The organism is Bifidobacterium olomucense (assembly GCF_012932375.1).
GTDB lineage: Bacteria > Actinomycetota > Actinomycetes > Actinomycetales > Bifidobacteriaceae > Bifidobacterium > Bifidobacterium olomucense.
Genome location: NZ_JAAIIG010000003.1, coordinates 1 through 115,343 on the forward strand (window position 1 = coordinate 1; position 115,343 = coordinate 115,343).

The window sequence follows — 115,343 nt, forward strand, 5'->3', positions numbered from 1 at the left end:
CGCGATCGACGACCACGTCGCCGAAGCGGGGGAAGATCAGCGTGCGATCCCATTGCGGGTCGCTGTTGAGCCGGCGGATCGTGTCGATGAGCGAGTCCAAGAGCTGGCCGGCTCCCATGTGCAGCGCCTCGTCGCTCAGGGGCCACTCGAACAGGCTGCATCCCTCTTCCCTGTGGTCGTATTCGTCCGGTGGCGGCTGATGCACCATGTGCGCGTTCCTTTCTGTCGGAGTATGTGGGTTGCGGTCGCGCTGGACTCGGTGGTGCGGCCTCAGGAGTCGGGGCCTGCCGTGTCCATCGCTCCCCGCTCGCACGGGCATTCCGCGTGTCCTGTCAGTGGCGTGCGAGGGGGCGACGTTGACGCGATCGCAGTGGACGGCCGTGGAATCGAACCACGTCCCGGCTGGTTGCCGACGCCACCACTGCGCCGATCTTGGCCGGGGGCGAACCTGCCCGCCCGTACCGCACGCCGCCGGAAAAATGTGGGGAGCCGGCGACGCGCGGGGTTTGAGAGAGGTGGTGTTAACGACTTTTCCTTGTCGCCGCCCGCCATATTGGAAGGGAATGCAATGATGGCGGGCAAGCCTTTTAGATGGTCAGCACGGGGACGTTCACGCCTCATCCCCCGCTTCCTCGGCGATGGCGATGAACAAGGTGGGCACGACGATAAACGCCCACCACGCGGCCAAGCCGTTGCCGAGCGGGTGCATGCACGCCTCATGCGTGAGCAGCCACGCTATGCAGCAGATGAACGAGACGACGGCCGTGAGGCCGATCGTGTACGGATAACGCTTGAACATGACCGCCGCCCTTACTTGGTCTGGACGAGCGTGTCAGCGCCGTCGGGGACGACGACGAGCTGATCCGCGTTGGACAGCGCGTCGATGTAATGCTGTTTGAGCACGTTGTCGGTCAGGCTTTCGTTGAGCACGGCGTTCGCGTCGGCCTCGCCCTGCGCCTTGATCTTCTTGGTCTCGGCCTCGGTCTTGGCGACTTCCTGCTCGTTCAACGCCTTCTGCCTGTCGATCTCGGCCGCCTGCGCCTCGTTGTACTTCTTGACGATCTCGTCGCCGTAACGCACGTCCTGCACGCTGACCTGTTCGACGGTCAGGCCGATCTTCTTCCATTTCGCGGCCAACGCCTCCTGTACGGCCTTCGTGTATTCGCCTCGGTTGGTGAGCATCGTCAGGGTGTCGAACCGGCCGGATTGCTCGCGGGCCACGGAGCGCAGGTCGTTGCTGATGTAGTTCTGCGTGAACGTCTGCTGTTTGCCGTACTCCGAGTACAGGTATTCGGCGGCGCTCGGGTCGAGGCTGTAGTTGACTTGGATGTCGATGTCTGCGGAAGCGCCGCTCTTGTCGTTGACGGTGACCTGCTTGCCGACCGCGCTGCCGCCGTCGTACTTGTAATCGGTGTCCTTGTAGAAGTTGATGAGGTTGTTGCGGGTGTCGTATTTGATGACGCTCTGCCACGGCGTCTTCAAATGGAAGCCCGCGTCTTCGGAATGGCCGGCCAGACTGCCGCCCATGTTGCGGATGACCGCGACCTCGCCCACGTCCACGGAGTACAGGCATGCGGGAATCAGCAGCAGCAAGCCGACAAGGCCCGGAATAAGGCCGATGCCGGCCCCCTTGACGTCATGGGAGCGCGCGACGCCGGTGACGACGGTGCTGAAGAGCAGCAGGACGATGGAGATAATAAACCAGATCATGAGGGTTCCTTTCAGAAGTAAGGCCCTTTCCCCGTCGCCGGTAGGCTTGAGGGTGCCAACCGAAACAATCCGCGCGACAGCGGGGAAAGGAAGAATTTCAGTGCAGACACAACGAGAGGCGCTTAACGAAGCTCTCGATAATCTCCGTTTCGGAACCAGTAGCGCCGCGTGGCTCCGGGATCATGCAGAAAGCGAAGAGGTGAGGAAACTCGCCCGCGCCGTCCATTACATCGGTTTCGGCGCTCAGCAGATCACCCTCGCCCTCACCGACCGAAACAAGACCAAGGACTTGTAGAAGAAACAGGGACACCGCGTCGAGCTGCGCCAGCAACGCACGCTTGTCCAACTTCTCCGAGATTCGCCTGTATTCGGAGTCTCCCAGCGCCTCACGCACGGCGGTCTCCGAACACAGCAGCGTCTTCATGCGCAGCATGCCGGCGTCCTGAAGATTGTGCTGCAACGTCTCCAGAGAGGACAGCAATACGGGTTCACGATCGGACTCGCTCATTTCGTCGCCTCTTCTGGTTGGGGGTTGTCCACCGGCCACGGGTCACGGGTGCGGCCCATGAGGTAGTCGAGCCGTTCTGCGGTGACGGCGATATTGCTGTCCATGGTTATTCCTCCATGCTTCTGATCCAGCGGTCCATCGCGTCTCGCGTGACCATGCGTTTGGTTGATGACAGGCCGTAGCGGGTGACGGCGGGGAACGTGTCGAGGTCTTTGTTGCGGATGGCCAGTAGGACGCCCTTGTAGTCGAGCGAGTACACCTGTGCGGCCTGCGCCGGCGTCCATGCCAAACGTTCGCCCAACGGCACGCGGCTCATGTCCTTCAGGGCGTCCGCACTCATGGTTTCGACGCTCATTGCAACACCGCCTTCTGCGAGCGCGGCACCATTGGCACACCGTCGGTCAGACGAAAGCCGGAGACGATCTTGATGATTTCCAGCGCTGATGGAGTCCTGCCATTGACTAACTCTCGATAACGTTCATCGGTTAGGCCACACGCTGCAATAAATGCCGTATGGCTGAGATTGCGGTCTTCTTCTAATGAGGCAAGAAACTTTGGGGAAATCATCAGCCCATCCATGTCTCACTCCTTAATCGCTGTGTTCAACTTTCTAGACAGACTGTACCACAGATGAAACAGTTGTCAAACCGTGTTTGATACGGTATGTTTAATAAATGAGACAAGTAGTTAGGAGGTAAACATGAGCGCATTCACAAAATGGATTGAAGAGATCACCGGCGGCAATATGAGCAACCGCGAAATTGCCAAGAAAGTCGGCATGACCTCCGCGACGTTCCATCGCAAATGGACAGAAGATGCTTTCATCTCCGACGACGCCATCGCCATCGCGAGGGCCTTCGATCGCTCGCCAATCGAAGCTCTCGTCGTTCTCGGATCGCTGACAGAGGAAGAAGCCCAAAAAGCGGAACGCGGATACTCCCTATCCGAATACACAACTTTGGAACTGAGTCAGGAATTACTTCGGAGAATTCAAGAGAGCGCCAAAGTTCCCGATTATTTAGACAAACCGGCCGATGAGGCCGCCAAAGACATTCTCTAGCCGAGCAGCACCCCGCGCTTTCTAATGTTGGCAAGCGCGGGGTGTTGTTATTGTTTGTGTTGTTGAGGTCGCGCGGTGTGGCTCGGCTTGTTGTTTGAGGAGGTTGGCTATGGCGAAGGCTGCGTATAAGCGTGGGCGGGATAAGCTGCATGGGACGGTCGTGTTCAATGTCGGCGTCAATGCGGTGGTGGTGCCCGATGATCCTTCCGGCAGTCGGCGTTTTGGCGTGTGTAGCGTGGAGAGCGTTCCTCAGCCCAAGGGGCGTAAGCCGCATTTTGTTTTGCGTGACAGCAAGGGTGGGGTCGTGTTCGAGGTCGGGGCGCAGGCCCGTGCCGCGTATGCGGCCTTGCAACCGTTGGAGGGTTGTAAGGTGCGGTCGTTCTCGTGGGAGTGGAAGGCGTCGGATATCGGCGCGGGTGCTTATCTCAGTTGCAGGCTCGTCGAGGGCAAACGGAAGATTGCGGCGGAGGAGCCGATCGAACGAATCATTTTGGATACCGAGACCACGGGTTTGCAGCCGCAGTATGACGAGATTCTGCAACTGTCCATCATCGACGGGTACGGCAATGCGCTGCTCAACAACCTGTACCGGCCGAAGTATCACGATTCATGGCCGGAGGCGCAGCGTATCCACGGAATCAGCCCCACGCAGGTGGCCGGCAAACCATCCATAGAGGATGATCTGCAAACGGTTCAGGACATTTTCGACCGGGCGCAGCAGGTATGTGTGTACAACGCCGACTTCGATCTTGCGTTTCTCGGAGAGTTGGGCTTGCGGCTGGACAGAAGCAAGGTCGTGGACACCATGCGCGAGTACGGACGCCGGTACCATTCCACGCCCTACTACAAGCTGGAGAAGGCTGCGGCGGAATGCGGATACCGGTATCACGCGCACGACGCTCTGGAGGACTGCCGTGCGACGCTGGCGGTGCAGTCGAAACTTGACGGCAGGCCCTCGCCGTGGCGCACCGCCCAGACATTCCTTCATTCCTCCCATACCGTCATGACCAAGGAAGATCGCGATCGTATGGAATCCGTCGTCAAGGCGGCGCGCGCATACGACGCCGCGCGGTCAGATGAAACGCCGGCGAGCGCCGACGCAAAAAAGTCGCCGGAAGCCGGCCAGTCGGTTAAGCCGATGCCGAAGACGTTCGAGACATCTGCCGGCAAGCCGGTTTCACGGCTCTATTATTGGTCGTTCGTGGTGCTGGTGTGCATATTGGGCGTATTGTCCGCAGTGATGGCGCTTGTCTGCATCGTTGCCCCGTACATGCTCATCATGGCGGTTCCGGCCGTCCTGTTCACCATTTGGGGAGTCAAAGAGTGCGGGCGCATGAAGAAGCGCATACGCACGAAGCATCGCAGACATTAGCGTCGTTCTCGTCTTGTCATCGAAAGGCCCCGGCCGCTCGTCCTGAGCGCCGGGGCTTTTTGCGTTTACGCGGCTTCGTCGATGACTTGGACATCGATGACATCCGTGTCGTCGTGCAGGTCGGGTATGGCTTGGCCGAGGAGTTTGGCGAGGCTTGCCGTATCCCTGTGGGTGTAGTGGTTGGTCATGCTGATGCTGGTGTGGCCCATGATGGCGGTGCGTGCGTCGTCGGGCATGTTGGCGCGGGCTGTCATGCTAGCCGTCCAGTGGCGGGCGCTGTGGATGGTGACTGATGGCAGTTCTGCGGCCTTCAACGCCTTGTTCCAGTTGTAGCGTTCCGTCGAGCTGCGCACGGGGTTGCCGCGCGAGTTAGTGAAGATGAGGTCGCGCGGTTTGATACCGAGGCGGTCGATGCGGGTGTGCAGTCGTTCCCACAGACTTTCGCTGATAGGCACGAACCTGTGGGCGGTTCTGGTTTTGGGTGTGGTGAGCCACAGGATGCCGTACAGGTGCTCGGCTTTGAGCCATCCGGGTATCTCCACTTCGCCGGGCTTGCCGTATTCCTGTATCTGCTGGCATACGTTGATGCCGGGCACGCCGTCGCGCCGCTCCAGCTCGTAGGGCATGAGCGCGTACCGTTCGCCCTCGCGCATGCCGGCCGCGAACGCAAGCTCGAACAAGAGCATCCACGATTCGTCCACGTCCCCGGCGGGCTGTGAGCCTCGACGTTTCGCACCGCGCTTGGGTACGGCCTCGATCAGCTTCTTCGGCTGATCGGGCGACAGTATCCGCGTTTCGGCGGGTTCCACGCGCGGCGGCTTGACCCTGCGGCACGGGTCGATGGGGATGAGCTCTTCAAGCTCGGCTTGGTCGAGCATCATCTTCAGACTCACGAAATGGCCCTTGAGCGTGGAGGGAGCGAGCCTCTTGGACAGCACACGCATGCACTTGCGGATATGATCGGCGGTCAGATCGGTCAGACGCACGCAACCGACAACCTCCATGCACGCCTTGATGCGCCCTGCGGTTGACCGGTAGGTGGTCGGCTTCACGTTCTGCCGGTATTCCTCCAGCCATCGCTCGGCGTAGTCCTTCAGATACGGTGACTTCGCGCCGGGCAATAGTCCGGTGCGTTCCATCTCCGCGATCTTTGCGTCGAAGCGTTCACGGGCGTCGGCCTTGGTGCGCCCCTTGGCCGAAATGTAGCGGCGTTTGCCCGTGGCGGGGTCGCGGCCGATCTCGCGACGGAATTCCCACCTTCCGTCCGCGCGCTGGATGATGCTGCCCGCGCCCTTTGTGCGCCGCCTTCCGGTCGTTGCCATATGTTCCTCCCTTTGTCGGGAGCGCCTTCGAGCATCCGCCGCCAGCACCCCTCAAAAAGGGCACTCTATGGGCACACTACCCCGGCCACAAACGGCCAGATACGGGGCATGATCGGCCATTTTCCAAGAATCGAAAAACGGCGGTTTCCGCACGCTCCGAGACATCGGAAACGTTGGAAAACCGCCGTTTTAAGCCGTTTTCTATGGTCGGCTACTTGCCTTTCGACACATTGAACTTGAACTCGGCCAAGTCACCCTCCTTGCGGAGGGCGAGGATTGAAATGTCATAGTATTTGAAAACCTCATGCAAAGCGTCGCGTTCAAGCTTTCATCAATAGGCTAAGAAGTGATTGCCGGGTAGTGTCATGGCCTTGGATGGGGAGCATGTCCTAGAACCTCCGCGCTACGTGTGCGACCAATGGCAACATGGCAACGGCCAGCACGAAAGTCATCGCTAGGACCGCTCCCGCCGGGTAGACGCTGTACGCCCAGCCGTATGTGATCTGTCCGAGAGGCTGGGCGCACATGCTTGCGGAGAGCGCGAGCGACATCACCTTGCCGGTCATGTCCTCGGGACAGCCCATCTGGATCGCCGGTACGGCGATAAGGTTCGCGAGGGTGATGGCGGCCATGGTTCCGCAGGTGCTCGCCGTGAGCACCGCAAGGCGCACTCCATCGCCGGCGGGAAGCGCCATGACGAGCGCCTGCGGCAGGATGGTGAGCGAGAAGGTGGCGATCGCGATCGGGAATCGCCTCATGGCAAGCGACTTTGCGGCCTGTCCTCCGACGAGCGCGCCGAGCAGACCCGACGCTCCCACGAGACCGTATGCAAAACCGTATGCCGTGGAGTCGAACCCCAGCACGGTCCGCACCATGTAAGGAAAGCCGACTTCCGCATAGCCCGTCACCAGAAAGTTGAGTGCGGCGCAGATCAACACCAGATGCAGTACATGGGGACGCTCGCGAGTGAGGAGGCGTCCAGCCGCGCGCAGATCGTCAAGGGCCGAGGTGCGCCCATCGTCATCGTGTTCGGGGGTGCCGAGCCGGATGAAGCACTCCACGACGGCGGCCGTGCCGAATCCCGCGATGGTGATGCCCATCATTGGCATGGCACCCACCGCTGCGTAGAGCACGCCGCCGAGCACGGCCGGCACGAGCGTGCTCGTCTGGTTCACCACGTTCACCACGGCCATCGCGCGACGCATCACATCCTCACCGTGGGATCGGAACATCTGAGGCAACGCCGCCTGTACCGTGGGCGTCTCCATGGCGTCGAGTACGGCGAGCACCACTTGCATCACGGCGATTGCCGCCAGATTGAATCCGACCGCTGAGAAGATTGCGACGCAGATAAGCACCGTTATGGCGGAGAGAGCGTCGAGCGCAACCATAACGGTCCGGCGATTCATACGGTCCGCCACCACGCCACCAAGAGGCGAGAGCAGAATCGTGGGCATGATGCTCGCAGTGAGGATGGATGCGAACGCCGCCGCCGAGCCGGTCTCGTCAAGCACCCACATGGACATGGCGAACCGCAACATGAGATTGGCGAAAAGCGATATGCCGAGACCTGCGACGAGCAGATAGAAGTCGCGTACGTGCAAGGGGTTAGTGGATCGGCTTTGCTGTTGTGCTTGGGGTTTGCTTTCGGATGTGTTTGTCATTGTGGATTCCTTCCCGGTAATTTTCAGTAGCATTAAAAACCGACCGTCGGTCTGTATTGATGAAAAAAATTTCTGCAACGGAAGATGCAGCAACGTCCCATCAACTAGGCACAGTGATTTGGTAGGTATTGCACTTGAGTGCAATACCTTTTATACCGACTTCGCGACTTCCTCTGGCATCAAAGCGGTAAGGCCCTTGACGGCCTGTGAGATAAGGGCTTCGTCGAATGCCGGTACTCCAATGGCGTTCAGCATCGTGGTGAGGCAACGGATACGGTGTTCCAGCTCATCGCGGTCTGCGGGGTAGAAGCAGGGCATGAGCCAGTAGTTGCCGAGGAGCGCGAGTAATTGCGCTGCCTCCTTAGGGTACGTTGTCGGAATGGAACCGTCCTGCACTCCCATTTCAATGATTGAAAGGAAGTATTCCGGAAGTTTCGTTGACCAGAATCGCATGTTCGCGGTGAAGAACGCAGGATCCTTGAGAAGCTCCAGCTGAGAACGGACGAGATCCAGATGGTCGGGGGCGTCCACGGCGGAGACAAGGAGCGTGCGCAACTTCTCAAGTGCGTTCATGTCTTTGCGGCCGATGAGCTCGTCAAGAAGATGTGAAGCAACGGCCCACTCGTCGTCATTTAGCTGGTCGAGAATCGCCTCCTTTGATTTGAAGTGATGGTAGAGGCCGCCCTTGGAAAGATTCAGGTCGTTCAGAATGTCTTGGATGGATGTCTTTTCGTAGCCTTTTTCGGCGAAGAGGCGGCGGGCGGAATCGAGGATTCTTCGCTCGGTTTCTTCGGGGTGCATATTGCGTGCCATGAAGTTTTCCTTTCGATTTCTTCCTCTAACCATACAGACCGTCGGTCGGTCCGTCAAGTGGTCAAATGGACTACCATGCGCTGTGTTTGAATATCCGCAACAAGGCAGGGTGAAAAAGACCGATAGGCGTCGAGCTTATATTCGATGTGTCTGAGGCCAAATAAATGCGGATTCGGAATTATTGTTCGGATGCATTGGCGTAGTCGAGCGTTTGCATGAATTCGTTGACTACTTTTTCCAATCGTGGCTTGACATCAATGCTCTTATTGTGCTTGAGCCGGTAATACAGTAATTCGTAAAATCCACCCATGCTGACCACGACCTCCTCGAACGCCCCGTCCCGGGGCTCCTGCCCGATGTAGGTGAACGCCCACCGCGCGTTGAAGGCGAGCACCTGTTCGGTGAGCTCGCGGCTTTTGAGTATGTCCAGCAGGAATTGACGCCATCCTTTGTCCTCTATCAGGATGGAGAAGAAATGAGTGCCGATGGACACGAGCTTTGCGGCGTCCGCTGATGGATTGTCGGTGCCGTGATTCGGCAGACCGAGTTGCTTGATGGTCTCGCCAAGGAGACGGGTCATGGAATCGACGGCGAGCAGCTCCTTCTTGGGCCAATGGTATTGCACCAATGCGCGGGTGATGCCGCAACGTTCGGCAAGAAGTGTGTAACTGGCATGCGTATAGCCGACCTCATGGAACAGTGAGAATGCGGTATCCGCGATGCCTGATCGCATCTCCTCGTTTCTTGGCCTTACCATGCCCGCTCTCCCTTCGCTAACTGAATGTGGTGGCCGATCCTGTTTCTGCTCTCGTTCCTCCGGGATATGCCCGACCATACGCTCTGACGATCCAGCTTATCGTTCGACTCGCTTCGCGTCAAAACTTGACGCGTATAGTCAACAGTGATGCGGCCTGCGAAATGCATGTCGGCGACACAATCGAGGAAGGGACGGGAGTCTGATGTACACCATCGATCAGGTCATGCAGGTCATCTACGCGAATCCGATGTTCGCGGTGACCGCGGCATTCATCACCTATGGATTCGGATTCGTGCAATACGGGGCAAGCATGTCCATGCAGGTCAGGAACCAGCGTTGTCCGTTCTATTTCTGGATGCATTGCTGGTATTTCGGCCACGACATCACGTTCTCGCTGCTGTTCCACCAGTGGTTCGTGGAGATCGGTTATTGGCTGTTCGAGGTGCTATGCGTTGGCTGTATGTGCTTCGTGCTCATCGAGATCTTCTCGCTTTACCAGTCCGTGAGGAACGAGCGGCAGGAGATCTGGGGCGGGTATTACGCCGGTCGTGTCATTTCGGAACGCTCGGCATGGATGCGAGGCGTCGCCGGGTATGCAATTGGTGCGTTGCTGTTCTGCTGCATCCGTCTGATCATCGGTGATGTGATGTGTCTAATCCTCATGGCCTCCACCAATGCGATTCTTGCGCTCATGGTGCACTTCCGCTCCGAAGAATTCGGCGTGCGTGAGCCCGGAACCATATTGCTGGCATGGGCGACACTGTTCGGTACGGTCTTCACTTTCGCGCCTAAGGGCATCGGCTTCTTCACCACGCTGATTACGCCGTTGGATACGCCGGCTTACTACGCCATCGGTGTCCTATGTGTCGCATGTTCCGTTCGCGCGGTGTGGCTCGCGCATACGTTGCCGACCGTACGCCCGCGCCCGTAGAGAGGCGGACTCGGCAGAATAACAATTCCAGAAACAACCAACAAGGAGGCTGTCATGCTTGATTTTCTCAACCACTGGTTCGCCAGTTATCCGGATACATATACCATTGACCAGTTCGTCTATTCCTTCAGCACATCCAATCCCAGATTTGCGTTGACTGTCGCGGTCGCGGCAGTCACCTTCGCTATCGGATTCTTGGAATACATCTGGAGCTTCCGACTGGTCCGGGCCGAACGAAGCGCGCCCTACCCGCTGTACATGCATGCCTATTATTTCGCCATCGATTTTATGGGGGTTATCGTCTTCGCTTTGGCGGCGGTCAGAACCGACGGATTCTGGCTGTTCGTCGCTGCCTCGATCGCTGAAGTGGTGTGGGTGTGCTTTGAGGTGTACAACCTCGTCAAATGCGTCACCGTAGAACGTGAAGATATCTTCGGGCACCTCTATCCGGATGGTGTGCCGGTCAAAGCCGCGGTGGGACGTATCGTCGGAGCCGTTCTCATCACTTGGACATGTGTGAACCTGTTCCGCGTCTTCCTGGATGATCCATGCATGTTCAAGTGGTACATCTTCACCAACATTGTCATGGCCATCGGTCCTGGACTCTACTGGGAAAAGCGAGGCACCCGCATTGGCGCCAGCTGGACCCTCGCCTGGATCATCCTCCTCGGTACCGTGAATTCGTTCCTTCCTACCAACATGTGGGCTCTGGCCTCTCCGTACTTTACGTTTGCCAACAATCCGTGGTTCTATCTGGCCGGAATCGTCGCCATCGGTTTCGCCGTCCGCAATCTGCTGGTACTCAGGCGGCTTCCCGCCAAACCGGCCATCTGCGAGGCGACGGGACGTAAGACGATTCTCTGATCATTCGGTCGCTGGTGACCATTGCGGATCGCATTGCCGTCGTGCACTGACCATCATGCGTCGAAACTGATGGTCAGTGTCCGACCCATGCCGTGGGCCAGTGCCTCCAACGTTTTGAACGACGGATTGATATGCGCCTGCTCAATGCGCTGAATGGTGATGCGTGAGACGCCGGTGGCATCGGCCAACTGCTGCTGTGTCATGCCGCATTCCTTACGCGCTTTGAGCAGCGCCGCGCCTACTTCGGGGTAAATCCGCTCCTTGCCGGTTTTGTTCGTCTGCGAATCCTTGTCTGGTGTCGTTGTATTCGTCATGGCAACAATCCTCGCTTGTCGAATGTCAATAGCGTCGTTACAGCAATTGCCGCATTGGCGATTCACGGCAATGAGCAATGGGACCGAGTGAATCCTCTCGCTATAGCGCATGTCTTTGCTTCTACCAAGATAGCGCATATTCGTAGGATGCCTATCCGCGTGAGAAGGGGAGTAACGACAGACAAACGTATGAGGACAGATGAGCGCGCGGAACGATTGCATGACCGATTGTGCGGGGAATGCGATGATGGTTCACGAACAGCCTGGTTTCTCAGCGGGATAGGGAAGAATGAAGCGACGATCGACACCGCAAGGGGAGGAAATATGACGGATATCGACCTGACCAACATCGATGTGACGAATCTGGATTTATCGGCATTGGATCGAGTGGCTGTATGGTATGGGAACCTGCCGGATGCCGCGCAAAAGGCGTTGAGCATCGTCATTGGTGCTGTTGTGGCATATGTCGTCTTTAAAATTGTAGCCAAAATCATCAAGGGGATCGTCATATCCGCCATTGCCGCGATACTGGCGTTCCTGTTGGCCACTGTGCCGGGCAATATGATTCTGTCCAACGCTTACGACCGCGTGGAACAGCAAGTCACCGCCAGCCTCTCGCAAGCGCAGTGAATAACCTCTGCTCTCGATTTTTCCTTATTCAATACGGCAATTGAGATGGTTCTTTGCCGCTGAGCATGGAAGATGTGTCCGCATGCTTCTGTGAAGGGCGAGGCGAAACATTCGGCTTGAAGGGTTCCTTTGTGCCGTGGACGCCAGAGGTTCCATTGCTGCTGGGATTATTGGCTTTCCGGATCAACAGAGCTATAGGCAGTACAGCTGTGAAGCCGGTGCACATAACCAACAGAATGGCGCATAATGCGAGAGCGGTATTATCGCCTTTGACCACGTAACGGCTTGGATTTTCCGGATCATACAATATCGCAACAGCCTGCCCGACCTTATATCGTGGCGGAGACGTCGCTATCGAAAACTTTTGCTCGTACGTCTGTCCGTTGGCGCTGTAGCGGAACACGGGCGTCCACGTATCCGAGGAATCCTCATCGGACTCGTCGGCGGGGTTGAACACCAGCTGCGTTACAATCCCATCAGTCAATTCCGTGCAATCCGCACGAAGCCGCACCTCATCGACCAGAGATATGATATTGACCACCAGCATGATCGCGCCAATTACGCTGAAGAATCCGCAGATTACAGCCCATGACCATTCGTTGTTGGAGCCGCGAGCACTGTTGCGGGCATAAGTATCATGATGACCGGGGGTATTGGTTGATGCGATGGTGCCATGTTTATCCGATGCCATGATTCCTGCTCTCTATGAGCGCCTGTGATGAACCGCAAACAAGGCGACGATGACGTTGTGAAAACCATTCAATGCAAGCGTATCAGTCACGTCCGCCGCGCTCGCCGGAAGCCGGATATGTTCTGATTCACGAAGGTGGCATAATCGGGCTATGCGTATTGTGATTCAGCGGGTAAGCCACGCCAGCGTGGACGTCGTCAACGAGCTGGGAACCCTTGACCCTACATTCGAGCCGCAGCAGATCGGGCCTGGCTACATGATTCTGGTCGGTGTCTCAGATGAAGACGGAGACGCCGAAGTGGCATGGTTGGCCCACAAGGTATTGAATCTGCGTGTCTTCGAGGATGAGCAGGGCAAGATGAATCGTTCGATTCAAGATATCGGCGGTGAGATTCTCTCGATTTCACAGTTTACGTTGTACGCCGATGTGCATAAAGGCAATCGCCCTAGCTTTATCAAAGCCGGAAAACCCGAGCACGCGGATATCACGTGGATCAAGTTCAATGAAGCCCTCAGATCTGGGGGAGTGCCGGTTCGAGAAGGTCGCTTCGGCGCTCATATGCGAGTGGGCTTGGTCAACGATGGCCCAGTGACCATCATCGTTGATACTGAAACCGATATGCCGCATAAAAGCTAAGTTGGCTGATAGGTTTCAGACTCTGATGTGCTCTTTGTGACAACGTTCGTTGTGTACGGAAGTCGGGGTTGGAATATGTGATGCTGGACTGTAAGCTTGGCCAAACGGCCTTGAGTGTGTCCAGCATCACATATTCCAGCCCCAACGGTTAATGTCAGCGCAGGTTTTCTAGTCGTATATCGGCGTGCGGCGCTCATGACGCACGAAATGACGCTTCTTGGTGATGCGCTTGCCTCCCACGCCAGCCTTGCCATCAGGTCCCCAAGGGCCTCGTGCCTCAGCTTTGAGTTGCGTCAGATGATGCTTCATCGCCAGCAGCATGATGTGCGTATCTTCAAGGCCCAAGTGGCGTTCGGCATCGTCCTCGCGCAGCGCGCCCTGTCGTTTGGCGTAGGCGTCGAGAGTATTGTCGCCATCCGGATGGCCTTCGCATGGAATCGAGCCTTCATCCCACAGGCGGCTCATCGGCAGGGTGTCAATAATGGTCACGTGACCATTGCGATATGCTTCCGCATACCCGGCAACGTTGAGCATGAAGAAGCTGTGCTCGAACGTAGCCATATGCGCCACGAATGGTTGTGAGGTCAAACGATTCAGCAGATCGGCCTGAGCCTGAGCATCCTCGTCGAACAGCGGATATTCGTCGCCGACTCGCTGGCTCACATCAATGCCGGTCAGCTGGATGATGAATGGATTGCCGTGACGCGCCGCTTCCGGAGTTACGCCGAACGAGAAACGATGCTGATCGTAAGCGTCGCCATCCTGATAGTAATCCTTGTCGTAGTGGTATCCGGCAGACGCATCGGTGGGACGCGGCGACTTCATATTCATGTATTCGAAACCGACATCGATGATATAGGTACGGTAGGGTTCGGTACCGTTGGTCTCCAAGTCGATGCCCATGACCTTGTCTACGTCGCGGCCGGGCAGAAACACCGCGCGCCAGTATTCTTTGGCTTCCGCACTCTGTCGTGATGCCACATGTTGAGCGGCGGCGTGGCGGAATCGTGCGAAACTCGGCTCCGAAACTGCGGTTTCGTCCACGGCAACCTGCTCGGTGCCGGGCACTGCGGGATTGTCGTCATTGATTACCGGTTGGCCTTCAACCAGATAATCCGGGCTGCCGGCGTCCGAACTGGAGTCGGCCGGCGCGGATTCGTCGGGGCCCGCCTCCACGGATCCGTATTTCACTTCGTCGGCGTCAAACAAAGCCATCTGACGATGGTGGCGCGCGGCATCACGAGCCGCACGGTCGGTTTTACGTTGTTCGGCGCGGGCGTTGACGATTTCCGCGGTGTGATCCTGAATGTCATCAACGACGACACCATCCTTGACGGCGGTCAGCACCGGTACGGTCACGCGTTGGCGATCCTCGTCGGTGATGGTCCATAGTCCTTCTGCCACGCCGCGATCGCGAAGCAGCACGATCTGATCATTTAAACGTCGATTGGCGTACGCCAGTGCGCGCGGCAACTCATAGGTCTTGATATGCCGGTCAAAGTCACGCATGAACACCATGCTCATCTTCGCAATGATCGCTTCCAAGCGGTCGCGAATCGCAAGATCCGCCTTCAGCAGATCATGTACGCTTGAGTCGGCTCCCGGCTCCAGATCTTCCGGCTTCGCTACGCCGATGCCATGTTCCAGATCGAGCGAACGCACCCAATCCCAATCAATATCGTTGTTATCTGCATCCTTCAACATGATGTACGACCACTGGCTGATGCTTTCCTTGGCGGAAGTGAGCCACGAACGGTCGATATTTGAATTATTCCCCATACTTCCCCATCGTAGTGCGTTTCGGTTTCATTCCAGACCGAGAGCCCGGAACGATTGCCGAGCCGAGGCTGAACTGCCGGTGAATTCTTTGCTTCGGCTGAGGGCTGAACCATGTGAAGCCCGCGCGTTTCGGATATGGTGGAGGGCATCGAGTCCGGGCGTTTCCATGCTTGGCCTGGCCCGCAGATGGTAGTCGGCCATGTATGGAGCGAGGTTCGCATGTGGAAGAGTGAAAGCCATGTGAAACCGGCTTCGCGGCGTCGAACCTCGGAATTGCCGCAACGGTAACAAAGAGGTAGCAAAGAAATGAGGAATTGACATGAGCATGCCGCTTGATTTGTATGTGATTCGGCATGGGGAGTCTGAGGCGAACGTCATCGTTCAGGCGGGTGAGCAGGGTGATGAGTCTCTGTATACGCAGGACAATGTGACTGTCCCTGATCGATCCTGGAGACTTACCGCCACCGGTCGCAAGCAAGCCGATTGCATCGGCCGTTGGATTGTGAATCAGCAGCAACTCTTTGATCGATACATGGTTTCGCCATACGTGCGTGCGCGAGAGACGGCCGCCACTATGGCCCTTCCCAAGGCCAAGTGGGAAGAAAATCGTGTGATTCGAGAACGTTCATGGGGGGAGATCAACACCATAACCAAAGCTGAGTTCAAGAACAACTACGCCCGCAATTGGATGTTCAAAAACACGGATCCGCTTTACTGGCGTCCACCGGCGGGTGAGTCGCTTGCGGACGTGGCCGAGGACCGTGTGCATAATGTCCTGACATCGTTGAGCCGCAAGTCGGACGCCGAATCAGTCGTGATGGTCACGCATGGCGACTTCATGCTCGCGCTGATGCTGACCATCGAGGATCTTTCGGATGAGGAGTTCCTGCATCGCGCCGATTCGGATGATTGGAAGATCACCAACTGCACCTGTCTGCACTACACGCGTCGTGATCCCGAAACCGGCCGCACTTCCAAACGTGTGCGCTGGGAGCAGACCGCCCGTCCCGTGCTGGATGAGGAGACCGGGCGATGGGAGGTCAAGGTGGAGCCGTGGCGCGAGTTCAAGCGACCGTATCTGTCCAATGGCGATTTGGTGGATGTGGTGCGCACTGTGGATCCGCATTTGTTGGAGTATTACGGCAAGTAGCTCGTCAATTGGCCGGCATCCGATGAGCATTGGGTGGCATGGGCGGCAGAGGCGCGAAACGTGCGGAGTCGGTGAACAGGATACAATGACACACGATGCGCGGGCGACGGTTGTATAGAGGTCTTCCGCGAGAGAGAACCAAAAGGAGTTCAGTTATGAAGAACCTGTTCACATGGTCCTTGCATGGCGACGGCAAGAAGCTGCAGCCGGGTGAGGTGGTTGAGCCTGACGAGCGTCTGACTTGGGTGCGCACCGCCGGCATTGGTGCCCAGCACGTGATCGCCATGTTCGGTGCCACTTTCCTGGTGCCGATTCTCACGGGCTTCGATCCGTCCACCACGCTGTTCTTTACGGCCATGTCCACTGCGCTGTTCCTGCTGATCAACAGGAACGTGTTGCCGAGCTACCTCGGCTCATCCTTCGGATTCATTGCCCCGATTACCGCCGTGACCACGGCGAACAAGGGCATTGCGGTTGCCAGCTTCGGCATTATGATCACCGGTATCCTGCTGGCTTTGGTCGGTGTGCTGGTACATTACGCTGGTGCCAAGTGGATTGACATCATCATGCCGCCGGTTGTCAACGGTGCCATCGTGGCCATAATCGGCTTCAATCTGGCACCTTCCGTATGGACCAACTTCCAGGCCGCGCCCGATACCGCCGTCGTGACTTTGCTGGCTGTGTTGCTGGTAGCTGTGCTGTTCAAGGGATTGATCGGCCGATTGAACATCCTGATTGGCGTACTTATCGGCTACGTCTATGCCTGCATCCGCGGTCAGGTCGACTTCTCCGCCATCGCCGACGCCGGATGGATCGGCTTCCCGAAGTTCCATCTGCCGCAGGCTGATTTCTCCATTCTGCCCATGTTCATTCCTGTGGTGCTTGTGCTTGTGGCCGAGAACGTGGGCCACGTCAAGTCCGTGGCACAGATGACCGGCCGCGACTACGACAACCAGATCGGCACCGCATTGATGGCTGACGGCTTGGGTACTACGCTCGCCGGTTTCGGCGGAGGCTCCGGCACCACCACCTATGGTGAGAACATCGGCGTGATGGCCGCCACCAAGGTGTACTCGACCGCCGCCTACTGGTGCGCCGCCGCGTTCGCGCTCATCCTGAGCCTGTGCCCGAAGTTCGGTGCTGTGATCAACACGATTCCCGCCGGCGTGCTCGGTGGCGTGACCACGCTGCTGTATGGCATGATCGGCATGATCGGCATTCGTATCTGGGTTGAGAACAAGGTCAACTTCGATAAGCCGCTCAACATCATGGTCGCTGCCATTACGATGATCATCGCCATCGGACAGTTCGCGTTCACCGTCAACGGCATTTCGTTCAATGGCATCGCCATCGGCACGATCGTGATTCTGATCGCCTACCATGGTCTCAAGGCCATCGGCAAGGCCACCGGCACCATCGAAAAGAACGATCCGGATATTCTGTAGCGGATATAGCGAATATAGCGAATATCACGTCACGATAGGCCATCGTTCACGCGATGCCGACAAAACCTAATCCCACGGTGTGGTTCCAGCGACCTGCGCCGTGGGATTATCTGTTTGGCAAGGGGGAGCCGTAATCGCATCATGCGACGGGAAATCATAGACGAGTGGCACAAAGTAGGGGGCTTGGGCTAGGCTCATGTGGTTTACATTTCTTACGCGATACCGTGCGTACTTATACCATGAGAAAGGCCGCTGTGCCCTATAACGATTTAGATGACGCTGTTGATGCTGTGACGACCGCCATGACGAACAAAGAGGAAGCGGGCGACGCGCAGGACCGCCCGGTAACTTTTGGCGAACTTGGGGTGCCCGGCCCGTTGGTCCGCTCGCTTGCCCAAGATGGGAAAAAGACCGCATTCCCGATTCAGGCCGATACCTTGCCGGATTCCCTTGCCGGCCGTGACGTGCTCGGCCGTGGCCGTACCGGTTCCGGCAAAACGTTGGCTTTCTCCATCCCGCTCGTAGCCCGTTTGGGCTCGTATGATTCCCTTGGCGAGGTAGCGATGGCTGAGTTCCGTCGCGAAATGAAACGCCGCCGTCAGGAGCGTCTTGAGGAACGTCGCGCCGACGATTTCCTACCTCATCCGCGTGGACTGGTACTTGCTCCGACACGAGAGTTGGCCAACCAGATCAATGACGTGGTGCAGCCGCTTGCCCGCACGTACGGGATGACCACCACCACCGTTTACGGCGGTGTGAAATACGCTCGTCAGATCCGCGATCTGAAGGCCGGAGCGGACATCGTGGTGGCCTGTCCCGGTCGTTTGGAGGATCTGCTGCATCAGCAGGCGCTGACACTTGCGTCCGTCGAAGTGGTGGTGATCGATGAAGCCGATGAGATGGCGGATATGGGATTCCTGCCGCCCGTGAAGCGACTGCTGGAGCAGATTCGCCCCGACGCCCAGCATATGCTGTTCTCCGCCACGCTTGATCATGGGGTTGATGAGGTGGTCAACACCTTCTTGCATGATCCCAAGGTGCATAGTGTGGATCCGGCCAACAGCGAGCCGGATCTGATGACGCACCATGTATTCGAGACCACCCGTGCCGACAAGCACGAGCTGGTGCGTACGCTCGCGTCCGGTAAAGGGCGGCGTATTCTGTTCACCCGTACTAAGTTCCAGGCGAAAAAGCTGGCCAAAAACCTTACTCAGAGCGGCATCCCCGCAGCTGAGTTGCACGGAAATCTGAACCAGAACCAGCGAGACCGTAATATGGCGGCTTTCGACAGTGGCGATGTGAACGTTATGGTGGCTACTGATGTGGCTGCCCGTGGCATTGATGTCGGTGGCGTCGAACTGGTGGTCCAAGTCGAGCCGCCGGACGATCCGAAGTCCTTTGTCCATCGTTCCGGCCGTACCGCGCGTGCGGGCAAGGCCGGCGACGTGGTCACGCTGGTATTGCCCGAGCAGCGTCGTGAGACTCGACGTCTGCTCAATCAGGCAGGCATTAAAACCAAGCCTGTTGCGGTGACCCATGATTCGCCTGAAGTGCTGGAACTGGTGGGTGAGCGTGCCGAAAAAGTTGAGGGCTGGAGTCTGGAGCAGTCTCAGCCTGTGGGCGGTCGCCGCAATGGAGGACAAGCGAAGCGTGGCTCCTTCGGAACGCTCAGCCAAGAGGAGCGCGAAGAGCGCGAAAGAAGACTGGAACAGGAGAAGAACGCGCGCAAGAAAGAACGCCGTCGCCGTCGCGCGGCGGAGCGCGCCGCGCGGTCCGCGCAGGCAGATGCGAATGCCGAATCCAATAGCATGCACGACAATGCATCAGAGCGTGCGCGAAGCACAGGTGAGCGCCGTGCCCAGACACGTCAGGAACGCAAGGGGAAGAACGCCGTCGCCGAGTCGCGAGGCCGAAACCGTGCTGAACGCCGTGCCGGTCTGAGCAATCCACAAGCAGAACGTCGTGATTACCTGTTCGAACATCCCGAAGAACGTCGTGGCGGCAATCCCAGCAAGCGCGATGAACGTCGACGCAAGAACAATCGACAGGACTCTCGCACTGCAGGTACTGCAAGCGGAGACAAACGTATTCATCGCAAGAATGAGAACCGCATTATCAGCGATGAGCGGGGCGAAGCCGCCAAGCGCCACGACAGGCGCATGATGGCCAAATACGGCAATACGGAAGGTCCTCATCGCCGCCATTCCAAAATTAAGCGTGTACCGTTCAGGTCCGCAGGCAAACGCAGCGGACGCTAAACAAGCTGTTCGCCGTTGACATGGCAGTCCATGAACGGCAAACATGGCTTAGATGGCGGTGTGGCCTTCTCTTTAAATGAGAGAAAGCCACACCGCCATCTGATCTCTAGAAGGATCCGAAAGGATTCCCGTGAGAGAACACCTACTTCACGCTCAGTGTTTGAGCGAGTGTGTGGGATTCGCCCGGAGCGAGATTGATCAGCCGCTCGCGGTTCGCTACTGCCTCCACGCATACGAAATCCCGCCACTCGCCTTCATCAAGGTCGCCGATCGCGTTACCGGCGATCTCGCCGGGATTCCATACCACGGTGCCGGTGGCGCCCGCTGACGAGATTGCGATGGTGCGGCCCAGTGCCGGATCGATCAGTTCCAGCGGGTTGTCGGTCAGATAAATGCGATCCACCAGATCTCCTGCGAACGTGGCATCGCCTTCCTGTCGTGCCACAGGGAAGTCCGGCAGCGTGGCATCCAGGAAATGAGAGCCGTCCAGCCCATGCACTCGTGCCTGCAGTGCGTTTCCCACATGTAAATAGGTATGCAACGCCGCTTCATAAGCGAATCCGGCATCTCCGGTATTGGTCACTGTCAAAGCAACGGTCAATGTCTCGCCGGCAGCGATATTCACTTCGGCGTGGAATTGTGGATGCGCATTGCCGTAGAACTGTTCCAGTGTTTGTTCGTCAATGGCTTGCGAATCCAAGACGTACCGTAGCGAGGTGTCGGTGGAATCGGCCGCTTGCCATAGTGAAATACGAGCGAACCCATGCTTCGGGGTGCGCTTGAACCCTGAGATATCGTATCCGGAATTGAACCAGGGAAAGATAATCGGTATGCCGCCGCGAATCGCTTTGTCGGATTTGAGGAAGATCGATTTCGGTTGCCATACCACGTCGGGCGAGCCGGCGGGAGCCCAGCGCAGTACATGCGCGCCGTGGTCGCTGACGGTGGCTTCGCCGGTGGAGTCTCCTATACGGCGAATGACGAATGGTCCGTTCATGTGATACCTCCCGAATGGATTGAAATGACATTTGTTGCGTATTATGCGTCCGCCGTGTAGCGCGGGGACGAGCTGCTTGCGTATCTGGCTACTTGCGGTACAGTACGGTTCCGAACTCATCGCGTATGACAAACGACGGTGTGCCGGTAATATCCAGTTCCACAGTGATGGACTCGACTCCTGTAACGCTGTGAGAACGGTAGACGAACCGCTTGTTCTTCAGCTCCAGCATTTCGGTGCGTGCATCCAACAGCCACGGATGACGACGACGCAATGCGATCAGAGCCTGATGCAGCCGATACACCGGTTCGCCCAGACGAGACAGCTCATTGGGGAAAAGCGGGAATTTCGGCCGGATATCGTCGTCGCCGCCAAAACGCTCCTCTTTGACACCCACGTACCCTTGTTCATCACCATAATAAATCGACGGAACGCCGCCAACCGTCATCAAAACCGCTAAAGCCAGCGCAGTCTTGTCCGCGCCGATTTGAGAGACGATTCGGGTCACATCGTGATTGCCGATGAACGTTTGCGGTATGAACGAATCGAGAAACACATTATGTCTCTTGAGATTCCAATCCAATTCAAAGAAATTATCGGTTTCCAACGAATGCTGAATCGATTTCCACAATTCGTACTGCGTCACCGAATCCATAGTGGACTCCTTGACGATGTGCGGATAATCGCCGTGAATCACTTCGCCGAAAATCCATGAATACGGGTGTGCCTCTTTGACTTGAGGCAGCACCTTCGCCCAAAATGATGCCGGCACGTCGTAGGCCGCATCGAGACGCCATCCTGTGGCACCTCGATCAAGCCAGTGATTCATCACGTGTGTTACATAGTTGACGGTTTGAGGAGCCTCATGGTCAAGATCCACCAAGTCATCATGGCCTTCGAAAACCTCCAGCGTAGGTTTGCCGTCCGCGCCGATAGCTGCGCGCACCAATCCTTGCCAGGGGACATCTTGGGGTATGAGCCTGTTCGTGACCGCATCGAACGCAGCAGTGACTGCAGGATGTGAACGACTGACATGATTGAACACGCCGTCGAGAATCAGTGAGAATCCCATGTCCCGGCATGCTTCGGCGAGCCGGTCAAATGCGTGATCGCCGCCGAGCCGGATGTCTACATGCATATGATCAAGCGTGTCGTATCCGTGCGTGGCCGATTCGAATATAGGTCCCAGCAACAGTCCGGAAGCACCAAGATCGCGTGCATATCCCAGCCAGTTGATTATGGAATCCAGTCCGCGTCCATGGAACTCGCGGGGCCCTGAAGGGCGGATATCGGCTCCGCAGAAACTCAGAGGATAGATATGCCAGAACACACCGTAGCGAACCCAGTCGGGCAAAGCGTGTTCCGTTGCCTCATTGACGACCATCGCAACACCTCCTGTTGACAGTGTGTTTATTTTCTCACAGAATGCGTGGAATTGCGCGGACCTCAATGTCGAAGGTGTTCCCATAGCGTTTGACTAGTGTGGCTTTGATCACATGCTGGGACGGAATATAACCTTGATTTATACCGACATTACGCTTCCAGACAATGCCATAAGCAGATAAGGGAGCCGTCACCGATGGACGGCAGAAGAGAACGCCCCTTTCTCGTATAGCGACGGGGCAAATTACAAAGAAGTATGAGGGGTCAGTATGACCGACGCAACAGTCCAGGTTCCGGCACCTGGCAAGTTGGAATTCAATAATGATTACACGCCGGCGGAAGCCGTACGTGTGATTCGAAATTCGAAGGGCCTACCTGTAGGCGTACGCCCGAAGATGGTATGGACTTGGAAGAAAGCCTTGCTGTGGGCCGTTATCGCCATCGTATGCGCCTGTGGATGGACCTTGCTGGCCGTTTCCCGCGGCGAACGGATTTCCGCCATCTGGTTCTTGGTGGTGGCGTTGAGCTCGTACGCCATCGCCTACCGCTTCTATGCGTACTACATTCAGATCAAGATCATGCGCACCGATGACGCGAACGCCACTCCGGCCGAACGCGTACATGACGGCGCGAACTTCGAGCGCACGGACCGTCGTGTGCTGTTCGGGCAGCATTTCGCCGGCATCTCCGGTGCCGGTCCGTTGGTCGGCCCTATTCTGGCCGCCCAGATGGGGTATCTTCCCTCTACATTGTGGATCATTCTGGGAGTGATCTTCGCCGGCGCCGTACAGGACATGCTTGTCCTGTGGATTTCTGCCAAGCGCCGTGGCCGTTCACTCGGCCAGATGGCCACGGACGAAATGGGCAAGTTCGGCGGCATGATTCTTTCCATATTCCTTGTGGTCATGACGGCCATTGCCATGGCTTTCCTGGCGCTTGTGGCCATCAAGGCCATGGCCGCTTCGCCTTGGGCGGTGTTCTCCATCGGCATGACCATTCCGATCGCGCTCGCCATGGGATGCTACCAGCGTTTCCTGCGTCCCGGACGTGTGATCGAAACCACGTTGCTTGGCTTCGTGCTGCTTGTGCTTGACATTGTCGCCGGTGGTTGGATCGCATCCGTTCCTGCTGTGGCCGCCGTCTTCACCCTTGACGCCAAAGAGCTGGTCATAGCTCTGGTGATCTATTCATTCGCTGCCGCTGCATTGCCACATTGGCTGCTGGTCACCCCACGCGACTATCTGTCCACGCTGATGAAGATCGGCACACTCGTGTTGCTTGTGGTCGGCATCATCATCGCCAATCCGTCTGTCAAGGTGCCTGGCCTGACCGAACTGGCTTCCCAGTCCACCGGTCCCACCTTCTCTGGCAGCCTGTTCCCGTTCCTATTCATCACCATCGCATGTGGCGCCCTTTCCGGTTTCCACGGTGCAGTGAGTTCCGGACTGACTCCGAAAGCCGTGGAAAAGGAGAACCAAATTCGCATGATCGGCTACGGTTCGATGCTTGTTGAATCGTTCACCGCCGTCATCGCCCTGATTGCAGCAATTACCATCTCCCAAGGCGTCTACTTCTCCACCAATATGTCCGCCGCCCAGATCACCGCCGTCTCCGGTGTAAGCGTAACCGCCACCTCGACTCCGGCCGAGCAGGCCGAAGCAGCGGTCAAAGCGGTCTCTTCGATGAAGGTCAGCGACATCGAGGGCAACCAGATGCAGGTCACTTGGGACTCCGTGGACGAGAATGGTGCCGCCAAGACCTATGAGGGTGCCGAAGCTTTGGAGAAGGCCGCTTCCGACATCGGCGAGAAAACCATCGTCTCCCGTACCGGCGGTGCCACCACGTTCGCCATGGGCATGGCCAACTTCCTGAAATCCTACTTGGGAGGTCATGATTCGATGGCATTCTGGTATCACTTTGCCATCATGTTCGAAGCCCTGTTCATCCTTACTACCGTTGATAACGGCACCCGCGTGGCCCGTTATCAGATCGGTGAGATGCTGGGCAATGTGCGCAAACTCAAGAAGTTCGCCGATCCGACATGGAAGCCGGGCAACATCATCACCACGCTGATCGCCACCGCACTATGGGGCGGACTGCTATGGATGGGCGTTTCCGACGCCAACGGCGGTATCAACGCCATGGTCCCGATCTTCGGCATTTCGAATCAGCTGCTTGCCGCCGCATGTTTCGTTATCGTCACCGTATGCGTGGCTAAGCTCGGATACAAAAAGTATCTGTGGATTCCGGTTGTGCCTCTGGCGTGGGACATAGCAGTGACCTTCACCGCCGATTTCCAGAAGATTTTCGGACCACTGAGCTACTTTGCCACTGCATCCAAATATCAGGCTCAGATCGCTTCCGGTGAACTGAGCGGCGAAGCATTGGCCAATGCCCAGGCGGCTTTGTCGAACGCCTACCTTGATGGTGTGCTCTCCGTGTTCTTCCTGGTCATGATGAGCATCTTCGTGGTGGTCGGCATTGTAACGGTCGTTCGGACCTTTGCCTCCGGCAAGTTTGGTCCTGAAACCACGTCTGAAGAGCCGTTCGTTGAATCGCAATGGTTCGCGCCCTCCAGTTTGATGGCAACCTCGCTGGAGAAGAAGGTGCAGCGCGAATACAGCGTCAAGTTGCATGAGCTCACTCAAAACGAGCGAGCCGCGGCATGAGAACGAGCGGGATGGAGACGATCATCGGCCGGTTGCAGGCCGCCTGGCGTGGCATCGTCTGGTATGCGCGCGAAATCAGCGGTGAAGCCCGATACGATCACTATCTGGAGCATTTCGCCGTCGAGCACCCCGGTGAAACTCCGATGAGCGAGTCCGAATACATACGGGCTCGCGAGGAATACGATCGCCTCCATCCCAACACCAGCTGCTGCTGTTGATGTGATACAAAGCCCCTCTTCATGAGGGGCTTTCTTATAGGTAAAGTTGGTAAAGCGCACACACAACGCCACGAATACCGCTACGTAGTCACCAATCGGTTACAATCGGTGTGACGACTTTCCGCCACCCCCGAAGAAGAAGGTGATGACTAGCCGTGGACGTATCCTTGGCCTACTTCATCCAACAGGTGTTCTCAAATCCGGCACTGGCTATAACAACGTTGCTGACGCTGGGCGTCATATTCGTCAATGGTTGGACAGATGCGCCTAACGCCATTGCCACTTGCGTGACCACCCGCTGCATGCGCGTGCGCTCTGCAGTCATCATGGCGGCGATCTTCAACTTCCTGGGCGTCTTCCTGATGACGCAATTCAATGCGTCGGTCGCCTCCACCATCTCTAATATGGTCGATTTCGGCGGCGACACCCACGCTGCGCTTATTGCGCTATGCGCAGCGCTGTTCTCCATCGTGGTCTACAGTGTGGGCGCTTCGTTGCTCGGCATTCCGACCTCCGAAAGCCACAGCCTGATTGCGGGCCTGTCCGGTGCGGCCATCGCCATTCAGGGCGGTATCGCCGGCATCAACATGGGGGAGTGGGTCAAAGTCCTCTATGGCTTGGTGGCAAGCTTGGTCATCGGATTCGGCATGGGCTGGCTCGTGTGCAAGATCGTCACCCTGGTATGCGCCGGATTCGACCGCCGACGCACCAACGGATTCTTCACATACGCGCAGATCGTTGGCGCCGCGGCCAACAGTTTCATGCACGGGGCGCAGGATGGTCAGAAGTTCATCGGTGTATTGTTCCTCGGCATGGCGTTCTGCAACGGGCAGTCCAGTGTGGCCGGTGTGGTCATCCCCGTATGGCTGATGATCCTGTGCAGCACCATCATGGGCGTAGGCACTTCCGTGGGCGGCGAGAAGATCATCAAGTCAGTGGGCATGGACATGGTCAAGTTGGAACGTTATCAGGGCTTCTCCGCCGATCTGTCCAGCGCATTGTGCTTGTTGTTCATGACCATGTTCGGCATCCCGGTCTCCACCACGCATACCAAGACCAGCGCCATCATGGGAGTAGGCGCTGTACGACGCCTATCCGCCATTAACTTCGGCGTAGTACGCGACATGATGCTTACCTGGGTATTCACGTTCCCCGGTTGTGGCCTCATCAGCTTTGTCATGGCCAAGCTGTTCATGTTTGTGTTCTGAGCCGCAAGTTCTTCGTTTTTCAGCACATCTTCAACCGTATCCCGCGCCCAGAGAGCAAGAGCAGAAAGGAGCTTCCTCATGGCACGCAAGAACGATTCATTCTATTTCGACTGCTTCCGTCAGAGCGCCGAATGCGCCTGCCGCGCCGCACACCTGTTGTATGAGGTCATGAACGACTATGACCCCCAACGGCTCAAGGATCATATGGATGCGATGCACAAGATCGAGCAGGAAGCCGACAGTGTCCGGCACCGGTTGCTCGACGAGCTGGTCACCGCATTCATCACGCCGTTTGACCGTGAAGACATTGCTGAACTGAGCCACGTGCTCGATGATGTGACCGACAGCATCGAAGGAGTGCTCGATCGCATGTATTACGACAACGTGACCACCATGCGTCACGAGGCGTTGCAGATGACCGATATGGTGGTCCACGCCTGTGAACAGATCGCTGCCCTCGCCGATGAACTGCCGCAGTTCCGCCGCTCGAAGACGTTGCGTGAGCGCGTATTCGCCGTCAACACCATCGAAACCGATGCCGATCATGTGTTCATCGAGGCGATGCGTTCCCTGCACACTTCCGAAACCGATCCGCTGCAGGTGTTCGCTTGGCATGATGTGTATCGCAACCTTGAACAATGCGCCGACGACTGCGAACACGTCGCCGATGTGGTGGACAGCATCGTTATGAAGAACAGCTGACCAACTGACCGTTCCCAGTGTGAACACGCCGCGTCACACACCGATGATAGGATGAAATTCCATGGTTAGAAGAACACATGGCAATTCGCAAGAGCACGTTACCAAGCATATCTTCGTCACTGGTGGCGTGGTCTCATCTCTCGGTAAAGGCCTGACCGCATCGTCTCTTGGCCGACTGTTGCGTTCACGCGGCCTGCACGTTCTGCAGCAGAAGCTCGATCCGTACATCAATGTGGATCCGGGTACAATGAACCCCTTCCAGCATGGTGAAGTGTACGTGACTGAAGACGGTGCCGAGACCGATCTGGACATCGGCCACTACGAGCGTTTCCTTGATGTGTTCCTGAGCCAGAAGGCGAATGTGACCACTGGTCAGATTTATCAGGAGGTGTTGCGCAAGGAGCGTGCCGGCGAATACCTCGGTCAGTGTGTGCAGGTCATCCCTCACATCACCAACGAAATCAAGTCCCGTATGCGCGCCCAGGCCTCCGACGATGTGGACGTGATCATCACCGAGATCGGTGGCACGGTCGGCGATATCGAATCCCAGCCGTTCTTGGAGGCGGCTCGTGAGGTTCGTCGTGATCTTGGCTCCGACAATTGCATGTTCGTTCACGTTTCGCTCGTACCGTACATCTCTGCCGCTCACGAGCTGAAGACCAAGCCCACCCAGCACTCCGTGATGATGTTGCGCCAGCTGGGCATTTCCCCGGATGCCTTGGTGCTGCGTTCCGACCGTCCGCTCAACCAGTCCATCAAGGACAAGATCTCCCTGATGTGCGATGTGGATGCGGAAGGCGTCGTCAACTGCGTGGATGCCAACAGCATCTATGATGTGCCGAAGATTCTGTTCGACGAGGGACTGGATGCCTACGTGGTGCGCGAGCTCGGACTGCCGTTCCACGATGTGGATTGGGATGAGTGGGAGGACCTGCTGGAGCGTGTGCATCACCCCAAGCATGAGGTCAATATCGCTATTGTCGGCAAGTACATCGATCTGCCGGATGCGTATCTGTCCGTTACTGAAGCCATCAAGGCCGGAGGTTTCGCCAACTGGGCCAAGGTGAACGTCAAGTGGGTGGCCGCGGATCGTTGCGAAACCACTGAAGGCGCCGCCGCAGCGCTTGACAACATCGATGGCATCGTCATCCCCGGAGGCTTCGGCATCCGCGGTATTGACGGAAAGATCGGTGCCCTGAAGTTTGCACGCGAAAACAAGCTGCCGGCTCTCGGCCTGTGCCTTGGTCTGCAGTCCATGGTGATCGAATACGCCCGCCACGTGCTGGGCATCGAGGACGCCAATTCCTCCGAATTCGAGCCGGACTGCGCCAACCCGGTCATTGCCACAATGGAGGAGCAGAAGGCTATCGTGGCAGGCAAGGGCGATATGGGCCACACCATGCGTCTTGGCTCCTACCCGGCCGAGCTGGAAGAAGGCTCTCTGGTCGCCGAATTGTACGGCACTACGCATGTCACCGAGCGCCATCGCCACCGCTATGAGGTTAACGTGGCATACAAGGATCGTCTGCGCGAAGGCGGTCTGCGTATTTCCGGCCAAAGCCCAGACGGCGAACTGACCGAATTCGTGGAGCTGCCGCGCGAGGTGCATCCGTTCTATGTGGCCACTCAAGCCCATCCGGAGTTCAAGTCTCGTCCGACCAAGCCCCATCCGCTGTTCGCCGGTTTGGTCAAGGCTGCTCTGGAGCACCAGGAAGCGCGTTGATGTGATCTGACATCAAGTCGGTATCATCCAATCATCGAGGTGATGACGTTCGCACATTTGGCGCGAATGTCACCACCTCGTTGCATATGGGTGGACGATACACGGCTCTATCGCAGATTCATGAGGAATTGATGGTGCGATTCGTCGTTGAGACGCATGGTGTTCAATGGGTCGTGAGATTCGTCACTTTGCCTGCAAAACCGAGATATGAAGGGATCTTATCGTCCTGCAGTTCCATAGCATACTGCTACTATGCAGGTAGCGTATGCGAAATGTCGCACTGAACAGTAAGTAGCGTATAGGAAGACCGTCTATGACCAACGATAATAGGCATTCAACTCTGCAATTCACTGCAACGGGCAGTGATGTAGCGGCTCTTTCGGACACCGATATTCTGATGCCGATTGCAGACACTGCGTCGGAGCATGATCCGTTGGCGGTGAAGGATCGCAAGCGTCATGTTTGGCCGTGGGTTGTGCTCGCCAGCGTTTTCATTGTCATGGCAGCAGCATGTGGTTTTGGCGTGTGGTTCTTCCAAAGCCATGTTCTTCCCGGTACCACCCTCTGGGGCAACTCTGTGACCGGTAAGACCCAGCAGGAGATCGCTGACACCATCAACGATCAGGTGAAGCACACCACAGTGACAGCCAAGTATCAAGGTAAATCCGCCAAATTCACGTTGGAAAGCTTGGGGGTGGATGTTGACGGAGACGCAATCGCTTCCGATGTATTCAACGCGAAGCGCGGTGACGTATGGTGGCAGCAGTATGTGTTCTGGATTACTAAAGACATCGCTCCTGAGATCGATGCCAAGCTTGCCAATGGATCGGTAGTTGACAAGGCTCTTGGCATCGATGCTAAAGAGCCGGTCAACGCGCAGGTCAAGCTCAACGATGCCGGCGACGCCTTTACCGTTGTTGCAGGACAGAACGGCCAAGGTGCCGATGCTTCCACCATCGCGGCACAGGCCATTAGCTCATTGAAATCACTGGGCGCCACACAGCCCGGAACGGTTACCGTAACGCTCGATGTGACCGAACCAACCGTTACGGATGCCATTGCGAACGATGCCAAGTCGACTTTGGACGCCATCGCCGGCAAGAACGTGTCCATCAAGGTTGCCGGCACCGATATCGCCACTGTCACCGTGCCCATGCTGGCTTCATCCATGAGCGTGAACGCCAATCGGCAGGCGACCTTGAAGAGCGGTGAAACCCGTAGTGGCTATGTGGTGTTTGATTCCGCCAAGTTGCAGCAGTACTACAACGATCAGATTAAGCCGAGCCTTAAGCTGGAACGCGAGGACACGAAACTGGTGGTCAACAACGCCGGGGAAGTGATCAGCACTGAAACAGAAGGACATGATGGCGTTGTCATTGCTGATGGCGCTGATTCAGGCGTCGGTACCAAACTTGCGGATGCTCTTGCTTCAGGATCGAACTCCATCACTGTGGCGGGTACGGTCGACCCGAAGCAGGAGGTCAAGGTTACGCACCATGTGGTTATCGACTTGTCCGATCGTAAGCTTTACGCGTATGAAAATGATCAAGTGGTCAGGACGCTGAATGTTGCTGTGGCGCAAGGCAATGACATGACTACAGGCGAATGCGTAGGCCTTATGTGCACTCCTACCGGTGATTTCACCATTTGGCAAAAACTGCCCAGCCAGGATATGAGTGGATCTCTGACTTTGGCGGACGGCAGCGTGGAGAAGTGGGACGTCAAGGACGTGGGCTTCGTGAACTACTTCTCGCATGGTGGTTGCGCCATCCACCGTATCGCTGGTGGCTATACCGCTGACGCCTCAATGCCTTATGTCGCCAACGGCTCCCACGGCTGCGTGGGCATCGGCTGGGATGTGGCCGAATGGTTCTATAACTGGTGCGGCATGGGTACCAGCGTGCATGTTCAGGTCTGAGTTACGCTGCCAGAGTGTTTCCGAAGCGAACGCCGTCTCCGTTGTGAGGCGGCGTTCGCCATACTGCAACGTAATACGGCCGAATTCGCCTGTAATGAAAAGCACAGTCACTATTCGTCGTGGTCGGTAGTGTTTCCCCATGGGTTCTGCTAGGTTTACCTAAGACTATGTCTATGAGCGAAACGAGATGGAAGGCAGGAAGGTGACCGATAACACAGCACCGAACGCCGCCGCTGACGTGGAGATGAGCCAGTACGTGGCCGATCGTTCCCGCGTCAACGAGGACAAAATCAAACAGGATGACGAGATCATCAGCCAGTTCGGCGAATACAGCTACGGCTGGCATGATTCCGACGCCGCCGGTGAAGCGGCCAAGCGAGGTATCGACGAAAATGTCGTGCGCGCCATCAGCGCCGACAAGGGTGAACCGCAGTGGATGCTTGACATGCGTCTGCGCGGTTTCAAGGCGTTCCTCGACAAGCCCATGCCCAATTGGGGTGTGGACCTCTCCGGCTTCAACGCAGATGATTTCAAGTATTACGTCAAGCCGATCGACAAGCAGGCCAAAAGCTGGGAGGAACTGCCTGACGATATTCGCTCCACCTATGATCGTCTGGGCATTCCCGAAGCCGAGAAAAAGCGTTTGGTCTCCGGCGTGGCCGCCCAGTACGAGTCCGAAGTGATCTACAACTCCATTCAGGAAGACCTGAAAAAGCAGGGTGTGATCTTCGTGGACACGGACACCGCCGTGCGCGAATACCCCGAGCTGGTGAAGAAGTATTTCGGCACTGTGGTGCCGCCCGAGGACAACAAGTTCGGCGCGCTGAATACCGCAGCATGGTCTGGCGGCTCGTTCGTCTATGTGCCTAAGGGCGTCCATGTGGACATCCCGCTGCAAGCATACTTCCGCATCAACACCCCGGCCATGGGTCAGTTCGAACGTACGTTGATCATCGCGGATGAAGGCTCCTATGTGCATTACGTAGAAGGCTGCACCGCTCCGATCTGGTCCGAGGACTCGCTGCACGCAGCCATCGTGGAGATCATAGTGGAAAAGCATGCCCGCGTGCGCTATACCACCGTGCAGAACTGGTCGAACAACGTCTACAACCTCGTCACCCAGCGTGCCTACGTGCGTGAGGGCGGCACCATGGAGTGGGTGGACGGCAATATCGGCTCCAAGGCCACCATGAAGTACCCGGCCTGCATCCTCGCTGAGCCGTACGCCAAAGCTTCCACCATGTCCCTCGGTTTCGCCGGCAAAGGCCAGTATCAGGACACCGGTGCCAAGATGATCCATCTGGCTCCGCACACCAGTTCCACCATTGTGGCCAAGTCCATCTCCCGTGGCGGTGGCCGTTCCGCTTACCGCGGCTTGGTCAAAATCGTCAAGGGTGCGGAAGGCTCGTCCAATTCCACCGTGTGCGATGCGCTGCTCGTGGACGACTTCTCTCGCTCCGATACGTATCCGCATGTGGACGTGCGCGAAGATAATGTCTCCATGGCCCACGAAGCCACGGTTTCCAAGGTCTCCGAAGACCAACTGTTCTACCTGATGAGCCGTGGTCTTAACGAGGACGAGGCGATGGGCATGATCGTGCGTGGCTTCGTTGAGCCGATCAGCCGCGAGCTGCCGATGGAATACGCGCTTGAGCTCAATAGACTTGTCGAACTGCAGATGGAAGGATCGGTGGGCTGATCCCATGACCAACGAAGCAACCAAAAACGTCAAGGAAATTGCCATTCCGGTCGCGGATCCGAATGATCCGTACGCTGTACCGGCTGCCATGCCGTCTTCCGTGGACCATGCCGCTCGCTCGTTCGACGTGAACGACTTCCCGGCACCGGACCGCAAACAGGATGAGTGGCGGTACACGCCGATCGAGCGTATCAGTGAATTCTTCGATACCTTCAAGCCTTCCGGCGAAACTCAGATCGAAGTCTCGATGATTGACGGAACACCGCTTGCCGAAGGCGTGCAGCTCAGTCAGGTCAAGCTCGGCGAGGCACCGTCCGGTACTGTGTCCAAGCCGAATGACCGAGTTTCTGCCGTGGAATGGAACTCCGGCGCCACCGCCACCGTCATCGAGCTGAGCGGTGAGATCAATCAGCCGGTGCTCATCAAGGTGCATGGAGCGGGAGAGGATCTCGACGCCTTCCATCTGGTGATCTCTGCTGCAGACAAGTGCCATGCGGACGTTGTGGTGGAACATGACGGCGACGCCCGTCTTGCCGAAGGCGTGGAAATCACCACCGGCAAGGACTCGCATATCTCTGCCACATTTATTCAGGAATGGGATAAGACGGCCAAACACGTGGGCAATCACCGTATTCATGTGGGAGAGGGTGCCTCGTTGCGTCACTCCGTGGTAACTCTTGGCGGTGATGTGGTACGCATCCGTATGGATCAGGACTTCGGCGGGCCGGAGGGCGATCTCAATATGCTTGGCATCTACTTTGTCGATCCGGGCGAACATATCGAGCATCGCACGATGGTGGTGCACAATCACCCCGAGTGCAAGTCCCGTGTGGTATACAAGGGTGCTCTTGACGGCAAGGGTGCTCATTCTACTTGGGTGGGCAACGCCCTGATTCAGCCGACCGCTCCTGGCACCGACTCCTATGAGCTCAACCGCAATCTGGTGCTGACTCCGGGGGCCATCGCTGATTCCGAGCCGAATCTGGAAATCGAGAACGGTAATATCGTCGGAGCCGGCCATGCCTCCTCAGTGGGGCGTTTCGACGATGAGGAGCTGTTCTACCTCCAGTCGCGAGGCATTCCCGAAACCGAGGCCCGCAAGCTCGTGGTGCGCGGTTTCTTCGGCGAACTTGTGGAAGAGATCGGTATTCCCGCCATCTCCGAACACCTTATGGATGTCATCGATCGTCGTCTGGCTCGTGGCGAAAGCGACGCCATGGCTCAGGTACTCGAAGACAAGTAAGCCCGATAGCAAGTCGGATTGCCGAAAGCGATCCCTCCAAATAGACATCGCAGAACAGCACAGACATTTTTAGGAGTACGCACATGTCAACACTCGAAATCAAGGACCTTCACGTCCATGTCGAAACCAAGGACGGTATCAAGCAGATCCTTAAGGGAGCCAGCCTGACCGTCCATTCCGGCGAGACCCATGCCATCATGGGACCCAACGGTTCCGGCAAGTCCACGCTGGCCTATACGCTCGCCGGCCACCCCAAGTATGTGGTCGATTCCGGTGAGGCTCTGCTTGATGGCCAGGACATCCTCAAGATGACTCCGGATGAGCGTGCCAAGGCCGGCCTGTTTTTGGCCATGCAGTATCCGGTGGAGGTTCCGGGCGTATCCATGACCAACTTCCTGAGGACCGCCAAGACCGAGATCGACGGCGAAGCTCCTGGCATCCGTCAGTGGACCAAGGATCTGTCCGCAGCCATGAAGCGTCTCAAGATGGATCCGAAGTTCGCCACCCGTTCCGTGAATGAAGGTTTCTCCGGCGGTGAGAAGAAGCGCGCTGAAGTGCTTCAGCTCGAACTGCTCAAGCCGAAGTTCGCCATTCTCGACGAAACCGACTCCGGCCTCGACGTGGATGCCCTTCGTATCGTGTCCGAAGGCGTGAACCGTGCCAAGGAAGCCAACCAGTTCGGTATTCTGATGGTCACGCACTACACTCGCATCCTCAAGTACATCAAGCCGGACATCGTGCATGTGTTCGCCGATGGGCACTTCGTCAAGACCGGCGGCCCCGAACTGGCCGACGAGCTCGAAGAGAACGGCTACGACGCCTACCTGCCCGAAGGCGCCGACTCCGAATCCGCGCTGGCCTGAGTACGTGGTCCGTTGCATTCGCTGGTGGGCCGCGTGAAGCCGGTATGTTCTATTCCTGACACGCTCCGGGCCGCTCTGGCCAATTCTTTACGGTCGTGAACAGAACATCCCGGCTCCACGCTCGCTCGCATAACATACTTACGAAAGTAAAGCGTGGGTTTGAGGCATGCTGTTTCCGACCGTAGGCTCAGGCCGAGCGGCCTTGAGTGTGTCGGGAATAGCATGCCTCAAACCCACGCGGCCTACGCTGGAACTAGACTTGACGTGCATAAGTAAGACGTAGTGAAGGGGAACATAATGGTTGATTTCAAGGCGATTCGGGATGAGTTCCCGATTCTGGATCAGGAGATTCATGGGCATCCGCTGGTGTATTTGGATTCCGCGGCGACTTCGCAGAAGCCTGAGTGCGTAATTGACGCTGAGGCGAACTTCTACCGCACGATTAACGCCGGTGTGCATCGTGGTGCCCATGAGCTGGCAGCCCGTTCCACTGTGGCTTTTGAAGAGGCCCGTGCCAAGGTAGCAAAGCTTGTTGGCGCGAATGCGGCCGAGGGCGAGGAGGAGATCGTCGTCACCGGCGGTGCCACGGCAGGTCTGAACCTGCTGGCCACCGCTTTCGGCAACGCTTCACTGGGCCGTGGGGAAGAGGCCGCCAAGCGTTTCGCTCTGAAACCGGGTGATGAGATCGTCGTCTCCCGTGCCGAACACCATTCGGTGCTGCTGCCGTTCCAGGAGCTTGCCTATCGTACCGGTGCCACATTCAAGTGGATTGATTTGACCGAGGACGGCCGTGTGCGCACGGATAATCTGGAGGAAGTCATCACTGATCGTACCAAGGTCGTGGCTGTGACCCATGTGGGCAACACCACCGGTGCCATCACCAACGTAGCTCCGATCATCAAGCGTGCCCATGAAGTGGGTGCCGTCTTCATTCTCGATGCCTGCCAGTCCGTGCCGCATCTCAAGGTCGATTTCCACGCACTGGATGTCGATTTCGCCGCTTGGAGCGCCCATAAAATGTACGGCCCAACCGGCGTCGGCTTCCTTTATGGCAAGCGCGAGATGCTCGAAGCGTTGCCGCCGGCCAATTTCGGTGGTTCCATGGTGGAGCTTGCGTATATGGATCATGAGGCTCAGTACATGGCACCGCCTGCACGATTCGAAGCCGGAACCCAGCCGGTCGCTCAAGTAGTTGCCGCCGGTGTGGCCGCCGAATGGATGATGAACATCGGTATGGAAAACATCGAGGCGCATGAGAAGACCATCTCCGCTGAACTGCTCAAGCTCGGTGACATCAACGGTATTCGTATTCTGGGCCCTCGTGAGAATGTGGACCGTATTGGTACGGTAGCCTTCGATGTCAAGGGTGTTCATCCGCATGATGTAGGCCAGTTCATTGACGCACAAGGCATTGCCATCCGTGTTGGGCATCACTGTGCCCAGCCGGTGCATCGTCATTTCGGCCTGTACGCATCCAACCGCGCTTCGTCCGGCGTCTACAATTCAGTGGCGGATGCGCAGGCGTTGGTCGAAGCCGCCAAAGGCATCCGTCCCTTCTTTGGTGCGGAATAGCCCTGAGATCGGGAATATTGGGCAGGACCGGGTCCGCAGATTAGGCAGTGAGGAAAAGGAATAACGATGAGTGATTTCGGCATGAGCGGCGATGAGCTGGAGCAGATGTATCAGGAAGTCATTCTGGAGGCATCCAAACATCCGCATGGCAGGGAATCGTTTGCTCCCAACGCGGCTGAGGAATCCTCCGGTGAAGCGGCTGCAAATACCACCGTGCGCGCCACCCACGAATATTGCACTCCTGGAGAATCCCATCAGTTCAATCCGACCTGCGGTGATGAGGCAACTGTTCATGTCGAGGTGTCGGACGACGAGCCGCATACCATCAAACGTCTGGTGTGGGACGGTCACGGTTGCTCCATTTCCCAAGCCAGCCTGTCGGTGATGGTGGATCTCGTGGACGGTAAGACCGTGGACGAAGCCATGCATCTGGAGCAGGTGTTTCATCAGCTGATGGAGTCTCGTGGTGCGGGCCTCCAGAATGAATCTCTGGAAGATGAGCTTGGTGATGCTGTGGTGTTCCAAGGTGTTTCGAAATACCCTATGCGCATCAAATGCGCTCTGCTAGGCTGGGAAGGGCTAAAGGACTCCGTCGCCAAAGCCCTGGCCGCAAAGAACTGAGGTGAATATTATGAGCGACAACAATCTAGTGCCTGAACCTACAGCTTCCGTGTTTGAAGCCGTTAACGGTGTGCTGCAGGATGAAGAGGCCGCACGCCGTGTGATGGCCAATCCCGCATTGGCCAAGGGCTTCCCCAACGGCCATCCTGAGGAGCACGCCGAAGGTGCAACCGGTGGCGCTTGCGGATGCGGCAATCATCAGGGTGCCTGCGGATGTTCCGATGAATCGGATGGTAATGAGATTCCGCTCAAGGCCGTGGATGATATTGGCCGTGCTACTGCTGAAGACGTGCGTGAGGCATTGCATCAGGTCATCGACCCGGAACTCGGCATTGATGTCATCGATCTTGGTCTGGTGTATGGTATCGAAATCGATGAACTTGGTCGTGCCATCATCACGATGACGTTGACTACGCCGGCGTGCCCGTTGACCGATTTGATTGAGGACGAATGCGCTTCCACACTGGCCGGACTGGTGGAAGAGTTCCGTATCGACTGGACTTGGAATCCGCGTTGGACCGTTGAACGCATCACGCCGGAAGGCCGGGATCAGCTAGCCGCGCTGGGTTTCAATTTCGACAATCTGCCGAAATACTGAGTCGGAAGAGCCATAAGAATGGCCATATCAGGGATATATTAAAAGGCTCTGGCAACCATTGTGGCTGTCAGAGCCTTTTAACGCTGTCGATCAGATCACTCAGTCGTCAACGATGGTGTTCTTCGGCACCACGGTGATGCCCTCCGGCGTAACCGTGAAGCCACGTGCCAGATCGTGCTCGGTGTCGATACCAACGGTGGAATTCTCCGTCAGGACCACATTCTTATCGAGAATGGCCTTGTACACGCGGGCGCGACGGTTGATAACCACGCCATCGAACAGCACGGAATCGACGATCTGCGCCCACGAATGAATGCGGACGTTCGGGGACAGCACGGAGTGATGCACTTCGCCACCGGAGACGATCACGCCGGGGGAGACGATGGAATCGGTGGCATGTCCCAGACGATCACGACCGGCATGCACGAACTTGGCCGGCGGCAGGTTGCCGGACATCGTGTAAATCGGCCAATCCTGGTTGTACAGGTTGAACTCGGGCACGTAGGCGATCAGGTCCATATGCGCATCGTAGAACTGCTTGATGGTACCCACGTCGCGCCAATAGGCGTGATCGGTGGACGTGGAGCCGGGAATTTCGTTCGAGTTGAAATCGTACACGCCGGCCTCATTGCGGGCAGCGAAGTACGGAGCGATGTCGCCACCCATGTCGTGCTTGGTGTCGGCGGCCTTCTCATCGAGCGCCAGAGCCTCGAACAGAGCCTTGGTATTGGCTACGTAGTTGCCCATGGAAGCCAGAATCTGATTCGGATTGTCAGGCAAACCAGTGGTGGTGGCCGGCTTCTCCTGGAAGTTCTTGATCATGTTCGGGTGTTCCGGGTCAACCTCGATCACGCCGAACTGGTTCGACTGCTCGATAGGCTGACGAATGCCGGCGACCGTGAATTCGGCGCCGGATTCGATATGCTGCTGCACCATCTGCTCGAAGTCCATGCGATAGACGTGGTCGGCACCTACAATCACCACGATATCCGGCTGGACATCCTCGATGATGTTGATGGTCTGGTAGATGGCGTCAGCCGATCCCAGATACCAGTGCTTACCGAGACGCTGCTGCGCCGGAACAGGGGAGACGTAGGATCCCAGCAGCGGCGAGAAGCGCCAGACTTGCGAAATATGACGGTCCAGTGAGTGAGACTTGTACTGGGTGAGCACCACAACCTGACGGTAGCCGGAATTCACCAAGTTGCTCAACGGGAAATCAATCAGTCGGTAGACGCCGCCGAAGGGCACGGCGGGCTTTGCACGATCACGGGTGAGTGGCATGAGGCGTGTCCCCTCACCGCCTGCAAGCACAATTGACAGAATCTTGGGATTCTTGGCCATCGTAACTGTCCTCTCTTGTTACCTAGCGCCTTTCGGCACCGTACTGCTGGGCCGAGCGCTTCCTTGCCCTCGGTGTACATAGTTAATAATTGCAGAAAAAATCGAACACGCAAGGTAATTCGCCCCGCGTGCCGCAGACTTTGCCGTGAACTTGGAATGAACCCACGGTTGCGAAAGCCGGAGGATGCGGTTGCGAAAGCCGGGAAGCCTGGCTAGAGGTTTTGGATCAACGGACGTGTTGCGTAGAATGCCACTGCGCTGGATGCGGCGACATTGAGACTGTCCACATCATGACTCATGGGAATCTTTACAGTCAGATCGGCTCGGGCAATGGTGTGATGGGGACAGGCCGTCGCCTTCAGTGCCAAAGATCAGTGCCAGCTTGCCGATGTGCAACGGGTCGTCACTGGGAAGATTGAGCCGTCGAGTAAGCTCGTCCAAGGATATGGAGTCGTCTTCGAGTGCCATTGCCACTGTGGTGAAGCCCAGCGATTTCAATTCGTCAATGCCACGGAACGGCCAGTAGTGCTTGTCTTCGGTGCCATCATCGTTGTATCCGGTAATGCGGGTCCACGGCACTTGGAATACCGTGCCCATGGATACGCGGGCTGCACGTCGGTACAACGGATCTCCGCAGGAGGGGGTCACCAGCACGGCGTCCACATCCAGCGCGGCCGCAGAACGCATCAGGGCGCCTACGTTGGTATGGTCCACGATGTTCTCCATAACCGCGACACGGCGGGCGTCGCGGCAGATCTCGGATACCGAGGGCAAAGGCCACCGTCTCATGGCGCATAAGGCGCCACGATGAAGCCGATAGCCGGTCAAACGTTTGAGCTGTTCCGGAGACGCTACATACACCGGCGTGTTCGGTCCCCAGTGAGCGTCTACAAACGCGAATGTTTCGCGCATGCCTTCCAGCCAAGGCTCCTCGACCAGCAAAGACAACGGCTCGCGCCCGGCGGCCAGCGCCCGATCGATCACCTTGGGGGATTCGGCTATGAATACGCCTTTAGCTGGTTCCAGTCGGTTGCGCAGCTGCATCTCCGTAAGACTGGCATAGGCTTCGACACGCGGGTCGTCGACTGACTGGAGCGTGATGAACTGCATAATCGCCTTTCATGCAAACGGCGGGGCCGTGGAAAAGTGCTGCTGATAACGAAAAACCCCTTGCAGTGCAAGGGGTTTATTCTGTGCCCGAGACGGGACTTGAACCCGTACGCCCGTATAAAATAGGCACTAGCACCTCAAGCTAGCGCGTCTACCATTCCGCCACCCGGGCAGGTGTCGTGTGGACAACGAGTAGATACTTTAGCAGCTGATTCGCGCAGTGCAACTCGATGGGTATTTTCGGCGTGTCGCGTTTTCGCTCGGTAGCCTTGAGGCTATGACAGATGCTCTTTTCCTGTTCGATCCGCAGGTCGACGATGTTCCAGTAAACAGCGATGAACTCCATGCCGGTTGGAAGCTCACCCTTCCGCCGCATATCAAACGTCACGCCGTACAGGCCATGCGTTTGAGGGTGGGTGACAGCCTGCAGCTTTCGGATGGTGACGGCTTGAGAATTCAGGCTGTATTGAATGATGTCGAAGCCGGATTGGCCGAGGTGGTCAATGTAGGGAGGGAACCCGAGCCGTTGACCAGGCTTGCCTTGATTCAGGCTTTGGCGAAAACCGGTCATGATGAGCAGGCCATCGATACGGCTACGCAGATCGGAGTGGATCAGGTTATTCCATGGCAGGCTGATCGTTCCATCGCCAAGTGGAAAGCCGGCCGCACGGATCGGAAGTGGAGTTCTGTACTTGATGCCGCCACGGAACAATCCAGGCGGGCGTTCAAGCCGCGGCTGGAGGCATGCGTCTCCAGCAAAGATATCGTGGCGATATGCCGGCGGGCATGCGTGCATGGCGACTTGGTGATCGTTTTGCACCAGGACGCCACGGATACTTGGACCAGTGTAGAGACGCGTGTCGCGCAGTTGATCGATCGTACGTTGGAGGACGGCAAGCCTCGCACCATCAATGTGGTCGTGGGGCCTGAGGGCGGTATCAGCGAACAGGAGGTGTCCGCATTCCTTGAGGCCGGTGCCGTCAGCTGTGTGCTGGGGCGCAATATTCTGAGAGCCGCCACTGCAGGTCCCGTGGCGCTTTCCCTGTTGTCTCGAACCTTGGGACGTTACGAATAGACTGCCGGTAAGACCAACAGTATGGAAATGCCGGGGAAAGAATTGACTGAAGGCTGATTGGAAGTCATACATGGGCATCGCCCCGCGCTAAGCTGAATACGGAGTAATACCAAACGTTCGAGGAGCAAGATGAGCGCATCTGATGATTGCCTGTTCTGCAAGATCATCGCAGGCCAGATTCCCAGCAGCAAGGTGTACGAGGATGAGACGACGTACGCCTTCAAGGACATCAATCCCAAAGCCAAAGTCCACGTACTGATTGTGCCGAAGAAGCATTATGCCAATGTGGCGGAGCTCGCGGCCGAAGATCCGGCCGAGCTGGCGCATATTGTTTCCGTTGCCCAGAACATCGCTGATGAGTCCTTCCACGGTGCTTACCGTTTGGTGTTCAACACGGGTCTTGATGCGGGACAGACCGTATTCCATGTGCATGCTCATGTACTGACCGGCGAGAAGCTGGACGAGTAGCGAGGAGCGAGAAGTTTTCGTGGCCACGACTACACGTACCATCACCATCCCGCCGCAGCTTGATCCGGTGTCTGTGCTCGGCCCGGTGGATGAGGTCATCCGAGAGGTGGAACGAGCCTTCCCGGACCTCACCATCATCGTGCGCGGCAATCGGGTGGCCATCGTCTCCCGTTCCAAGCAGTCCGAGCCGCAGGCCGCGCAAGCCGAGGACTTGGTCAACACCATCATCCAGGCTGCCTATACCGCACCGATGGACGCCGATACGGTGCGTCGCATGCTTGACCAGAACGTGTTGAGAAATGACGTGAGATTAAGCCGCCCCGGGCATGGTCCTACCCACGCCAAACTTGTACAATCCACCTCCGGTGAGACGAATGGGCGAACCCGGAATCAATCACGGGGCCAAGCCGGGCGCGAGAGCACTTACCGCAAGCCGACGGTGCCTGGCGTCATCACTTTTGCGGCGGGCGTGCCGGTTCGTGCGAAAACCGCCGGACAGATGGCATACGTCAACGCCATCGAGTCGCACACCATCACATTCGGCATTGGTCCTGCCGGCACCGGAAAGACGTACCTTGCAGTGGCCAAAGCAGTACGTGCCTTTCAGGACAAACAGATCCGACGGATCATCCTGACCCGCCCTGCCGTGGAGGCAGGGGAGAATCTGGGTTTCCTACCGGGAACGCTCAACGACAAGGTCGATCCATATCTGCGCCCGCTGTATGACGCTTTGGGAGATATGCTCGGAGCTGATCAGCTCAGACGTCTTATGGACGACAACACCATCGAGGTGGCGCCGCTTGCCTACATGCGTGGCCGTACGCTCAACGATGCGTTTGTGATTCTCGACGAGGCGCAGAACACCACCGAGCAGCAGATGAAAATGTTCCTGACGCGACTTGGCTTCAATACCAAAATGGTGATCACCGGTGATATTTCACAGGTCGATCTGGCTGTGCCGCGATCCGGTTTGGTCACCATTGAACAGATTCTGGGGACTATAGAAGGCATTTCGTTTGTTCATTTGGACAGCGATGATGTGGTACGTCATCAGTTGGTGGGCAAAATCGTAGCCGCCTACGACAGACACGCTGCTATCGCCGGAGACCATCGTGCCATCGAACGTCATGGACGTCGCCGCGGCAAAGCCGCAGGTGATGCTGATGCCAATTCCGCCCAACGGATCAGCTCCACCGGCGCTTCTGATGAAACTTCTGGCGACGAGACCCTGACAACACGAAACGAGGCAGTAGATGAGCGTTGACGTGACCAACGAGACCCAATGGATTATCGATCCGAAGATTTTCTCGGATCTGGGCATATGGGTGCTCGATCAGATGCGCGTAAGCACACAGTCCGACTTGACCATCATGTTTGTGGACCCCGACCCCATCGCCGAACTGCACATGCGTTGGATGAATTTGGAAGGGCCGACCGATGTGATGAGCTTCCCGATGGACGAACTGCGCCCCGGCGATGGCAGAACCGTGATGGAAGGCGTCTTGGGAGATATCGTGATCTGCCCATGGGTTGCCGCGCAGCAGGCGGCAGCGGCGGGCCACAGCACCATGCAGGAAATGCTGTTGCTGACGATTCATGGCATTCTGCATCTGCTCGGCTACGATCATGTGACTCCTGAGCAGGAGCGTCAGATGTTCGGTTTGCAACGTCAGTTGCTGCTCACGTTCTTTGCCCTGCGTCATGATTCCGGGGCACAAGCCACACTGCCCGCCGGCGCTCCCGACGCATTGGCCATCTATGATGCCACGCATGGAAGCGGGCGTGACCTTGATGCGAAAAGCTGATCTGATTCAGTCCATAATTCTGATTCAGCAATTCTGATTCAGCCGACAGAACCGTACAGCCAGACGCAAGACGATCTTCGCCAACGCTGTACACGTATTGTTCTCCGATAATTATTTCCTTTCAACGACCAAGGACGACAATCGATATGGAGTATTCCAGTACCACCCTGATCGCCATCACCGTAGTTTTGGTGTTCGTGGCGGCCGTATCCGTCTGGTTCTCATTGACTATGGCTGCTGCGGAAGGTGCCGTAGCCCGTGTGACCCGATCCAGTCTGAACAATCTCATTCTGGAGGTGCAGACCGATTCTGAGACCAGTCAGTTCCTCAAGATGAAAAAAATCGACAGAATTCATCTGGTGCAGCGGCTGATCTCCAATCGGTATGCCACGGCGGGAAGTTGTGCTTTCTTCCGTGTGGCGTGCAATGTGATCGATGGCGTGCTGGTGGCTTCTCTGGCGTCGCTATGGGGTGCCGAGCTATGGGTGGGGCTGTTGGCCGGGTTCCTGTTCGCGGCGATCGTGGCCGTGGTCTCGGTATTGGTCAGGCCGCGCACCGCTGGCATGGCTAAGCCGGTGGACAGTCTGCTGTCCCACTCCCGCACGGTGTCGATTGTTGTATGGCTGACGCCATTTGCTCGTCTGGGTTCTGACAAGAACGGCGGTAAGACAGGCCGTCGCACCAAGAACGACGATCTGTCCGATGACGAGGAACTGGAAAAGATTCAGCTTGAACAGGGCAAGGCAGCCATTGATCGATTGGTGGAATCCAACGAATTCGATCCCGAAGTCTCGGAGATGTTGCGCAATGTGCTCACCCTGTCCGATACGCTCACTCGTGAAATCATGGTGCCGCGCACCGACATGATCTGCATGGAGCGGGACACCACATTATCGGCAGCGCTCAAACTGTTCTCGCGTTCGGGCTTCTCCCGTGTGCCGGTGATCGGCGAAGATATGGACGACCTTGTGGGCGTGGCCTATCTGAAAGATGCCGTGCGCGCCACAGCCTTTAACCCGGCCGCTTTGGATCGTCAGGTGGAGACCATCGTGCGTCAGCCGATGTTGGTGCCCGAATCAAAGCCGGTGGATGATTTGTTCCATGAGATGCAGCGGTCACGTCAGCATGTGGCTGTAGTGGTCGATGAATACGGCGGCATCGCCGGCATGGTAACCATCGAAGACGCGCTGGAACAGATCGTGGGCGAGTTGGAGGATGAGCATGATCGTACTCAGCGCAGTGAGCCCGAGAAGATCGGCGACAACAAGTGGAAGATGCCGGCCCGTACTCCAATCGCCGATCTGGAGGAGATCTTCGAGATCGATATCGACGAGGACGACGTCGACACGGTCTACGGTCTGCTGACCAAGATTCTCGGCCGTGTACCGATCGTCGGTGCGTCGGCCGTGACCCGTGGCCTGAAACTCACTGCGGTCGACTCCGCCGGACGTCGTAAGAAGGTGTCAACCATCGTGGTCGAACCTGACCACGTCGAGGGTGACGAGGAAGATGGCAAGACCAGCGAGGAAGACGGCGAACCATCCGCCGACGAAGACAAGACCGTCAGCAAGGAGTGAGATGAGCGATCAGAACAATACCGCACATGTTGATGAGCCGGTGAAGCAGGACATCCCTTATCGTTCGGGATTCGTGGCTGTGGTGGGCCGTCCGAACGTGGGCAAATCCACGTTGATCAACGCGCTGATCGGCAAGCAGATTGCCATCGCATCCTCCCGTCCGGAAACCACGCGAAAGGCGATTCGCGGCATTCTGACCACGGATCATGCGCAGCTGGTATTGGTGGACACTCCCGGTATCCATCGTCCTCGCACCTTGCTTGGCCAGCGTCTCAACGATGTAGTGGAGGAGTCCCTGTCGGACGTGGACGTGGTGGCGTTCCTGTTGCCTGCCGATCAGGAGATCGGTCCGGGAGATCGTCGCATTCTCTCTCGCCTGCGTTCCGATTTCGCCACAAAGCGTGAGGACGGCACCTTCGCTTGGAAGGTTCCGCTGATCGCCATCGTTACCAAAATCGACGAACTGGGCCGCGAACAGCTGATCAACAAGCTCATCGAAATCAACGAGTTCGCTGATTTCGCGGATATCGTGCCGGTCAGTGCGCTGAAGCATGACAACCTCACCGAGGTCAGGAACGTACTGATCGATCACACGCCGGAAGGCCCGCAGATGTATCCGGAGGACCAGATCAGCGAGGAACGTCCGGAAGACACCATCGCCGAACTTATCCGCGGCGCATTCCTGGAAACGCTCGATGACGAATTGCCGCACTCGCTGGCTGTAGTGGTCGATTCCATCGATTATCCCGAAGACAATGAAACCGGGGCGGCTTATGACGGCAAGGCTCAGGTCAACGTATCCATCTACGTGGAGCGCGACTCGCAGAAGCCCATCATCATCGGTAAGGGCGCGTCGAATCTCACTTATGTGAAGAAAAAGCTGCGTACTCCGGTCAATCGCATCGTCGGGCAGAAGGCTCGCCTTGACCTCCACGTCAAGGTTGCCAAAGGTTGGCAGTCCGATCCTAAGCAGTTGGAAAAACTAGGTTTCTAGTTTTTCCAACTGCTTAGGATCGCTTCGCAGACGCGGTTGCGTCTGCTCACTTCACCTATGGACAGTCCACTGGACTGTCCATTTCACGGTTCAGCCAAGCAGTTGGGAAAATTAGGCTTCTAATTATCCGACTGCTTGGGATCGCTTCAGGGAAGTCTGTTGGCTTCCCTTTTGTTTCATCCGCTGTTTCACCGATGGGTGTTGATCCACAGGATTGCGAGCTGTGTACGATTGGCTAGGCCCAGTCGGTCCAATATAGTGCTGATACGGTTGCGGACCGTGCCCTCGCTCAGGTAAAGGCGTGCGGCGATATCCCGATTGTCGAATCCCTGCGCCACGAGCTCGGTGATGCTGCGGCTGCGTTCATCCAGTGCATCCAGTATGCGTCGGTCCGCATCAGAATCGATGGAAACGGTCCCATGCCGGTGAGCTGCGGTAGCGATCTGTGATGGACGACTCGGTTCATCGGTTTGCATGTTGCTGCCGTTGGCGTTCGCACTGTTGCCGGTGAGCTTGCCAAGCACCTCGGCGCCGAGCACCACTTGTCCGGCCATCACCGCCTGCAAGGCGGGTGCTACGGCGGAGACATCCTGCTTGATGAGATATCCCTTGGCACCCAGCGTCATAGCTTGTGCTATATATTCCCGATCTGCGAATGTAGTGAGGAACAGCACGCGAGCGGCAGGGTCTTTCTTCAAGATCTCTCGTGCCGCGTCTAGACCACTCGTGCCGGGCATCTGGATATCGATGAGCAGAATATCCGGGTGATTGGCCGGTGTGGTGAAATACTGTTCGACTGCGGTCTTTCCATCGTGTGCGGTCCATAGCACCTCGGCTGCACCGGTGGCAGACAGGATGGTTGCCAACGATTGACAGACGATAGGATCATCGTCCACGATTGCGATTCTCATCATGCTGCTTCCTTTACCGAACGATTCCATTGCCGTTTTGGCACCGAGACGAACACGCGCCATCCTTGCCGATATGGTCCACATGACGACGTGCCGCCGATCGCACGCACACGTGACTCGATATCAGCCAATCCCATGCCCCGGGACAAGACGCTGCTGTTCCTGCTGTTCGTTTGTTGCTGTGGGATCGCGGGTCCAGGATCCTGTACGACCAACTGCCAGAATGCGGGAAAATCACGCAACGTGACCTGCGCTGTACGGGCTTGGCTGTGATGAACGACATTCGACAAAGCCTCGCGAATCACCGTGGAGCAACAGCGAGATACAGGAGCCGGAGCAGATGCAATATCGTTCTCTAGCTCGACGATAAAGCCAGGAGAAATGCCATTGAACGAGCGTACGGCCGCTTCAATCTGCGCAGTAAAATCAGTGCCGTCATCCTCCAGATCATGCACAGACCGACGCACCATCATCATCGCATCATCCAATGTTTCGCTTAATGCTCCAAAATGTTGAGAAGCCATGGCGTCACCAGTTGCGTCGGCCACAGTGAGTCCGGCTTGAGTCTGCATAATGGCACGAGTCAGCAAATGGCCTACATTGTCGTGAATCTCGCGTGCGATACGAGTACGCTCACCCAGCGTGGCCATACGGACCGACTGTGCTCGCTCCTCGTCCATATCGGCCAGTCGGACGCGGTTGGACCGGCTCGCCTCGCGTGTACGGTCTTGCAGTGCACGCAGCTGGTGACGTTCCTCATCCTCTTTCGCTGATCGCCCTCCCAGCGCGAAGCTCAGTGACGCTATGCCTGCGATCAGTGTGATTCCAGTCAGGTCGTAGTTCGCTCGTCCAACGGCGATTGCAGGCAACAGCCAGGCTGCCGCCAGCGGGATTAGCCATATCCAGCGAGATACGGTAATGCAATATGGCAGAAAAATCGAAGAATCCTCGGTCGGCATCGTTCTGCCCGTCTTCGACGAAAAACGATGCAGCTGTGGCATCGAAGACGATGATACCGATATCATCCTCGTACTCGGCAATCTTGCAGCGTCATAGGCGATAACTGGCAGAAACACGATCCAGTGAGGTAGAGCAAGCGTCATCAACGCATATCCGGCTACCGGAATCCAGGCCCATGTTGCTTGTCTCAGCCAGTCGAACAACCCTGTTGCCGACAGTACCAGCAACATTCCAGCGATGATTTCGGCGCTGGGAACACTTCGGGACGCATTTACCCCCAGAACAGTGCTTTTGACAGCGAACAACAGCATCATGCTGATCGCCACCATCAGCCCCTTTTCCGCCATCGTGCGCATACGCCCTCCGAAGTGCGAGCCTTCCCCTTTCTCCAAGACTACCCGCTTTGTACAGATGTGGCTTGCTCAACAGAAGTATTTATGAAGCTTGTGTCAGATCTGTATGTTTTTGCCTCGGATAGTACCATGTATTTGATGTTTCTGATGATTATTCAACGCGTGAAGAGGCAAAGGGGACTCTGATGATGAACGATCATTTGTCTGATTCAGACAGCGACAAGAAAATCTCCGCGTTCGATGAAGCCATGTTCGAGCATGCGGTCATTCAACGTCTGCAGTCGTTAGGGTACGAATGGCTATACGGTCCGGATGTAAGCCGTACGAATGAGCTGTACCGCGATGCCCGGTTGCCGGGAGTCTTGGAAGATTGTTTACACCGTATCAATCCGAAAGCGCATCCGGCCGCTCTTGCTGAGGCTTTGCGTAAGGTAACGGGTATCGAGGGAGTGGATTTGCTATCCCGCAATATCCAATTCATGGATTACCTCCAATCTGGTGTTGAAGTGTCGTTCTTCGATGGAGAGAAGATGGACACGGACCATGTGCGAATTATTGATTTCGAGCATCCGGAACGGAACACGTTCAATGTGGTCAATCAATGGACATACGTCGAATTTGAAGAAAAACGACCTGACATCATCGTCTTTGTCAACGGTATGCCACTGGTGGTATTCGAGCTGAAATCGCCGTCACGCGAGAACGTTGATGCTTCGGACGCCTATCTACAGCTGAGAACCTATATGAAGGTTATTCCTTCATTGTTCACGTACAACGCATTTTGCGTGATGACCGACATGAGCGATACTCGTGTAGGAACCATTACCGCCAACGAAGATCGCTTCATGCAATGGAAGACAGCTGACGGTGACTATTCAAAGATTGCCAATAAGATAGCTGTTCGATGGACTACCTTGCTTGATGGTATGTTCCCGAAGGAACGGTTGCTTGATATTCTTCGGAATTTCATCTGTTTCTCCAAGTCAGAAGAAGGAACCGCGAAAATTCTTGCCGCATACCATCAGTACTTCGGTGTCCATAAGGCAGTAGAGAGCACTTTGCATGCCATGAACAGTGACGGCAAAGCTGGTGTGTTCTGGCATACTCAGGGTTCCGGTAAATCATTGTCGATGGTCTTCTATGTGCATTTGCTGGCTGAACAGGTGAACAGTCCAACGATTGTCGTGACTACTGATCGCACTGATTTGGATGGGCAGTTATACAGTCAGTTTGCTAAATGCTCGGATTTCTTACGCCAGATTCCTCAACAGGCGGAAAGTCGCGAGAATCTGATCGAACTGTTGGATAATCGGCAGGCGAACGGCATCGTGTTCACGACGATGCAGAAATTCAGCGAATCCGATGAACCCTTATCCGAGAGGCATAACATCGTGGTCATGGCTGATGAGGCTCACCGCAGTCAGTACGGGTTGGAGGTGAAACTTCATACAGATGGTACTCGTTCGATTGGTGATGCTTTAAAGGTACGTCAGGCGCTGCCGAACGCTTCCTATATTGGTTTTACCGGCACTCCGATTGAGACACAGGACAAGTCCACGCGTGAGATATTCGGTGATTACGTGGACGTATATGACATGACCCAATCAGTTGAGGATGGGGCAACTCGTCCGGTGTTCTATGAGAGTCGTGTAGTTTCGCTCAAGCTGGATGAGAATGTGCTCAAAAAACTAGATCAAGAGTACGAAAGCATTGCTGACGACGCAGACGAACTCGCCATTGACCGCAGCAAACGTGATTTGGCAACAATGGATAGTGTGTTGGGAGCACCTGAGACCATTGATTCGTTGTGCCGCGACATCGTGAACCACTATGAGGAGAATCGTGCGGATGAGCTGACGGGCAAGGCATTGGTTGTTGCTTATTCGCGAACCATTGCCATGCGCATGTACGAGAAATTCCTCGAACTACGCCCGCAGTGGAAAGACAAAATGCATGTGGTCATGACTTCTTCCAATCAGGATCCGGAGGAATGGCACAAGATTATCGGCAACAAAGCGCACAAACTGGAGCTGGCTAAAGAATTCAAGGATGATGATAGCCCGTTCAAAATCGCCATTGTCGTGGATATGTGGCTGACCGGTTTTGACGTACCTTCACTGTCCACGATGTATGTCTACAAGCCCATGAAGGGGCATAATCTGATGCAGGCTATTGCTCGTGTGAACCGTGTGTACAAGGGCAAGGAAGGCGGCCTGATCGTCGATTACATTGGCATCGCCGGTGCCCTGAAACGCGCGATGCACGATTACACTAAGCGTGATCGTGAACGGTATGGCGACATGAACGTGGCCTACACTGCATACCCGTTATTCCTCGACAAACTGAGTGCGTGCCGCGACTTCCTGCATGGGCTGGACTATCAGAGCCGAATCCACACCAATTCTGCCGAACAGATGGCTGAAGCCATTGCGGATGGTGCGGACTACTTACTTGATCCCGAGCGGGAGAAAAATCGTAAGGACTTTATCAAGTGTGCCAAGGAGATGGCCCAAGCATTTGGTTTATGCCGCAGCATGGTTGCTGATGAACTGAAGATCGAAGAAGCGTACATCGATGTGTTGCGCACACAGATGCTGAAAGTGCTGAACGTCAATCCAGACAACCCGCGTATGTCTTTGAAGGAGATTAACAAGCAAATCGCTGCCATCATGGAGCAAGGCGTACATAACGAAGGCGTTATCGATCTGTTCGAAGACCGGACAGTTGAGGTCTCGCTGTTTGATGAATCGTTCCTTGCCGAAGTCGCACAGATGAAGCAGAAGAATCTTGCGATGGAATTGTTGCGCAAGCTGATTGACGATCAGGTCAAGGCATATCGCAAGAAGAGCGTAGTCATGGCCGGCAAATTCTCCGAGATGCTGCAGCAATCGGTCAATGCATATCTAAACGGCATGCTCACCAACGCCGAGGTCATCCAACAGCTGTTGGACATGGCCAAGGAAATCACGGCCGCACGTCAGGAAGGTAAGACGCTCGGTCTGGATGATGAGGAGCTTGCCTTTTATGACGCATTGACCAAGCCGCAAGCCATCAAGGATTTCTACGAGAACGATGAGCTGGTCGCCATCACCCGAGAATTGACTGACACGTTGCGCAAGAACCGCACGATAGACTGGCAGAAGAAAGAAGATGCCCGCGCTCGCATGCGTAAGTCGATCAAGCGATTGCTGAAGAAGCATAAGTATCCGCCGGATGAGGTGCCGGAGGCTATCGAGACGGTGATGCAGCAATGTGAACTGTGGGTTGACAACGGAGAAGGAAACTGATTCATGGCGAAGAAGACAAGTACCAAAGCCCTCGGATTCGAGGAGCAGATTTGGGACGCGGCTTGTAAACTGCGTGGCAACATCGATGCTTCGGAATACAAGAATGTTGTGCTCGGCTTGATTTTCCTCAAATATATCTCGGATAACTTCGAGGCCAAACACGCCGAATTGGTGGCCGAAGGCGAAGGATTCGAGGAAGACCGTGACGAGTACACGTCCGAGAACATCTTCTGGGTACCGAAAGAAGCCCGTTGGGAAGTCGTGGCCGCGGCTGCGCACACTCCTGAAGTCGGTAAGGTCATCGATGAATCAATGAGGCTCATCGAGCAGGAGAACAAGAAACTCAAGGGCGTGCTGCCCAAGAACTTTGCACGTCCTGAACTGGACAAGCGCCGGCTCGGGGAAGTGGTCGACCTGTTCACCAACGTGAAGATGGCTGAGAACGGAGACACCCATGATCTGCTCGGCCGCACGTATGAATACTGCCTGTCGCAGTTTGCATCGCAGGAGGGTAAGAATGCCGGTGAATTCTACACGCCGAAATGCGTAGTGAAGACTCTAGTGAATGTGCTTGAACCGTTCAAGGGGCGTGTTTACGATCCCGCGTGTGGTTCAGGCGGCATGTTCGTGCAGTCCGCTGAATTTGTGCGCAATCATCAGGGCAATATCAACAACATCTCCGTCTATGGTCAGGAGTCGAACCCGACAACGTGGAAGATGGCCACGATGAACCTCGCCATCCGTGGCATCGATGCTGACCTTGGTCCGAAGAATGATGACACATTCTTCAATGACCTGCATCGCACTGAACGGTTCGACTATATTCTTGCGAATCCGCCGTTCAACCTTTCTGATTGGGGTGGCGACAAGTTGCAAGATGATCCGCGCTGGGAATACGGCGTACCGCCGCAAAGCAATGCAAACTTCGCGTGGATGCAGCATATGATTCACCACCTGTCTCAGTCCGGTAGAATCGGTTTGGTGCTTGCCAATGGTTCGTTGTCGTCGCAGACGAACAATGAAGGAGAGATTCGCAAGAACATCGTCAACGCCGGACTGGTGGAGGGTATTGTTGCGATGCCGACGCAGTTGTTCTTCTCCACGCAGATTCCGGTATGTTTGTGGTTCCTGCGTAAGGGACGTCCTGCTGATTCGGAGACACTATTCGTGGATGCTCGCAATATGGGTACGATGATCAGCCGTTCGCAGCGCACGCTGACCGATGAGGACATTCAGAAGATCGCGTCCACGTTTGATGCGTTCCGTGATGGAACACTGGAAGAGGAGAAAGGCTTCTCCGCTGCAGCGTCTATCGAAGACATCGCCAAGCAGGATTACATTCTTACCCCCGGTCGCTATGTTGGCATCGCCGAACAGGAAGAGGACGACGAGCCTTTCGATGAGAAGATGAAGCGTCTGACCAGCGAACTCGACAAGTGTTTCGAGGAGTCCAACCGACTGCAAGCCGAAATCAAAAAGAATCTGGAGGCGATTGGGTATGGGCTGTGAATTATCCGAACTTATATCTCTGGTTCGTGGAAATACATACAAGAGCAAGTTGCTCGGTGACGATGGCCCTGCATTACTTGGTCTTGGAACTATTGCTCGTAATGGTGGATTTAATGGTTCCAAATTACGCCATTATCCGGGGGAGACCTCCGAAAAAATCTTGATGCATCCGAATGATTTATATGTGTCATTAAAAGACATAACAAATAAGGGAGATCTTTTGGGAGCGGTTGCACGTGTTCCGAGTAAGGTGTCTTTGGGAAGACTTACTCAGGACACGGTTGCTCTCCGCTTTCGTGAAGGAGTTTCTGTTGATTATCAACATTATGTGTACTGGTTACTGAGAACGCCACAATATCGGGATTATTGCAGAGCACGAGGAATGGGAACAACGAATCTATCTCTTTCAAGAGATGTTTTTTTGGCATGGAAACTCCCTGATTTTTCGAGTGCACGACGACTGTTGGTCGAAACTCTTGAAGCAATTGAGGAGCTAATTGATAATCTCAATCAGACAAACGGCCATTTGTTTGAGCTGCTTAAGATTGAATTTGCCCATAGATTTGAGAATGGGGATACGCCTGTCAGTGATTTAGGAAGCGTCGTTTCCATTTGGAAAAAGTCGGTGAAACCTGCCAGTAATCCGGATAAATATTGGGAACATTACAGTATCCCAGCATTTGATGCTGAACAATATCCTTCTTTTGAATTGGGGAACACAATCAAAAGCAACAAATATGAAGTCGTGCCGAATTCCATTTTGGTGTCGAAACTCAATCCAACAACACGACGTCTCTGGCTGCCACAGTTGATAAACACCGATAACGCAATATGTTCTACGGAATTTATCGAATATGTTCCTAACAATCAAAAGAACTATAGCTTTTATTGCTCAGCTTTGATGCAAGACAGATTCTTTAGTTATCTTGAAGGACATGTGACTGGCTCTACAGGTTCTCGTCAACGAGTCCATCCCAGCGACACTCTTGCATATACTGTGCCGAACCCGAGCGCATCAGAGATTCGAGATTACTGTATGTTCGCAGATCCTGTAATCGAGCAAATCAGAAACACGAGTATCGAATCAAAAAGATTGGCAACACTTCGTGATGCCCTGTTGCCCAAACTGATGTCAGGTGAGATTGATGTTTCCAAGGTTGAACTGCCTACGCGGCCAGAACAAACTGTTCCAGCAAATGGCCGTTTGCCTGAGCGAGATAGTTGATCTGCTTGTCGTATGCTCCAAGAACGTAGGCAATCTTGTACTGCGTCGTGAGATCAGGAATGGTGACTACGCAATGGTGAACGTGGTTTCGGTTGATGCCTGGAACCGCGCTTGCTGTTGTGTAGTTATTCCAGTTGATGGTTTTTAGTAGATAGTAAATAAAATGAGGATAATTCCCTTTGAAATCAGAGACATACAGAGTGGTATTCAAAGGCCAATAGTCATCTTCTGCATAGAAAACTTCACCGATGGTGCCGTATCGTCCGGTGATTACTCCTGGCCCGTGTACTGCGACTTCATTGTGAAACCCAGAACGTCCTGAAGACGAATAAACAGGGATCTTACCGTTGACTCGTTTCTTTGAAGGCAGATCGTATCCGCGCTTGAGTGTGATTGCCTCGCCAAGCGCCATGCTTTGCCATGTCATTGATTGCATACCTATCGTTATTTGTGCGTTGTAATCAAGCCTGTCCGTAGAAGTCTTCGGTGCTGTATTCCTTCCACCTGAGGTACATTTCTCGATAGTTTTTCTTGATGAATTTTTGAATTATAGAGACCTCTTTTGCGGTGAGTCTGCCTTGTCGTTCAAGCGTGGTGTCGCCGTTGGATTTGACGAAGAATTTCGCGGAGCCTGATTCGGTGAGCTTGGTGTCATTGGCGTGTACGTGCATGCATTCGATGACGCAGAATGACGTGAAATACAAGTAATATCCGGCGACCATGAACTGGAAATACTTAGGCATGGTCAACCTCCAGAAACTCCTTGTTGTTTCGGTAATAATCCTGAACGATGCCGACCTCCATGTCGTCCATGCTGGTTTCAAGTACATTGCCTTCACGGTCTAGCACCAGAGCGGAGTCGGGAGCATTGAGATTCAGCACTTTAATATGCCCATTGTCATCGCCAGTAAACGCATAACCGTTCACAATCATTCCCGCGCCGCTGGCAATTGAATCAATATCAGGCATGAGCTATCTCGACTTTCTTGATTGGTTGCAGGAAATGGTTGGCGTCGATGTAGAGATCTGTAAGTACTGGTTCCAGATCGATGTATTCTTCTTCTGGCGCGGCATTGTGCTTGTATTTTGCATCCACGACGAGGTATCCGTTATCCCATTGCTTGACATTGGTATACCGTTCCAATGAGTAAGGAGCGCGGAACCGAATACGAGCCTTGCCGTATTCAAACACGGTGAAACCATTTTCTGCACTGAGATATGCGGTATTTGTCTGCTCTGAACGGGTGCACGATGTAGCCACAGTGCGTCTCCTTTCGGCTTTACCGGGTTGATTGGTACTGGTTTCGATTATAGGGGGATAACGTTGATTACCCTAGATATTTTCGATGCGACGCTTTCACGTTGCTTTGGCTGACCAATGCGTATTGCATGGTGGTGTCTATCTTGACGTGTCCAAGTAGTTTCTGGACCTGTTCCACTGGCATGCCGCGGTTTATGGCATTGGTGGCCATAGTACGTCGGAACTTATGAGGGTGTATGCGGGGAAGTCGCAGATTTCTGCCGAGAGAACGAAGCCGACTTTCCACGGAACAAATGGCAATGCGTTCGTGGTTACCGCTGAGACTGACGAATAGGGCAGGGTTATCGTCGTTGCGACCTTGCAAGTATTCTTCAAGATGAAGTTTGGCTCTGGCATCGAAGTAGGCCTTTCGTTCCTTATTGCCCTTACCTTGCACAATGCATTCACGCTCGTTGAGGTTGATGCTGCTGCGGTCGAGCTTCACTAATTCGCCGACTCGCATGCCGGTGGAGGAGAGCAAGTCAATCATCGCAAGATCGCGTGGTGTCTCGCATCCGTCACGCAATCGTTCCATATCCTCATCCGAAATGATTTCTTTAACTCTGATTGGCGCTTTTATGCGACGTATCTTACGTGCGGGGCTTTTGACGATATAGTCCTCATCCTCTAACCATGAGAAAAACGTGGCGAGAATACGTCGGATATTATCTACTGTGACCTTCCCTACGTCATGCGTCGTCTGGTATTCGGTGAGATAGGTTCGAAGTTGTTCGGTATCCACTTGAGGCAGCGGAACGGAGGTCTCTTTTAAGTAATGCGTAAGTGTTGAATCATAGTATTTCAACGTGCGCTCGCTGCACCCTTCAAGTTCCTTGGCGGTAAGGAAGGAATTCAGCAATTGCTTGGCTTCATTTCCGTTATCGGGAGTTGTTGCCGCGTTGAGATTGACCGACAGTACGCCTTTGAGCTGTTTGAGCTGTCGCGCATCCAACGTGTTCTGCATGGCCTTCAGAATTGATTCGATGGTGTTGCTTCCTATCATGTGGAACCTTTAACTTTAATGCGTGTATGGGATACATGCATGCATAATGCGAGCCGCAGAAAAACGAGGCAATAGGCAGACAAACGGCCATTTGGCTAAATGCTGTGATGCGATGTTTAAGAAAATGTTTGAAGAATCCTCCAATAGTGCGATTCTACAAGATATAGCTACTGTAACAATGGGGCAATCTCCTAGTGGCTCTTCATACAATGAGAACGGAGATGGCGTTGTCTTTTATCAAGGACGTGCTGAATTCGGTTCGCGTTTTCCGAAAAGACGGCTTTACACCACTGAGCCGAAGCGCATGGCAAAGGCGGGAGATGTACTGATGAGTGTCCGCGCTCCTGTCGGTGATATTAATGTCGCTTCAGAGGACTGCTGCATCGGTCGTGGACTCGCTGCAATATCTTGTGATTATAAAAGTTACTGTCTGTATCTTTTACGCTCTTTACAGAAGAAGCTAGACGTTTATAACGGTGAAGGCACTGTTTTTGGCTCCATTAATGGGAAAGCACTTCGGAATATAGAGATTCCACTTAATAGTAAAGAAGACATCGCACAGTTTGAAGAATATGCAAAATCGTTCGACGAAACGATCTTTAATAATAGTTTAGAAATTGTAAGACTCGAACAACTTCGTGATGCCCTGTTGCCCAAACTTATGTCGGGTGAGATTGATGTATCGAAAGTTGAACTGCCTACGCGGCCAGAACAAACTGTTCCAGCAAATGGCCGTTTGCTATATCGAATGACAAATGTCATTGAAACTTGCAGTACTCGTGACGAATGTGGCTGGCTCTATGCGCTCGCGCTTGGGATGATGGAATCATCCAAAGAAGGGAGCGAACATGACAACCGACACTACGGCAGTCCACGTCAGCCAGCTCGTCAAGCGGTACGGCGACATGGTGGCGCTCGACTACTTCGACCTCGACGTGAAGCAGGGCGAGATCTTCGGCCTACTGGGTCCCAACGGTTCCGGCAAGACCACGGCCATCAACTGCATTCTCGCGTTGCTCACCTACGATTCGGGCACCATCCGCGTCTTCGGACAGCCGATGACGCCCACCTCATACGACCTTAAGCGGCGCATCGGTATCGTGCCGCAGAACGTAGCCGTGTTCAACGAACTGACCGTCACCGAGAATATCGACTACTTCTGCTCGCTGTACGTGCCGAAGAAAGCAGACCGCGCACCCCTGGTCGAAGAAGCCATCGAATTCGCCGGACTGCAGGACTTCCGAAAATTCCGTCCCGGCAAACTCTCTGGAGGTCTGCTGCGTCGCCTTAACATCGCTTGCGGCATCGCGCACAAACCGGACCTGATCTTCTTCGACGAGCCGACCGTGGCCGTCGACCCGCAAAGCCGCAACGCAATACTCGAAGGCATCCAGAAACTCAATAAGGCCGGCGCCACGGTGATCTACACCAGCCACTACATGGAGGAGGTCGAGCAGATCTGCGACCGCATCCTCATTATGGATCACGGTCGCCATCTCGCGCTCGGCACAGCCGACGAGCTCAAAGCCATGATCGACACAGGCGAGCGCATCACCATCGAAACGCTTGACCTGACCGACGAGACGCTTGCTGCCGTGCGTGCGCTCGCATTCGTCATCGAAGCGTCCTACGACGGGCGCGAGCTGGAAGTGCGTTGCCGTCGCGGAGAGCACAATCTCGTCGACCTTATCGGTGTACTGCGTACTTCAGGAGCGAACATCGGACACTTGACCAGCCGGCCGCCGAGCCTCAACGACGTGTTCCTGGAACTCACCGGCAAGGCACTGCGCGACTAGGGATCCTCAACCCAAGGAAAGGAGAACACCATGTGGACTACTTTCATAGTCACACTGAAGGCGAACCTCAGGGATAAGAGCTCGCTGTTCTGGCTCATCGTGTTCCCGATCGCTCTGGCGACCATGTTCAATGGCGTGTTCGGCAACCTGGATCAGGCCATGAGCATCACCCCGGTGTCCGTGGCTGTCGTGAAGGATACGAATTGGACAAACGCGATCGGTGCGGACACGCTCATTACGGCGATGTCCGGCAAAAACGGCAATTCAGGCAAGGCTCAAGATGACAGCAGGGATGTAATGGACATCGATCCCGGCGTGACCCTGCTGGACGTCACTAAGGTCGACTCGATTTCACAGGCCCGCGAACTCTTGTCCCAAGACAAGACGGACGGCTATCTCAAGGCTGACGACGAGGGACGAATCGCCCTCACATTAAGCGACGACACCGTGACCGTAGCCAATAACGGCACGCAGGAAGCGGGACTCGACGTTTCTCTCTCGGCGCTTGACAATGTACTCGACCAGTACAACCGCACCAGCACCACCGTGAAGTCCGTGCTCAAAGACAATCCGACCGCCCCGGCCACGCGCACGTTCTGGAACGGCATCAACGCGTCCATGAACGCCACCAAGGAGGTCACGCTCACCAACTTCAAGCCCAGCGTGATGGCGAGATACTATTACGCGCTCATGGGCATGGCCTGTCTGGTCGCCATGTCGTACATGATCCACACCGTCACCACCGCACAGGCGAACCTCTCCGCACTCGGCATCCGCCGCACCGTCGCGCCGCTCGGCCGTGCCAAACAGCTTATCGCCGGATTCCTCGCCGGATGGCTGTGCTCCTGCGTCTGTCTGCTCGTCGCGCTCGCCTATATCCGCTACGGTTGCGACATCGAAGTCGGTGGACGTGAATCTGCGGCCGTGCTCGCCGTAATCGTCGCCTCGTTCATGACTTGCGCGTTCGGCACGATGATCGGCGCTATCCCCAAACTCACGACCGGCGTCAAGCAGGGCATGTCCACCGCGATTGCCTGCTCGCTGTCCCTGTTCAGCGGCCTGTATGGCGGATTCGCCATGGAACTAAGCGACCTGATCACACGCAAGGCACCCTTGCTCGCCGCCATCAATCCCGCCCAACAGGTGACTAACCTGTTCTACTCGCTCATGTACTACGACAGCTACCAGCCGTTCATCCGCACCTGCGCCATCTTGTTGGCGATGAGCGCGGTGTTCCTCGCGGCCGGCGTGATCATGCTCAGGAGGCAACGTTATGAACACCTGTAAAGCAACCATACACGTACTGCTCGCACACCGCACGTACATCATCATCTATTTGGTGCTCATGGGCATCATGATGTTCACGCTCAGCTGGTCTCAGATCACCGTAGCCACCCGCACGGTGGCTGACACCTACGAGCCGGAGAAGGTCAACGTTGCCGTCATTGATCGGGATTCAAACCGAGGCGGCATCGCGGAAGGACTGCGCGACTACCTGTCCGATTCCGCCACGCTGGTCAGCCTGGATGACGATTCCGAATCGTTGCAACAGGCCGTCGCCTCGAACTGGACCGACCTCATCGTCATCATCCCACGCGGTTACGCCGACAACTTCCTCAGGGCCTCGCAATCCGGCGGCGACATGCCGAAAGTCGAGACGGTCACGAGCTACACGTCCGGTGCCGGCACCATCGCCGGCATGAACGTGAACGGGTTCCTCTCGCTGACCCGTATCGCATTGATCGGCGGAAACGTGCAGATCGATGACAACGAACTCGCCGCATGGTACGCAAAATACGCCAAGGTGATCGGCGGCATGAATACCGGTGAAGCTGCCGGTTCCGCTGCTGCCGGGCAGAATGGCAACTGGTCGCAGGTCATGGACGGCTCATCCACGTTCGACCTCAACTCACTGCCCGAGGGAACGTTGTCTGAACTGACGATGACCGATATGCAATCCGCCGCCAAGCGGGCTGCACGCACGGCACACGATGCGAAGGCCAACCGACCGGTCGTCGTGGAGAACATCACATCGCAGAACGACCGGGCGGCAGACACGGCGAATCCGGTTGCGTCCGGGTTCGGCGACACGATGAAGACGGCAATCTACCCGCTGTTCCTCACCTTGAGCGTATGCGTGAGCCTTGTGGCCCGCGTGTTCGGCGCGGGGGAGCTGCGTCGCAGACTTATGGCGTCCCCATCCATGGCCTCGATCGGACTCAAGCGTATGGGAGTCCTGTGTGGCTTCGCGTTGCTGATCTGCGTGGGCTATCTGGTTACCGCGCTGGGCCTCACAGCTGCAGCAGGCGTGAATATCGTTTCGATACCGGTAGGCGGCGTGATGATGACCTTCACCTCGATCTGCATGTTCGCCCTTATGTGCACGGCCTGTGGATTCATGCTCGGTGAATTCGGCGCTTCGGACATGGTGGCCAACGGCTTCGCCAACGTGTTCGGTCTGCTCATCCTATTCGCCTCTGGCATCGCGTTCCCGATAAGCATGATGCCGGACACGATGGTCACCATCGCCAGACTCACGCCCGGCTGGTGGTACTGCACGGCGATCGACAACGCGCTCGGCTTCGGTTCCGCCGCATCCGGCGTGAACGTGGGCGGCTGGGCTGTGGCCACCGGCATCGTGGCATTGTTCGCCGTCGCGTTCGTCTGTGTGGGACTCGCTGCCGGACGGTTCCGCCGCTCCCGGCCGAATGCGGTGGCTTCGACCGTCACTCAACTCGCCGAAGCATAGACTGGGTGCAACCCTTACATCCCCTTCAACCGATACCGCTGGGTCGGGTCGTCTTGGAATTTCACCTTGGCGACTCGACCCTCGCGTATGAGCTCGCGCATGCCGGAAGTGGCGGCCAAGGGAGTGAGCTGCAGCTCGCGGATGATCTCCTTGATGCTCATTGCGGAATGCCGTTCCAGTACGGTTAGAATCGCCTTCGAAATATCACTCGGCGTGCTGTTCGCGGCTGAACGTTGTTTGGTGATGGTCATCGTGAACGTGTTGATGTCATTGACCGTGGTGGCCGGTTCAATGCCTGCCTCCCTGAGGCTTGCAGCGATGCGCTGGTAGCCATCGCCGCCCTCCGGGTTCACGAATCCTCCATCCGGGTACGGTGTGGACTCCAACAACGTGAACAGGAACTGGTTGCGGGTGGAAACAAATGGTGCGCCGGTCACCGGATTCGGATTCGCCAGTACGTCATGCGTCACGGTGCCGTACAAACCACCTGGATTGGTGATCTCGATACGGTTCGTGAACACACTGATACGTACCTGCGTGCCACGCGCATCGGGGGAGTAGTCCCGGTGGGTAAGCGCATTCGCTATAGCCTCACGCAGCACCACTGGTGGATAGTCCGGTTTCTTCGCGCCGATCCAGCGCATCAGCGATTCGACCGCGTCGCTGATCATCACCGGAATAGGTCCTACGATGGTCTTGGCTGCCACCAGCCGGTCATCGCCACGGAATACCTCGTCTCGATCGATGCCGGGAAACACTGCGATGGCAATGGACAGCCGTGGATAATACTTCTGCGGATAGCGGCCAAGCGCCAGAAGCCCTGCTAACGTGGGGCGTAAGATGCCTCCGACTTCGTTGCCGTCAGAATCATCGTGACGCAACACCTGCAAATCGAGTAGCGTACGGGTGCCGTCCTGCCCGGCAAATACATGTGGATGCTGTTCGCGAGCACGCGCCAACAGTCCTGAAACCAACGTGGGATCTAAGTCATCAATGGCAGCGTCTGGAACGATATCCAAATCATAGGTGGGCTGCAGATGTTCCTCGATAAGACGGTCCACCTCGTACGAGGTCATGCGTCGGTCGCCATCGCCGGTGCGGATGAATGAGCCTCCATGTGGGCCTAGCGCAGTAGTGAAACAGGGCTTGTCACGTGGCAGCATTTCATCGATGCGAGCGAACACCAGATTCGCGCCTTCGAACGGACAGGTCACGATCACCGGACGAACCACCGGCGTCATCTTCTCGCACGCTTGGCTTAACGCCTCCTGCATGGCGCGCGCGTCGAATCCTTCCACTGGCGTGAAGCCGGCTTTTTCGGAGAGCCCTAGGATGATCCATCCGCCGGAACCGTTTGAAAACGCGGAAAGCGTATCCGTGATGGTGGAGGAGATACGACGTTTGCATTCTTTGACCTCGCACTGCTGCGTATCGTTGCCGATCATGCGCATGAGTTCAATGAGCTCGGTCATCTTTGCAGTGTAGTCATCAACCATGGGAGCGCCTCCTTGACACCATTGTGCCGTATGCGGCGCATCTTGATGAACCATATACTGTGCATCACGACGCAATTCATCGAGAATTCACGGTGGCGAATATGCCGTTTATTCCGGTGCCTGAACAGTACAATGGTGAGTGTGACGGCACTGATGCCGCCGCGCGCACGGAAAGCATTTCCGTCAGATCGATAAGGGAAACATCATGACCGAAATCAACGAAATCAAAGATCCCGATGCGTCGCTAGACGAGTCCGACATCGTAGCCCCGACCGGTGAGACCGAGGATTCGGCCGCAGCCTGCCCCAAGTCTGCGCATTGCCCGCTCAGGCATCACCCGGGTATGTGTGGCAAAAACGGTAAGTGTCCGGTGAAGAATCTTTCTCAGAAAGACGTGGTCGCTGGCGTCGTCACCTTGGCATCTATGATCGCACTCACCGCTGTGGCGTACTATGCGCAGTTTGCGCTCACCAAGGCTGCCGTCAAATCCGCGCTGAAGGAGACGCGCCTGCGTTAGCGCGGCATGATTTCGGCGTGATAACGCTCTGTTGCGTTGACGGTCCCTATGATGCATGGGGGACGACCGGTGTTGCAGGGGGAGTGCGGTTTCAGCCCAGTGTCACGATGATGGTGCCCTGCATGGTCTCTTTGCCGGTCCAGGTGCCATCCGTGCGGTTCCAGCTCATACCGTTGGCTGTTGCAGAGTCGATGCCGTACTCCCGGGCGTGGGCGACAAGCCAGCTGGCTGTCTGCCAGCATACGCGCTGCTGGTCGGTATCGGATAATCCGGCCGGCAGCGTGACAGTCAGTGTGGAGTCGGTTGTCGCGTTCGAGTGCTTATCGTCGTTTGTGGTGCCTTTGGTGATGCTGATATTGGGCAGCGCTGCCGTGGCCGCAGTGATGAGTCCGTTCGCGTCGGAGCCGTTTGCAGGTTCGAGTGCGCATGTGACGCCCGCGCTCACCTCACCGGTCAAGGCCGACGCCCAAGCGTGTGCCATCGAATCCCAATTGGCATACAGATCCGGGTATCCGGAACGTTGTACTTCCTGTGCCGCGTCCTCTACCGGAATGGTTTGCCAGTTGGGTACCTGCATCAGGTGGTCGTAGAAGATATTCGTGGCGTATGCCGGATCGGACACCTGTTCAGCTGTGCCCCATCCTTGACTGGGACGTTGCTGGAAGAGCCCCAGCGAATCCAAGTCGCCATGGTCGAGATTCGTGAGTCGTGATTCTTGCATAGCCGTGGCGATAGCTACTGTGGCCGCATGATCTGGCAGCCCACGATTGACGGCGAGGTTCGCAATCAGCGCGGCGTTGCCGGCCTGTTCGGGGCTGAGCGTGTGCCGTGTGCCATCGGAGGATATGGCGGCGCAATAGGCGTCATCGGCCGAACGTACATATTGCTTTGGCGTGAGCAACCGCGAAAGCAATATAACGCCCAATAGGACGATGACGACAAACACGGCTATCGGCAGCATGATCCACGCTGTGAGCGCGCCGGGATGACGCACGCCATATTGGTTGTGCCGTCTTCCCATAGTCCCTCCGTTCGTTGCGCCGCCTTCTATACTTCATGCTTGAGCACGTGAGGACAATACGCCTGAAGTATGATTTCACGGATGGCCATGACGTGGCGGTCACTCATCCGGGTCGTATTCGAGGATATCGCCAGGTTGGCAGTCAAGAGCTTGACAGATGGCGTCGAGGGTGGTGAAACGTACCGCTTTGGCGCGTCCGTTCTTCAGAATCGATACGTTGGCCGGTGTGATGCCGATTCGTTCGGCCAATTCGCCCACGCCGATTTTGCGCTTGGCCATCATCACATCCAAGTTGATGCGGATAGTCATGTCAGATCACCTGCTCCAGTTCGCTGGACTGATCGGTGGCTGCGCGAAGTAGCCCTTTCATGACTATCATCAGCAGAATGAAGCCGATCTCAGCCACAACGGTGATACCAAGTGCGGCGAGAATACCGAAATAATCCATGGCTTGCATGGAGGTGTCATTCCATGAGGAGAACGCGAATATTCCCAATACGGTTGCGGTGAACGCCGTGCCGACAGACGCGCAGCCGATGATCAGATTCACACAGGGGAGCGCTTGGGTGGTGAATACCGCGCCTGAGCCGGAGAGCGAGAACAAGCGCCATACTCCGATGAATGCGATTTCAACGCAGGCCAGAAACAGTTCGCCAAGTATAAGGTACAGCCAACGCAGGGGAGGTTGCGAGGAATAAAGGCCGGCCATCGCCTCGCTGAATATAGGCACGGCAATAATCTGTCCCCATATGCACCCCAGCCAGATGGCCACAACGATGATCTTCAACCCAAGCAAAACCCATCGATTCATGTACTGTTTCATAGCGGCCTCCTTGTTTCACGCCACATCATACCGGAATATATCGAAAAACGATATGTTGGCTTGGTTTTGCGATGCGCTATGATGCGAAACTCGTAATCGTCTTGTGCACAACCGTGCGAAAAGTGGGTTTTCATGCAGTTGTGCATAAGTCTGCACATCAAATGGCGATTTTGGAAATTGAAGAATGGCGAAATTCCGCCATTCTTGTACCGTGATGTTGTGGGTATATCTGCCGAACCTGTACACAACTGCGCAGAACATACGAAAAATCCCTGTTGTGCGCAAGCGACAACAGGGAAAATGAGGAAAGTGGAGATTCGCTTATGCTTTCTCAGCGGTGTATGCGGCCCAAACCGTGCTTACTCTTCTTTCGCTGCCGGTGCGCTCAAGAAGTGCTCCTCACTGGGCAACACTGCATTGAGGATCACCGCCACCACGAACGCCACGGCGATGCAGTTGGAAGCGAAGATCTGCTGGAACAGGGCCGGGAAATGTACGAAGATGTCACTCACCTGCGTGAATCCGATGCCGATAGTCAGCGAGAGCGCCGCGATGGTGATGTTGCGCTGCGAGAATCCGGCCTCGGCGATCATCTGGAAGCCGGAGAGGATGATGTTGCCGAACATCATGATGGTGCAACCGCCGAGCACCGCCTGCGGCAACGAGTTGAACACCTCGGCGATGGCCGGCACGAAGCTCGCCAGAATGAGGATCAAGCCGCCGGAGAGGATTACCTTGCGGTTGACGACCTTGGTCATGGCCACCAATCCGATGTTCTGGGCGAAGGAGGTCAGCGGCAGACAACCGAACAGACCGGAGACCGAGGAGATCAGGCCGTCGCCGGCGATGGCGCCTGCAGTCTCACGCTCGGTAGGTGTGCGGTTGAGACCCACCTTGGTCAGTGCTGCGGTGTCGCCCAGCACCTCGACCGAGGAAACCACATACAGCAGTCCGATGGAGATGATCGAACCCCAGTCGAATTCAGGCTTGAACGGCATGAACTGCGGTACGGAAACAATAGCGAGGTTCTGGAAACCGGAGAAATCGACCTTGCCCATGCAGATAGCCACCACATAGCCCACCACGAGACCGAACAGTACGGAGAGCTGTTTGGCCGTGCCCTTCATCAGCAGCTGGAAAGCGAGGCAAGCCACCAATGAAATGAGCCCAAGCATCAGGTTTTGCCACGAGCCGAAGTCCTTGGCACCGGAACCGCCGCCGAAACTTGTGGCACCCACATTGAGCAGCGAGAAACCGATGGAGGTCACCACGATGGCCGAGACGATCGGCGGTACGAAGCGACGCCAATACTTGGCGGTCAGGCCAAGCACCAGTTCCAGTAGGCCACCGACCAGTACGGCACCGACGACCGCGCCATAGCCTTTATCCGCGCAGATGGCCACAGCTGCGGCCACATAGGTGAAGGAGATGCCGGTGACCATCGGCAGTCTGGAGCCGATTCGCCATGCGCCGTACAGCTGCAGGCAGGTGCCTAGGCCGGCCACGAGCAGACCGGCCTGAATCACCGCGGCGGACTGCGCTGGCGTCATTTTCGCGGCGGACGCCACGATGAAGATCGGGGCCAGATTCGCCACGAACATAGCCATCACGTGCTGAAGGCCGAACGGGATGCCCTTCCAGAAGGAGACGGGCGCATCCAGCGAGCTCAGTGCTTCAAAGGAGACGGCGGATGATTTGCCGGATTGCTTCTCTTCGCTCATGCTTCTTCTCTCTTCGTCAGTCACTCAGCGGCGGAACTCGATCTTGCCGGTCTCGGGGTCCATGGATTCCACAATTGCCAGCGAATCCACGTCGTAGCCTTCCTCGCGCAGCTTGTCGCCACCACCTTGGAATCCCTTTTCCACCGCGATACCGATGCCTTCGACCGTGGCTCCGGCTTTTTCGCACAGTTCGATAAGTCCTCGCAATGCCTTGCCGTTAGCCAAGAAATCGTCGATGAGCAGTACATGGTCTCCCGGGTTCAGGTACTTCTTGGAGACGATCACCGGGAATTCCTTCTGCTTGGTGAAGGAGTAGACGGTAGTGGTGTACTGGTCGCCGTCCAGATTGATGGACTGGGCCTTCTTGGCGAATACCACCGGGACGTCGCCGAAATGATGAGCTGCGCAGCAAGCGATGCCGATGCCGGAAGCTTCGATGGTCAGGATCTTGGTGATGGTCTTACCGGCAAAATGCTCGGCCCACGCTGCACCCATATGATCGAACAGACGTACGTCGCACTGATGGTTCAGAAATGCGTCGACTTTGAGCACGTCGCCGACCTTGACAGTGCCTTCGGCTTGGATTCGCTCCTCAAGTTCCTGCAATGGATTACCTCCTTGACATCAAGCTGACATAGTTACGGTTCAGTAACTATTGGATATGGCAAACCAGCTTACGCTGACCGCCGCATATGGGCGGCGCGTATGGTAGATATGAATGTCGCGTCATATAGGGAAGCAGAGTGGACGGTTGCCCTTTGAGGCTGCGGTCCATATATCCAGCTCTCCCATCGGGTATTTACAACGTCGGAGGAGTAGATAGTGTTCGAGGAGCCAGAAGTCATCGCACGCAGCGCTCAGGAACTTGTGGGCGACCTCAATCCGCAGCAGTCCGAGGCCGTGCAGTACCGAGGTCAAGCGCTATTGATCGGTGCAGGTGCAGGCTCTGGCAAGACCCGAGTGCTCACCCGTCGTATCGCATGGATCCTGAGCCAGTTCGGCGCATGGCCGAGTCAGGTGCTCGCCATCACCTTCACCAACAAAGCCGCCGCCGAAATGCGCGAACGACTCGGCTCACTTATCGGGCCGGTGGCCCAACGCATGTGGGTGTCTACCTTTCACTCCGCTTGCGTGAGGATTTTGAGACGTGATGGCAAAGCCATTGGGCTGAAGTCCGGTTTCTCCATTTATGACTCCGCCGACTCCGAACGACTGGTCAAAATCATCGCCACAGAATTCAATCTGGATATCAAGCGCTACACTCCACGCTCGATTCTGGGCCACATCTCCGATCTCAAGAACAACCTGACCGGTTGGAAGGAATACTTGTCCGTGCATGCCCCGGACTTCACACCCGGCCAACGCGGCTACCAGTTCGGTACGGTCGGGGATCTTGAAGCCATCTACGCGGTGATCTACGCCGAATACGAGCATCGGCTGGCGCTCGCCAATGCCGTGGACTTCGACGATCTCATCGGCCGTACCGTCGAACTGCTGCGAACGGACCCGGCCGTGGCCGAGTACTACCACCATCGTTTCCGCTACATTCTGGTGGACGAGTATCAGGACACCAACCATGCCCAGTACGTACTTGTACGTGAATTGGCGGGAGTCGACGCCGGCCAGCAGGCTGTTCCGGGCGCACCGAACGCTGGCAAGACCGGTCCTGCATGGATCACCGTGGTGGGCGACTCAGACCAGTCCATTTACGCGTTCCGAGGCGCTGACATTCGTAACATTCAGGATTTCGAGCAGGATTTTCCTGCGGCTAAAACCATCATGCTGGAGCAGAATTATCGTTCCACGCAGACCATCCTTGATGCGGCCAATGCCGTGATCAGCCATAATGAAGGACGCAAGCCGAAGAAACTATGGACAGCCCTCGGCAAAGGCGAACCGATCGTCGGCTATGCCGCGGATAACGCCCAGCAGGAGGCGCAATGGGTTGCCGGCGAGATCGCGCGACTGCACGCTGAAGAGGACATCGCCTATTCGGACATGTCCATTATGTACCGAGCCAACGCGCAGTCCCGTTCGCTGGAAGAGGCGTTGATCAACGCGAATCTGCCCTACCAGCTGGTCGGTGGCACCAAATTCTACGAACGTCGTGAAATCAAGGATGCATTGGCGTATCTGCAGGCGCTCGTCAATCCGGACGACGATGTGAATCTGCGTCGCATTCTCAACGTGCCCAAGCGTGGCTTGGGAGAACGGGCCGAAGGCGTGTTGCTGGCGTATGCGCGTGAACAGGGAACGAGTTTCTTCTATGCGCTTATGCATGTGGACGAGATACCGAACGTTCCTACTCGTACGGCCACACAGCTCAAAGCGTTCCGCGAACTCATGGGATCGCTTTCCCAGTTCACCCGCGCCCACGATTCCAAACCCAGCGAAGTCGTGGCCGAAGTGCTGGAAAAATCAGGGCTGAGGAGTGAACTGGAGAAATCCGTAGATCCTCAGGACGCTTCCCGTCTGGAGAATCTCTCCCAGCTGCAGTCCACCGCCGCTGAATTCGAGCAGAACACTCCGGACGCAACATTGTCTGCATTTTTGGAAACCACGGCATTGGTGGCCGATTCCGATCAGCTTCCCGGCGAGAGCGTAGATTCAGGCAAAGTGACGTTGATGACGTTGCATACCGCCAAGGGTCTTGAATATCCGGTGGTATTCCTGACCGGCATGGAACAGGGTACGTTCCCGCACTCCCGCTCCATGGAAGACACCACTGAACTGCAGGAAGAGCGTCGTCTTGCGTACGTGGGCATCACACGTGCCAAACGGCGTCTGTATGTAACGCGCGCAGCCGCACGCTCCCAATGGGGACAGGCGGCAGACATGATGCCCAGCCAGTTTTTGGATGAGATTCCGGCTGAACTCATCGATTGGAAACGTCGTGAAGCCGGCGTGGAACGCATGCGTGGCGAATGGACCGATGGATTCGCCGATGATCTGGGCGGATGGGACGACGATGATTTCGGCGGTGCCACGTTCGGCGGGGCATCTACGTTCGGTGGAAGGGGTTCCGGCTCCTCGTATGGTTCCAGATCTCGATACGGTTCTTCGTCGTATGGTTCGGGCTCATCTTACGGATCGTATGGATCCTACGGTTCGCGCTCCGGATCCTCATCCTATGGGGGATCCGGCTCGACATACGGCTCCCGGTCGTCCCGATCAGGTAGCTCCGCCTATGGTTCGCGTACGGGCTCGTCCGACTCGTATGACCATACGCGCGGTGGCAAGGTCACGACTCGACGCACCACTCCCAAATCGTCTGCGACCAGTGGAAAAAGCGTTCCTAGCTCCCAACTGGCCAAAGACAATGGCCTGAACATTGCGGATTTCGCCATTGGCGACATGATCAGTCATGACCAGTACGGTCTTGGCAAGATTACCGATGCGCAGGATAAGGGACGCAACTCTGTGATTACGGTCGATTTTGGTTCTGCGGGAGTCAAGCGCTTGATGCTGCGTGTGGCTCCTATTGAAAAGCTCTAGTGAGCTTTCAATAGGAGCCTGTCGCAGCGAAGCCGCTCCCTTCGCCTACGGACAGTCCGCTGGACTGTCCGCTTAACGGCTCAGCCATTGAAAAGCTCTAGTGAGCTTTCAATAGGAGCCTGTCGCGGCGAAGCCGCTCTCGATGATCGGGCGTATAACATAGGCGGGCGGTAAATTCAAGACTTGTTTTTCTGATTTCTCCGTGGACATAATACATAGGTTGCCTTGTATCTAATGCACAGGAGAGAAGAATCCATGAAGAACAGACTGCTCGCCGCGCTGCCCGATATCGTGCTCGGCGCGTTGATTGCCATTGCGCCTCAGACGTTCGCTCACGCCTGCGGTGCGCATGACGGCATGATGCCCGCCTGCCATTACTCGCAGCAGGCCGCCACGGGCATAGGCGTGGTGATTCTCGCGCTCGGCATCGTGGCACTGTTTGTAAAACCTCAGGTGCGTATTGGTCTGAACATCGCTGCCGTTGCCAATACGCTGCTGCTGTTCGCCGTTCCCACCGTGCTGATCGGTATCTGCAAGGGCGCCATGATGCACTGCCGCATGGTAATGTTGCCCACGCTTATCGTGCTCGGTGTACTGGTTATCGTCTTTGCCGCTGTGGCCATCTGGATGGACGCCCGTTCCGCCAAGCGTGCCTGACATGACTGATCGCACCACTGTGTATCACAGCTTCCAGCGTTCACGGCGGCGTACTTTGCGCGCGCTGGCCGCCCGCAACCTCGTCGGGCGGCCCATGCGCACCGGCGCCCTGCTGGCTGTGGTGACCATTCTCGCGCTTGCCTTCTTCGGCGGCACCATGCTGACCATGAATCTCAACACCGGCATGGCCAGTATGGAGCGCCGACTTGGCGCGGATCTTATGGTGGTGCCGCAAAATACGGCGCAAAAGGCCGAAGCGCTCCTGACGGACGGTAACCCCAGCACGTTCTATTTCACTAAAGACATCGCCGACGAAGTCAAGAAGGCCGATGGCATCGAGCAGGCCAGTGAACAGACGTATATCGCTTCACTGGCGGCAGAATGCTGCGCCGAGAAACTGCAGATCATAGGCTATGATCCATCCACCGACTTCGTGATCGAGCCATGGGTGGCCTCCCAATTCGATGGCACGCTAGAAGACGGTCAGATGATTGCCGGAGCGAACGTCAATGTCTCCACGGACGGCACTGTGGAGCTCTACGGCCATAAGTGGCCGGTCGTGGCGCAGCTGGCCTCCACGGGCACCAGTTTGGATAATTCCGTGTTCATCAATCTTGACACCGTGCCTCAGATGGTGGAGGCCTCTGCCAAAGTCGCCAAACGTGTCATGCCGGCGGAATATGCGGACAAGGCCGTCTCTACCGTACTGATCAAAGTGAGTGAAGGATACAGTGCCGAAACCGTATCGGAGAACATCAAACGTCTGGACTCGCGTTTCTCCGATCTCGGTTACGTCTATCCAGGCGGCGTTACTGCCACTACTAAAACCGCGCTGAACGCGTTGGTGGCTTATCTGACCGTATTCGTGGCGGCCATCTGGATGATGGGCATCATCGTGCTTCTGGCCGTGTTCGCGGCTTCGGTCAACGAGCGCAAGCGTGAATTCGCTTCGCTGCGCATTCTCGGTGCCACACGAGGGATGCTGGCCGGAATACTCCTGCGTGAATCCGCGTTGATTGGCTTGATCGGAGGTGTTTTTGGCGTGGGGCTGGCGTCATTGGCCATTTTCCCGTTCAGCGCTCTGATCGGCAAACAACTGCAGTTGCCGTATCTACAGGCATCGGTACCTGCAGTGCTTGCCATAATGGCGTTGACTCTGGTGTGCTCGGTGGCGATTGGTGTGGCCGGCTCTCTCGCCGTACTCGTTCGCATCGGTCGTCCGGAAGCCTATCTGACGTTGCGGGAGGGGGAATGATATGAGCGAATTCCAAACCGATGTTGCCCCATTGCACGGCGCGCAGAGTACGAGGAATACGAAGAGCACTGGGAGAGATGCCGCGCGAAGTACTGCGATGGATGCGTCGAATTTCACTGCCGAAAATGATCGCGGCACTGCACTGGTCGAGATTACCGATCTCACACGCAGCTTCAGTCGTCGCGGGGTGCCATTCGATGCGGTCAGCCATGTGAACCTCACCATCGAACCGGGGGAATTCGTTGCCATAGTGGGCCGATCCGGCAACGGCAAGAGCACGCTCATCAATATGATCGCCGGCCTTGTCCGCCCCACATCGGGCAGTGTACGCATTGACGGACACGACATATCCACACTTCGGGATCGCGAACTGTCGCTGCTGCGCAACAGCACCATCGGTTTCGTCACGCAAAGCCAAACCTTGCTCGCCAACCTTACCGTCATGGACAACGTCACGCTTCCGACCATGCTCTTCGGCATGTCGACGGAGGAACAAGGCCGGAACCACAAGATAGGGCGACAGCCTGCCGTCGTCGCCCCGTATGACTCGTCGATCAGGCAGGCAGCTGCCGGCGATACGACAGCATCCGGAACCATCGATGACCCATACATGCCTGATGTCATCGCGCCAATTCGTGATGCGGAACAGGCAGTGGATAACATGCAGGAGGTACGGAACAATCCAATAGAAGACCGCGCACGCACGCTGTTGGAACGTCTCGGAGTGGGGGAGTTGGCAGAAAGCCGTCCACGAGAGCTGTCCGGCGGTGAAATGAGGCGTGTATCCATCGCTAGGTCTCTGATGAATGCCCCCAAGCTGTTGATTGCAGACGAGCCGACCGGTGATCTGGATCAGACCAGCACGGATATCGTTATGCGATTGCTGCGAGAACAAGCGGATAATGGTATGGCAGTGCTGGTGGTTACGCATGATCCGGACGTACTGACGTGGGCGGACAAGGTGTATCGCATGGATGCCGGAGCGCTGTCCATGGCCTCGGTGTAATATTAGACGTTGGTGTTTGCCGACCAGCAAATGCCGTCTGGAGTCATAGCCCATCAACGGGTCGGCGGTAGGCGATCGCAAGAGAGCCAACCCGTTCGTGAACATCACGACGAAGCGTTGGGGAGGCCCGACTCAGCGTCTGCTCGTAACAGCGCAGACGTTCCGTTCAGATAACGACAGAAGGAATAATCCAATGACGAACGTTCAGCGTTCTCGCCGTCAGGTGCGTCTTTCCCGCGCCCTCGGCATCGCACTGACCCCCAAGGCTCAGCGCATCTTTGAAAAGCGTCCGTATGCTCCGGGCGAGCATGGCCGTGACCGTCGTCGCGCCGAATCCGATTACGCAGTGCGTCTGCGCGAGAAGCAGCGTCTGCGCGCTCAGTACGGCGTCTCCGAGAAGCAGCTGCGCGCTGCCTACGAGAAGGCCACCCGTACCGCCGGCCAGACCGGTAACGCCATGCTGATCGATCTGGAGTCCCGTCTTGACAACCTGGTGCTGCGTGCCGGCTTCGCCCGCACCACCGCTCAGGCTCGTCAGTTCGTGGTACACCGTCACATCCTCGTTGACGGCAACATCGTGGACCGCCCGTCCTACCGCGTCAAGCCCGGCCAGACCATTCAGGTCAAGGCTAAGAGCCAGACCATGGTTCCGTTCCAGATCGCCGCTGAAGGCGTGCACCGTGATGTGCTGCCTCAGGTCCCCGGCTACCTCGATGTGAACCTGCCGTCCCTGAAGGCCACTGTGACCCGCAAGCCGGAGGTCGAAGAGATCCCGGTGCAGGTCAACATCCAGTACGTGGTCGAATTCTACGCCCGCTGAGTCGGGCCCATCTGGTCAAAACAATCCAGGACATACCGTTCGAACCCCGCGCCTTATCGCGCGGGGTTCGCGCGTTTTGCGGGTAAACCAAGGACTCCCTCAGTTTGTCTGGGAGAAGATGGGGTAGGGCAGCGTCTCTGTTACTCTCGATACGGCTCCACGGGGCTGGCGGAATGCAACATGAGAGGCAAAAAAAGAGGGGAGCGCAACCAATGGAAATGGCGTTGGAAAGCAATGCGTTTTTCATCGGCATTGAATATCTCGCCATCCTGTGTTGGGGGCTTTCTGGTGGCTTGGCCGCAATCCAAAAAGGGTATGACATCTTTTCGATTATGCTGTGCGGCTGGCTGACCGCGCTTGGCGGCGGTCTGTTTCGCGATGTGATGTTGGGGGATTTGCCGCCTGTGGGAATCACCGATAAAGGCTATGTGCTCACCACCTTGTTTTCCGGCATAATCGTGGTCATTGCTCATCCGGAAATCAAAAAACTTAAATGGACGATGACGGTTGTCGATGCGCTGGGTCTTGGCCTGTTCGCGGTTAACGGTACCGCGAAAGCTTTGGCATTCGGATCATCTGGCATGACCGCGATTTTCCTCGGTATGTTCACTGCATTGGCCGGTGGCCTGATTCGGGATATTTTCATCGGCGACGTGCCGATGATCATTCGTGACAAGCACCTTTACGCTATCCCATCGTTCGTCGGTTGTATCTTAACCGTATTGGTCTGGCGAGGCGTACACTACGGCTGGTTCGATATGCGCTCCGAAATGGTGCTTGACGTATTGATCGTTATTATCGTGGTGGCGATTCGAATATTGTCGGTGGCTTTTAACGTAACGATGCCCGGTGCCATGCCGCGTACTCACGTATATCTTCCAGGGGAGAAGCGTTATCTTGAGCGTCCGGATATTACGCCGCATTCAGTTGCGAACTCTGAAGATCGACCTGATGGCGATGATAAATGAGTTGCATGTTCGATGCCTTGCCGCAGTGAATGTCGCGGCCGTTGCCAAGTGATAGCGGCAGCGAGAATTGAACGAATCGTTGTTCTGCCGTTTCTCCTCGCTGCCCTCCGACGCTTTTCGGATAAACAAATAAACAAAACCCTGCAGTCCAAATGGATTGCAGGGTTGTTAACGAACCTTTAGTAAAGGCTTATGCTCACAGAGCGTTGATTGCCACAGCGAGGCCGGACTTGCGGTTGGCAGCCTGGTTCTTGTGGATCACGCCAGCGCCAGCAGCCTTGTCGAGCTTCTGGGCAGCGACCTTGTAGGCGGCCTCGGCGGCAGCCTTGTCACCGGCGGCGATGGCTTCGCGGGTGGCGCGGATGGCGGTCTTCAGGCCGGACTTCACAGCCATGTTGCGAAGGTGCGCCTTCTCATTGGTGAGCACGCGCTTCTTCTGCGACTTAATGTTTGCCACGTTTACTCCAAACGATGTGTTTTACAAGGACATACAAAAGTAAGAGGATAGCATGCACCCCGGAAAAACCCGCGCGATGCCACGCCGAATACAGTCCCTCGGCTACACTGAGGTAAGTTTGAGCTTTTGTCCGGAGCCGCCGGAGCGTTTTTGCCTAGAGGAGGAATGTCGTTGGTCGTCCAGCACAATCAGCCCGGTTCTACCGATCAGTCGGTGATTCGCAACTTCTGCATCATAGCGCATATCGATCACGGCAAGTCCACCGTGGCCGATCGCATCCTGCAGTTGAGCGGTATCGTGCCTGAGCGCGAAATGCGCGATCGCTTCCTTGACCGTATGGATATCGAGCAGGAGCGCGGCATCACCATCAAATCCCAGGCTGTACGTGTGCCATGGACGTTCGACGGCACTGAATATACGCTGGGCATGATCGATACCCCGGGCCACGTGGACTTCACTTATGAGGTCTCTCGCGCGTTGGCAGCTTGCGAGGGCGCAGTGCTGTTGGTGGACGCCACGCAGGGCATCGAGGCGCAGACTCTCTCTAACCTGTACATGGCCATCGATCATGATCTGACCATCATCCCGGTGCTCAATAAAATCGATCTGCCCTCCGCCGAACCAGACAAGCATGCTGAGGAGATCGCCGGTCTGATCGGCTGCGAGCCGAGCGATGTGCTGCGTGTGTCCGGCAAAACCGGCGAAGGCGTGTCCGAACTGCTCGACCGCATCGTGCTTGAGGTTCCCGCTCCTCACGGTGATCCTGAAGCTCCGGCCCGCGCCTTGATCTTCGATTCCGTGTACGACTCCTACCGTGGCATCGTCACCTACATCCGTATGGAAGATGGTGAACTGCATGACCGCGAAAAGGTGCACATGATGGGCATCGGCATGACACATGACCCCATCGAAATCGGCGTGATCAGCCCGGACATGACCCGCACCAAGGCGCTCGGTGCCGGCGAGGTCGGTTACATCATCACCGGTGCCAAGGATGTGAGCCAGTCCAAGGTGGGCGACACGTTGACCTCCGCGGTCCGTCCGGCTACCGAGCCGCTGCCCGGCTATCGTGATCCCAAGCCGATGGTGTATGCCGGTCTGTTCCCGATCGATAACGCTCAGTTCCCGGAACTGCGTGATGCGCTCGACAAGCTCAAGCTCAACGATGCCGCCTTGATCTACACGCCGGAAACCTCCGTGGCGTTGGGCTTCGGCTTCCGCTGTGGCTTCCTGGGCCTGCTGCATATGGAGATCGTCAACGAGCGATTGTCTCGTGAATTCGGCCTCGACCTCATTCAGACCGCTCCGAACGTCACCTACGATGTGACTTCCGAAGACGGGTCGGAACATCATGTGACCAATCCGAGTGAATTCCCGGATGGCAAGATCAAGAAGATCGTGGAGCCTATGGTGGCCGCCGATATCATCACACCCAAGGAATTCATCGGCGCGGTCATGGATCTATGCCAGGATCACCGTGGTCAGATGGGCACAATGGAATACATCTCCACCGACCGCGTGGAGATGCACTACCGCATTCCGCTCGCGGAAATCGTGTTTGACTTCTTCGATCAGCTGAAGTCCCGCACCAAGGGCTACGCCTCGCTCGACTATCATGAGGATGGCGAGCAGTCCGCCGATCTCGTCAAGGTGGATATCCTTATTCAGGGCGAGAAAGTGGATGCCTTCAGCGCTATCGTGCACCGTGATAAGGCGTATTCGTATGGCGTGATGATGACTAAGAAGTTGCGCGAGCTCATCCCACGCCAGCAGTTCGAGATTCCGATTCAGGCTGCGATCGGTTCGCGCATCATCGCACGCGAGAACATTCGCGCCCTGCGCAAGGACGTGTTGGCCAAGTGCTACGGCGGTGACATCACCCGTAAGCGCAAGTTGCTCGAAAAGCAGAAGGCCGGTAAGAAGCGTATGAAGATGCTCGGTCATGTGGAAGTCCCGCAGGAGGCGTTCATCGCTGCCCTGTCCACCGGTGAGGACTCCAACGACCGCGACACCAAGGACAAGATCCGAGCCGCCCAAAAGACGGAAGGCTGAGCCGTTAAGCGGACAGTCCAGTGGACTATCCGTAGGCTCAGCCTGAGTGAGACGATAGTCGAGCGAGGGTGGCATTGAGTCCGAGCGTAGCGAGGCCTGTTTTTGCAGGACAGGAAGCACAAATGCGGCGAAGGGTGAGACAACAATGACCTATGAGGTCTACATTCACGTTCCGTTCTGCTTGCGGCGTTGCGGATACTGCGATTTCAACACATATACGGCGGTTGATCTTGGCGCGGGTGCCTCACGCGGCAACTACGCCAACATGGTCATTCGCGAAATGAAGTTGGTCAAGCAATGGCAACTTGACCATGGTATTGAAGAGCCGCCGGTCTCCACGGTGTTCTTCGGCGGTGGCACCCCAACGATTCTTTCTGCTGACGATCTCGTGACCATGTTGGCTGCCATTCGTGAGCTTTGGGGCATTCAGTCCGATGCTGAAATCACCACCGAAGCCAATCCGGACACCGTCAACGAGTACTACATCAAGCGTCTCGCCGAAGGCGGGTTCACGCGGATCTCCTTCGGCATGCAGTCCGCCGTGCCACATGTGCTCAAAATTCTTGACCGTACGCACACGCCGGCCAATGTAAAGGCCGGTGTTGAGGCTGCGAACAAAGCCGGACTTCGCTCCAGTGTGGACTTGATTTATGGTGCACCGGGGGAGAGTCTGGATGATTGGCGGACTTCAGTAAAAACGGCTATCGATTTAGGCGTCAGCCATATTTCTGCATATGCCTTGACCGTGGAACCCACCACCAAGATGGGCCGTCAAATTGCTGCTGGCACCCTGCCTAAGCCGAACGACGATGACGAGGCCGCCAAATACGAGATAGCCGACGACCTGTTTGCGGCAGCCGGTCTTGAATGGTATGAAGTCTCCAACTGGGCGAAGACCGGATATGAAAGCCAGCATAATCTTGGGTATTGGCGCAATGTTGACTGGACGGGCCTTGGCCCGGGTGCGCACAGCCATTACAATGCCCGGCCGTCAATTGGTGCTCTGCGTGCGTGGGATATCGCGCACCCTCGCCTGTGGGGCACCGCCATCAACGAGAATCGCGTGCCTTGGAGCGGTAGCGAGGACATCACTCCGACCGAAAACCTCGAGGAACTTATTATGCTCGGTCTGCGCATCCGCGAAGGCCTCGACTTGGACCGTATCAATCAGGTCATTGCAACAGTGGGAATCGCAACCACTGCAACTGATGCTGGAATAAGCTTGAGCCCCATTGACATCAACCAGCTGCAGCCGATGGTTGAGGAGGGGCTCATCACCATCACGGGTGATGTTGAAGGGCGTAATCGCATCATTCCTACGCGCAGAGGCCGTCTCCTCAACGATGCCATAATCGAGCATTTCTTCGATTTAGTCGGTATTTGACATGTTTGATGTGATGATTTCATTACCAAAAGCTTGACAAACAACACCAATAAAACGAATCAGCATCATGTCTAACGTTGAACAATCGTTATTAAGCAACCGTCGCCGTACGTTCATTTTCGTCAATATATTGCTTTCGTGCATCGCGACCACCATCATGGCCACGGCGCTTACCACGGCTTTGCCGCCCATCGTGGCCGATTTGGGCATCACCATGCAAGTCGGCCAGTGGCTCACCAGTGGATACTCGCTCGCCATGGGCATTGTGATGCCACTGACTGCATTCCTTATCACTCGATTCCCTACCAAGCCGCTGTACCTTGCTGGCGCAGTACTGTTTATTGTCGGCTCTCTGGTATGTGTGGTTCCGGTGCCATTCGCCGTCATCATGATTGGCCGAGTAGTACAAGCATGCGGCAATGGACTGCTCATGTCGATGGCACAGGTGGTGCTGATGACCATTTATCCGGACAATCGCGGCACGATCATGGGCTGGTATGGTCTTGCGGTCGGCGTCACACCGGTGATTGCGCCTACGTTGTCTGGTCTGATGGTCGATGCATTCGGATGGCGGTCGATTTTTTACTTGGTGATCGCGGTGATGGCGGTTTCGCTGATCGTCGCATGCTTCGTGTTCGGCAATGTGCTCAAGGTATCCAAGCGATCCTTCGACGTGTTGTCTTTCACTGTGAGCATTGTGGCATTCGGTGGCGTGACGCTCGGCATTGGCAACATCGGTGCCATGCCGTTTGTTAGCACGGCGGTTTTGCTGCCACTGGTGTTGGGTATTGCGGCATCCATCTGGTTCGTGGCATTGCAGCTCAGGCGTGAACGCCCGTTCCTGGACGTTCGTATTCTGCGCAATCGCGGCTTTGCGCTGAGTGTGATCGGTAGCATGCTGCTGTACTTCGCGATGATGGGCTCGTCGGTGATGCTTCCGCTTTATGTGCAGACCATCAAAGGCGGCTCGGCGTCGATGGCCGGTTTGGTGAGTTTGCCCGGCTCGCTTGTGATGGCGATCATCAGCCCGATGGCCGGTAGGCTCTACGACCGGTTTGGTGTGAAGCGGCTGTTCCTTGTCAGCGGCATCTGTCTGACCGTCAGCAACCTGTGCATGGGGCTGTTGCCTCTCTCGGCATCAATCTGGGTGGCAGCCACGATCAATGTGGTGCGTTCGTTGGCGATCGGTTGCCTGATGATGCCGCTCGTGACCTGGGGCACCAGCTCTGCGGGCGAGGGCCGTCTCGCCGACGCGAACGCCCTGCTCACCGCATTGCGTACAATCGCTGGCGCGATTGGCCAGGCTGTGTTCGTCGGAATGATGACCGCGCTGGCGGCTTCCGCGCACGTTGGCGGCATGGATTTGGCCGCGGCGAACATGCGCGGCATGAACCTGACGTATCTGGCGATGGGTGCGTGCGCGGTTCCGCTGATCTTCATCCCGCTTGTCTTCCTGCGCGGCGACCGGATCGTGCGATAACGGAACCGTCCATGACGGTACGCGTCAAGAATCGTGGTGATTGACTTCGAGTGCTCGAAGTTGGTATATCTGCTGATGATGCAAGGCATCCATCAGGAGGCAGCCGGATGATATCCGATGAGAGTATAGATCACGGCGTTCCCTTTGATTGGGGACGCGTATCAGACGAATACGCGCGATATCGCGACATTTATCCGGCGCGGTTCTACCAGAAAATTCTTGACCGCGGTCTGTGCTGTGACGGGCAACATGTTCTTGATCTGGGCACCGGTACAGGTGTGATTCCGAGAGCGATGGCTCGATATGGGGCAACATGGGTCGGCGTCGATATCTCCGAACAGCAGATCGCTCAAGCACGGCGGCTTTCCGAAGGTATGGGCATCGAATATCAGACGATACCGGCGGAGCATATCGATTTTCCCGATGGCACATTCGACGTAATTACCGCGTGCCAATGCTTTTGGTATTTCGACCATGAGACGATTCACGGCATCCTGCATCGCATCCTCAAACCTAACGGGCGTATCCTCGTGCTGTATATGGCATGGTTGCCATTCGAGGATCCGATCGCGGACGCAAGCGAACGACTGATCCTGAAATACAATCCGAACTGGAGCGGCGCGGGGGAGCGAATGCGACCGATCGACATTCCTGCCTGCTACGCGGACGGCTTTGCACTCATCCATCATGAGGAATACAAACTCACGGTACCGTTCACGCGCGAAAGCTGGAACGGACGAGTAAAGGCATGCCGTGGCATCGGCGCATCCCTTTCCGCGCACGACATCGCAGCGTGGGAGCAGGAGCATAAGGCGCTGCTCGAACGCATCGCTCCAGAACGGTTTGAGGTGCTGCATTATGCCGCTATGGCCGAACTGAAACGCATTTGAACAGTGATAATGGTCATAGACAAATCTGCAACGAATGGCGGCATCATGAACGAACCGGCATCAGCATCACCAGCATTATCGACATCATCGACTGTGTCGTCGAATCGTATGCTGCTGGACTGGACCAAAGAATTGCAAGCCCTAGCCCAAGCCGGATTGATGTACAACTAGGATCCGTTTGATCGGGAGCGATATGAACGTATCCGCGACATAGCGCTCAGCATGCTTGCTATGCAGACCGATATGCCGATCGAACGCATACGTGGGCTGATCAGCGCTGGATGCCCGACGCCGAAACTCGACACCAGGGCGGCAATCTTCGATGCGGACGGTCGTATCCTGCTCACGCACGAAAACAGCGGCGAATGATCACTGCCCGGCGGCTGGGTCGACGAGAATCACAATCCGTACGATCCAACACGATCAAGGAAGTCAAAGAGGAAGCCGAACTCGACGTAACCGCCGACCGACTCATCGCGGTACAGGATTGCGCCAGCCATAACGGCCTGTCCTTCCCGTACGGGGTGATCAAGTTTTTCGTGCAGTGCACCCGTATTGATGGGCAGTTCGAGCCAAACATCGAGACGACGGAGATCCGTTACTTCGCTGAAGACCAACTGCCCCAACTCTCGACGACAAGAAACACCGCAGAGCAAATCGCCATGTGTTTCGCCGCCCACCGCGATCCCGACTGGGCGACGCTGTTCGAGTAAGAATCGCCGGCGTGCGTATCGCGGAACCGTTGGGATGTGCACCTTCCCGAGCTGACCGAGGTCGCTACTCCACGCCGCGCAGCAGAATGTGCGTGTAATCGTGCAGCTGCTCGCGGGTGAGCGTGTGGCCGCGCAGGTACGCCCAGTCAAGCACGAGCAGCACCGTGTTCGCGTAATGGTCGGCGATCAGGTCAGCCGGCAGTGTGAAACGGTCGCGGTCGATGCAGGTGCGGATGATTTCGTGTGCCTGACGTTCGATGAACGAGCGCAGGTTGGCGAACATCGGGCCTTCGGGCGGGTTGTTCCCAAGAATCGCGTGCAGCGACTCCGCGTTGGATTCCAGCAGGTCGGCCATCGCGTCGAGCGTCGTGTCCACCCGATGTTCCGGTTCGGTTGACGTGAGGTCGGCGAGATCGGCCTGTTTGGACAGTGCGGTCCAGCAGTAGGTGAGCAGGTCGTCGCGATCCTCGAAATAGTTGTAGAACGTGGCGCGCGGATAGCCGGCGCGCTCGCACAGTTCGTTGACGCTGATGTCGGTGAACGGTTTCTCGCCAAGCAGCGCGGTCATTGCATCGAAGAACGCGTCGAGCGTGCGTTGCGTGTTGCGCGTGAGCTTGGCGTTGATGTCTTTCTTCATGACTGACCAGCATATCCTATCGTCCAGAATTTTACAGCTGTCTAAATATATGCTATTTTGGACAACTGTAAAAACATGGACGTATGGAAAGTTGGATACCATGACGAACGACACGACCGCGACGGTGGCTCTGGTCGCCGAACCGATGACTCTGCCCTGTGGGGTGACGGTGAAGAACCGGTTCTGCAAATCCGCGATGAACGAGGCGCTCGCCGGCCGCGACTGCGCGCCGACCGAAGAGCACGTGCGCCTGTACCGCACCTGGGCGCAAGGCGGCGCCGGCGTACTCGTCACCGGCAATGTAATGGTCGACCACACGCAGCTGGGGGAGCCCGGCAACGTCGCGGTGGAGGACGAACGCGACCTTGCGATGCTGCACCGATGGGCGGCGGCCGGTGCCGAGAACGGAGCTCACTGTTGGATGCAGATCAACCATCCAGGTCGTCAATCGCCCATCACCATCAACCGGCATCCCCTCGCCCCGAGCGGCGGCAAGGTCGATGGCGACTACGGCCGGTTCTTCGCCGAACTCACCGAACTGACCCGCGAGCAGATCCGCGACATCATCCGCCGGTTCGCCAACACGGCGCGCATCGCCAGGAAGGCCGGATTCACCGGCGTGGAGATCCATGCGGCGCACGGCTACCTCATCAACCAGTTCCTCTCGCCGCTCGACAACCGCCGAACCGACGAATACGGCGGCAGCCTCGAAAACCGCGCCCGCTTCCTGTTCGACGTGTTCGACGCCGTGCGCGAGGCGGTCGGCCCGAAGTTTCCGATTGCAGTGAAGCTCAACTCGTCCGACGTGCCGATCGCCATCAAAGTCAACGAGCAAGATGGAGCGCCGGGTGGCTTCAATGAAGAGGAATCCATTTGGGTCATGAAGCAACTGGAAAAGCGTGGCGTCGACCTCATCGACATTTCCGGCGGCACATACTCCAGGCCGGTCATCCAGACCAATGATGGTGCCGCTGAGGATCGCAGACGCGGTGTCTACTTCACCGACTTTGCACGCCGAGTCAAGGGCGAGCTGAATGTGCCGATTGCTCTGACCGGCGGATTCCGCAACGTTGCCGACATGGAGCATGCGCTTGACGAAGGCATCACACAGATGATCGGCATCGCACGCCCGCTCGCACTTGTGCCTGACCTGCCGAACCGTATCATTCGCGACGGTTGGCGAGGAAACGTGGACCTGCCGCGGGTCTCGACCGGCATCAAACCGCTCGACAGAGCGTTCGGCGGCATCCTCGTCATCAGCTGGTTCGAACTGCAAATGCATCGCATCGCGCGTGGCAAACGCCCGAATCCGCGCATCGGTGGATTGCGAGCATTGCTGTTCGCCATCAGACAGCATGGTCCCGCCGCACTCGCCCCGCGCCGCCGCAAAGGGCATCAGTGATGTCTGCCATAAACATTCTGGTAAATCAGCGGTCATGAACGAACTTGCAAGGAGATCTCAGATGAATATCGCCATTGTAACCGGCGCGTCGTCCGGTCTTGGAGCTGTATTTCTTGAAGCGATTGTGGCGCGCTACCGGAATCTCGATGAGATTTGGATCATTGCGCGACGTGAACAACGGTTGCGTGCGTTTGCCGACCGATACGGCAATTCGCGTATGCGCATACGAGTCATTCCCCTGGACCTAACTGAGATGGAGGCCCATAAGGAATTAGCTGACCTGTTGGCGAATGAGCGGCCAGACATTCGCGTACTCATCAACAACGCCGGTTATGAGCGTAAGGGATTGTTACGCGATATGAAACCCGCGGATATTCGCTTGATGATCGCCCTCGACGTAACCGCCGCGACAATGATCAACCGCATCTGCCTGCCGTACATGCAACGTGGAAGCTTCGAGATCATCACTGGCTCGGTGTCGTCATTCGCTCCGATCCCATGGCAGGCCGTGTATGCTGCGAGCAAGGCGTATGTGCGGTTCCTTTCTCGGGCGGTGCGGGAGGAGGAGCGCGAACGCGGCGTGAACGTGATGTTGTTCAGTCCCGGCAACATGAACACCGAAATGAACGTGCGGGGTTCTTCCACGGGCAAACTGGCCCGGCTGCCGTATTTGAATATGCGCCGAGAAACCGAAAAGGCGCTGGCCAAAGCTGAACGTGGTGCCGCTACCTACACGCCGATGTTGTTCTACAAACTGTACCGCGTATTTGCCAAACTCATGCCCTCCGCGCTCGCCGTACATATCACCAGTCTTGAGTCAGGCGAGACCAGCAGACGGTCGCAGTCGTCGGGCCGGTATGCGCCGGGTAGTCGGTATGCGGATTGAGAATGTGGTGATAGACAGTGCCATCGGCAATGGGATGTCGTTCATGAATGCCGCTAACGACTATGGAAAGTCGTTTTCGATTGCAAGCGTTTGTCTGTTCGTGTGATGAATAAGTACCGCGCGAACAGACAAAGGATTTTGATGGGCTATTCGTTTGTATGTTCGCGCAGGGGCGTCCGTTACTTCGTATTATTATGCAACGGTTTCGTGTTGAATTTCAGCACATTTGTTGTCGCGCCGAACGGAAAGTAAATAATTGACTTATTCTCAGCTCAGCTTCTTTAGCAACGACTCCACATGCCCCTTGGCGCGCACATTGTAGCGGGCCAGTTCAATGGTTCCATTGGCGTCAATCGCAAACGTGGAGCGCAGTACGCCCACATGCGTCTTGCCATAGAGCTTCTTCTCGCCGTAGGCGGCGTACAGTTTATGAACAGTCAAATCGGGGTCGGACAGCAGTGGGAATGAAAGATGGTCACGTTCTCGGAACTTCTGCAATTTCGCCACCGGATCCTTGGATACTCCGAGCACCGTATAGCCCAGCGTGCTGAGTCGTGCCATGTTGTCGCGGAAATCGCATGCTTCCGTAGTGCAACCAGGTGTCATTGCAGCCGGATAGAAGTACAGAATCACGCTCTTGCCTTGTGCGGTGAGTGCGGAAAGCGTAATCGTTGATTCGCTGCCGTCAGGGTTTACGGCTGACAAGGTGAAGTCCGGTGCCTGTTCGCCGGGCTCTAGACGCGACGGCAAGTCGGTGTTGGTTGTCTCGGCGGATTCTTTTCGCTGGTCTGTATTCGTCATAATGCCTATCGTAATCACAACTGTCATGAGTTGGCGGTTTGAGAAGACATGGTGACACTTGTGGCCTTGACATAAGTATCCGCGTGAGCGACGAAACGAACGTGCCGGTTGAAGAAGTTGACGATGAGCCCGGTGATTGCAGGGATGATGATTGTGCCGATGCGTGGTTCCTTCGTAATTATTGCACATGGATTAAAGGAATGGGTAGAAGTCTCACCACAGCACGTCAACCGGTGCCGTGGTTTTATTGGTTTCGATGATGTGACATATCTGTTCCGGGGTCTCCTTGCAGCCACGGCGAATCCACAGCCAAATGATTGAGGAGACGGCGGAAACGAGAATCTCCATCGCATAATCGGCGGGAATGCCGTTGTAGTCATGCTTGGGCTCTTCATCGAATCGCTTGGCTTGAGCTACGATAAGCTGCTTCAGCACGTTCTTCAGGCGGTCGTACAGCTGCATATCGGTACCTGAACGGGAGATCGCGTTAAAGAAGGCGTAATCATCCTTGACGTAATGCAGCGCTTTGGCGATGGCTTCTTCTTTAAAGGCATCGCAAATCGCTTTGCCGTCGGAGGTCACGGTCTGCCCGTTATCATCCGAATTCTCCACGAGAATCTCGGTCAGATCGGCGATGGTGTCGTCGATGAGCTGCTGGCGTAGGTCGAACTTATCGATGTAATGCATATAGAACGTGCCGCGATTGATACCGGCCGCGCGGGCGATGTCGCTCACGGTCATGGCATCGAATCCTTTGGACTGCATTAGCGAGGTAAACGCCGCCTTGATTTTCGCTTCGGTTTTGGTATTGCGCTTACCAGTCATTGCTGCCTCCGTTCTTGTTCTGCTCTTCTCTTTTACGCATCGCGCAATCATCGATTCTATCAACACGTTGTCTGATTAGTGTGCAGAATCGGCAACATTCCCGAAAGTGTTCAATTTAGACATTTTGCCTAATTGTGGTCATTGACTGACTGTTCTTCACGAAATTAGGATGCAGGCAATAAATCAACACGTTGTTTAATCAAGGATTAATCTTCATGGCATACATCGAAATGGTCCACAGCTTCAAGCGCTATCAAACGGGCAGCACCACCATCACAGCTAATAATGATGTCAGTTTCGACATTGAGAAAGGCGAATTGGCCATCATCCTCGGTGCGTCCGGTGCCGGCAAATCAACCGTGCTCAACATTCTGGGCGGCATGGACACCAATTCTGAAGGCCAAGTCATCATCGACGGCAAAGACATCTCCAACTACAATGCTCACCAGCTCACTGACTATCGTCGCTACGACATCGGCTTCGTCTTCCAGTTCTACAATCTCGTGGCTAATCTGACAGCCAAGGAGAACGTGGAGCTTGCCTCGGAAATCGTCAAAGACGCGCAGGACCCAGTACAGACATTGATCGACGTTGGGCTCAAGGATCGTATCGACAACTTCCCAGCCCAGCTTTCCGGTGGCGAACAGCAGCGTGTGGCCATCGCCAGAGCCGTGGCAAAGAACCCGAAGATTCTGTTGTGTGATGAGCCAACCGGCGCGCTCGACTACAACACCGGCAAACAGGTGCTGCAAATCTTGCAAGACCAAAGCCGCAAGAAAGGCGCCACCGTGGTCATTGTGACGCATAACTCGGCCATCGCACCTATAGCGGATCGTGTCATCCATATGCACGATGCCCGCGTCAAATCCATTGAAATCAATGAACATCCGATGGATATCAAGGATTTGGAGTGGTAAACATGGCCGATTTCAATGATTTTCTGGTTACCGACGAAACTGATGATTCTATGGCATCGGCTCGCCGCAGCCATAGACGAAGTAGGGCGACAAAGACTGGGATGCTGCGCAAACACATGCTTTGGAAAGATATCTTCGCTACCCTGAACAAATCCAAGGGCCGTTTTCTTTCCATCGTGAGCTTGATGCTGCTCGGCTCGTTCGCGCTCGTCGGACTGTTCGTTACCGGACCGAACATGCGTATCACTGGCACCGACTACTACAACACCAATCATTTAGCGGACGTCACCGTCATCAGCGACTACGGTCTGACCGCCGACGACGCACGCATCATCCGCAACACCAAGGGTGTCAAATCAGCGGAATTCGGCTACTTCAAAGACGTGACCATCAAAAACAGCAACCACAGCCTGCGTGTCTACTCCAATCCGAAATCCATCTCAACGTTCGACGTGGAGGAAGGCAGGCTGCCGAAGAACTCCAACGAGATTGCCCTGGACCGCACCGAGCGGGATAAGTACGCCATCGATAGCACCATCACCATCAGCGAACAGCCGGATATCGCGGGGGACAAGGTGCTGAAGCACAGCCGGTACACGGTGGTCGGATTCGTGAATTCGACCGAAGGACTATCGAATGTGAACCTCGGCCAATCCACAGCAGGCACCGGTGAATTGGACGGCTACGCAGTAGTGACTGCCGCCGCTTTCGATTCCAAGGTGAAGATGATCGGTCGCGTGACCTTCAAGGATACGCAGAACATTGATTACTGGACTAGCGAATACCGCGATCTTGTACAGGCGCATAAGGACACCTTGACCAAGCGTCTTGCCGATCAGCCTACAGCTCGTGAGGAATCAATCAAAGAGGAGCGCCGCCAACAGATCGAAAAGGCACAATCTCAAGTCGATGCAGCAAAGCAGCAGCTTAGAGACACCCAAACACAGCTGGATGAAGCCAAGGCCCAGATTGAATCAGGTAAAGATCAACTCGCCGATAGCAGCGTACAGGCAGTTGATCAAGCATCCTCTGCACTGGCGGAACTATCCGGTGCCAGCGCGCAAATCGCCTCCGCTGGCTCCCAGCTGACTGCGGCACAAACCAAGTTGACAGCTGGCGGACAGCAGCTCGACCAAGGACAGAGTCAACTCAGTGCGGCTTGGCAACAGCTTTCCGACGCCAAAACACAATTGGATATGGCTCGCACAGCGTTGGACGCATCCAAAACAGTGCTGGATAAAACAGGTGCGGCGCTGCAATCCTGGGCCGATTCCGGGCTCACCGGCAATGCGTATACCAGCGTGAAAGCGCAGTACGACAAGGCGTTGCAGGCATACAACAATGCGGTGAAGCAATACAACAGCAAACTCGGCGAATACAATGCCGCATTGCAACAGTGGAACTCCAGCGCCTCGGCTCTCCAACAGGGCAGTGAGGAGTATCAGCAGAACGCTGCAGCCATCGCCGAAGCCGGCAATCAATTGGCCAACAAGCAGATCGAATTAGGCGCGGCCATATCCAGTGCACCAGCCAGTGCATCGGCGGGAGCCAGCCAGTTGATTGAAGGCAACCGAAACCTCGAAAAAGCGGAAGAAGAATACAACCAGAAACTGCAGGAATTCAACGATGCCAAGCCGGCCGCCGAAAAGAAAATCAAGCAGGCCGAGCATGATATTGCGTTGGCTCGGGAGAAGGTGGACACACTTGAAGTACCAGCGTATTCGATTGATGGACGCCGAGAAGGATTGACTTCGGAAGGTTACCGAGTCTACGAAATCATCGCGAACATCGTGGAAAAACTGGCGCTGATCTTCCCGGTGTTCCTGTACTTTGTGGCCGCGCTGGTGACCTTCACCACGATGGGCCGCATGGTGGATGAAGAACGCACCAATTCCGGTACGCTGAAGGCCTTGGGCTACGGCAATCAGGACATCATGAAAAAGTTCGTGTTCTACGGGTTCACCGCTTCCACCATCGGTACGCTTTTCGGCGTGCTGCTCGGCCATACACTGCTGCCGATGATTGTCTACCATGCATACAGCGACGGATTCACCGTGCCGCGTATCGCGCTGGTGTTCCATCCGGTTGTGACAGTGGTGGCATTCCTGCTCGCTTGGGTGAGTGCCGTGGTACCCGCCGTGCTCGCCGCATACCGTGAACTGCGGGAGAAGCCTGCAGCCCTGCTACTGCCGAAGCCACCAGCCAAAGGCTCTAAAATCTTCTTGGAGCGCATCAAGCCTCTGTGGAATCGGCTGAACTTCACGCGCAAGGTCACCGCTCGCAATCTGTTCCGCTACAAAACCCGCGGTTTGATGACCATTTTTGGTGTGGCGGGAGCCGTTGCGCTGTTGACCGCTGGACTTGGCGTGCAGGCTTCCATAGGACAAATCGGTGAACGACAGTTCGATGAGATCATCCACTATGACCTCATCGTGGCCGAACGCAGCGATAACAACGAGGAACAAAACAGGGCAGTGGCCGACTCCATGAAGCGGACGGCCGTCGACTTCTCTACGCCGATTCGCTATGAAGAACTCACCAAAACCTCGGGCAAGGAACATGACAAGCAGAGTATTACCTTGCTCGTCACCGACGACGCTTACAACTTCGGTGATTACCTGACGTTGCGCTCGCGGGTCGGCCGTACGCCGCAAGTACTCACCGACCGTGGGGCGATTATCTCCGAACGTATGGCGGACATGTTGAACGCCAAGGTGGGGGATACCGTCACCGTAACCGACAGTGGCGGCGTGAACCGTCGTGTGCGCGTTGACGGCATTGCCGAGATGTACATCGGGCATTTCATGGTGATGAGTTCCGGCGAATACGAGCACACATTCCATAGGGATTACCAGTCGAATGCGTACATGGTGAAGCTCAAAGACAACAGTATCGAGAACGCCGAAAAGCAAGGTGCGCAATTCATGAAAGTGGATGGCGTTAGGTCAGTGGTGCAGAACACCACGATGAAAAACCAGGTGGCTACCATTGTGGATTCGCTCAACCAAATCATGGAGGTGCTGATTCTGGTGGCGACACTGCTCGCCATCGTGATTCTCTACAATCTCACAAACCTGAACGTTTCGGAGCGAATCCGCGAACTGTCGACCATCAAGGTGCTCGGTTTCCATTCGGGAGAAACGACCATGTATATCTATCGCGAGACCATCGTGCTGTCTGTGATAGGCGTGCTTGCCGGTTATGGGTTCGGTGGCGGGCTCCATCGGTACATTATCAACGAAGTGCCGCCGGACGAGGTCATGTTCGACCCGGCGCTTGGCTGGTCTGCGTTTGTGACGCCCGTTGTGCTTGTCGCTGCGGTGCTTGGTGCGCTTGGTGCGGTTGTCTACCGGCAGCTGCATGACGTGGACATGCTTGCCGCCCTCAAATCAGTGGAGTAATGTGTCGGATCATTACTGGCAAATGTGGCGTAACGATGGACTGTTCCGATCTTTTGGATCGCTCCAGTTGTTGCGCCACATATATCGATATGTCGCGACTGTCGTCATGATAGCGATGCATGACCGATGCCTAGGTCGGCATGAACGATGGCAAACATGTTGACAAATATGACGGCACTGATAGAGATGGTATGTAGGAAAGAAGAATGAAGCGGACGCCGTTGTCCGATTATTCATTGCATCGGCTGCGGGCCGATTGTTGAATTATCGAATCTTCAGTTGTGTGACCTTTGTGTATTCATTACAAGGCCAGAGAAACGTTACATTCGTACGTTTCTGCTGTTGGACAGCGTTGGACTGAATGCTCAGCGAGCGGACTCGTTGTCCTTGAGAATGTCGTTCAGCATCTTGCCGTTGGACATGCCGTGCTGAATCATCGTGTTGGCGCCGAGGGTAGCGAGACCGCGAATCATGGAATCCTTGAAAGACATGGTTGCTTCCTTACTCTAGTGGGTTTAAGCGGGGGACTTTCGCCCTTTTGGTTAGTGGTGGCGTAAGCCATCCGGTCAGGCTTTGATGTCAATCAGCCTTGGTGAAATAATTCAGCGAGCGGTCTTGGTGACGTCGTTGAGAATGTCGGCAATCATCTGGTTGTTGGACGGGCCGGACTGAGCCATGGAGTTAACGCCGTACATTGCCAGACCACGCAGCATGGAATCCTTGAAAGACATGATTTTTTCCTTTCGTGTGTCCGAAGTGAGGCTTCGGATTTTTGGTTATTTTGTTGGCCTCATTTCTGAAACCGGTTTCAGAATAACGTGGCATATGGTCTGAGTCAAGTGAAGAACGAGCTTCGGCGTTTCTTAGTTATATTGCGGGAAACGAGGAGTTATCTGTATCGAACCGGTTTGAGAAAAAATGCTATCTAATGAACATTAGATTCACTGGCGAAGCGATGTGAGCCTGAGCGTGCTGGGTCCTTCATGTCCTGTTCCCGTCCTCTTCCTATTCTGAGAGCGGCAGATTGATGTCGCGGGAGAAAGCTTTACATAGTGTCCGGCCCGGGATCGTCAGCCATGGAAATGATTAATGCCGCGAAAGTGGCTGCTGGCCAGGAAATGGGGAAGCAATGACACGGGGTGCGAAGCGGGATCGTCCGGTGATTAAAGATGTCGCACGCCTTGCTGGGGTTTCCGCTCCTACGGTTTCCCGATATCTTAACGGTACGGTCAATGTTACCGAAGAGAAGCGGCATCGTATCGCGGAAGCTATCAAGGAACTCGGTTATGAGCCGAGCGTAGTGGCGCGGGCTTTGTCGAATCGCGAGATGGATGCGGTAGTCGTGTTTGCCTCGAAGCCGGACATGTTTTCCACATCCGCTACCAACCATGGCGTGGAGGCGGCTGCGCGCAAGCGTCGTTTTCTGGCCAATATCGTCTCGTTGGATGAATCGGATATGAGCTCCGTCGAGGCTCGTGTACGTATGGGTTTGTCGGTTCGTCCTGCTGGCGTGATCGTCTACGAATACGGCTGGGCCGGCGTGGAGGCGCTCAAATGCCTGCCCCATGACATACCCACCGTGGTTGTCGGCGGAGGCTTCGGCGATGGCGATTATCAGATTATCAATGCCGAGCGTGATGGCGGTCGTTGGATGACCATGCATCTGCTGGATCTAGGACACGAGACTGTGTTCCATGTGGCTTGGGATCGGGAAGAGGGAGACAATTCCCGGACAAATGGTTGGCGTGATGCGCTTGAAGAGCGTGGTATCGAAGTACCCGAACCGATTATGGTGCCGTCCGGTGATCTGAGAAAGGCTGTGTCAGCCGGCAAGGCTCTGGGACGGCGTAAGGATGTGACCGCCGTGTTCGCCGCCAGCGACGAAATCGCCATCGCGGTGATGAAGGGGCTGCGGGAAGCCGGACGCCGTGTGCCGCAGGAAGTAAGCGTGGTGGGCTTCGATGATATGAATTTCGACGTATTGTGGGAGCCGCCGCTGACGAGCTATACCCAGAACTTTCATGAGATGGGGGAGCGGGCGTTTCGTATGCTCTACGATCAGGTACGCGCCAAGCGTGCCGGGCATGAGCCGCCACAGCCTCAAATCGAAGTCGTTCAAGGCAAGCCGTTGCTTCGTGCCTCCGATGCCGTGCCGTTCATGTGACCGCCGTTTGCCGTGGCGACCATGGGCGGGGCAGCATCCAGGCCGTTCGGTATCCGTTCTGTTTGTATGTGCGCGGAGGCTTCGTTATCTGCACGTACATACCAACATTCCAATCTGTCTGTATGTGCAAGTCCTGAGACATCGCGATCGAGCATGGGCGAATAGAGATGAGGAAACGGCCGCGACATGGCCGGTGTCTTGTCGGTTTAAAAAATGCGTAAAATTGACTCTTGACTTTTTCCGCAACTCGGTATATGGACAGCGAAACGTAAATGACATACCGCGACGCTACGCTGTCAACAGCAACTTAGAGGAAGAGGCACGTTGTGAGCGCGCCCATAACCAATTGAGGTGATTTCGGTGACATTCAAAGCCCCGCTTGATCTCACGGTCCATGCTCCGGACGGCATGTACGACCCCTCCAACGAGCATGACGCCTGTGGTGTGGGTATGGTCACCACTCTGAACAAGCGCCCTGAACACAAGATCGTGAAGGACGCCATCGAGGTGCTGGTCAACCTCGATCACCGTGGTGCCGTGGGCGCCGAGGAGAACACTGGTGATGGCGCCGGCATCCTGATGAGCATGCCGGACGAGTTCATGCGCGCCACCGTGCCCGCGGAACTGCCGGAAGCCGGCCACTACGCTGCCGGCATCGCATTCCTCGACCGCGATATCGAAACTTCCGGTCAGCAGGAACAGGCCATCGCCAAGATCGTGCGCGAGGAAGGCCTCGAAGTCCTCGCATGGCGCGTGGTCCCCACCAACCCGGACGGCCTCGGCCTGCAGGCACTGGCTGCAATGCCGGGCTTCAAGACCCTGGTTATCGCATCTGAAGACGGTTCCTTGGGTGGTGTGGAGCTCGACCGTAAGACCTTCCGCATTCGCAAGCGCGTGGAGCATGAGGTCGGCGTCTACTTCGCCTCCCTCTCCGCCCGTACCATCACGTACAAGGGCATGCTCACCACCATGCAGCTCACCCACTTCTTCCCGGATCTGGTTGATGAGCGCATGAAGGCCACTGTAGCTATCGTCCACTCCCGCTTCTCCACCAACACGTTCCCGAGCTGGCCGCTCGCACAGCCGTTCCGTCTGCTGGCCCACAACGGCGAAATCAACACCATCCAGGGCAACCGCAACTGGCTGTCCGCCCGCGAAGGCCGCCTGAGCTCCGAACTGCTCGGCGAATTCAAGCCGCTGCTGCCGATCACCACCCCGGGTTATTCCGATTCCGGCACGTTCGACGAGTGCCTCGAACTGCTGCACCTCGCCGGCCGTTCCCTGCCGCACGCCATCTGCATGATGCTGCCGCCGGCATGGGAGAAGAACAATTATCTTGACCCGGACGTGCGCGCCTTCTATGAGTACAACAACACGCTGATCGAGCCGTGGGATGGCCCGGCGGACATCGTCTTCACCGACGGCACCCAGGTCGGCGCACTGCTGGACCGCAACGGCTTCCGTCCCGGCCGCTGGCAGCTCACCGATGACGGCTATATCGTGCTCGCTTCCGAAGCCGGCGTGCTGCCTGAAACCGAGCAGGACCACATCGTGTCCAAGGGCCGTCTGGAGCCGGGCAAGATGTTCCTTGTGGACACTGCTGAAGGCCGCATTATTCCGGACGAGGAGATCAAGAAGAACCTCGCCGCCCAGCACCCGTACCGTAAGTGGGTCGAAGGCAACTCCGTGGAGCTCTCCGACCTACCGAAGCGCGAGCATGTGAGTCACTCCGGCCAGTCCGTGCAGCGCCGCCAGCGCGCATTCGGCTACACCGAGGAAGACTTGAAGCTGCTTCTGACCCCGATGGCCAACACCGGCAAGGAACCGCTCGGTTCCATGGGCAACGACACCCCGCTGCCGGCCCTGTCCAAGCGCAGCCGCATGCTGTTCGACTACTTCATGCAGAAGTTCGCACAGGTCACCAACCCGCCGCTGGACTGGGAGCGCGAGGAGATTGTCACCTCCCTTGAATCCGCCATCGGTCCTGAGCCGAACCTGCTGGCCGACTCCGAGTTGCATGCCAAAAAGATTCTGATTCCGCTGCCTGTGGTCAACTCCGACGAGATGGCCCAGCTGAAGCGCCTCGACCGCGCCCGCATTCTGGGTGACTACTACCGCCCGTACGTGGTCAAGGGCCTCTATCAGGTGGCCGGCGGTGGCAAGGCGCTGAAGGAACGCCTTGATGAGATCTTCGCCGAGATTGACGAAGCCATCGAAAATGGCAAGAACTTCATCGTGCTTTCCGATCGCGACTCCAACCACACGTGGGGTCCGATCCCGTCCCTGCTGCTGACGGCAGCCGTACAGCATCACCTGCTGCGCCGTCACACCCGTACTCAGATCTCCATGGCCGTCGAGGCCGGCGATGTGCGCGAGATTCACCATGTGGCACTGCTCATCGCCTACGGTGCCGCCTGCGTGAACCCGTACCTGGCCTTTGAATCCGTGGAGAATCTGGCCCGTACCGGCTACCTCAAGGTAGACGAGCGCACCGCCGTGAAGAACCTCACCAAGGCGCTCTCCACTGGCGTGCTCAAGATCATGTCCAAGATGGGTGTCTCCACCATCATGAGCTACCGTGGCGCACAGCTGTTCGAAGCCGTGGGTCTGAGTCAGGAAGTCGTCGACGAATACTTCACCGGCACCACTTCCCGTGTGGGTGGCGTGGGTCTCGACGAGATCGCCGAGGAAGTGGCTATCCGCCACCGCGTGGCCTATCCGAACCAGTGGACCGCAGCACCTCACCGTAACCTGCGTACCGGCGGCGACTACAAGTGGCGTCGTACCGGCGAAGACCACCTGAACGATTCGGAAGCCATCTTCCTGCTGCAGCAGTCCACCCAGCGCGGCGACTACCAGATGTTCAAGAAGTACTCGCACCACATCAACGACACTTCGAACCGCATCATGACCCTGCGTGGCCTGATGAAGTTCAAGAACACCCGCAAGCCCATCGACATTTCCGAGGTCGAGCCGGCGAGCGAAATCGTCAAGCGCTTCTCCACCGGTGCCATGAGCTACGGCTCCATCTCCCAGGAAGCCCACGAGACGCTTGCCCTTGCGATGAACTCCATCGGCGCACGCTCCAACTCCGGCGAGGGTGGCGAATCCGAGGATCGTATCAACGATCCGCAGCGTTACAGCCGCATCAAGCAGATCGCATCCGCTCGTTTCGGTGTGACTTCCGATTATCTGGTGCACGCCACCGATCTGCAGATCAAACTCGCCCAAGGTGCCAAGCCAGGTGAAGGCGGCCATTTGCCGGGTGCCAAGGTCCCGCCGTGGATCGCCCACGTGCGCCACGCCACCCCGGGCGTGGAGCTCATCTCCCCGCCGCCGCACCACGATATCTACTCCATCGAGGATCTGAAGCAGCTGATCAACGATGCGAAGATGGCCAACCCGAAGGCTCGCATCCACGTCAAGCTCGTCTCCGAGTTCGGTGTGGGTACTATCGCCGCCGGCGTGGCCAAGTGCCATGCTGACGTGGTGCTCATCTCCGGCTATGACGGCGGCACGGGCGCAGCCCCGCTCAACGCCATCAAGCACGCCGGTACCCCGTGGGAGATCGGCCTGTCCGAAACCCAGCAGACGCTGATCCTGAACGGTCTGCGTTCCCGCATCGTCGTCCAGTGCGACGGCGAGCTCAAGACCGGTCGTGACGTGGTCATCGCGGCACTGCTCGGTGCCGAGGAATTCGGTTTCGCCACCGCCGCCCTGATCGTCGAGGGCTGCGTCATGATGCGTGCATGCCAGAAGAACACCTGCCCGCAGGGCATCGCCACCCAGGATCCGGAGTTGCGCGCCCGCTTCCGCGGCAAGCCCGAACATGTGGTCAACTTCTTCATGTTCATCGCCGAGGAAGTGCGCGAGATCTTGGCCGAGCTCGGCTTCAGGACACTTGAGGAGGCCATCGGTCACGTGGAGTGCCTCGACCAGAACGAAGCCATCAAGCGTTGGAAGTCTGACGGCATCGATCTGAGCAACGTGCTGAAGCAGGCCGGCCCGGTTCCGGGAACCATCCTTCACCAGACCATCGAGCAGAACCACGAGCTCGAAAAGGCTCTGGACAATGAGCTCATCAAGCTTGCCGAGCCGGCGCTCGAACGCAAGGAACCCGTGCGCATCGAAATGCCGATTCGCAACGTCAACCGTACGGTCGGCACGATGGTCGGCTACGAGATCACCCGCCGTTATGGCGAGGAGGGTCTGCCGGACGACACCATCGACATGACCCTGCACGGTTCCGGCGGCCAGTCCATCGGCGCCTTCATTCCGCGCGGCGAGACCCTGCGCATCTACGGCGAAGTCAATGACTACGCCGGCAAGGGCCTGTCCGGTGGACGCGTGATCGTACGCGCAGAAGACGGCGTCACGTTCGACAAGCACGAGAACGTCATCGCCGGCAACGTCACCGGTTTCGGAGCCACCTCCGGCCAGATGTTCGTGGCGGGCCGTGCAGGCGAACGCTTCGCAGTGCGTAACTCCGGCGCCACGTTCGTGGTGGAGGGCGTGGGCGACCATGGCTGCGAATACATGACCGGCGGCACCGTCGTGGTGCTCGGTCCGACTGGACGCAACTTCGGCGCAGGCTTCTCTGGCGGCAACACCTACGTGCTCGACCTCGACATGAAGAAGGTCAACCCGGGTGCCATCAAGTCCGGCAGCCTGCTGTTCAAGTCGCTGAATGCAGAGACCGCCAAGCTGGTGTACGGCCTCGTCAAGCAGCACGCTGAGGAAACTGGTTCCCAGTTTGCCGCGGCTCTGCTTGAGGATTGGAATGAAACCGTCAAGCGTTTCACCCACGTGGTTCCGAAGCAGTACCTGGCCATGACCCGCGCCATGGAAGAAGCCAAGGCCAACAACATCGATTTCAATTCGCCCGGAGCCTGGGAAAAGGTTTACGAGCACGTCACGGAAGGAGTGCGCTGACATGGGCGACCCAAGAGGATTCCTGAAAGTCCGTACCCGCCGCGAGTTGGCTGAACGCCCCATCGAGGAACGTATCAAGGACTGGTTCGACGTACACGCCGAATCCGGCTTGCAGCCGTGGACTCGCGAACAGGCCGCACGCTGCATGGACTGCGGCACCCCGTTCTGCATGACCGGCTGCCCGCTGGGCAATGTGATTCCTGAGTTCAACGATCTGGTTCGTCAAGGCAAGTGGGAGGACGCATACAACCGTCTGTCCCAGACCAACAACTTCCCTGAAGTGACCGGTCGCATCTGCCCGGCACTATGCGAACAGGCCTGCGTGCTCGGCATCCACCAGCCGCCGACCATGATCAAGAACGATGAATGCACGATCATTGATCAGGCATGGGATCTGGATTACGTCAAGCCGCTGCCGCCGCAGCGACTGACTGACCAGACCGTGGCCGTGGTCGGTTCCGGCCCCGCCGGTCTGGCAGCCGCCCAGCAGTTGACCCGCGCCGGCCATACCGTAGTCGTGCATGAAAAGGACGATGCCATCGGCGGTTTGATGCGTTACGGCATCCCGAATTTCAAGCTCGAAAAGGGTTTGATTGACCGCCGTGTGGAGCAGATGGAAGCTGAAGGCACCCGCTTCCGCACCAACGTGGAAATCGGCAAGGACATCTCCTGGGATGAACTGCGTGACCGTTACGATGCCGTAGTTGTGGCCATCGGCTCCCGCGTGCCGCGTGACATGAAGATCCCGGGTCGTGAACTGGACGGCATCCACTTCGCCCTCGATTTCCTACCGGATGCCACCCGTCGCGTCTTTGGTGTTAAGCCGGTCAACGACATCACCGCCAAGGGCAAGCATGTAGTGGTCATCGGCGGTGGCGACACCGGTTCTGACTGCCTGGGCACCTCCATCCGTCAGGGTGCCAAGGATGTTACCGTGTTGCAGATCATGCCGAAGGAGCCGGAGACGCGTCCGGCCAACCAGCCGTGGCCGACCTTCGCGCGCACCTATCAGAAGACCACGTCGATGGCCGAAGGCGGTACCTACCTGTACAGCACCGATTCCGTGAACTTTGTCGGTTCCGAAGAGGAACAGTCCAAGGTCACCATCGAGAACTCCGCCACCGCGGAAGGCTTCGTGGCCGACGAGCATGGCCACGTGACCGGCTTGAAGATTGTGAACGTCGCTCCCGGCGAGAACGGTCCGTTCACTCGCCAGCCCGGCACCGAGCGTGTGATTCCGGCCGATCTGGTGCTTATCTCCGTGGGCTTCCTGCACCCGGACACCACCACGCTCGTGGACCAGCTGCCGGTTGAGCTCGACAAGCGCGGCAACATCGCCCGTAACGACAACTTCGCCACCAGCCAGGATGGTGTGTTCGTCTGCGGCGATGCCGGCCGTGGCCAGAGCCTCGTGGTCTGGGCCATCGCCGAAGGCCGCTCCTGCGCCGCTGCCGTGGACGAGTACCTCTCCAGCGAACAGACCAGCGAGCTGCCGGCCCCGATCAAGGCGTCCGACCGCCCGATGATGCTGCCTCGCTGATCTTGGTTCTCCGTTTCGGTTCTTTTCGCATCCTGCTAGCTCCCCTTCTTCCCGGAAGGGGAGCTTTCTTGTTCTCTGGACCATCCTCGGCGCCCCTGTCAGGGAGCTATCCGCCGGAAACGGTTTGAGGTGCAGTGAACGAGCGGGTCTCGGCCGCAGGAAAACGGTATCGCTCGAAACCGGTACTAAGTATGCGGCTGAACGAAGGCCTCGCATACTTAGGGTCGGTTAGGACCACAAAAGTGACATTAAGTATGCGGGAGTATGGTCCGACCGCATACTTAATGGTGTTTTGCGTGCACGCACGGTACCATGGATTCATAGGGAAAGGCGGCACGCAATGAAGCGCACGCGAACAGCCATGCTGGCCTCCATCATCGTTTTTTCCATACTGTTCGGAGCTGTCGCACTGATGTGGAATACGGCCCGGATTCCGGCGCCCTCCGCGGCCAATCCCAACGCAGACCAGTCCGGTCAATCGCAGGAAATCACGCCTGGTGAAGACCAATCAGAAACAAAACAGGCCGTGCCGGAACCTGCGACACTGCACAACCCCAAGGAGCTCGCCGGGCTCAACGCAGATGTGGGCGAATCCTATCCCGGCGATGAATGGCTCTGCAATGCTGCTGGCGAGAAAGCAGAATCCCTGCCGGAATGCGCGGACAGAAGAGTCCAAGCCGAGCCGAACACCGGTCGCGTGATGCTCGACGTGCCGCAGCGTGTGCAGGAGAACGGCTACTGGTGCGTGCCTGGCTCCCTGCAGATGGTACTGGCATATAAAGGAATAGACGTAGGCCAGACTACACTGGCCGAACGCATGAATACAAAGCCGGTGACCGGCACGGAATACGTGGATCTGGCCCGCGTTGCCAATGCCTACCTGTTCGGCGAGGAGACGGCGACGCCTTCCGGCGCGGGGTATCGCGTGCAGACCATCGCCATAGGGGATGAAGATCCGGCCATCGCGCAGACGTTCGCCCAACGGGTGAAGACCGATCTCGCCGACGACTATCCGGTGTTCGCCGCCGTGGACGTCCACGTGCTCTACCCATGGTTCGACCATGGCAACCATGTGGTAGTGGTCATGGGCTACGACACGGACGAGAACGGAACCATCACGCAATACCACATACTTGATCCGTCCTATAACATGCAGGACCCGGTCCATGCGGGTCACAAGGTCGTGAACGCAACCACCATGATGGACGCCATCGTGGATAATGAGGAGCCTGCTTACGTATGGTGATCCATATGGATGACTGCACCATCTACGTAAAACGAGTCAACCTGATTCCGTATCTAGGTCAAGGTCGGCAGACATACATGCGGTTGTAGGAATCTGCGGTCAAGAAGCTCAAGGACAACGAGGTGTTCCAGTACAACCGTACGTTTCGTGGATTCCGTGCGTCCGGCCGTCGGCAAGCGAGTAATATAGCCAACGGTGCCATCATTGGAACAGGAGTATTGAAATGCCAAATCGTGCAGAACGTCGTGCCCAAGCCAAAGCCAATCGCAAGGGCATTCCGTCGCAGTATGATGCCACACGCGGTCGTGGCCGGGCAGGCATGATTGACGAATATCAGCTGCAGCAGAAGTCGATCCGTCTGCAGGATGGTACGGATGGCGAGTGGAAGCCAAGCGGCGGGCACATCGCCGAAGTGGAAACTGTCCTGAACACCAATCCGGATTATACGGATCCAAAGATGTTCAAGGCACCGCACTCCGTGCGCCAGTGGTTCCGAGTGGGAAGTTGGACGCTTATCGCGCTGGCCATCATCGCGTTCTTCGTGGTGATGTGGCTGCCGAGTCACCCTATGTGGCTGATTGCCACCGTTTCCGGCGTGTTCATCGTGGGCGTCGTGAGCCTGTTCTTCACCGCCGGCGATTCCAAGCACAATCCGAATCTCGACCAGAACGGCACTGCCGTCTGACTCGGTAATGGTAACGGGCAGTAACTGCGCGTATGTATGAATAGGATACGCAGATACTGCCCGTTTTGTAATGACTGCGCGGTGCACAGGTGGACCAACGCAGTTCTTGCCCCTTTCTTCCGAAAGAATGACAGTCGAGAAAATCGCAGTATCTGTGCGGCACCTTGGTCACTACGCGCACATAACAATACTTATACACGGCAATACGAGGGGTGAATAACAAAACGCACGTTGGAAATTGTGCGTTTTTGCGGGTCTCGTGCTTTAAAGTGGGTATTGCTTGATTTTCTCGATGCACGAAGGAGAGCTAATCCGATGAAAGTTGACATTCTCACCCGTGAATATCCGCCGCACGTTTATGGTGGTGCCGGTGTGCACGCCGAAGAGCTGTCCAAGGTATTGGCCGAACGCATTGATGTGACCGTACGCGCTTTTGATGGCAAACGCACCGAAGCCGATGTGCCGGCTATTCCGAATGCCGCCGAAGCCAAGGGCAGCCTGAAGGTCGTAGGCTATGACACTCCATCCGAGCTCGCTGATGCAAACCCTGCTTTGAAAACCTTTGGCGTGGATCTGCAGATCGCCAACGATGTCGATGCTGACATTATTCATGCGCATACTTGGTACGCCTGCCTCGCCGGCTATCTGGCGAAAATGCTGCACGGCACTCCGCTGGTCATCACCGCGCACTCCTTGGAACCGTTCCGCCCGTGGAAGCGTGAGCAGCTCGGCGGAGGCTACAACCTGAGCTCTTGGGCCGAAAAGGACGCCTACGAGCACGCCGACCGCGTGATCGCCGTCTCCGGCGGCATGAAGAAGGATATTCTCGCCGCCTACCCGAGCCTCGACCCGGATAAGGTGGTTGTGGTCTACAACGGCATCACCATGTCTGAGTTCGCCACTCCGGCCGCGGACGATCCGGGCTGGAAGGTGTTCGAGCGCTACAACATCGATCGTTCCAAGCCGACCCTGCTGTTCGTGGGCCGCATCACCCGCCAGAAGGGTCTGCCATACCTGCTGAAGGCCCTGCACTTCGTGAACCCGGATGTTCAGGTGGTGCTGTGTGCCGGTGCTCCGGACACTCCGGAGATCATGGAAGAGGTCAAGACCTCGTTCGCCGAGCTCGACAAGGAACGCGGCAACATCGTATGGATTGAGGAGATGCTGCCGAAGAACGAGCTGTCCGCGCTGGAGCATGGCTGCGACGCCTTCATCTGCCCGTCGATTTATGAGCCGTTGGGCATCGTGAACCTTGAGGCCATGGCTTGCGGTCTGCCCGTGGTCGCTTCCGCCACCGGTGGCATTCCTGAGGTTGTGGTAGACGGTGAGACCGGCTATCTGGTGCCGATCGACCAGCTGCACGACGGTACCGGTACCCCAACCAATCCGGACAAGTTCGTGCATGACATGGCCGACGCCATCAACAAGATCATGGCCGATCCGGAGTTGCGCAAGAAGATGGGCCAGGCCGGCTACGAGCGCGCCCGTGACGTGTTCAGCTGGGAATCCATCGCCGACGAAACCGTCAAGGTCTACCAGTCCGTTCTCGATGAACAGAAGAAGTAAGCTCTTCTGAGCTTCCCTCTGGCAAGAGGCATCTACTGAATTGACCTATCCCAGCCTCCCTCTGATGAGGGAGGTGGCACGCGTAGCGTGACGGAGGGAGAGACATCGCCCACAAGACGAGTCTCTCCCTCTTTATTATTGAATGAGTAAACAAATCATATTTGGACACAGGAACCGATAATCGTGAGTGACACCACCGTTCTGCAACTCGACAATGTTGAATTCCGCCGCAACCGCCGCGTGATCATCACCGATGTAAACCTGACCGTCAAGACAGGGGAGCGGTGGGTGCTGTTCGGTCCGAACGGTATCGGCAAATCTACGGCGGTGGGCATGCTCGCCACCCGAACCTTCCCATCGGAAGGCCGCGTGTTCATCCTTGGCCATCAGCTCGGAAAGTACGATGTGTTCAAGCTTCGCACGCGTATCGGTCTCGCATCCGCTGATTTGGGCCGCCAATTCCCGGATTTCGAAGATCCGCTGGACGCCGTGGTCACCGGCCTTTCCGCAGTCACCGGCCGCTGGCAGGACACTTACACCGAGGCGGAATATGCACGCGCTCGCCAGCTCCTCCATGATTTCCGCGTGGGCTACTTGGAAGGCAAGCAGATGTGGCGTTTGTCAGAAGGCGAACGCACGCGAGTACTCATTGCCCGTGCGCTGATGGGCAACCCCGAACTGCTCATCATGGACGAGCCGACCACAGGTCTTGACTTGGGTGGCCGCGAACAGGTGATGCGCACGTTGAGCCGCATCGGCGAGGAGAACTCTGATCGCGCGGTGGTGCTCGTGACCCACCGTCTCGAGGAGATCCCCGCAGGATTCGACCACATCGCCATCATGGGAAGGAAGCCAATTCCGGCCGAAGACGCCACCAGCGATGGCATCGACGCGATGGGTAATCCCGGCGCGGGTACCATCGTCTACTCAGGTCCACTTGAAGAAGGCCTGACCGACAAACGTCTCTCCGCCCTGTTCGGCATGCCCATCGAAGTCGAGCACAGCCACGGCCGCTGGTCAGCCTATGCGGTGTGATCAGGTGTGACCAACTAATACCGGAGGATTTTGCACCGCGTAGAATCACTGTTCGATGCCTGAACAATACCCTGAACGTTACGTGAGTTGAGCAATCAACGCCTAATTTTGAGATTAGTCATTGATGCATCAAAGAACCGGCAAGGAACGACCTGAAACTCCCACTTATGTGATGGGTGGGCATCTCATGGCTTACGAGTATCCGGATAAGTTCAACGCAAGACTTGATGAATTCCTCGACTCTATCAAGTAATCGGTTTATTCGATATCCGAGATCCCGGTGAAACAATAGCGGGAAATCATTGATGTGGCTTGATTGTCGTTTCGTGCTTTTCTCCATGAGAGACGCTACGAGACGAAAATCAAGCTGCATCGGTTTTTGTGCCTTCTCGCAGTTTCTTGCCTAGTTTCTTGCCTTTAAGAACCGTCGAATTCCTTTGTTCACCTAGTATTCGCGTTCCGGTTTTGACCCTGCATCGTGTTGAACATGTTGTGTGGATAGTACTTATAGCGTGAGCACTACAATTCTTGGGCATGCAGGCGCTGCCCATGCCGCACCGTCCAACACGATGGAAGCGTTCCGCCTCGCGATCGCAGAAGGTGCCGATGGCACCGAACTCGATGTCCAGATGACCGGTGACGGTCAACTGGTCTGCATTCATGATGCACAATTGGATGCAATGACCGACGGGCATGGATTCCTTATAGACAAGACATACGATTATATAAGTCACTTGAATTTTTCGATTCAAAAGCCCGGGTACATAAAGCCGACACGAGTCCCGCTGCTCAGTGAAGTGCTTGAACTCTTTCGGAGCCAGCCTGGATTCGTCGTGAACATCGAGATCAAAAGCGCTGAGGTGATCTATCCAGGCATCGAGCGCAAGATAGTTGATCTTGTGCGTGAATATGATATGGCAGACCGAGTCTGGTATTCGAATTTCAACCATTTCAGCCTTCTTGCATTGCGCGAATATGATCCCGATGCCGTAATCGCCCCTCTGTACAACGAGGGATTGATAGAGCCCTGGAAATATGCGGAAACGATGCATACCGACGTGATCCACCCGTTCTACAGGAATCTGACCGAAGGCCCTGGAATTCTTGAAGGTTTGCGGGATCATTCGATCAAACCCGTCGCTTGGACTGTCGACAATGAAGATGACATTCGTTGGATGATTGAACATGATGTTCCTGCCATCATCACCGACAGGCCGGCAGTTGCTCGCAGCATTCGCGATGAAAGCCGCTGACCATGTCTGCAAACGGTAAGACTCGTCTCAATTACGCGCAAACCTTCTCCATTGGATTCGGCATGTTTGCCATCAGCGCCGCATGGGCGCTGTACAACGCTTACGTGCCGATCAAACTCAAAGACATGATGCTTCCCACGGCCCTTGTCGGAGTCATCATGGGCATCGACAATTTCTGTGGGTTTACCATTCAACCGTTCTTCGGCCTGATATCCGATAAGGTGAGAACCAGATGGGGACGGCGAATGCCGTTCGCATTGTTCGCGATACCCGTCGCCGCCGTATGCCTGATGCTGATCGCTATCGCACCAACTGCGCCGCTCACCGTCATCGCAATTATTCTGTACGCGGTCCTTATGTCCGCCTGCCGTGCACCGATCGTGGCCCTTATGCCTGATGTAACCGATTCACATGTACGAAGTCAGGCGAACGGCATTATCAACTTCATGGGCGCCGTCGGAAACGTAATCGCATTGCTGGCCGGCAGCTACTTATACAAACACTACGGAATGGGCCCGGCGTTCATCAGTGGAAGCATCATCATGGTCGCCGCACTGTTCGCCTTGAATTTCCTCGTCAAGGAACCGGATGATTTCCGGACCAAACCAGGTGAACCCGCTCGTATACCGTTTGTCAGTTGGAAAGAGTTGAGGCAGGCCGTAATCCCGAAACTCGATTTGGACGAGGAGGCGCGCAGAAGCTTTGTGCTGATTCTCGCAGTGCTGTTTCTCTATACGTTTGGTGGGAACGCCGTCGAAACGTACTTCAGTTTGTTCGCAGTTCATGATCTCGGCATGGAAGCTGCAGTAGCTGGCGGGAGCTTGGTTTGGTATGCGATAGGCGCGATGGCGTCTGATATACCTGCAGGTTGGATTGGTACGAAGTTTGGACGTCGGAACACGATGAGCGTCGGCTTGATTCTGGCGATACTCATGTTCGTTCCGATGCCATGGATTGCGTCGGCATCCTTGGTGCCGATGCTTGCATTCGGCTACGGGTTTCTATGGACGCTGGTCTATGTGAATGCGTTTCCATGGATTGCCGAACTGGGAGGCAGAGAAAACACTGGGGCCATGACGGCTTATTACTATCTGGCGACAGCATTCGCGGCGTCAGTCAGTCCTGCGGTATTCGGCCTGATTCAGCAAGCGGCGGGAACATACAAGTGGATGTTCATTTATGCCGCTGTTTTCTTTGCGTTTGCGCTTTGTTGCATGCCGTTCATCACGCGAGGCGAGGCAGAAGAGCGTTCGATGTAAACGACCAGTCAGACTCGCTTGCATATCACACGTCGCATTCGGAATCGACGAAATAGTTCACATGGGCAGATGATAACGATTGGTATATTCTTGTCGTTGATGAGGACGTGACTGAACCGTATGCACAATGAGGAGAAAAGGGATGGTCGCAAGCAAACTGGTGTTCATCGACATTGACGGCACGCTGGCGGACGAAAAGCATATCGTGCCGGAATCGGCGAAAGTCGCATGCCGCAAAGCGCAGTCCAATGGGCACAAGCTATTCATCTGCACCGGACGTTCCATGCCGAAAATCGAACGCAGCATTCTTGATCTCGGTTTCGACGGCGTGGTCTCCGTGGCAGGCGCTCAAGCGAATGTGGGGGAGCAGGTATTGTTTCAGCATCTCGTACCGGCTGATGCTGTGGATGCTGCGATGGCATATTTCCGTGAGCACCACATTGAAAGCTATCAGTGGCAGGGTGCGGATGGCATGTATATTTCGGAAGGGTATCGTCGTCATTTGGAATCCAAAGGCAAAGCGTTCAACCGTGGTGAGTTCGCGCGATTCTGGCACCTGATCGATGAGGTGGAGATTCCCTCCGGGGCCACATTGGGACAGACGCTTCATGTAAGCAAGGGTTCGTATTTCACCGGACCAAATCCGGATGTGACTTTCGAGGACACGAAGCGTGACTTGAGCCCCTGGTTCGAGCTTGTGCACGGCTCGTACGATAAGATCTCACCGAACAATGGCGAACTTCTCATCGCCGGGTACGACAAAGGCACAGCTGTACGCGACGTGGCTGCGGCGCTTGGTTACGATATCGCCGATACTATCGCCGTTGGTGACTCCGACAACGACACCGCCATGCTCAAGGCCGCTGGCACATCCGTGGCCATGGGCAATGCCGTTCATGGCATTGAGAAGTTCTGTGACTTGCAGACCACCGATATCCATGACGATGGTCTGGCCAATGCTTTCGCCACGCTTGGATTGGTGTGAACGATGCAGACTCTTGACTGTCTGCCGGTAGCAGTTGCGCAGTTTACGGTGGCGAAGGAACCGGAACGTAATCTGGAGACGATTGACGCGTTCGCCCGCGATGCGGCGGCCAGTGGCGCGAGGCTGCTGGTACTGCCGGAAGGACTGATCGCACGTGACGGTGACGATGATTCATTTGCAGCCACCCATGCTCAACCGCTTGATGGGCCGTTCGTGACGGGACTGAAAAGAATCAGCACTATACATCACATCGTATTGATGGGCACGGTCCATGTTGTTCCGGAGGCTCAAGAAGCAAGACGGGATGAAGTCGGGGGATGGCATGAGTCCGTTGCGAACCATCGTGTGGCCAACGTGTTTCTCGCCATTGGCGAGGGAGAGATCGTGGCGACCTATCGCAAGCTGCATCTATACGATGCGTTCGCTGCGAAGGAATCCGATGTGGTCCTTCCCGGCAGGGAATTGCCTCCGGTGGTGACCATCGACGGCTGGCGTATCGGCATGATGACATGCTACGACGTACGGTTCCCGGAAACCGCTCGCTCCCTGGCCGCACGCGGTGCCGACGTGATCGTAGTCAGCGCAGCATGGGTGCGAGGTGCACGAAAGAAGTACCACTGGAAACTGTTGACGGCCTCCCGTGCGGTGGAGAACACCTGCTATGTGTTGGCTTGCAGTGAGGTGAGTAAACGTAATATTGGCTGCAGTCGCATCATTGATCCCATGGGAGAGGTCATCGCCGAAACTGGAGACGGCGACTCCGCGTTGATTACTGCCAAGCTCAGCCGTGAATCTCTCGATTCAACCCGTCGAATTCTGCCGGTGCTGGACAACCGACGCTTTGCCGACCCGCAGTTGAAGCGAATGACAGGTGCCGGTCATGAGTGAAGGGCAGAACAACGGTATGGACGAGCGATGGTTGAAAGCGCTGAAAGCAAAGAACATCGTCGTTCGAGTTCAGACGGCGAATGACGATGAATACCGTATCGGAGACAAACGAAAGGGCACATGCAAAACAACTGCGCATGTTGCATTCGGAACATCGATGCAACGTGCACAGCCGTTCAAGGCGACCGGTCACAAGGGCGGCATCAGCAGACAGGGTAGCTGATTCGCTGTGCTCGTGACCGGTTCCTCGGTGTCTTCAGTCCCGATCTGCCGGCTCCGCCTACTCTGGTCCGCAGGGGAACAAGATGTAAGTGGCTTTAATACACGGAGTAACCGCCGTCAACTTGCAGGTTCGTGCCGGTCACATACGAGGACGCGTCGCTGGCGAGGAACAGTACCGCGGTGGCGATCTCCTCATTGGTGCCGAAACGGTGCATCGGCACGGGAGCGGTCATCATATCGTGTGCTTCGGGCACGATACGACCCTCGAAAATGCCGGACCACACGTATCCGGGGGAGATGGCGTTCGATCGAATGCCATAGGGTGCCAGTGCAGCAGCCAAGTAGCGCGCATATTCGTAGATGCCGGCCTTGGAAGCACCGTATGCGGCCACCGGGGAAGGTCCGCCGGCGATGAAGTTCGCATTGTGCGCGGACAGCGACGAAGTGAACACCAGGGAGCCGCCGTGATTGTGCTCGCGCATGATGTGCTGTGCGATCTGAGCGGTCAGGTAGGCGCCGGTCAGGTTGATGTCGATGGTTTTCTGCCAGACCTCGTACGGTTCGTCGGCATCATCGCCGGGCACGTTCACGCCGGCGTTGATGAACGCCACGTCCACAGTGCCAAGCGAGTCAACCAGCGAAGTCTTCAGCGCATCGACCTGCGCTTTATCGGAAACATCGCAGTACAACGGCACGACTTTCACGCCATAACGTTCGGCCAGTTCCTGAGCGAGCGGCTCAAGCGTCTCCTTGGTGCGTGGCAGATCGACGATCGCCACATCGGCACCGGCTTCCGCCCAGGCGGCGGCCACGTTACGGCCAAGTCCGCCAGCGCCTCCGGTCACGAAGCCTTTCTTGCCGGCAAGCGAGAAGCGATCCATGATGCGGTGGGATGGTTCTTTCCATTGATCGAGTGGGTACTGATCGAATACTGAAGTGTCGGTCATGTTATTCTCCGTTCGGTTCGGTGGCGGCGTCATTGTAGCCATCAACAAGGCGAGCCTATCACGGACAATCGGGTTGTCTGCGATAGGCTCGCCTAAAAAGTTCAGGAAGTTAACATGTGCGTGATTGCGGAATCATGAAGCTACTCGCAATCACCACAAGAAATCAGTCTTCCTCATGCCAATGCGGATTCTGGCCGAACGTGTAACCCTCCGGATTATCCATGGCGGCGATGTCCTGCATATCCTGCTCGTCCAGCTCGAAACCGGTCAGGTCGAGGTTCGCGCGCTGACGGTCGGCATGCATCGACTTCGGAATCGCCACATCACCCAGCTGCAGATGCCAGCGCAGGATCGCGGCCACAGGGGAGACGCCATGCTTTTCGGCGATGCGCACAATGGTGGGATCCTTCAGCATCTGGTTGGCGCGGCCGAGCGGGCTCCATGCCTCGGTGATGATGCCATGCGCGTCATCGTAGGCGCGTTGCTCGTTCTGCTGGAAGAACGGGTGCAGTTCCACCTGGTTCACGGCCGGAGTCACGCCGGTGGCACGAATCAGCAGATCAATGTGACCGGGCAGGAAATTGCTCACACCGATATGCTTCACAATGCCTTGCTTCTGCGCGTCGACCAGAGCCTGCCAAGCCTCTACGAACTGGCCCTGTGACGGGTTCGGCCAATGAATCAAATACAGGTCGATGTAATCCAAACCCATGCGGGCCACGGATTCCTCAATGGTCACGCGAGCCTGATCGTACTGATGATGGCGGCCCGGCAGCTTGGAAGCCACGATAATGTCTTCGCGTGGCACCTCGGACTCGCGGATCGCCTTGCCCACGATGCCTTCGTTCTCATAGTTGAACGCGGAATCAATCAGGCGATAGCCGACCTGAAGCGCGGACTTGATGGCTTCAGCACCCGCGAAACCGTTGACCTTATACGTGCCGAATCCGATGGCCGGCAGTTCCAAACCATCGTGTGCTTTGCGAACCGGAATCGCCGGCGGTTCCATTAGTGCCATACCCACTCCTTTGTTGTTGTCGCTGCACTGTTGTGTTACGACTGTTGCATTACGGGCAATCACAGTCAACATCAGCGCTCATCTCACAATGCTTACTATAGTGAGCCTGATTCGCGGATTATTGCATTACGCGGGCTGTGTACGGGCTGTTGCAAATGGCGTTGACACCGTATAATAAGGCCGTTGCAGGGGAACTTGGCATGTTTGCGCAGCGTGGGAAACACGACGCACAGCGGAGCGCCGGGTTGAGAAAGGCGTACGCCTGACCCTTGGAACCTGTTGGCCAACACCATCGAAGGGAGCAATCCATGTCTTTTGACGCCGCCGCATTCGGACCAATCACACTCGATCATCTGCCGCCATTCGCCCAGCGTCTGCGCGAAGCCGCCGACCTGGTGTGGGAGGAAGGCTACAAGCAGCCGTTCCTGCGCGAACTCGGCAATGGAACATTGGCGCGCGAAAAGTTCGCGTTCTACCTGCTGCAGGACTACCGTTACCTGAAGGATTACGCCAAGGTGCATGCGCTTGCCCTCACCAAGACGCAGGATCCGGAGGTCATGCAGTTCATGGCCAACGTGCAGAACGCTATTTTCAACGTGGAATCCGCCATGCATCGCAAGTACATGGCGAGTTTCGGCGTGACTGAGGAAGAGATGAACAACGTGCGCCAGTCCGCGTTCGCACGCGCCTACACGTCGAACATTCTCTCCATCGCCTACGGTGGTTCGCTGGTGGATGTTCTCGTGGCAGTGCTGCCGTGCGCATGGGTGTACGCCGACTACGGCCAGCGTCTGGCCGCCGAGTTCGCGGATTCGCTTGAAGGCAACCCGTACAAGAGCTGGGTTGACATGTACAAGACCGAGGAGTTCTGGAGCTCCTCCGCATGGCTGCTCGCACATATCGAAGAGCTGGTTGACGGCTTGAGCGAGGAACGCAAGCAGGAGCTTGAGGACATCTTTGTGGTCGGCGTCGAGCATGAATACATGTTCTGGGCTTCCGCGTACGACATGCAGTACACGTGGAAGCCTGAATGGGACGTGCACTAAGCACAGAACGTCACTTTTCTCAGCCCACCGGTAACGGGCGGTTGTTTCCGACCTCATCGCGGCTTCTTATGTCAGTTGAGACGTGTAACTCGCTTACAAGGGGTTGATTTGGGGTTTCGGAACATCTATCTGCTTTACGAGGGGTTCTTCTGCGGTTAAGCCGCAAGTAGAAATGGCCAATTGCTAACGTCATTCCGCCATTTTGTCTTTGGTCTTACTTTGAAAGAAACCCCTTGTAATGCAGATAGACCTCCGGCGAGGCTCAAATCAACCCCTCGTAAACGAGATAGCGCGGTCGCAAGGCTGCTGATTGCTGTTTGAAGTGTATCGATGGGGTTGCCGTAGACAACGTTATGGTTCGCGCAATGTTTATAGCTTTTGAGCGGTTAGGAAGTCGCGAATATCGGAGATTTCCTCATCGCAGATGGCGTGGCCCATGCCAGGGTATTCGCGATAGGTCAGATAACCGGCGGCTTCCAACACTGTGCGAGCAGTGCGCTGGTCAGGCAGTGGGATGGTATGGTCCGAAGAACCATATGCGAGGAAGAACCGAGTGAGGGAGTTGAGACGGGCTTCCTCCTCGCCCTTGAATGATGGGCTGAGCAGGATCGCCGCGTCGAACAGATACGGGTGTGCCTTGACGAGCCGATACGAGAGATATCCGCCTTGAGAGAATCCGATAAGCACCTTGCGCCGATGCTTGAATGCCGGTGCATCAAGCAATTGCGTCAGCGTATCGCCGACCGCCGTGCACTCACGCTGTCGCTCATCCACGCCGCATCCGTCCGGATACCAATAGTGTCCGCCCATGTAGGGGCGCGCATAAGTGCCTCGGAACGACAGATAGTCAGGCTCTTCGCCTGTGCCCGCATACACCGCATTGATGATGCGCACCATCTCGCTCTCGTCATTGCCGTATCCGTGGAACATCAAGAACAACGGTCCCTTGCCGTTCGCATCAAAATCACTGACCATCCGAAGTCGCATGCTCATCACCTCTGCAAAACGCAATGTAGTCAATGGGGCTGTTCGTTCTGAATCGTGCTCCTATGACATCTCGAATATCCTTTTACTATCATTTTTACTATCGTTCGTAAACCGCTTCGTAGCAAGGAAATATCATGGATGCCACTGATTTCGATTATGCAACAGCAGATATAGAGTGCGGCGGAGCCATCTCGCTGCATTTGGGTGCACGCGCATATGACGCTGCGATGCATGAATCTCGATCAGAGGAACGCGAGCGATTATTTCGGCTGGCGGCTCATTGGTATGAGCGAAGTGCTGAAATCGGCAATGCGCAGGCTGCGACGAATCTTGGCTATGTGTACCTGTATGGGCGTATTGGCAACATAAACGAGGCGCTCGCATTCACTTGGTTTTCACGAGGAGCGGAACTTGGGAACGAGGAAAGCTGCTACAAACTCGGAGATCTATATAAGTCCGGCAGAGGTTGCGATCAGGATATGAACAAGGCTGTTGAACTGTATGGTAAAGCAGAACAAATAGCGAGAAGAACATGCAACTCTGATGATCCGCAGGATGCTGCGGTGCTTGCCAGCATTGATCTGCGCCTTGCCGAGTGGTATGAACAATCCACCGCAGCGGAGATGGATTCCGAAAGTGTTTGCGATTTGTATATGGAGGCGACTGCTTTATTCGAAGTTGCCTTGAACGGGGGACTTGACTGGTACGCCAATGCTTTGGAAAAAGCTCGTAGTGGCTGGGGTCGTACGAGTCCTAAAGAAGAGGATGTGATTGAAGGGCGTCGAGATGGCAAGAGGAGTCAGGATGAGCATGTCCCGGATATTCGTCCATTGCTGGCGCTGACAGATGCGGTTGGTATATTGCAGGGCATATCGCAGGATTCCAAGCCTGAAATGTACTCTTATATGGTGGGTGCCGTATTGGATGCTTTCTACAACGATTGGGAAGGCGGCGACCATGAGTACTCGGAAACATTGGGCCGAGCGGGAATCAGGAGTCCGTATCAGTATCTCCGTAATGGCGATCTCGATGCGTTGAATACGAAAACAGTCATGGCGCTCCTCACATTCATAATCCGTGCCGACCATTGGAATGAGGGTGCTCTCGCTGTGTCGATTGAAGATGGAGAGTTGACCAAGGTTTTGCGCCACATGCGGCAAAAGCACTATGCTAGGCGGATTGCAGGTTAATGAGCAATGGCAATGCACTGGCGAGTTGTTGAGCGCGGAGAAGGTTTGCGTCGGTACGCTATAAATGCATAAAACCAAATTGACCACACATAGGGAGATATATGAGAGTCAGGCGTGGAGCGTTTGTTGCGGGCGAGAAGGTGCAGTTCACCGACCGCAAGGGCAAGAAGATCACCGACCAGCTGGTGCCGGGCGGCTCCACGCAAACCGAACATGGGCTGATCCTGCACGACGATGTGATTGGCGCTGTGGAAGGCACCGTGATCACCACCGTGCATGCCAAGCGCGAGGCACAGGTGAACCAGGTGTACCCGGAGAAAGACAAGAACAAGCCGTGGAAGTCCTCGCGAGCCATCGGCGGCTGGGAGTATGCGGCCATGCGCCCGCGCTTGGCTGACTACGTACTCTCGATGCCCCGCGGCGCGCAGATCATGTATCCGAAGGATATCGCCCAGGTGATTCAGCTCGGCGATATCCGTTCCGGTCTGCGCGTGCTGGAGTCCGGTGCCGGTTCAGGCGCTATGAGCCTTAACCTGCTGGACGCCGTGGGGGAGACCGGCCACCTGACTACCATCGAATTGCGCTCCGAATTCGCCCGCGTGGCCGAGGCGAACGCCACACTGTATTACGGCGAGAAGCCGGCTTGGTGGCGGCTTTTGACCGGTGATTTTGATTCCGTGGCAGCGAGCCTTCCCGAGCATTGGTTCGATCGCATCATGCTCGACATGCTGGATCCGTGGAATCGCTTGGATCAGGCGTATCGGGTGATTGCTCCCGGCGGCGTGCTGGTCTGCTACGTAACCACCACCACGCAGATGAGCCGTCTGGCCGAGGCGTTGCGTGCGGCTGGTTGCTGGACCGAGCCACAGATTCAGGAGACTCTTGAGCGCACATGGAAGGCGCAGGGTTTGGCCGTGCGGCCGGATCATCAGATGATTGGTCACACTGGTTTCCTGGTGATTTCACGTGCGATGGCATCGGGATTCGCCGCATTGAAGAAGCGCGAACGGTATTCCAAAGACACGGTGACCGACGTGGATGAGCTGACCGATGAGCAGCGTGAAGCGCGCCTGGAAGAGCTCGAACTGCGAGACATTTCCGACCACAAGTTGCGTAAGGTGTTGCGTGATTTGGACCGTCAGGTACATGAATTGGGCGAAATCAGTGAGAGCGAAGAGTCTGGAAAGTACCAGAATCCTAAAGGTGCTGAGCAATCTGCCGACTAATGTTCTCCTAAGGTATTTCCGATAGGCATGTGACCGTTCACAACAGACTATAATACGATATTCATATGTTCATGTGGTCCGATGTGAGCTGTGCAAACCTTGAAGAAAGGAAGCCTCGAAGTGGGCATCAAACTCAATAAGGTCGCTAAAGCGGCCAAGAAATACAAGCACGTTCTCATCATCATGCGTCACGCCAAGGCCGAACCATTCGGCGAAAAAGGTGATCGTGACCGCAACTTGACCGATAAAGGACTCAAACAGGCGAAGAGCGTGGGCAAAGGCTTGGTTTCGCTGGGATTGAGTCCTGAGCAGATTTCTTGCTCATCGGCCATGCGCACGCGTCAGACGCTTGACCGTATGCTCAAGTCATTTGAAGGAGAGCCGATTGTCGATTACCGCCTGAGTCTGTATGAGGGAGGCGTGCAGTCCGTATTCGATGAACTATCTCATGTGAAGCCCAAGATTCATGTATTCATGATCGTGGGACATGAGCCGACAGTTTCAATCGCCTCCCAGTGGCTGGCCTCCGCCGATTCGGATACCGAGCGCCTTGACCTGCTGAATCTTGGTCTCGCTCCGGCGGCCGTTGTCATCATGGGATCGGACAAGCCGTTCGACGAATGGCAGGTGCACAGCGGAGAGCTGATCGCTGTAATCAATGTCAAGGATTTTGACTGACTCTCATCCAATACGTTGATGACCGCAAGGCTTTGGCGTGCGGACTGTAAGGCTTATCCCACTGCTT

Annotated in this window: 105 protein-coding genes, 1 tRNA gene and 2 pseudogenes; 67 read left to right on the plus strand and 41 right to left on the minus strand. The window is 56.3% G+C overall.

Annotated elements, in window-relative coordinates; genetic code table 11:
* The 6 genes from G1C97_RS03685 to G1C97_RS03710 form a co-directional block, all read right to left on the minus strand.
* Window positions 1-208 (minus strand): hypothetical protein (locus G1C97_RS03685; RefSeq protein ID WP_169240607.1); only part of this gene is annotated, 208 nt, incomplete at its 3' end.
* Window positions 209-610: 402 nt separating this feature from the next.
* Window positions 611-799 (minus strand): hypothetical protein, encoded by a 189-nt coding sequence (locus G1C97_RS03690; protein ID WP_169240608.1) that lies wholly within the window; start codon window positions 797-799, stop codon window positions 611-613.
* An 11-nt stretch (window positions 800-810) separates the two neighbouring features.
* The gene (locus G1C97_RS03695; RefSeq protein WP_169240609.1) at window positions 811-1,710 is read right to left on the minus strand and encodes a prohibitin family protein; all 900 of its coding nucleotides are present in this window, start codon (window positions 1,708-1,710) and stop codon (window positions 811-813) included.
* Window positions 1,711-1,807: 97 nt separating this feature from the next.
* Entirely contained in the window at window positions 1,808-2,218 is a 411-nt protein-coding gene (locus tag G1C97_RS03700; protein ID WP_169240610.1) for a hypothetical protein, read from the minus strand.
* Between the two features lie 106 nt (window positions 2,219-2,324).
* Window positions 2,325-2,573: a DNA-binding protein gene (locus G1C97_RS03705; protein WP_240950997.1), complete on the minus strand. Its 249-nt coding sequence runs from the start codon at window positions 2,571-2,573 to the stop codon at window positions 2,325-2,327.
* Entirely contained in the window at window positions 2,570-2,797 is a 228-nt protein-coding gene (locus G1C97_RS03710) for a hypothetical protein (protein ID WP_169240611.1), read from the minus strand. Before G1C97_RS03710 ends, G1C97_RS03705 begins: the two co-directional genes overlap by 4 nt.
* A 121-nt stretch (window positions 2,798-2,918) precedes the next feature.
* Between G1C97_RS03710 and G1C97_RS03715 the strand changes: the two genes are divergently transcribed.
* Window positions 2,919-3,278: a hypothetical protein gene (locus G1C97_RS03715; protein ID WP_169240612.1), complete on the plus strand. Its 360-nt coding sequence runs from the start codon at window positions 2,919-2,921 to the stop codon at window positions 3,276-3,278.
* Window positions 3,279-3,387: 109 nt separating this feature from the next.
* Window positions 3,388-4,650 carry a 3'-5' exonuclease gene (locus G1C97_RS03720; RefSeq protein WP_169240613.1) on the plus strand — a complete coding sequence of 421 codons (1,263 nt, stop codon included), beginning with the start codon at window positions 3,388-3,390 and terminating at the stop codon, window positions 4,648-4,650.
* A 65-nt stretch (window positions 4,651-4,715) separates the two neighbouring features.
* Here G1C97_RS03720 and G1C97_RS03725 read toward each other — a convergent pair whose 3' ends face one another.
* The 4 genes from G1C97_RS03725 to G1C97_RS03740 all read right to left on the minus strand — a co-directional run bounded on the left by G1C97_RS03725 (window position 4,716) and on the right by G1C97_RS03740 (window position 9,206).
* Window positions 4,716-5,972: a tyrosine-type recombinase/integrase gene (locus G1C97_RS03725; protein WP_169240614.1), complete on the minus strand. Its 1,257-nt coding sequence runs from the start codon at window positions 5,970-5,972 to the stop codon at window positions 4,716-4,718.
* Between the two features lie 389 nt (window positions 5,973-6,361).
* A complete protein-coding gene (locus G1C97_RS03730) occupies window positions 6,362-7,636 on the minus strand; it encodes an MFS transporter (protein WP_169240615.1) in 1,275 nt (424 codons plus the stop codon).
* A 150-nt stretch (window positions 7,637-7,786) separates the two neighbouring features.
* Window positions 7,787-8,449, minus strand: a complete 663-nt coding sequence (locus G1C97_RS03735; protein ID WP_169240616.1) for a TetR/AcrR family transcriptional regulator — start codon at window positions 8,447-8,449, stop codon at window positions 7,787-7,789.
* A gap of 178 nt (window positions 8,450-8,627) precedes the next feature.
* Window positions 8,628-9,206 carry a TetR/AcrR family transcriptional regulator gene (locus tag G1C97_RS03740; protein ID WP_169240617.1) on the minus strand — a complete coding sequence of 193 codons (579 nt, stop codon included), beginning with the start codon at window positions 9,204-9,206 and terminating at the stop codon, window positions 8,628-8,630.
* A 202-nt stretch (window positions 9,207-9,408) separates the two neighbouring features.
* Here G1C97_RS03740 and G1C97_RS03745 point away from each other — a divergent pair, with 202 nt between their 5' ends.
* Entirely contained in the window at window positions 9,409-10,137 is a 729-nt protein-coding gene (locus tag G1C97_RS03745; RefSeq protein ID WP_169240618.1) for a hypothetical protein, read from the plus strand.
* Window positions 10,138-10,191: 54 nt separating this feature from the next.
* Entirely contained in the window at window positions 10,192-11,001 is an 810-nt protein-coding gene (locus G1C97_RS03750; protein ID WP_169240619.1) for a hypothetical protein, read from the plus strand.
* 53 nt (window positions 11,002-11,054) lie between these two features.
* Here the strand turns inward: G1C97_RS03750 and G1C97_RS03755 are convergent, their stop codons facing one another.
* Complete coding sequence (locus G1C97_RS03755) at window positions 11,055-11,315, minus strand: helix-turn-helix transcriptional regulator (protein ID WP_169240620.1); 261 nt, start codon at window positions 11,313-11,315, stop codon at window positions 11,055-11,057.
* 15 nt (window positions 11,316-11,330) lie between these two features.
* On the opposite strand from G1C97_RS03755, the gene G1C97_RS03760 reads away from it, so the two are divergent.
* Window positions 11,331-11,945 carry a hypothetical protein gene (locus G1C97_RS03760; RefSeq protein WP_169240621.1) on the plus strand — a complete coding sequence of 205 codons (615 nt, stop codon included), beginning with the start codon at window positions 11,331-11,333 and terminating at the stop codon, window positions 11,943-11,945.
* Window positions 11,946-11,973: 28 nt separating this feature from the next.
* Here G1C97_RS03760 and G1C97_RS03765 read toward each other — a convergent pair whose 3' ends face one another.
* On the minus strand, window positions 11,974-12,636 hold the full coding sequence (locus G1C97_RS03765; RefSeq protein WP_169240622.1) for a DUF3592 domain-containing protein: 663 nt from the start codon (window positions 12,634-12,636) through the stop codon (window positions 11,974-11,976).
* 151 nt (window positions 12,637-12,787) lie between these two features.
* Between G1C97_RS03765 and dtd the strand changes: the two genes are divergently transcribed.
* On the plus strand, window positions 12,788-13,273 hold the full coding sequence (gene dtd, locus G1C97_RS03770) for a D-aminoacyl-tRNA deacylase (RefSeq protein WP_169240623.1): 486 nt from the start codon (window positions 12,788-12,790) through the stop codon (window positions 13,271-13,273).
* A 168-nt stretch (window positions 13,274-13,441) separates the two neighbouring features.
* Here the strand turns inward: dtd and G1C97_RS03775 are convergent, their stop codons facing one another.
* Window positions 13,442-15,052: a PolC-type DNA polymerase III domain-containing protein gene (locus G1C97_RS03775; RefSeq protein ID WP_169240624.1), complete on the minus strand. Its 1,611-nt coding sequence runs from the start codon at window positions 15,050-15,052 to the stop codon at window positions 13,442-13,444.
* Between the two features lie 319 nt (window positions 15,053-15,371).
* Between G1C97_RS03775 and G1C97_RS03780 the strand changes: the two genes are divergently transcribed.
* From G1C97_RS03780 to G1C97_RS03790, 3 genes are all read left to right on the plus strand, one after another.
* Window positions 15,372-16,202 (plus strand): histidine phosphatase family protein, encoded by an 831-nt coding sequence (locus G1C97_RS03780; RefSeq protein WP_100495569.1) that lies wholly within the window; start codon window positions 15,372-15,374, stop codon window positions 16,200-16,202.
* Between the two features lie 155 nt (window positions 16,203-16,357).
* Entirely contained in the window at window positions 16,358-17,647 is a 1,290-nt protein-coding gene (locus G1C97_RS03785) for a uracil-xanthine permease family protein (protein ID WP_169240625.1), read from the plus strand.
* 254 nt (window positions 17,648-17,901) lie between these two features.
* Window positions 17,902-19,905 carry a DEAD/DEAH box helicase gene (locus G1C97_RS03790; RefSeq protein ID WP_417852203.1) on the plus strand — a complete coding sequence of 668 codons (2,004 nt, stop codon included), beginning with the start codon at window positions 17,902-17,904 and terminating at the stop codon, window positions 19,903-19,905.
* Window positions 19,906-20,047: 142 nt separating this feature from the next.
* Here the strand turns inward: G1C97_RS03790 and G1C97_RS03795 are convergent, their stop codons facing one another.
* Both G1C97_RS03795 and G1C97_RS03800 read right to left on the minus strand, forming a co-directional pair.
* Entirely contained in the window at window positions 20,048-20,902 is an 855-nt protein-coding gene (locus G1C97_RS03795; protein WP_169240627.1) for a D-hexose-6-phosphate mutarotase, read from the minus strand.
* A gap of 88 nt (window positions 20,903-20,990) precedes the next feature.
* Window positions 20,991-22,286 (minus strand): alpha-amylase family protein, encoded by a 1,296-nt coding sequence (locus tag G1C97_RS03800; RefSeq protein WP_169240628.1) that lies wholly within the window; start codon window positions 22,284-22,286, stop codon window positions 20,991-20,993.
* Window positions 22,287-22,554: 268 nt separating this feature from the next.
* Here G1C97_RS03800 and G1C97_RS03805 point away from each other — a divergent pair, with 268 nt between their 5' ends.
* From G1C97_RS03805 to G1C97_RS03860, 12 genes are all read left to right on the plus strand, one after another.
* Window positions 22,555-24,954 carry a carbon starvation CstA family protein gene (locus tag G1C97_RS03805; protein WP_169240629.1) on the plus strand — a complete coding sequence of 800 codons (2,400 nt, stop codon included), beginning with the start codon at window positions 22,555-22,557 and terminating at the stop codon, window positions 24,952-24,954.
* Window positions 24,955-24,974: 20 nt separating this feature from the next.
* On the plus strand, window positions 24,975-25,172 hold the full coding sequence (locus tag G1C97_RS03810) for a YbdD/YjiX family protein (protein ID WP_335341330.1): 198 nt from the start codon (window positions 24,975-24,977) through the stop codon (window positions 25,170-25,172).
* A gap of 155 nt (window positions 25,173-25,327) precedes the next feature.
* Window positions 25,328-26,380, plus strand: a complete 1,053-nt coding sequence (locus G1C97_RS03815; RefSeq protein ID WP_169240630.1) for an inorganic phosphate transporter — start codon at window positions 25,328-25,330, stop codon at window positions 26,378-26,380.
* Window positions 26,381-26,458: 78 nt separating this feature from the next.
* Complete coding sequence (locus G1C97_RS03820; RefSeq protein WP_100495580.1) at window positions 26,459-27,082, plus strand: DUF47 domain-containing protein; 624 nt, start codon at window positions 26,459-26,461, stop codon at window positions 27,080-27,082.
* Between the two features lie 61 nt (window positions 27,083-27,143).
* Window positions 27,144-28,805 (plus strand): CTP synthase, encoded by a 1,662-nt coding sequence (locus G1C97_RS03825; protein ID WP_169240631.1) that lies wholly within the window; start codon window positions 27,144-27,146, stop codon window positions 28,803-28,805.
* A gap of 313 nt (window positions 28,806-29,118) precedes the next feature.
* Window positions 29,119-30,723 (plus strand): L,D-transpeptidase, encoded by a 1,605-nt coding sequence (locus tag G1C97_RS03830; protein ID WP_240950999.1) that lies wholly within the window; start codon window positions 29,119-29,121, stop codon window positions 30,721-30,723.
* Between the two features lie 187 nt (window positions 30,724-30,910).
* A complete protein-coding gene (sufB, locus tag G1C97_RS03835; protein ID WP_277348142.1) occupies window positions 30,911-32,422 on the plus strand; it encodes a Fe-S cluster assembly protein SufB in 1,512 nt (503 codons plus the stop codon).
* 4 nt (window positions 32,423-32,426) lie between these two features.
* Window positions 32,427-33,665 (plus strand): Fe-S cluster assembly protein SufD, encoded by a 1,239-nt coding sequence (sufD, locus tag G1C97_RS03840; protein WP_169240632.1) that lies wholly within the window; start codon window positions 32,427-32,429, stop codon window positions 33,663-33,665.
* A gap of 83 nt (window positions 33,666-33,748) precedes the next feature.
* Window positions 33,749-34,528, plus strand: coding sequence for a Fe-S cluster assembly ATPase SufC (gene sufC / locus G1C97_RS03845; protein ID WP_100495583.1), 780 nt, complete (start codon window positions 33,749-33,751; stop codon window positions 34,526-34,528).
* A gap of 297 nt (window positions 34,529-34,825) precedes the next feature.
* Complete coding sequence (locus tag G1C97_RS03850; protein ID WP_169240633.1) at window positions 34,826-36,100, plus strand: cysteine desulfurase; 1,275 nt, start codon at window positions 34,826-34,828, stop codon at window positions 36,098-36,100.
* A gap of 66 nt (window positions 36,101-36,166) precedes the next feature.
* On the plus strand, window positions 36,167-36,721 hold the full coding sequence (sufU, locus tag G1C97_RS03855; protein ID WP_169240634.1) for a Fe-S cluster assembly sulfur transfer protein SufU: 555 nt from the start codon (window positions 36,167-36,169) through the stop codon (window positions 36,719-36,721).
* A gap of 10 nt (window positions 36,722-36,731) precedes the next feature.
* On the plus strand, window positions 36,732-37,319 hold the full coding sequence (locus G1C97_RS03860; protein ID WP_169240635.1) for a metal-sulfur cluster assembly factor: 588 nt from the start codon (window positions 36,732-36,734) through the stop codon (window positions 37,317-37,319).
* 99 nt (window positions 37,320-37,418) lie between these two features.
* On the opposite strand, the gene glgC is transcribed toward G1C97_RS03860, so the two are convergent.
* The 3 genes and pseudogenes from glgC to G1C97_RS03875 all read right to left on the minus strand — a co-directional run bounded on the left by glgC (window position 37,419) and on the right by G1C97_RS03875 (window position 39,945).
* The gene (gene glgC / locus G1C97_RS03865; RefSeq protein ID WP_100495588.1) at window positions 37,419-38,663 is read right to left on the minus strand and encodes a glucose-1-phosphate adenylyltransferase; all 1,245 of its coding nucleotides are present in this window, start codon (window positions 38,661-38,663) and stop codon (window positions 37,419-37,421) included.
* 212 nt (window positions 38,664-38,875) lie between these two features.
* Window positions 38,876-39,773, minus strand: a pseudogene (locus G1C97_RS03870) (TrmH family RNA methyltransferase).
* 84 nt (window positions 39,774-39,857) lie between these two features.
* A tRNA-Leu gene (locus tag G1C97_RS03875) sits at window positions 39,858-39,945 on the minus strand.
* A 105-nt stretch (window positions 39,946-40,050) separates the two neighbouring features.
* Here G1C97_RS03875 and G1C97_RS03880 point away from each other — a divergent pair.
* From G1C97_RS03880 to era, 6 genes are all read left to right on the plus strand, one after another.
* The gene (locus G1C97_RS03880; RefSeq protein ID WP_169240636.1) at window positions 40,051-40,848 is read left to right on the plus strand and encodes a 16S rRNA (uracil(1498)-N(3))-methyltransferase; all 798 of its coding nucleotides are present in this window, start codon (window positions 40,051-40,053) and stop codon (window positions 40,846-40,848) included.
* Between the two features lie 129 nt (window positions 40,849-40,977).
* Window positions 40,978-41,316, plus strand: coding sequence for a histidine triad nucleotide-binding protein (locus tag G1C97_RS03885; RefSeq protein WP_169240637.1), 339 nt, complete (start codon window positions 40,978-40,980; stop codon window positions 41,314-41,316).
* Between the two features lie 19 nt (window positions 41,317-41,335).
* On the plus strand, window positions 41,336-42,580 hold the full coding sequence (locus G1C97_RS03890; protein WP_169240638.1) for a PhoH family protein: 1,245 nt from the start codon (window positions 41,336-41,338) through the stop codon (window positions 42,578-42,580).
* Complete coding sequence (gene ybeY, locus G1C97_RS03895; protein WP_169240639.1) at window positions 42,570-43,121, plus strand: rRNA maturation RNase YbeY; 552 nt, start codon at window positions 42,570-42,572, stop codon at window positions 43,119-43,121. Before G1C97_RS03890 ends, ybeY begins: the two co-directional genes overlap by 11 nt.
* 146 nt (window positions 43,122-43,267) lie before the next feature.
* The gene (locus tag G1C97_RS03900; RefSeq protein ID WP_169240640.1) at window positions 43,268-44,698 is read left to right on the plus strand and encodes a hemolysin family protein; all 1,431 of its coding nucleotides are present in this window, start codon (window positions 43,268-43,270) and stop codon (window positions 44,696-44,698) included.
* A gap of 1 nt (window position 44,699) precedes the next feature.
* Window positions 44,700-45,692 carry a GTPase Era gene (era, locus tag G1C97_RS03905; RefSeq protein ID WP_169240641.1) on the plus strand — a complete coding sequence of 331 codons (993 nt, stop codon included), beginning with the start codon at window positions 44,700-44,702 and terminating at the stop codon, window positions 45,690-45,692.
* 188 nt (window positions 45,693-45,880) lie between these two features.
* On the opposite strand, the gene G1C97_RS03910 is transcribed toward era, so the two are convergent.
* Together G1C97_RS03910 and G1C97_RS03915 are read right to left on the minus strand one after the other, a co-directional pair.
* Window positions 45,881-46,603 carry a response regulator transcription factor gene (locus tag G1C97_RS03910; protein WP_169240887.1) on the minus strand — a complete coding sequence of 241 codons (723 nt, stop codon included), beginning with the start codon at window positions 46,601-46,603 and terminating at the stop codon, window positions 45,881-45,883.
* On the minus strand, window positions 46,603-47,919 hold the full coding sequence (locus tag G1C97_RS03915; protein ID WP_169240642.1) for a sensor histidine kinase: 1,317 nt from the start codon (window positions 47,917-47,919) through the stop codon (window positions 46,603-46,605). Before G1C97_RS03915 ends, G1C97_RS03910 begins: the two co-directional genes overlap by 1 nt.
* 182 nt (window positions 47,920-48,101) lie before the next feature.
* Here G1C97_RS03915 and G1C97_RS03920 point away from each other — a divergent pair, with 182 nt between their 5' ends.
* The 3 genes from G1C97_RS03920 to G1C97_RS03930 are packed head-to-tail and all read left to right on the plus strand — an operon-like array spanning window position 48,102 to window position 53,937.
* Window positions 48,102-51,203 (plus strand): type I restriction endonuclease subunit R, encoded by a 3,102-nt coding sequence (locus G1C97_RS03920; RefSeq protein WP_205832518.1) that lies wholly within the window; start codon window positions 48,102-48,104, stop codon window positions 51,201-51,203.
* A gap of 3 nt (window positions 51,204-51,206) precedes the next feature.
* Window positions 51,207-52,712: a class I SAM-dependent DNA methyltransferase gene (locus G1C97_RS03925; protein WP_169240643.1), complete on the plus strand. Its 1,506-nt coding sequence runs from the start codon at window positions 51,207-51,209 to the stop codon at window positions 52,710-52,712.
* Window positions 52,702-53,937: a restriction endonuclease subunit S gene (locus G1C97_RS03930; protein WP_169240644.1), complete on the plus strand. Its 1,236-nt coding sequence runs from the start codon at window positions 52,702-52,704 to the stop codon at window positions 53,935-53,937. The genes G1C97_RS03925 and G1C97_RS03930 overlap by 11 nt, the downstream gene beginning before the upstream one ends.
* On the opposite strand, the gene G1C97_RS03935 is transcribed toward G1C97_RS03930, so the two are convergent.
* The 5 genes from G1C97_RS03935 to xerA form a co-directional block, all read right to left on the minus strand.
* Window positions 53,879-54,364, minus strand: a complete 486-nt coding sequence (locus G1C97_RS03935) for a restriction endonuclease subunit S (RefSeq protein ID WP_169240645.1) — start codon at window positions 54,362-54,364, stop codon at window positions 53,879-53,881. The two genes, G1C97_RS03930 and G1C97_RS03935, sit on opposite strands and share 59 nt — an antisense overlap.
* 34 nt (window positions 54,365-54,398) lie before the next feature.
* Window positions 54,399-54,680 (minus strand): DUF4160 domain-containing protein, encoded by a 282-nt coding sequence (locus G1C97_RS03940; RefSeq protein ID WP_169240646.1) that lies wholly within the window; start codon window positions 54,678-54,680, stop codon window positions 54,399-54,401.
* Window positions 54,673-54,906: a DUF7723 family protein gene (locus G1C97_RS03945; protein WP_169240647.1), complete on the minus strand. Its 234-nt coding sequence runs from the start codon at window positions 54,904-54,906 to the stop codon at window positions 54,673-54,675. Before G1C97_RS03945 ends, G1C97_RS03940 begins: the two co-directional genes overlap by 8 nt.
* The gene (locus G1C97_RS03950) at window positions 54,899-55,198 is read right to left on the minus strand and encodes a DUF7724 family protein (protein WP_169240648.1); all 300 of its coding nucleotides are present in this window, start codon (window positions 55,196-55,198) and stop codon (window positions 54,899-54,901) included. Before G1C97_RS03950 ends, G1C97_RS03945 begins: the two co-directional genes overlap by 8 nt.
* 67 nt (window positions 55,199-55,265) lie before the next feature.
* On the minus strand, window positions 55,266-56,237 hold the full coding sequence (gene xerA, locus G1C97_RS03955; protein ID WP_417852205.1) for a site-specific tyrosine recombinase/integron integrase: 972 nt from the start codon (window positions 56,235-56,237) through the stop codon (window positions 55,266-55,268).
* Window positions 56,238-56,364: 127 nt separating this feature from the next.
* Here xerA and G1C97_RS12475 point away from each other — a divergent pair.
* The 4 genes and pseudogenes from G1C97_RS12475 to G1C97_RS03975 form a co-directional block, all read left to right on the plus strand.
* Window positions 56,365-56,781: pseudogene (locus G1C97_RS12475) on the plus strand (restriction endonuclease subunit S); the annotation flags it as partial.
* Window positions 56,782-57,088: 307 nt separating this feature from the next.
* Window positions 57,089-58,036 carry an ABC transporter ATP-binding protein gene (locus G1C97_RS03965; RefSeq protein ID WP_169240650.1) on the plus strand — a complete coding sequence of 316 codons (948 nt, stop codon included), beginning with the start codon at window positions 57,089-57,091 and terminating at the stop codon, window positions 58,034-58,036.
* A 30-nt stretch (window positions 58,037-58,066) separates the two neighbouring features.
* Window positions 58,067-59,323: an ABC transporter permease gene (locus G1C97_RS03970; RefSeq protein WP_169240651.1), complete on the plus strand. Its 1,257-nt coding sequence runs from the start codon at window positions 58,067-58,069 to the stop codon at window positions 59,321-59,323.
* The gene (locus G1C97_RS03975; RefSeq protein WP_169240652.1) at window positions 59,310-60,785 is read left to right on the plus strand and encodes an ABC transporter permease; all 1,476 of its coding nucleotides are present in this window, start codon (window positions 59,310-59,312) and stop codon (window positions 60,783-60,785) included. The genes G1C97_RS03970 and G1C97_RS03975 overlap by 14 nt, the downstream gene beginning before the upstream one ends.
* A 14-nt stretch (window positions 60,786-60,799) precedes the next feature.
* Here G1C97_RS03975 and G1C97_RS03980 read toward each other — a convergent pair whose 3' ends face one another.
* Complete coding sequence (locus tag G1C97_RS03980) at window positions 60,800-62,281, minus strand: ATP-binding protein (protein ID WP_169240653.1); 1,482 nt, start codon at window positions 62,279-62,281, stop codon at window positions 60,800-60,802.
* A gap of 205 nt (window positions 62,282-62,486) precedes the next feature.
* Between G1C97_RS03980 and G1C97_RS03985 the strand changes: the two genes are divergently transcribed.
* Window positions 62,487-62,798, plus strand: coding sequence for a hypothetical protein (locus tag G1C97_RS03985; RefSeq protein ID WP_169240654.1), 312 nt, complete (start codon window positions 62,487-62,489; stop codon window positions 62,796-62,798).
* 91 nt (window positions 62,799-62,889) lie between these two features.
* Here G1C97_RS03985 and G1C97_RS03990 read toward each other — a convergent pair whose 3' ends face one another.
* The 5 genes from G1C97_RS03990 to G1C97_RS04010 form a co-directional block, all read right to left on the minus strand.
* Window positions 62,890-63,819: a transglycosylase SLT domain-containing protein gene (locus tag G1C97_RS03990; protein WP_169240655.1), complete on the minus strand. Its 930-nt coding sequence runs from the start codon at window positions 63,817-63,819 to the stop codon at window positions 62,890-62,892.
* A gap of 99 nt (window positions 63,820-63,918) precedes the next feature.
* Entirely contained in the window at window positions 63,919-64,128 is a 210-nt protein-coding gene (locus tag G1C97_RS03995; protein WP_169240656.1) for a helix-turn-helix domain-containing protein, read from the minus strand.
* Window position 64,129: 1 nt separating this feature from the next.
* Window positions 64,130-64,642, minus strand: a complete 513-nt coding sequence (locus tag G1C97_RS04000) for a DUF2975 domain-containing protein (RefSeq protein ID WP_169240657.1) — start codon at window positions 64,640-64,642, stop codon at window positions 64,130-64,132.
* Between the two features lie 359 nt (window positions 64,643-65,001).
* Window positions 65,002-66,363 (minus strand): nucleobase:cation symporter-2 family protein, encoded by a 1,362-nt coding sequence (locus G1C97_RS04005; RefSeq protein ID WP_169240658.1) that lies wholly within the window; start codon window positions 66,361-66,363, stop codon window positions 65,002-65,004.
* A gap of 24 nt (window positions 66,364-66,387) precedes the next feature.
* Window positions 66,388-66,969, minus strand: coding sequence for a xanthine phosphoribosyltransferase (locus tag G1C97_RS04010; RefSeq protein WP_169240659.1), 582 nt, complete (start codon window positions 66,967-66,969; stop codon window positions 66,388-66,390).
* Between the two features lie 216 nt (window positions 66,970-67,185).
* On the opposite strand from G1C97_RS04010, the gene G1C97_RS04015 reads away from it, so the two are divergent.
* The 6 genes from G1C97_RS04015 (at window position 67,186) to G1C97_RS04040 (ending at window position 74,564) form a co-directional block, all read left to right on the plus strand.
* Window positions 67,186-69,858: an ATP-dependent helicase gene (locus G1C97_RS04015; RefSeq protein WP_169240660.1), complete on the plus strand. Its 2,673-nt coding sequence runs from the start codon at window positions 67,186-67,188 to the stop codon at window positions 69,856-69,858.
* A 255-nt stretch (window positions 69,859-70,113) separates the two neighbouring features.
* Complete coding sequence (locus G1C97_RS04020) at window positions 70,114-70,515, plus strand: DUF4418 family protein (RefSeq protein ID WP_169240661.1); 402 nt, start codon at window positions 70,114-70,116, stop codon at window positions 70,513-70,515.
* A gap of 1 nt (window position 70,516) precedes the next feature.
* Window positions 70,517-71,770, plus strand: a complete 1,254-nt coding sequence (locus G1C97_RS04025) for an ABC transporter permease (RefSeq protein WP_169240662.1) — start codon at window positions 70,517-70,519, stop codon at window positions 71,768-71,770.
* Window positions 71,771-71,867: 97 nt separating this feature from the next.
* Complete coding sequence (locus G1C97_RS04030; protein WP_169240663.1) at window positions 71,868-72,776, plus strand: ABC transporter ATP-binding protein; 909 nt, start codon at window positions 71,868-71,870, stop codon at window positions 72,774-72,776.
* A 193-nt stretch (window positions 72,777-72,969) separates the two neighbouring features.
* Window positions 72,970-73,596 carry a 30S ribosomal protein S4 gene (rpsD, locus tag G1C97_RS04035; protein ID WP_100495631.1) on the plus strand — a complete coding sequence of 209 codons (627 nt, stop codon included), beginning with the start codon at window positions 72,970-72,972 and terminating at the stop codon, window positions 73,594-73,596.
* A 212-nt stretch (window positions 73,597-73,808) separates the two neighbouring features.
* Window positions 73,809-74,564, plus strand: a complete 756-nt coding sequence (locus G1C97_RS04040) for a trimeric intracellular cation channel family protein (protein ID WP_169240664.1) — start codon at window positions 73,809-73,811, stop codon at window positions 74,562-74,564.
* A 196-nt stretch (window positions 74,565-74,760) separates the two neighbouring features.
* On the opposite strand, the gene rpsT is transcribed toward G1C97_RS04040, so the two are convergent.
* Window positions 74,761-75,021, minus strand: a complete 261-nt coding sequence (rpsT, locus tag G1C97_RS04045; RefSeq protein WP_169240665.1) for a 30S ribosomal protein S20 — start codon at window positions 75,019-75,021, stop codon at window positions 74,761-74,763.
* 165 nt (window positions 75,022-75,186) lie between these two features.
* On the opposite strand from rpsT, the gene lepA reads away from it, so the two are divergent.
* The 6 genes from lepA to G1C97_RS12595 all read left to right on the plus strand — a co-directional run bounded on the left by lepA (window position 75,187) and on the right by G1C97_RS12595 (window position 81,540).
* Window positions 75,187-77,073, plus strand: a complete 1,887-nt coding sequence (gene lepA, locus G1C97_RS04050) for a translation elongation factor 4 (protein WP_169240666.1) — start codon at window positions 75,187-75,189, stop codon at window positions 77,071-77,073.
* 145 nt (window positions 77,074-77,218) lie between these two features.
* Complete coding sequence (gene hemW, locus G1C97_RS04055) at window positions 77,219-78,457, plus strand: radical SAM family heme chaperone HemW (RefSeq protein ID WP_169240667.1); 1,239 nt, start codon at window positions 77,219-77,221, stop codon at window positions 78,455-78,457.
* 67 nt (window positions 78,458-78,524) lie between these two features.
* Window positions 78,525-79,937, plus strand: a complete 1,413-nt coding sequence (locus tag G1C97_RS04060; protein WP_169240668.1) for a DHA2 family efflux MFS transporter permease subunit — start codon at window positions 78,525-78,527, stop codon at window positions 79,935-79,937.
* A 107-nt stretch (window positions 79,938-80,044) separates the two neighbouring features.
* Window positions 80,045-80,827, plus strand: coding sequence for a class I SAM-dependent methyltransferase (locus G1C97_RS04065; protein ID WP_169240669.1), 783 nt, complete (start codon window positions 80,045-80,047; stop codon window positions 80,825-80,827).
* A 210-nt stretch (window positions 80,828-81,037) separates the two neighbouring features.
* Window positions 81,038-81,196 carry a hypothetical protein gene (locus G1C97_RS12590; protein WP_470287753.1) on the plus strand — a complete coding sequence of 53 codons (159 nt, stop codon included), beginning with the start codon at window positions 81,038-81,040 and terminating at the stop codon, window positions 81,194-81,196.
* Complete coding sequence (locus tag G1C97_RS12595) at window positions 81,193-81,540, plus strand: NUDIX hydrolase (protein ID WP_169240670.1); 348 nt, start codon at window positions 81,193-81,195, stop codon at window positions 81,538-81,540. Before G1C97_RS12590 ends, G1C97_RS12595 begins: the two co-directional genes overlap by 4 nt.
* Before the next feature lie 64 nt (window positions 81,541-81,604).
* Here G1C97_RS12595 and G1C97_RS04080 read toward each other — a convergent pair whose 3' ends face one another.
* Window positions 81,605-82,177 carry a TetR/AcrR family transcriptional regulator gene (locus G1C97_RS04080; RefSeq protein ID WP_169240671.1) on the minus strand — a complete coding sequence of 191 codons (573 nt, stop codon included), beginning with the start codon at window positions 82,175-82,177 and terminating at the stop codon, window positions 81,605-81,607.
* 100 nt (window positions 82,178-82,277) lie between these two features.
* On the opposite strand from G1C97_RS04080, the gene G1C97_RS04085 reads away from it, so the two are divergent.
* Both G1C97_RS04085 and G1C97_RS04090 read left to right on the plus strand, forming a co-directional pair.
* Window positions 82,278-83,579 carry an NADH:flavin oxidoreductase/NADH oxidase family protein gene (locus G1C97_RS04085; RefSeq protein ID WP_169240672.1) on the plus strand — a complete coding sequence of 434 codons (1,302 nt, stop codon included), beginning with the start codon at window positions 82,278-82,280 and terminating at the stop codon, window positions 83,577-83,579.
* Between the two features lie 61 nt (window positions 83,580-83,640).
* Complete coding sequence (locus G1C97_RS04090; RefSeq protein WP_169240673.1) at window positions 83,641-84,465, plus strand: SDR family NAD(P)-dependent oxidoreductase; 825 nt, start codon at window positions 83,641-83,643, stop codon at window positions 84,463-84,465.
* On the opposite strand, the gene G1C97_RS12485 is transcribed toward G1C97_RS04090, so the two are convergent.
* The 3 genes from G1C97_RS12485 to G1C97_RS04105 form a co-directional block, all read right to left on the minus strand.
* Window positions 84,383-84,661: an FAD:protein FMN transferase gene (locus G1C97_RS12485; RefSeq protein ID WP_169240889.1), complete on the minus strand. Its 279-nt coding sequence runs from the start codon at window positions 84,659-84,661 to the stop codon at window positions 84,383-84,385. The two genes, G1C97_RS04090 and G1C97_RS12485, sit on opposite strands and share 83 nt — an antisense overlap.
* Window positions 84,662-84,732: 71 nt before the next feature.
* Window positions 84,733-85,266 carry a peroxiredoxin gene (locus G1C97_RS04100; protein ID WP_169240674.1) on the minus strand — a complete coding sequence of 178 codons (534 nt, stop codon included), beginning with the start codon at window positions 85,264-85,266 and terminating at the stop codon, window positions 84,733-84,735.
* 213 nt (window positions 85,267-85,479) lie between these two features.
* Window positions 85,480-86,091 carry a TetR/AcrR family transcriptional regulator gene (locus tag G1C97_RS04105; RefSeq protein WP_100494072.1) on the minus strand — a complete coding sequence of 204 codons (612 nt, stop codon included), beginning with the start codon at window positions 86,089-86,091 and terminating at the stop codon, window positions 85,480-85,482.
* A gap of 215 nt (window positions 86,092-86,306) precedes the next feature.
* Here G1C97_RS04105 and G1C97_RS04110 point away from each other — a divergent pair, with 215 nt between their 5' ends.
* Window positions 86,307-87,008 carry an ABC transporter ATP-binding protein gene (locus tag G1C97_RS04110; protein ID WP_100494071.1) on the plus strand — a complete coding sequence of 234 codons (702 nt, stop codon included), beginning with the start codon at window positions 86,307-86,309 and terminating at the stop codon, window positions 87,006-87,008.
* 2 nt (window positions 87,009-87,010) lie between these two features.
* Window positions 87,011-90,409, plus strand: coding sequence for an FtsX-like permease family protein (locus G1C97_RS04115; protein WP_240951002.1), 3,399 nt, complete (start codon window positions 87,011-87,013; stop codon window positions 90,407-90,409).
* Between the two features lie 365 nt (window positions 90,410-90,774).
* On the opposite strand, the gene G1C97_RS12385 is transcribed toward G1C97_RS04115, so the two are convergent.
* Window positions 90,775-90,900 carry a hypothetical protein gene (locus tag G1C97_RS12385; RefSeq protein WP_277348143.1) on the minus strand — a complete coding sequence of 42 codons (126 nt, stop codon included), beginning with the start codon at window positions 90,898-90,900 and terminating at the stop codon, window positions 90,775-90,777.
* Window positions 90,901-91,011: 111 nt separating this feature from the next.
* On the minus strand, window positions 91,012-91,140 hold the full coding sequence (locus tag G1C97_RS12390; protein WP_277348144.1) for a hypothetical protein: 129 nt from the start codon (window positions 91,138-91,140) through the stop codon (window positions 91,012-91,014).
* Window positions 91,141-91,538: 398 nt separating this feature from the next.
* Here G1C97_RS12390 and G1C97_RS04120 point away from each other — a divergent pair, with 398 nt between their 5' ends.
* The 12 genes from G1C97_RS04120 (at window position 91,539) to G1C97_RS04175 (ending at window position 108,185) form a co-directional block, all read left to right on the plus strand.
* Entirely contained in the window at window positions 91,539-92,573 is a 1,035-nt protein-coding gene (locus tag G1C97_RS04120; RefSeq protein WP_169240675.1) for a LacI family DNA-binding transcriptional regulator, read from the plus strand.
* Window positions 92,574-92,933: 360 nt separating this feature from the next.
* Window positions 92,934-97,505, plus strand: a complete 4,572-nt coding sequence (gene gltB, locus G1C97_RS04125) for a glutamate synthase large subunit (RefSeq protein ID WP_169240676.1) — start codon at window positions 92,934-92,936, stop codon at window positions 97,503-97,505.
* A gap of 1 nt (window position 97,506) precedes the next feature.
* The gene (locus G1C97_RS04130; RefSeq protein WP_169240677.1) at window positions 97,507-99,045 is read left to right on the plus strand and encodes a glutamate synthase subunit beta; all 1,539 of its coding nucleotides are present in this window, start codon (window positions 97,507-97,509) and stop codon (window positions 99,043-99,045) included.
* Window positions 99,046-99,385: 340 nt separating this feature from the next.
* Window positions 99,386-100,291 carry a C39 family peptidase gene (locus G1C97_RS04135; RefSeq protein ID WP_169240678.1) on the plus strand — a complete coding sequence of 302 codons (906 nt, stop codon included), beginning with the start codon at window positions 99,386-99,388 and terminating at the stop codon, window positions 100,289-100,291.
* A gap of 223 nt (window positions 100,292-100,514) precedes the next feature.
* Window positions 100,515-100,976, plus strand: a complete 462-nt coding sequence (locus G1C97_RS04140) for a tripartite tricarboxylate transporter TctB family protein (protein ID WP_169240679.1) — start codon at window positions 100,515-100,517, stop codon at window positions 100,974-100,976.
* A 315-nt stretch (window positions 100,977-101,291) separates the two neighbouring features.
* Window positions 101,292-102,542 carry a glycogen synthase gene (glgA, locus tag G1C97_RS04145; protein WP_169240680.1) on the plus strand — a complete coding sequence of 417 codons (1,251 nt, stop codon included), beginning with the start codon at window positions 101,292-101,294 and terminating at the stop codon, window positions 102,540-102,542.
* A gap of 183 nt (window positions 102,543-102,725) precedes the next feature.
* Window positions 102,726-103,577 (plus strand): ABC transporter ATP-binding protein, encoded by an 852-nt coding sequence (locus G1C97_RS04150; protein WP_169240681.1) that lies wholly within the window; start codon window positions 102,726-102,728, stop codon window positions 103,575-103,577.
* Between the two features lie 512 nt (window positions 103,578-104,089).
* The gene (locus G1C97_RS04155) at window positions 104,090-104,830 is read left to right on the plus strand and encodes a glycerophosphodiester phosphodiesterase family protein (protein WP_169240682.1); all 741 of its coding nucleotides are present in this window, start codon (window positions 104,090-104,092) and stop codon (window positions 104,828-104,830) included.
* Between the two features lie 2 nt (window positions 104,831-104,832).
* Window positions 104,833-106,089, plus strand: coding sequence for an MFS transporter (locus tag G1C97_RS04160; RefSeq protein WP_169240683.1), 1,257 nt, complete (start codon window positions 104,833-104,835; stop codon window positions 106,087-106,089).
* A 142-nt stretch (window positions 106,090-106,231) separates the two neighbouring features.
* Window positions 106,232-107,074: an HAD family hydrolase gene (locus G1C97_RS04165; protein WP_169240684.1), complete on the plus strand. Its 843-nt coding sequence runs from the start codon at window positions 106,232-106,234 to the stop codon at window positions 107,072-107,074.
* A gap of 3 nt (window positions 107,075-107,077) precedes the next feature.
* A complete protein-coding gene (locus G1C97_RS04170; RefSeq protein WP_169240685.1) occupies window positions 107,078-107,962 on the plus strand; it encodes a carbon-nitrogen hydrolase family protein in 885 nt (294 codons plus the stop codon).
* A complete protein-coding gene (locus tag G1C97_RS04175; protein ID WP_240951003.1) occupies window positions 107,955-108,185 on the plus strand; it encodes a hypothetical protein in 231 nt (76 codons plus the stop codon). The genes G1C97_RS04170 and G1C97_RS04175 overlap by 8 nt, the downstream gene beginning before the upstream one ends.
* A 94-nt stretch (window positions 108,186-108,279) precedes the next feature.
* On the opposite strand, the gene G1C97_RS04180 is transcribed toward G1C97_RS04175, so the two are convergent.
* Window positions 108,280-109,131 (minus strand): SDR family NAD(P)-dependent oxidoreductase, encoded by an 852-nt coding sequence (locus G1C97_RS04180; RefSeq protein ID WP_240951004.1) that lies wholly within the window; start codon window positions 109,129-109,131, stop codon window positions 108,280-108,282.
* Window positions 109,132-109,294: 163 nt separating this feature from the next.
* Window positions 109,295-110,149: an aldo/keto reductase gene (locus G1C97_RS04185; protein ID WP_205832519.1), complete on the minus strand. Its 855-nt coding sequence runs from the start codon at window positions 110,147-110,149 to the stop codon at window positions 109,295-109,297.
* A 308-nt stretch (window positions 110,150-110,457) separates the two neighbouring features.
* Between G1C97_RS04185 and tenA the strand changes: the two genes are divergently transcribed.
* The gene (gene tenA / locus G1C97_RS04190; RefSeq protein WP_169240687.1) at window positions 110,458-111,195 is read left to right on the plus strand and encodes a thiaminase II; all 738 of its coding nucleotides are present in this window, start codon (window positions 110,458-110,460) and stop codon (window positions 111,193-111,195) included.
* A 369-nt stretch (window positions 111,196-111,564) separates the two neighbouring features.
* On the opposite strand, the gene G1C97_RS04195 is transcribed toward tenA, so the two are convergent.
* Window positions 111,565-112,182 (minus strand): alpha/beta hydrolase, encoded by a 618-nt coding sequence (locus G1C97_RS04195; protein WP_169240688.1) that lies wholly within the window; start codon window positions 112,180-112,182, stop codon window positions 111,565-111,567.
* 134 nt (window positions 112,183-112,316) lie between these two features.
* Between G1C97_RS04195 and G1C97_RS04200 the strand changes: the two genes are divergently transcribed.
* The 3 genes from G1C97_RS04200 (at window position 112,317) to G1C97_RS04210 (ending at window position 115,276) form a co-directional block, all read left to right on the plus strand.
* A complete protein-coding gene (locus G1C97_RS04200) occupies window positions 112,317-113,372 on the plus strand; it encodes a DUF6508 domain-containing protein (RefSeq protein WP_169240689.1) in 1,056 nt (351 codons plus the stop codon).
* 101 nt (window positions 113,373-113,473) lie between these two features.
* Entirely contained in the window at window positions 113,474-114,598 is a 1,125-nt protein-coding gene (locus tag G1C97_RS04205) for a tRNA (adenine-N1)-methyltransferase (protein WP_169240690.1), read from the plus strand.
* Window positions 114,599-114,718: 120 nt separating this feature from the next.
* A complete protein-coding gene (locus G1C97_RS04210) occupies window positions 114,719-115,276 on the plus strand; it encodes a SixA phosphatase family protein (RefSeq protein ID WP_169240691.1) in 558 nt (185 codons plus the stop codon).
* Window positions 115,277-115,343: the final 67 nt, after the last annotated feature.

Excerpts from the sequence above, each read along its gene's own strand:
- G1C97_RS03690 (WP_169240608.1), bottom strand. The coding sequence starts at position 799 with ATGTTCAAGCGTTATCCGTACACGATCGGCCTCACGGCCGTCGTCTCG.
- G1C97_RS03695 (WP_169240609.1), bottom strand. The coding sequence starts at position 1,710 with ATGATCTGGTTTATTATCTCCATCGTCCTGCTGCTCTTCAGCACCGTC.
- G1C97_RS03700 (WP_169240610.1), bottom strand. The coding sequence starts at position 2,218 with ATGAGCGAGTCCGATCGTGAACCCGTATTGCTGTCCTCTCTGGAGACG.
- G1C97_RS03705 (WP_240950997.1), bottom strand. The coding sequence starts at position 2,573 with ATGAGCGTCGAAACCATGAGTGCGGACGCCCTGAAGGACATGAGCCGC.
- G1C97_RS03710 (WP_169240611.1), bottom strand. The coding sequence starts at position 2,797 with ATGGATGGGCTGATGATTTCCCCAAAGTTTCTTGCCTCATTAGAAGAA.
- G1C97_RS03715 (WP_169240612.1), top strand. The coding sequence starts at position 2,919 with ATGAGCGCATTCACAAAATGGATTGAAGAGATCACCGGCGGCAATATG.
- G1C97_RS03720 (WP_169240613.1), top strand. The coding sequence starts at position 3,388 with ATGGCGAAGGCTGCGTATAAGCGTGGGCGGGATAAGCTGCATGGGACG.
- G1C97_RS03725 (WP_169240614.1), bottom strand. The coding sequence starts at position 5,972 with ATGGCAACGACCGGAAGGCGGCGCACAAAGGGCGCGGGCAGCATCATC.
- G1C97_RS03730 (WP_169240615.1), bottom strand. The coding sequence starts at position 7,636 with ATGACAAACACATCCGAAAGCAAACCCCAAGCACAACAGCAAAGCCGA.
- G1C97_RS03735 (WP_169240616.1), bottom strand. The coding sequence starts at position 8,449 with ATGGCACGCAATATGCACCCCGAAGAAACCGAGCGAAGAATCCTCGAT.
- G1C97_RS03740 (WP_169240617.1), bottom strand. The coding sequence starts at position 9,206 with ATGGTAAGGCCAAGAAACGAGGAGATGCGATCAGGCATCGCGGATACC.
- G1C97_RS03745 (WP_169240618.1), top strand. The coding sequence starts at position 9,409 with ATGTACACCATCGATCAGGTCATGCAGGTCATCTACGCGAATCCGATG.
- G1C97_RS03750 (WP_169240619.1), top strand. The coding sequence starts at position 10,192 with ATGCTTGATTTTCTCAACCACTGGTTCGCCAGTTATCCGGATACATAT.
- G1C97_RS03755 (WP_169240620.1), bottom strand. The coding sequence starts at position 11,315 with ATGACGAATACAACGACACCAGACAAGGATTCGCAGACGAACAAAACC.
- G1C97_RS03765 (WP_169240622.1), bottom strand. The coding sequence starts at position 12,636 with ATGGCATCGGATAAACATGGCACCATCGCATCAACCAATACCCCCGGT.
- dtd (WP_169240623.1), top strand. The coding sequence starts at position 12,788 with ATGCGTATTGTGATTCAGCGGGTAAGCCACGCCAGCGTGGACGTCGTC.
- G1C97_RS03775 (WP_169240624.1), bottom strand. The coding sequence starts at position 15,052 with ATGGGGAATAATTCAAATATCGACCGTTCGTGGCTCACTTCCGCCAAG.
- G1C97_RS03780 (WP_100495569.1), top strand. The coding sequence starts at position 15,372 with ATGAGCATGCCGCTTGATTTGTATGTGATTCGGCATGGGGAGTCTGAG.
- G1C97_RS03785 (WP_169240625.1), top strand. The coding sequence starts at position 16,358 with ATGAAGAACCTGTTCACATGGTCCTTGCATGGCGACGGCAAGAAGCTG.
- G1C97_RS03795 (WP_169240627.1), bottom strand. The coding sequence starts at position 20,902 with ATGAACGGACCATTCGTCATTCGCCGTATAGGAGACTCCACCGGCGAA.
- G1C97_RS03800 (WP_169240628.1), bottom strand. The coding sequence starts at position 22,286 with ATGGTCGTCAATGAGGCAACGGAACACGCTTTGCCCGACTGGGTTCGC.
- G1C97_RS03805 (WP_169240629.1), top strand. The coding sequence starts at position 22,555 with ATGACCGACGCAACAGTCCAGGTTCCGGCACCTGGCAAGTTGGAATTC.
- G1C97_RS03820 (WP_100495580.1), top strand. The coding sequence starts at position 26,459 with ATGGCACGCAAGAACGATTCATTCTATTTCGACTGCTTCCGTCAGAGC.
- G1C97_RS03825 (WP_169240631.1), top strand. The coding sequence starts at position 27,144 with ATGGTTAGAAGAACACATGGCAATTCGCAAGAGCACGTTACCAAGCAT.
- G1C97_RS03830 (WP_240950999.1), top strand. The coding sequence starts at position 29,119 with ATGACCAACGATAATAGGCATTCAACTCTGCAATTCACTGCAACGGGC.
- sufB (WP_277348142.1), top strand. The coding sequence starts at position 30,911 with ATGGAAGGCAGGAAGGTGACCGATAACACAGCACCGAACGCCGCCGCT.
- sufD (WP_169240632.1), top strand. The coding sequence starts at position 32,427 with ATGACCAACGAAGCAACCAAAAACGTCAAGGAAATTGCCATTCCGGTC.
- sufC (WP_100495583.1), top strand. The coding sequence starts at position 33,749 with ATGTCAACACTCGAAATCAAGGACCTTCACGTCCATGTCGAAACCAAG.
- G1C97_RS03850 (WP_169240633.1), top strand. The coding sequence starts at position 34,826 with ATGGTTGATTTCAAGGCGATTCGGGATGAGTTCCCGATTCTGGATCAG.
- sufU (WP_169240634.1), top strand. The coding sequence starts at position 36,167 with ATGAGTGATTTCGGCATGAGCGGCGATGAGCTGGAGCAGATGTATCAG.
- G1C97_RS03860 (WP_169240635.1), top strand. The coding sequence starts at position 36,732 with ATGAGCGACAACAATCTAGTGCCTGAACCTACAGCTTCCGTGTTTGAA.
- glgC (WP_100495588.1), bottom strand. The coding sequence starts at position 38,663 with ATGGCCAAGAATCCCAAGATTCTGTCAATTGTGCTTGCAGGCGGTGAG.
- G1C97_RS03880 (WP_169240636.1), top strand. The coding sequence starts at position 40,051 with ATGACAGATGCTCTTTTCCTGTTCGATCCGCAGGTCGACGATGTTCCA.
- G1C97_RS03885 (WP_169240637.1), top strand. The coding sequence starts at position 40,978 with ATGAGCGCATCTGATGATTGCCTGTTCTGCAAGATCATCGCAGGCCAG.
- ybeY (WP_169240639.1), top strand. The coding sequence starts at position 42,570 with ATGAGCGTTGACGTGACCAACGAGACCCAATGGATTATCGATCCGAAG.
- G1C97_RS03900 (WP_169240640.1), top strand. The coding sequence starts at position 43,268 with ATGGAGTATTCCAGTACCACCCTGATCGCCATCACCGTAGTTTTGGTG.
- era (WP_169240641.1), top strand. The coding sequence starts at position 44,700 with ATGAGCGATCAGAACAATACCGCACATGTTGATGAGCCGGTGAAGCAG.
- G1C97_RS03910 (WP_169240887.1), bottom strand. The coding sequence starts at position 46,603 with ATGAGAATCGCAATCGTGGACGATGATCCTATCGTCTGTCAATCGTTG.
- G1C97_RS03915 (WP_169240642.1), bottom strand. The coding sequence starts at position 47,919 with ATGCGCACGATGGCGGAAAAGGGGCTGATGGTGGCGATCAGCATGATG.
- G1C97_RS03920 (WP_205832518.1), top strand. The coding sequence starts at position 48,102 with ATGATGAACGATCATTTGTCTGATTCAGACAGCGACAAGAAAATCTCC.
- G1C97_RS03925 (WP_169240643.1), top strand. The coding sequence starts at position 51,207 with ATGGCGAAGAAGACAAGTACCAAAGCCCTCGGATTCGAGGAGCAGATT.
- G1C97_RS03930 (WP_169240644.1), top strand. The coding sequence starts at position 52,702 with ATGGGCTGTGAATTATCCGAACTTATATCTCTGGTTCGTGGAAATACA.
- G1C97_RS03935 (WP_169240645.1), bottom strand. The coding sequence starts at position 54,364 with ATGACATGGCAAAGCATGGCGCTTGGCGAGGCAATCACACTCAAGCGC.
- G1C97_RS03940 (WP_169240646.1), bottom strand. The coding sequence starts at position 54,680 with ATGCCTAAGTATTTCCAGTTCATGGTCGCCGGATATTACTTGTATTTC.
- G1C97_RS03945 (WP_169240647.1), bottom strand. The coding sequence starts at position 54,906 with ATGCCTGATATTGATTCAATTGCCAGCGGCGCGGGAATGATTGTGAAC.
- G1C97_RS03965 (WP_169240650.1), top strand. The coding sequence starts at position 57,089 with ATGACAACCGACACTACGGCAGTCCACGTCAGCCAGCTCGTCAAGCGG.
- G1C97_RS03970 (WP_169240651.1), top strand. The coding sequence starts at position 58,067 with ATGTGGACTACTTTCATAGTCACACTGAAGGCGAACCTCAGGGATAAG.
- G1C97_RS03975 (WP_169240652.1), top strand. The coding sequence starts at position 59,310 with ATGAACACCTGTAAAGCAACCATACACGTACTGCTCGCACACCGCACG.
- G1C97_RS03980 (WP_169240653.1), bottom strand. The coding sequence starts at position 62,281 with ATGGTTGATGACTACACTGCAAAGATGACCGAGCTCATTGAACTCATG.
- G1C97_RS03985 (WP_169240654.1), top strand. The coding sequence starts at position 62,487 with ATGACCGAAATCAACGAAATCAAAGATCCCGATGCGTCGCTAGACGAG.
- G1C97_RS03990 (WP_169240655.1), bottom strand. The coding sequence starts at position 63,819 with ATGGGAAGACGGCACAACCAATATGGCGTGCGTCATCCCGGCGCGCTC.
- G1C97_RS03995 (WP_169240656.1), bottom strand. The coding sequence starts at position 64,128 with ATGACTATCCGCATCAACTTGGATGTGATGATGGCCAAGCGCAAAATC.
- G1C97_RS04000 (WP_169240657.1), bottom strand. The coding sequence starts at position 64,642 with ATGAAACAGTACATGAATCGATGGGTTTTGCTTGGGTTGAAGATCATC.
- G1C97_RS04005 (WP_169240658.1), bottom strand. The coding sequence starts at position 66,363 with ATGAGCGAAGAGAAGCAATCCGGCAAATCATCCGCCGTCTCCTTTGAA.
- G1C97_RS04020 (WP_169240661.1), top strand. The coding sequence starts at position 70,114 with ATGAAGAACAGACTGCTCGCCGCGCTGCCCGATATCGTGCTCGGCGCG.
- G1C97_RS04025 (WP_169240662.1), top strand. The coding sequence starts at position 70,517 with ATGACTGATCGCACCACTGTGTATCACAGCTTCCAGCGTTCACGGCGG.
- G1C97_RS04030 (WP_169240663.1), top strand. The coding sequence starts at position 71,868 with ATGGATGCGTCGAATTTCACTGCCGAAAATGATCGCGGCACTGCACTG.
- rpsD (WP_100495631.1), top strand. The coding sequence starts at position 72,970 with ATGACGAACGTTCAGCGTTCTCGCCGTCAGGTGCGTCTTTCCCGCGCC.
- G1C97_RS04040 (WP_169240664.1), top strand. The coding sequence starts at position 73,809 with ATGGAAATGGCGTTGGAAAGCAATGCGTTTTTCATCGGCATTGAATAT.
- lepA (WP_169240666.1), top strand. The coding sequence starts at position 75,187 with ATGTCGTTGGTCGTCCAGCACAATCAGCCCGGTTCTACCGATCAGTCG.
- hemW (WP_169240667.1), top strand. The coding sequence starts at position 77,219 with ATGACCTATGAGGTCTACATTCACGTTCCGTTCTGCTTGCGGCGTTGC.
- G1C97_RS04060 (WP_169240668.1), top strand. The coding sequence starts at position 78,525 with ATGTCTAACGTTGAACAATCGTTATTAAGCAACCGTCGCCGTACGTTC.
- G1C97_RS04065 (WP_169240669.1), top strand. The coding sequence starts at position 80,045 with ATGATATCCGATGAGAGTATAGATCACGGCGTTCCCTTTGATTGGGGA.
- G1C97_RS12595 (WP_169240670.1), top strand. The coding sequence starts at position 81,193 with ATGATCACTGCCCGGCGGCTGGGTCGACGAGAATCACAATCCGTACGA.
- G1C97_RS04080 (WP_169240671.1), bottom strand. The coding sequence starts at position 82,177 with ATGAAGAAAGACATCAACGCCAAGCTCACGCGCAACACGCAACGCACG.
- G1C97_RS04085 (WP_169240672.1), top strand. The coding sequence starts at position 82,278 with ATGACGAACGACACGACCGCGACGGTGGCTCTGGTCGCCGAACCGATG.
- G1C97_RS04090 (WP_169240673.1), top strand. The coding sequence starts at position 83,641 with ATGAATATCGCCATTGTAACCGGCGCGTCGTCCGGTCTTGGAGCTGTA.
- G1C97_RS04100 (WP_169240674.1), bottom strand. The coding sequence starts at position 85,266 with ATGACGAATACAGACCAGCGAAAAGAATCCGCCGAGACAACCAACACC.
- G1C97_RS04105 (WP_100494072.1), bottom strand. The coding sequence starts at position 86,091 with ATGACTGGTAAGCGCAATACCAAAACCGAAGCGAAAATCAAGGCGGCG.
- G1C97_RS04110 (WP_100494071.1), top strand. The coding sequence starts at position 86,307 with ATGGCATACATCGAAATGGTCCACAGCTTCAAGCGCTATCAAACGGGC.
- G1C97_RS04115 (WP_240951002.1), top strand. The coding sequence starts at position 87,011 with ATGGCCGATTTCAATGATTTTCTGGTTACCGACGAAACTGATGATTCT.
- G1C97_RS12385 (WP_277348143.1), bottom strand. The coding sequence starts at position 90,900 with ATGTCTTTCAAGGATTCCATGATTCGCGGTCTCGCTACCCTCGGCGCC.
- G1C97_RS12390 (WP_277348144.1), bottom strand. The coding sequence starts at position 91,140 with ATGTCTTTCAAGGATTCCATGCTGCGTGGTCTGGCAATGTACGGCGTT.
- G1C97_RS04120 (WP_169240675.1), top strand. The coding sequence starts at position 91,539 with ATGACACGGGGTGCGAAGCGGGATCGTCCGGTGATTAAAGATGTCGCA.
- G1C97_RS04130 (WP_169240677.1), top strand. The coding sequence starts at position 97,507 with ATGGGCGACCCAAGAGGATTCCTGAAAGTCCGTACCCGCCGCGAGTTG.
- G1C97_RS04135 (WP_169240678.1), top strand. The coding sequence starts at position 99,386 with ATGAAGCGCACGCGAACAGCCATGCTGGCCTCCATCATCGTTTTTTCC.
- G1C97_RS04140 (WP_169240679.1), top strand. The coding sequence starts at position 100,515 with ATGCCAAATCGTGCAGAACGTCGTGCCCAAGCCAAAGCCAATCGCAAG.
- glgA (WP_169240680.1), top strand. The coding sequence starts at position 101,292 with ATGAAAGTTGACATTCTCACCCGTGAATATCCGCCGCACGTTTATGGT.
- G1C97_RS04160 (WP_169240683.1), top strand. The coding sequence starts at position 104,833 with ATGTCTGCAAACGGTAAGACTCGTCTCAATTACGCGCAAACCTTCTCC.
- G1C97_RS04165 (WP_169240684.1), top strand. The coding sequence starts at position 106,232 with ATGGTCGCAAGCAAACTGGTGTTCATCGACATTGACGGCACGCTGGCG.
- G1C97_RS04170 (WP_169240685.1), top strand. The coding sequence starts at position 107,078 with ATGCAGACTCTTGACTGTCTGCCGGTAGCAGTTGCGCAGTTTACGGTG.
- G1C97_RS04175 (WP_240951003.1), top strand. The coding sequence starts at position 107,955 with ATGAGTGAAGGGCAGAACAACGGTATGGACGAGCGATGGTTGAAAGCG.
- G1C97_RS04180 (WP_240951004.1), bottom strand. The coding sequence starts at position 109,131 with ATGACCGACACTTCAGTATTCGATCAGTACCCACTCGATCAATGGAAA.
- G1C97_RS04185 (WP_205832519.1), bottom strand. The coding sequence starts at position 110,149 with ATGGCACTAATGGAACCGCCGGCGATTCCGGTTCGCAAAGCACACGAT.
- tenA (WP_169240687.1), top strand. The coding sequence starts at position 110,458 with ATGTCTTTTGACGCCGCCGCATTCGGACCAATCACACTCGATCATCTG.
- G1C97_RS04195 (WP_169240688.1), bottom strand. The coding sequence starts at position 112,182 with ATGCGACTTCGGATGGTCAGTGATTTTGATGCGAACGGCAAGGGACCG.
- G1C97_RS04200 (WP_169240689.1), top strand. The coding sequence starts at position 112,317 with ATGGATGCCACTGATTTCGATTATGCAACAGCAGATATAGAGTGCGGC.
- G1C97_RS04205 (WP_169240690.1), top strand. The coding sequence starts at position 113,474 with ATGAGAGTCAGGCGTGGAGCGTTTGTTGCGGGCGAGAAGGTGCAGTTC.